The organism is Paraburkholderia sp. PAMB 6770, from assembly GCF_057748135.1.
This window is the reverse complement of sequence record NZ_CM173239.1, coordinates 1,030,274-1,144,771: the sequence shown is the minus strand read 5'-3', so window position 1 is coordinate 1,144,771 and position 114,498 is coordinate 1,030,274. Positions and strand designations below refer to the sequence as shown.

The 114,498-nt window shown below is 68.6% G+C and carries 98 protein-coding genes and 1 pseudogene (2 of these 99 only partly in view); 37 read left to right on the top strand and 62 right to left on the bottom strand.

Annotation, left to right across the window (positions count from 1 at the left end):
* From AC3AP7_RS22515 to AC3AP7_RS22475, 9 genes are all read right to left on the bottom strand, one after another.
* Positions 1–991, bottom strand: partial view of an FAD-binding oxidoreductase gene (locus AC3AP7_RS22515; RefSeq protein ID WP_487364753.1) — the 5' portion only. 149 nt of this gene lie to the left of the window's left edge; 991 of the gene's 1,140 nt are visible here — the first part of the coding sequence; it begins with the start codon at positions 989–991; its stop codon lies off the left edge, out of view.
* 61 nt (positions 992–1,052) lie between these two features.
* The gene (locus AC3AP7_RS22510; protein ID WP_487364752.1) at positions 1,053–2,294 is read right to left on the bottom strand and encodes an aromatic ring-hydroxylating oxygenase subunit alpha; all 1,242 of its coding nucleotides are present in this window, start codon (positions 2,292–2,294) and stop codon (positions 1,053–1,055) included.
* Between the two features lie 41 nt (positions 2,295–2,335).
* Positions 2,336–3,115: an electron transfer flavoprotein subunit beta/FixA family protein gene (locus AC3AP7_RS22505; protein ID WP_487364979.1), complete on the bottom strand. Its 780-nt coding sequence runs from the start codon at positions 3,113–3,115 to the stop codon at positions 2,336–2,338.
* An 8-nt stretch (positions 3,116–3,123) separates the two neighbouring features.
* Complete coding sequence (locus tag AC3AP7_RS22500; protein WP_487364751.1) at positions 3,124–4,299, bottom strand: FAD-binding protein; 1,176 nt, start codon at positions 4,297–4,299, stop codon at positions 3,124–3,126.
* Positions 4,300–4,303: 4 nt separating this feature from the next.
* Positions 4,304–6,223, bottom strand: coding sequence for a (Fe-S)-binding protein (locus tag AC3AP7_RS22495; protein ID WP_487364750.1), 1,920 nt, complete (start codon positions 6,221–6,223; stop codon positions 4,304–4,306).
* Between the two features lie 2 nt (positions 6,224–6,225).
* Entirely contained in the window at positions 6,226–8,289 is a 2,064-nt protein-coding gene (locus tag AC3AP7_RS22490) for an oxidoreductase (RefSeq protein WP_487364749.1), read from the bottom strand.
* Between the two features lie 66 nt (positions 8,290–8,355).
* Positions 8,356–8,889 (bottom strand): DUF5943 domain-containing protein, encoded by a 534-nt coding sequence (locus AC3AP7_RS22485; protein ID WP_487364748.1) that lies wholly within the window; start codon positions 8,887–8,889, stop codon positions 8,356–8,358.
* A 54-nt stretch (positions 8,890–8,943) separates the two neighbouring features.
* Positions 8,944–9,915 carry a dipeptidase gene (locus AC3AP7_RS22480; protein WP_487364747.1) on the bottom strand — a complete coding sequence of 324 codons (972 nt, stop codon included), beginning with the start codon at positions 9,913–9,915 and terminating at the stop codon, positions 8,944–8,946.
* A gap of 82 nt (positions 9,916–9,997) precedes the next feature.
* Entirely contained in the window at positions 9,998–11,272 is a 1,275-nt protein-coding gene (locus tag AC3AP7_RS22475; protein WP_487364746.1) for a serine hydroxymethyltransferase, read from the bottom strand.
* A gap of 332 nt (positions 11,273–11,604) precedes the next feature.
* On the opposite strand from AC3AP7_RS22475, the gene AC3AP7_RS22470 reads away from it, so the two are divergent.
* Positions 11,605–12,735: a GlxA family transcriptional regulator gene (locus AC3AP7_RS22470; protein WP_487364745.1), complete on the top strand. Its 1,131-nt coding sequence runs from the start codon at positions 11,605–11,607 to the stop codon at positions 12,733–12,735.
* 193 nt (positions 12,736–12,928) lie between these two features.
* Here AC3AP7_RS22470 and AC3AP7_RS22465 read toward each other — a convergent pair whose 3' ends face one another.
* Positions 12,929–15,190 (bottom strand): CehA/McbA family metallohydrolase domain-containing protein, encoded by a 2,262-nt coding sequence (locus AC3AP7_RS22465; RefSeq protein WP_487364744.1) that lies wholly within the window; start codon positions 15,188–15,190, stop codon positions 12,929–12,931.
* A gap of 100 nt (positions 15,191–15,290) precedes the next feature.
* Positions 15,291–16,226, bottom strand: a complete 936-nt coding sequence (locus tag AC3AP7_RS22460) for a LysR family transcriptional regulator (RefSeq protein WP_487364743.1) — start codon at positions 16,224–16,226, stop codon at positions 15,291–15,293.
* Between the two features lie 211 nt (positions 16,227–16,437).
* Between AC3AP7_RS22460 and AC3AP7_RS22455 the strand changes: the two genes are divergently transcribed.
* Complete coding sequence (locus AC3AP7_RS22455) at positions 16,438–17,220, top strand: ABC transporter substrate-binding protein (RefSeq protein WP_487364978.1); 783 nt, start codon at positions 16,438–16,440, stop codon at positions 17,218–17,220.
* On the opposite strand, the gene AC3AP7_RS22450 is transcribed toward AC3AP7_RS22455, so the two are convergent.
* Complete coding sequence (locus tag AC3AP7_RS22450; protein WP_487364742.1) at positions 17,208–18,008, bottom strand: EAL domain-containing protein; 801 nt, start codon at positions 18,006–18,008, stop codon at positions 17,208–17,210. The genes AC3AP7_RS22455 and AC3AP7_RS22450 overlap by 13 nt on opposite strands.
* Before the next feature lie 636 nt (positions 18,009–18,644).
* Here AC3AP7_RS22450 and AC3AP7_RS22445 point away from each other — a divergent pair.
* Entirely contained in the window at positions 18,645–21,176 is a 2,532-nt protein-coding gene (locus AC3AP7_RS22445; RefSeq protein WP_487364741.1) for an adenosylcobalamin-dependent ribonucleoside-diphosphate reductase, read from the top strand.
* 265 nt (positions 21,177–21,441) lie between these two features.
* Here the strand turns inward: AC3AP7_RS22445 and AC3AP7_RS22440 are convergent, their stop codons facing one another.
* The 10 genes from AC3AP7_RS22440 to AC3AP7_RS22395 form a co-directional block, all read right to left on the bottom strand.
* On the bottom strand, positions 21,442–22,695 hold the full coding sequence (locus AC3AP7_RS22440; RefSeq protein ID WP_487364740.1) for a metal-dependent hydrolase family protein: 1,254 nt from the start codon (positions 22,693–22,695) through the stop codon (positions 21,442–21,444).
* Positions 22,696–22,706: 11 nt separating this feature from the next.
* Positions 22,707–24,023 (bottom strand): MFS transporter, encoded by a 1,317-nt coding sequence (locus AC3AP7_RS22435; RefSeq protein WP_487364739.1) that lies wholly within the window; start codon positions 24,021–24,023, stop codon positions 22,707–22,709.
* Between the two features lie 123 nt (positions 24,024–24,146).
* On the bottom strand, positions 24,147–25,058 hold the full coding sequence (locus tag AC3AP7_RS22430) for a LysR substrate-binding domain-containing protein (protein ID WP_487364738.1): 912 nt from the start codon (positions 25,056–25,058) through the stop codon (positions 24,147–24,149).
* Between the two features lie 104 nt (positions 25,059–25,162).
* A complete protein-coding gene (locus AC3AP7_RS22425; RefSeq protein WP_487364737.1) occupies positions 25,163–26,788 on the bottom strand; it encodes an AAA family ATPase in 1,626 nt (541 codons plus the stop codon).
* 61 nt (positions 26,789–26,849) lie between these two features.
* Positions 26,850–27,530: an alpha/beta hydrolase gene (locus AC3AP7_RS22420; RefSeq protein ID WP_487364736.1), complete on the bottom strand. Its 681-nt coding sequence runs from the start codon at positions 27,528–27,530 to the stop codon at positions 26,850–26,852.
* A gap of 22 nt (positions 27,531–27,552) precedes the next feature.
* Positions 27,553–28,497, bottom strand: coding sequence for a histone deacetylase family protein (locus AC3AP7_RS22415; protein ID WP_487364735.1), 945 nt, complete (start codon positions 28,495–28,497; stop codon positions 27,553–27,555).
* Between the two features lie 88 nt (positions 28,498–28,585).
* On the bottom strand, positions 28,586–29,608 hold the full coding sequence (locus tag AC3AP7_RS22410) for an alpha/beta fold hydrolase (RefSeq protein WP_487364734.1): 1,023 nt from the start codon (positions 29,606–29,608) through the stop codon (positions 28,586–28,588).
* Positions 29,609–29,635: 27 nt separating this feature from the next.
* Positions 29,636–30,982 (bottom strand): MFS transporter, encoded by a 1,347-nt coding sequence (locus tag AC3AP7_RS22405; RefSeq protein ID WP_487364733.1) that lies wholly within the window; start codon positions 30,980–30,982, stop codon positions 29,636–29,638.
* Positions 30,979–32,010 (bottom strand): alpha/beta hydrolase, encoded by a 1,032-nt coding sequence (locus AC3AP7_RS22400; RefSeq protein WP_487364977.1) that lies wholly within the window; start codon positions 32,008–32,010, stop codon positions 30,979–30,981. The genes AC3AP7_RS22405 and AC3AP7_RS22400 overlap by 4 nt, the downstream gene beginning before the upstream one ends.
* A 151-nt stretch (positions 32,011–32,161) precedes the next feature.
* Complete coding sequence (locus AC3AP7_RS22395; protein ID WP_487364732.1) at positions 32,162–33,217, bottom strand: porin; 1,056 nt, start codon at positions 33,215–33,217, stop codon at positions 32,162–32,164.
* Between the two features lie 226 nt (positions 33,218–33,443).
* On the opposite strand from AC3AP7_RS22395, the gene AC3AP7_RS22390 reads away from it, so the two are divergent.
* The 4 genes from AC3AP7_RS22390 (at position 33,444) to AC3AP7_RS22375 (ending at position 37,553) form a co-directional block, all read left to right on the top strand.
* Entirely contained in the window at positions 33,444–34,376 is a 933-nt protein-coding gene (locus tag AC3AP7_RS22390) for a LysR family transcriptional regulator (RefSeq protein WP_487364731.1), read from the top strand.
* A 171-nt stretch (positions 34,377–34,547) separates the two neighbouring features.
* Positions 34,548–35,318, top strand: coding sequence for a GntR family transcriptional regulator (locus AC3AP7_RS22385; protein WP_487364730.1), 771 nt, complete (start codon positions 34,548–34,550; stop codon positions 35,316–35,318).
* Positions 35,319–35,424: 106 nt separating this feature from the next.
* Positions 35,425–36,660 (top strand): MFS transporter, encoded by a 1,236-nt coding sequence (locus tag AC3AP7_RS22380; RefSeq protein WP_487364729.1) that lies wholly within the window; start codon positions 35,425–35,427, stop codon positions 36,658–36,660.
* A 50-nt stretch (positions 36,661–36,710) separates the two neighbouring features.
* Complete coding sequence (locus tag AC3AP7_RS22375) at positions 36,711–37,553, top strand: amidohydrolase family protein (protein ID WP_487364728.1); 843 nt, start codon at positions 36,711–36,713, stop codon at positions 37,551–37,553.
* 30 nt (positions 37,554–37,583) lie between these two features.
* On the opposite strand, the gene AC3AP7_RS22370 is transcribed toward AC3AP7_RS22375, so the two are convergent.
* The 3 genes from AC3AP7_RS22370 to otnK are packed head-to-tail and all read right to left on the bottom strand — an operon-like array spanning position 37,584 to position 39,810.
* Complete coding sequence (locus AC3AP7_RS22370) at positions 37,584–37,838, bottom strand: hypothetical protein (protein WP_487364727.1); 255 nt, start codon at positions 37,836–37,838, stop codon at positions 37,584–37,586.
* Entirely contained in the window at positions 37,835–38,497 is a 663-nt protein-coding gene (otnC, locus tag AC3AP7_RS22365) for a 3-oxo-tetronate 4-phosphate decarboxylase (RefSeq protein WP_487364726.1), read from the bottom strand. The genes AC3AP7_RS22370 and otnC overlap by 4 nt, the downstream gene beginning before the upstream one ends.
* Positions 38,494–39,810: a 3-oxo-tetronate kinase gene (gene otnK, locus AC3AP7_RS22360; RefSeq protein WP_487364725.1), complete on the bottom strand. Its 1,317-nt coding sequence runs from the start codon at positions 39,808–39,810 to the stop codon at positions 38,494–38,496. The genes otnC and otnK overlap by 4 nt, the downstream gene beginning before the upstream one ends.
* Before the next feature lie 185 nt (positions 39,811–39,995).
* On the opposite strand from otnK, the gene AC3AP7_RS22355 reads away from it, so the two are divergent.
* The gene (locus tag AC3AP7_RS22355) at positions 39,996–40,229 is read left to right on the top strand and encodes a GntT/GntP/DsdX family permease (protein WP_487364724.1); all 234 of its coding nucleotides are present in this window, start codon (positions 39,996–39,998) and stop codon (positions 40,227–40,229) included.
* 67 nt (positions 40,230–40,296) lie between these two features.
* Positions 40,297–41,106: a DeoR/GlpR family DNA-binding transcription regulator gene (locus AC3AP7_RS22350; protein WP_487364723.1), complete on the top strand. Its 810-nt coding sequence runs from the start codon at positions 40,297–40,299 to the stop codon at positions 41,104–41,106.
* Positions 41,107–41,195: 89 nt separating this feature from the next.
* Here AC3AP7_RS22350 and AC3AP7_RS22345 read toward each other — a convergent pair whose 3' ends face one another.
* From AC3AP7_RS22345 to fdhA, 4 genes are all read right to left on the bottom strand, one after another.
* A complete protein-coding gene (locus tag AC3AP7_RS22345) occupies positions 41,196–41,936 on the bottom strand; it encodes a hypothetical protein (RefSeq protein WP_487364722.1) in 741 nt (246 codons plus the stop codon).
* 265 nt (positions 41,937–42,201) lie between these two features.
* Positions 42,202–42,735 (bottom strand): hypothetical protein, encoded by a 534-nt coding sequence (locus AC3AP7_RS22340; protein WP_487364721.1) that lies wholly within the window; start codon positions 42,733–42,735, stop codon positions 42,202–42,204.
* A 69-nt stretch (positions 42,736–42,804) separates the two neighbouring features.
* Positions 42,805–43,656, bottom strand: a complete 852-nt coding sequence (locus AC3AP7_RS22335; RefSeq protein ID WP_487364720.1) for an SPFH domain-containing protein — start codon at positions 43,654–43,656, stop codon at positions 42,805–42,807.
* Between the two features lie 293 nt (positions 43,657–43,949).
* Entirely contained in the window at positions 43,950–45,149 is a 1,200-nt protein-coding gene (gene fdhA, locus AC3AP7_RS22330) for a formaldehyde dehydrogenase, glutathione-independent (RefSeq protein WP_487364719.1), read from the bottom strand.
* Between the two features lie 232 nt (positions 45,150–45,381).
* On the opposite strand from fdhA, the gene betI reads away from it, so the two are divergent.
* The 3 genes from betI to betA are packed head-to-tail and all read left to right on the top strand — an operon-like array spanning position 45,382 to position 49,189.
* Entirely contained in the window at positions 45,382–45,990 is a 609-nt protein-coding gene (gene betI / locus AC3AP7_RS22325) for a transcriptional regulator BetI (RefSeq protein ID WP_487364718.1), read from the top strand.
* Positions 45,990–47,459, top strand: coding sequence for a betaine-aldehyde dehydrogenase (gene betB, locus AC3AP7_RS22320; protein WP_487364717.1), 1,470 nt, complete (start codon positions 45,990–45,992; stop codon positions 47,457–47,459). The genes betI and betB overlap by 1 nt, the downstream gene beginning before the upstream one ends.
* Before the next feature lie 11 nt (positions 47,460–47,470).
* On the top strand, positions 47,471–49,189 hold the full coding sequence (gene betA / locus AC3AP7_RS22315; protein ID WP_487364716.1) for a choline dehydrogenase: 1,719 nt from the start codon (positions 47,471–47,473) through the stop codon (positions 49,187–49,189).
* Positions 49,190–49,223: 34 nt separating this feature from the next.
* Here betA and AC3AP7_RS22310 read toward each other — a convergent pair whose 3' ends face one another.
* The 5 genes from AC3AP7_RS22310 to AC3AP7_RS22290 form a co-directional block, all read right to left on the bottom strand.
* The gene (locus AC3AP7_RS22310) at positions 49,224–50,240 is read right to left on the bottom strand and encodes a branched-chain amino acid ABC transporter permease (protein WP_487364715.1); all 1,017 of its coding nucleotides are present in this window, start codon (positions 50,238–50,240) and stop codon (positions 49,224–49,226) included.
* A 9-nt stretch (positions 50,241–50,249) separates the two neighbouring features.
* On the bottom strand, positions 50,250–51,134 hold the full coding sequence (locus tag AC3AP7_RS22305) for a branched-chain amino acid ABC transporter permease (RefSeq protein ID WP_487364714.1): 885 nt from the start codon (positions 51,132–51,134) through the stop codon (positions 50,250–50,252).
* 104 nt (positions 51,135–51,238) lie between these two features.
* Positions 51,239–52,441: an ABC transporter substrate-binding protein gene (locus AC3AP7_RS22300; RefSeq protein WP_487364976.1), complete on the bottom strand. Its 1,203-nt coding sequence runs from the start codon at positions 52,439–52,441 to the stop codon at positions 51,239–51,241.
* A gap of 57 nt (positions 52,442–52,498) precedes the next feature.
* The gene (locus AC3AP7_RS22295; RefSeq protein WP_487364713.1) at positions 52,499–53,242 is read right to left on the bottom strand and encodes an ABC transporter ATP-binding protein; all 744 of its coding nucleotides are present in this window, start codon (positions 53,240–53,242) and stop codon (positions 52,499–52,501) included.
* On the bottom strand, positions 53,239–54,018 hold the full coding sequence (locus AC3AP7_RS22290) for an ABC transporter ATP-binding protein (protein WP_487364712.1): 780 nt from the start codon (positions 54,016–54,018) through the stop codon (positions 53,239–53,241). Before AC3AP7_RS22290 ends, AC3AP7_RS22295 begins: the two co-directional genes overlap by 4 nt.
* 453 nt (positions 54,019–54,471) lie before the next feature.
* Here AC3AP7_RS22290 and AC3AP7_RS22285 point away from each other — a divergent pair, with 453 nt between their 5' ends.
* Positions 54,472–55,932 carry a sigma-54 interaction domain-containing protein gene (locus tag AC3AP7_RS22285; protein ID WP_487364975.1) on the top strand — a complete coding sequence of 487 codons (1,461 nt, stop codon included), beginning with the start codon at positions 54,472–54,474 and terminating at the stop codon, positions 55,930–55,932.
* Positions 55,933–56,223: 291 nt separating this feature from the next.
* Positions 56,224–57,669 (top strand): MFS transporter, encoded by a 1,446-nt coding sequence (locus AC3AP7_RS22280; RefSeq protein WP_487364974.1) that lies wholly within the window; start codon positions 56,224–56,226, stop codon positions 57,667–57,669.
* Between the two features lie 12 nt (positions 57,670–57,681).
* Here AC3AP7_RS22280 and AC3AP7_RS22275 read toward each other — a convergent pair whose 3' ends face one another.
* Genes AC3AP7_RS22275 through AC3AP7_RS22265 form a run of 3 tightly spaced genes read right to left on the bottom strand, consistent with a single transcriptional unit; the run spans position 57,682 to position 60,944 of the window.
* Complete coding sequence (locus tag AC3AP7_RS22275; RefSeq protein WP_487364711.1) at positions 57,682–59,547, bottom strand: hypothetical protein; 1,866 nt, start codon at positions 59,545–59,547, stop codon at positions 57,682–57,684.
* Positions 59,548–59,557: 10 nt separating this feature from the next.
* Positions 59,558–59,947, bottom strand: a complete 390-nt coding sequence (locus AC3AP7_RS22270; protein WP_487364710.1) for a GtrA family protein — start codon at positions 59,945–59,947, stop codon at positions 59,558–59,560.
* 1 nt (position 59,948) lies between these two features.
* The gene (locus AC3AP7_RS22265; protein ID WP_487364709.1) at positions 59,949–60,944 is read right to left on the bottom strand and encodes a glycosyltransferase; all 996 of its coding nucleotides are present in this window, start codon (positions 60,942–60,944) and stop codon (positions 59,949–59,951) included.
* Positions 60,945–61,506: 562 nt separating this feature from the next.
* Here AC3AP7_RS22265 and AC3AP7_RS22260 point away from each other — a divergent pair.
* From AC3AP7_RS22260 to AC3AP7_RS22250, 3 genes are read left to right on the top strand one after another with little or no spacing between them, the layout of a single operon-like run.
* On the top strand, positions 61,507–62,109 hold the full coding sequence (locus AC3AP7_RS22260; protein ID WP_487364708.1) for a DUF2760 domain-containing protein: 603 nt from the start codon (positions 61,507–61,509) through the stop codon (positions 62,107–62,109).
* Positions 62,106–63,956, top strand: a complete 1,851-nt coding sequence (locus tag AC3AP7_RS22255) for an Hsp70 family protein (RefSeq protein WP_487364707.1) — start codon at positions 62,106–62,108, stop codon at positions 63,954–63,956. The genes AC3AP7_RS22260 and AC3AP7_RS22255 overlap by 4 nt, the downstream gene beginning before the upstream one ends.
* A gap of 11 nt (positions 63,957–63,967) precedes the next feature.
* On the top strand, positions 63,968–66,742 hold the full coding sequence (locus AC3AP7_RS22250) for an Hsp70 family protein (RefSeq protein WP_487364706.1): 2,775 nt from the start codon (positions 63,968–63,970) through the stop codon (positions 66,740–66,742).
* Positions 66,743–66,848: 106 nt separating this feature from the next.
* Here AC3AP7_RS22250 and AC3AP7_RS22245 read toward each other — a convergent pair whose 3' ends face one another.
* Entirely contained in the window at positions 66,849–68,810 is a 1,962-nt protein-coding gene (locus tag AC3AP7_RS22245; protein WP_487364705.1) for a putative bifunctional diguanylate cyclase/phosphodiesterase, read from the bottom strand.
* A 591-nt stretch (positions 68,811–69,401) separates the two neighbouring features.
* On the opposite strand from AC3AP7_RS22245, the gene AC3AP7_RS22240 reads away from it, so the two are divergent.
* Positions 69,402–70,916 carry a sensor domain-containing diguanylate cyclase gene (locus AC3AP7_RS22240; protein ID WP_487364704.1) on the top strand — a complete coding sequence of 505 codons (1,515 nt, stop codon included), beginning with the start codon at positions 69,402–69,404 and terminating at the stop codon, positions 70,914–70,916.
* A gap of 71 nt (positions 70,917–70,987) precedes the next feature.
* Positions 70,988–71,455, top strand: coding sequence for a hypothetical protein (locus AC3AP7_RS22235; RefSeq protein ID WP_487364703.1), 468 nt, complete (start codon positions 70,988–70,990; stop codon positions 71,453–71,455).
* Here the strand turns inward: AC3AP7_RS22235 and AC3AP7_RS22230 are convergent.
* Both AC3AP7_RS22230 and AC3AP7_RS22225 read right to left on the bottom strand, forming a co-directional pair.
* Positions 71,452–71,766, bottom strand: a complete 315-nt coding sequence (locus AC3AP7_RS22230) for a VOC family protein (protein WP_487364702.1) — start codon at positions 71,764–71,766, stop codon at positions 71,452–71,454. The two genes, AC3AP7_RS22235 and AC3AP7_RS22230, sit on opposite strands and share 4 nt — an antisense overlap.
* 138 nt (positions 71,767–71,904) lie before the next feature.
* On the bottom strand, positions 71,905–72,873 hold the full coding sequence (locus tag AC3AP7_RS22225) for an AraC family transcriptional regulator (protein WP_487364701.1): 969 nt from the start codon (positions 72,871–72,873) through the stop codon (positions 71,905–71,907).
* A 327-nt stretch (positions 72,874–73,200) separates the two neighbouring features.
* On the opposite strand from AC3AP7_RS22225, the gene AC3AP7_RS22220 reads away from it, so the two are divergent.
* Together AC3AP7_RS22220 and AC3AP7_RS22215 are read left to right on the top strand one after the other, a co-directional pair.
* The gene (locus tag AC3AP7_RS22220; RefSeq protein WP_487364700.1) at positions 73,201–74,253 is read left to right on the top strand and encodes an NAD(P)-dependent alcohol dehydrogenase; all 1,053 of its coding nucleotides are present in this window, start codon (positions 73,201–73,203) and stop codon (positions 74,251–74,253) included.
* A gap of 158 nt (positions 74,254–74,411) precedes the next feature.
* Positions 74,412–75,368 (top strand): LysR family transcriptional regulator, encoded by a 957-nt coding sequence (locus AC3AP7_RS22215; RefSeq protein WP_487364699.1) that lies wholly within the window; start codon positions 74,412–74,414, stop codon positions 75,366–75,368.
* 55 nt (positions 75,369–75,423) lie between these two features.
* On the opposite strand, the gene AC3AP7_RS22210 is transcribed toward AC3AP7_RS22215, so the two are convergent.
* Genes AC3AP7_RS22210 through AC3AP7_RS22180 form a run of 7 tightly spaced genes read right to left on the bottom strand, consistent with a single transcriptional unit; the run spans position 75,424 to position 82,861 of the window.
* Entirely contained in the window at positions 75,424–75,759 is a 336-nt protein-coding gene (locus AC3AP7_RS22210; RefSeq protein ID WP_487364698.1) for a hypothetical protein, read from the bottom strand.
* A gap of 44 nt (positions 75,760–75,803) precedes the next feature.
* A complete protein-coding gene (locus tag AC3AP7_RS22205; protein WP_487364697.1) occupies positions 75,804–76,265 on the bottom strand; it encodes a dihydroneopterin aldolase in 462 nt (153 codons plus the stop codon).
* Entirely contained in the window at positions 76,262–76,897 is a 636-nt protein-coding gene (locus AC3AP7_RS22200; protein ID WP_487364696.1) for a sarcosine oxidase subunit gamma, read from the bottom strand. Before AC3AP7_RS22200 ends, AC3AP7_RS22205 begins: the two co-directional genes overlap by 4 nt.
* Positions 76,887–79,904, bottom strand: a complete 3,018-nt coding sequence (locus tag AC3AP7_RS22195; protein ID WP_487364695.1) for a sarcosine oxidase subunit alpha family protein — start codon at positions 79,902–79,904, stop codon at positions 76,887–76,889. The genes AC3AP7_RS22200 and AC3AP7_RS22195 overlap by 11 nt, the downstream gene beginning before the upstream one ends.
* The gene (locus tag AC3AP7_RS22190; RefSeq protein ID WP_487364694.1) at positions 79,901–80,194 is read right to left on the bottom strand and encodes a sarcosine oxidase subunit delta; all 294 of its coding nucleotides are present in this window, start codon (positions 80,192–80,194) and stop codon (positions 79,901–79,903) included. The genes AC3AP7_RS22195 and AC3AP7_RS22190 overlap by 4 nt, the downstream gene beginning before the upstream one ends.
* A gap of 20 nt (positions 80,195–80,214) precedes the next feature.
* Entirely contained in the window at positions 80,215–81,459 is a 1,245-nt protein-coding gene (locus AC3AP7_RS22185; protein ID WP_487364693.1) for a sarcosine oxidase subunit beta family protein, read from the bottom strand.
* A gap of 16 nt (positions 81,460–81,475) precedes the next feature.
* Positions 81,476–82,861 carry an L-serine ammonia-lyase gene (locus tag AC3AP7_RS22180; RefSeq protein ID WP_487364692.1) on the bottom strand — a complete coding sequence of 462 codons (1,386 nt, stop codon included), beginning with the start codon at positions 82,859–82,861 and terminating at the stop codon, positions 81,476–81,478.
* 297 nt (positions 82,862–83,158) lie between these two features.
* Between AC3AP7_RS22180 and AC3AP7_RS22175 the strand changes: the two genes are divergently transcribed.
* The gene (locus AC3AP7_RS22175) at positions 83,159–84,247 is read left to right on the top strand and encodes a GlxA family transcriptional regulator (protein ID WP_487364691.1); all 1,089 of its coding nucleotides are present in this window, start codon (positions 83,159–83,161) and stop codon (positions 84,245–84,247) included.
* 192 nt (positions 84,248–84,439) lie between these two features.
* Here AC3AP7_RS22175 and zwf read toward each other — a convergent pair whose 3' ends face one another.
* The 5 genes from zwf to AC3AP7_RS22150 form a co-directional block, all read right to left on the bottom strand.
* Positions 84,440–85,921, bottom strand: a complete 1,482-nt coding sequence (gene zwf, locus AC3AP7_RS22170; RefSeq protein WP_487364690.1) for a glucose-6-phosphate dehydrogenase — start codon at positions 85,919–85,921, stop codon at positions 84,440–84,442.
* 203 nt (positions 85,922–86,124) lie between these two features.
* Positions 86,125–87,072 (bottom strand): bifunctional Delta(1)-pyrroline-2-carboxylate/Delta(1)-piperideine-2-carboxylate reductase, encoded by a 948-nt coding sequence (lhpI, locus tag AC3AP7_RS22165; RefSeq protein WP_487364689.1) that lies wholly within the window; start codon positions 87,070–87,072, stop codon positions 86,125–86,127.
* A 94-nt stretch (positions 87,073–87,166) separates the two neighbouring features.
* A complete protein-coding gene (gene lhpH / locus AC3AP7_RS22160; protein ID WP_487364688.1) occupies positions 87,167–88,174 on the bottom strand; it encodes a trans-3-hydroxy-L-proline dehydratase in 1,008 nt (335 codons plus the stop codon).
* A 270-nt stretch (positions 88,175–88,444) separates the two neighbouring features.
* A complete protein-coding gene (locus AC3AP7_RS22155) occupies positions 88,445–89,545 on the bottom strand; it encodes a potassium channel family protein (RefSeq protein WP_487364687.1) in 1,101 nt (366 codons plus the stop codon).
* 32 nt (positions 89,546–89,577) lie between these two features.
* The gene (locus tag AC3AP7_RS22150) at positions 89,578–90,297 is read right to left on the bottom strand and encodes a cysteine peptidase family C39 domain-containing protein (protein ID WP_487364686.1); all 720 of its coding nucleotides are present in this window, start codon (positions 90,295–90,297) and stop codon (positions 89,578–89,580) included.
* 576 nt (positions 90,298–90,873) lie between these two features.
* On the opposite strand from AC3AP7_RS22150, the gene AC3AP7_RS22145 reads away from it, so the two are divergent.
* Complete coding sequence (locus tag AC3AP7_RS22145) at positions 90,874–91,728, top strand: helix-turn-helix domain-containing protein (RefSeq protein ID WP_487364685.1); 855 nt, start codon at positions 90,874–90,876, stop codon at positions 91,726–91,728.
* 239 nt (positions 91,729–91,967) lie between these two features.
* On the opposite strand, the gene AC3AP7_RS22140 is transcribed toward AC3AP7_RS22145, so the two are convergent.
* A complete protein-coding gene (locus tag AC3AP7_RS22140; RefSeq protein ID WP_487364684.1) occupies positions 91,968–92,726 on the bottom strand; it encodes a hypothetical protein in 759 nt (252 codons plus the stop codon).
* 159 nt (positions 92,727–92,885) lie between these two features.
* Here AC3AP7_RS22140 and AC3AP7_RS22135 point away from each other — a divergent pair.
* Together AC3AP7_RS22135 and AC3AP7_RS22130 are read left to right on the top strand one after the other, a co-directional pair.
* Positions 92,886–93,041 (top strand): annotated as a pseudogene (locus AC3AP7_RS22135) (ISNCY family transposase); the annotation flags it as partial.
* A gap of 190 nt (positions 93,042–93,231) precedes the next feature.
* Positions 93,232–93,669 (top strand): VOC family protein, encoded by a 438-nt coding sequence (locus AC3AP7_RS22130; protein ID WP_487364683.1) that lies wholly within the window; start codon positions 93,232–93,234, stop codon positions 93,667–93,669.
* A gap of 25 nt (positions 93,670–93,694) precedes the next feature.
* On the opposite strand, the gene AC3AP7_RS22125 is transcribed toward AC3AP7_RS22130, so the two are convergent.
* Entirely contained in the window at positions 93,695–94,612 is a 918-nt protein-coding gene (locus AC3AP7_RS22125; protein ID WP_487364682.1) for a LysR family transcriptional regulator, read from the bottom strand.
* A gap of 142 nt (positions 94,613–94,754) precedes the next feature.
* Here AC3AP7_RS22125 and AC3AP7_RS22120 point away from each other — a divergent pair, with 142 nt between their 5' ends.
* Positions 94,755–95,519, top strand: a complete 765-nt coding sequence (locus AC3AP7_RS22120) for an SDR family NAD(P)-dependent oxidoreductase (protein WP_487364681.1) — start codon at positions 94,755–94,757, stop codon at positions 95,517–95,519.
* 179 nt (positions 95,520–95,698) lie between these two features.
* Here AC3AP7_RS22120 and AC3AP7_RS22115 read toward each other — a convergent pair whose 3' ends face one another.
* Positions 95,699–96,664, bottom strand: a complete 966-nt coding sequence (locus tag AC3AP7_RS22115) for a GlxA family transcriptional regulator (protein WP_487364973.1) — start codon at positions 96,662–96,664, stop codon at positions 95,699–95,701.
* Positions 96,665–96,763: 99 nt separating this feature from the next.
* Here AC3AP7_RS22115 and AC3AP7_RS22110 point away from each other — a divergent pair, with 99 nt between their 5' ends.
* The 3 genes from AC3AP7_RS22110 to AC3AP7_RS22100 are packed head-to-tail and all read left to right on the top strand — an operon-like array spanning position 96,764 to position 98,800.
* Positions 96,764–97,507: a DJ-1/PfpI family protein gene (locus AC3AP7_RS22110; RefSeq protein WP_487364680.1), complete on the top strand. Its 744-nt coding sequence runs from the start codon at positions 96,764–96,766 to the stop codon at positions 97,505–97,507.
* A complete protein-coding gene (locus tag AC3AP7_RS22105) occupies positions 97,504–98,247 on the top strand; it encodes an SDR family oxidoreductase (RefSeq protein WP_487364679.1) in 744 nt (247 codons plus the stop codon). The genes AC3AP7_RS22110 and AC3AP7_RS22105 overlap by 4 nt, the downstream gene beginning before the upstream one ends.
* 37 nt (positions 98,248–98,284) lie before the next feature.
* Positions 98,285–98,800, top strand: coding sequence for a DUF2867 domain-containing protein (locus AC3AP7_RS22100; RefSeq protein WP_487364678.1), 516 nt, complete (start codon positions 98,285–98,287; stop codon positions 98,798–98,800).
* Between the two features lie 95 nt (positions 98,801–98,895).
* On the opposite strand, the gene AC3AP7_RS22095 is transcribed toward AC3AP7_RS22100, so the two are convergent.
* Positions 98,896–99,786, bottom strand: a complete 891-nt coding sequence (locus AC3AP7_RS22095) for a LysR family transcriptional regulator (RefSeq protein ID WP_487364677.1) — start codon at positions 99,784–99,786, stop codon at positions 98,896–98,898.
* Between the two features lie 115 nt (positions 99,787–99,901).
* Between AC3AP7_RS22095 and AC3AP7_RS22090 the strand changes: the two genes are divergently transcribed.
* Positions 99,902–100,783, top strand: a complete 882-nt coding sequence (locus AC3AP7_RS22090) for an NmrA family NAD(P)-binding protein (protein WP_487364676.1) — start codon at positions 99,902–99,904, stop codon at positions 100,781–100,783.
* 89 nt (positions 100,784–100,872) lie between these two features.
* Here the strand turns inward: AC3AP7_RS22090 and AC3AP7_RS22085 are convergent, their stop codons facing one another.
* The 3 genes from AC3AP7_RS22085 to AC3AP7_RS22075 form a co-directional block, all read right to left on the bottom strand.
* Positions 100,873–102,699 (bottom strand): ATP-binding response regulator, encoded by a 1,827-nt coding sequence (locus AC3AP7_RS22085; RefSeq protein ID WP_487364675.1) that lies wholly within the window; start codon positions 102,697–102,699, stop codon positions 100,873–100,875.
* Positions 102,669–103,187: a putative pterin-binding protein gene (locus tag AC3AP7_RS22080; protein WP_487364674.1), complete on the bottom strand. Its 519-nt coding sequence runs from the start codon at positions 103,185–103,187 to the stop codon at positions 102,669–102,671. Before AC3AP7_RS22080 ends, AC3AP7_RS22085 begins: the two co-directional genes overlap by 31 nt.
* A gap of 164 nt (positions 103,188–103,351) precedes the next feature.
* Positions 103,352–105,034, bottom strand: a complete 1,683-nt coding sequence (locus tag AC3AP7_RS22075) for an ATP-binding domain-containing protein (RefSeq protein ID WP_487364673.1) — start codon at positions 105,032–105,034, stop codon at positions 103,352–103,354.
* A gap of 154 nt (positions 105,035–105,188) precedes the next feature.
* Between AC3AP7_RS22075 and AC3AP7_RS22070 the strand changes: the two genes are divergently transcribed.
* From AC3AP7_RS22070 to AC3AP7_RS22060, 3 genes are all read left to right on the top strand, one after another.
* The gene (locus tag AC3AP7_RS22070) at positions 105,189–105,815 is read left to right on the top strand and encodes a glutathione S-transferase family protein (protein ID WP_487364672.1); all 627 of its coding nucleotides are present in this window, start codon (positions 105,189–105,191) and stop codon (positions 105,813–105,815) included.
* 16 nt (positions 105,816–105,831) lie between these two features.
* Positions 105,832–106,458 (top strand): glutathione S-transferase family protein, encoded by a 627-nt coding sequence (locus AC3AP7_RS22065; protein ID WP_487364671.1) that lies wholly within the window; start codon positions 105,832–105,834, stop codon positions 106,456–106,458.
* Between the two features lie 104 nt (positions 106,459–106,562).
* Complete coding sequence (locus AC3AP7_RS22060; RefSeq protein ID WP_487364670.1) at positions 106,563–107,141, top strand: Fur family transcriptional regulator; 579 nt, start codon at positions 106,563–106,565, stop codon at positions 107,139–107,141.
* A 31-nt stretch (positions 107,142–107,172) separates the two neighbouring features.
* Here AC3AP7_RS22060 and AC3AP7_RS22055 read toward each other — a convergent pair whose 3' ends face one another.
* Positions 107,173–107,577, bottom strand: a complete 405-nt coding sequence (locus tag AC3AP7_RS22055) for a response regulator (RefSeq protein WP_487364669.1) — start codon at positions 107,575–107,577, stop codon at positions 107,173–107,175.
* Between the two features lie 250 nt (positions 107,578–107,827).
* A complete protein-coding gene (locus tag AC3AP7_RS22050; RefSeq protein WP_487364668.1) occupies positions 107,828–108,502 on the bottom strand; it encodes a TetR/AcrR family transcriptional regulator in 675 nt (224 codons plus the stop codon).
* 86 nt (positions 108,503–108,588) lie between these two features.
* Here AC3AP7_RS22050 and AC3AP7_RS22045 point away from each other — a divergent pair, with 86 nt between their 5' ends.
* From AC3AP7_RS22045 to AC3AP7_RS22035, 3 genes are all read left to right on the top strand, one after another.
* Positions 108,589–110,097: an MDR family MFS transporter gene (locus AC3AP7_RS22045; protein ID WP_487364667.1), complete on the top strand. Its 1,509-nt coding sequence runs from the start codon at positions 108,589–108,591 to the stop codon at positions 110,095–110,097.
* A 282-nt stretch (positions 110,098–110,379) separates the two neighbouring features.
* Positions 110,380–111,399 (top strand): hypothetical protein, encoded by a 1,020-nt coding sequence (locus tag AC3AP7_RS22040; protein ID WP_487364666.1) that lies wholly within the window; start codon positions 110,380–110,382, stop codon positions 111,397–111,399.
* Positions 111,400–111,626: 227 nt separating this feature from the next.
* Complete coding sequence (locus AC3AP7_RS22035) at positions 111,627–112,694, top strand: TAXI family TRAP transporter solute-binding subunit (protein WP_487364665.1); 1,068 nt, start codon at positions 111,627–111,629, stop codon at positions 112,692–112,694.
* A gap of 18 nt (positions 112,695–112,712) precedes the next feature.
* Here AC3AP7_RS22035 and AC3AP7_RS22030 read toward each other — a convergent pair whose 3' ends face one another.
* Positions 112,713–114,143 carry an aminotransferase-like domain-containing protein gene (locus AC3AP7_RS22030; RefSeq protein WP_487364664.1) on the bottom strand — a complete coding sequence of 477 codons (1,431 nt, stop codon included), beginning with the start codon at positions 114,141–114,143 and terminating at the stop codon, positions 112,713–112,715.
* Positions 114,144–114,252: 109 nt separating this feature from the next.
* On the opposite strand from AC3AP7_RS22030, the gene AC3AP7_RS22025 reads away from it, so the two are divergent.
* On the top strand, positions 114,253–114,498 hold the start of the coding sequence (locus tag AC3AP7_RS22025; protein WP_487364663.1) for a DMT family transporter. Its footprint extends 735 nt past the window's final position; only the first 246 of its 981 coding nucleotides appear in the window; the start codon lies at positions 114,253–114,255; its stop codon lies off the right edge, out of view.

Sequence of the window (114,498 nt, the reverse complement as noted above, 5' to 3'; positions counted from 1 at the left end):
GCGTGCACGACGCCGGCAGCCGCACGCCCGCCTGGCGCGCGGCGTCCAGCACGTGCTGGTCCGCGCCGCACACAATGTCGCGATGGCTGCGCGCAAAGCTCACGGCGAACGTGTCGCCCGCGGGCACGGCCGGTTGGGCATCCGCCCCGGCGGGCGCGGATGCGGGCCCGTCCGCAAGCGTCTCGAACGAGAAGCTTTCCTCGTGATAGTGGCTGCGCTCGAACCCGGCTTCGTCGAGCAGATCGCGCACGGCCTTCATGTAGGGCGCGGGACCGCACGTGAAAATCTCGCGCTCGGCGAAGTCCGGTGCGATCAGCCGCAGCAGCGGCAGCGTCAGGAAGCCCGTGATGCCGGACCAGTGAGTGCGCGCGCCGACCCGCTCGCAGACGAACGAGGTTCGGAAATGGCGCTGGTTCGCGGCGATCAGGTCGAGTTCGCGCGCGAAGATGATGTCGTCGGGCGTGCGCGCGCTGTGCACGAACACGATGTCGCGATCCTCGCCCAGCTCATGATGCGCGCGGCTCATCGACATCAGCGGCGTGATGCCCGAGCCCGCCGACAGGAACAGGTACTTGCGCGCCGGATGCCGCGCGCAGGTGAATTCGCCCGCCGGGCCCAGCACGCGCACCGCCACGCCCGCATGCAGATTGTCGTGCAGCCAGTTGGAGACCTTGCCGCCCGGCACCCGCTTGACCGTGATCGAGATCGTGTGCGGACGGGTCGGCGCCGACGAGATCGTGTAGCAGCGGTTCACCGTTTCGCCGTCGATCTCGAGTTCGAGCGTGATGAACTGCCCCGGCTCGAACGAAAACGCGTGCCCGGCCGGCGAGCGGAAGAAAAAGCTCTTCACGTCGTGCGTTTCGTCGCGCACCTGGCAGCACTCGAGCGTCTCTTCGAGCTCGCTCGTCCAGCGCGCGGGCGTCGCGCTCCAGAACTGCGGCCGCGTGAGCCGGCTGTCGACGGGTTCGAAAGTTGCCGCATCCCGCATCATTGTTCACTCCGCCTGCCGAGAGACTGTCCTGGGTTGAATCGCGATGAGCCGCACGGACGGCTCATGCGCCGGTCTGCGCAGCGAGCCGCTGGATATACCAGTCGCAGAATTTTTCGACGAGCCCTTCCGTGAACGGCGAGTACGGACCCGGCTCGTATGCGCTGCTCGACGCGCCGGACTGCGAGTATTCGACGAGCGCGCGGTCCTGGTCGTTGGTCGCGTTCCAGACGGCGGTGAGGTTCTTCACGTCGTAGTCGATGCCCTCCCGCGCCTCCTTGTGCACCAGCCATTTCGTGCGCACGAGCGTTTCGCCGGCCGACAGCGGAATCACCGAGAACGTAACGATGTGATCGCTCATGAAGTGATGCCACGAGTTCGGCTGCGTCCAGAACGACAGCCCGCCGAGATCGGCCTGGCGGAATTCGCCGAGCAGCTTCTTCGACGCGACCTTCGCGTCGAGCGTCTGCGATTCGCCGCTGCGATCGAGCGGCAGACGCTGCGTGCGAAAGCCGGTCACGTCGAGCAGACGCTCGATCTCCAGCGACGGCAGGTTCAGCGCGTCCCACTGCGCCGCGCGCTCGACACAGGTGCGCTCGAACGCGGCCATGCCGTCCGCGTTGGCCGGCGACGGCTGATAGCCGAAGCCGTACTCGTACAGCGAGACCGTCAGCTCCGGATGGTTCGCCACGCAGTGATAGCACTCGCGGTTGTTCTCCATCGTCAGCTTCCAGTTGCCCTTCTCGATGATGTCCACCGTCGCGGCAATCTTGCAGCTCGCCAGGTCGTGCGGGAGCATGTACGGCTCCATCGCCGCGCGCATCGTCTCGAAGTCGGCCGGCGGCTCGTCCGCGAGGCAGATGAAGATCAGTCCCGCGAGGTTCTGCACGTGCACCGGCTTCAGGCTGTGCTTGCAGCGGTCGAACTGCTCGCCCATGTGCTCGGCGAACATCAGCTGGCCGCTCAGGTTGTAGGTCCAGCTGTGATACGGGCAGACGATGTTGCCGACCGTGCCCTTCTCCTCGTTGCACAGGCGCGCGCCGCGATGGCGGCAGACGTTGTGGAACGCGCGCACCTGCATGTCGTCGTCGCGCACGATCAGGATCGAATCGGCGCCGAGCTGCACGGTCGTGTAGTCGCCCGGCTCGGGAATGTCCGGCTCGATGGCCACCTGGATCCAGTGCTTGCGGAAAATCAGCGCCATGTCGAGCGCGAAAATCTCGTCGCTCAGGTAAAACGGCGCTTCGAGGCTGTATCCCTGCTTGCGCCGGGCGATCAGCGCCTGAATGTCTGCCGGTACTTTCATCGTGTGCTCCGGAATTCCCGTGGCCGTCGTGCGGCGCAATATCAGTAATCGATGAGTTGATGCTCGCGCAAATAGCCGAGTATCACTTGTGCTTTTTCGACCGAAGTCCCTTCATTTACGACGCGTCCGCCGCGGCTTTCGGTGGTCGTCGCGCCAAGCATGCGGGCGTGGCCGGAGCGCTTTTCCGCGGCGGCCAGACGGACCGGTTTGCGCGGCGCAGCGGCGATCTGCCACGCGGCGGCCCCGGCATCCGGCGACGAAGCCGCGGGCACCGGCTCGACGCGGCCGGCACGCCGCCGCGCGAACGCGTAGCGCGGCGTAACGCCCGCGAGCGGATGCACCGCGACCAGCGCGGGCCATGCGGCGTCGACCCGGCGCCGCACGCCCTTCGGCAGGAATTGCCGCACCGCGACGCGACCGGCTTCGACCGTCACGTCCACCGCCGCGCCCACGAGCGGCAGATTCAGCGCATGCGCGAGCTGGTACGGCAGCATCCCGCTGTCGAATGCGCCCTCGGCGCAGGTGCCGGTCAGCACGAGGTCGTACCCGTCCAGGCGCGCGGCGAGCACGGCGACGGCATCGCTGCCCGGCGCGCACGTCAGCACCTCGACGCGCTCCGCGCCGAGCGCCAGATAGTCGCCGAGCGCCGGATCGGCCGGGTCGCCCGCGTGAATCGCGTCGAGCCGCGCGCCATGGCGGGCGGCGAGCGTGCGGCCGATTTCGAGGGCGGCCGCGTCATTGCGGCTGTAGCGCGCCGCGCCGCTGACCGGATGACGCCCCACGGACACCAGCACGGCAATGCGAGCCAAACGGCGGTTCATGCTGAGGTTCATGCTGCCACTCCTTCGACCGCGGGGCGCGCCTCGCACACGGGCGCTTCGCGCGCGCTGCGCGCGCGGGCGACTGCTTCGGCCAGCGCGGCGATCGTTTCGTGCGTATCGGCAATGATCGTCAGATTCGCGCGCTTGACGATCGGCGCGCTGCCGTCGAGATTGACCGCGATCACATGACGGCAATCCTTGATGCCCTGCAGATGCTGGACCGCCCCCGATATCCCGAACGCGATATAGACGCTCGCCTCGACCGTCTTGCCGGTCGCGCCGATCTGCTTGTCGCGCGTGAACAGACCGTTGTCGACCGCGACGCGGCTTGCGCCGATCGCCGCGCCGAACGCGCCGGCAAGCTGCTCGAACGCCGGGATGTCGGTCACGCCGTTGCCCGCGGACACGATGAAATCGGCCTCTTCGAGCGCGACCTGCGCCGCGTCGATCTCCTCGATGCCGAGGTCGCGGAACACGGCGCGCGCGCCGGCCTCGGGCTGCGCCCACGCGAATGCGAGCAGCTCGCCCGCGCCGACGAACGGCAGGCGCGTGTCGACCGCCCCGGCGGCCAGCAGGATCACGTCCGGCAGCGCGCGGCTGGCGAGCGCCGTTTTCGCGTGCACATACGTGCTCACGTGGGTCGCCGAGATTTCGACCACGTGCGCGGCGACGCTCGCGCCTGCGAGCGCCGCGTAGCGGCGGCCCAGGTCGCCGTCGCCGGTCGCGTTGTCGGGCAGCAGGATATGCGCGGGCGCCAGTTGCGCGACGCACGCGGCGAGCGCCTGCAGTTCGTCGTCCGGTGCGAAGCGGCGCCGGTCGAATCCGGGCAGCACGAGCAGCCGGTCTGCGCCGAGCGCTGCGGCGTCGTCGAGCAGTTCGCCGAGCACGAGCAGCGCGACCCCGGTGTGCGCGTCGGCCATCAGCGCGGCCGCGGCGAGCGTCTGCCGCGCGTGATCGTCGAGCGCGCCGCGCTCGCTGTGCGCGACCACCAGCAGCGTGCGCCGCGCGGGCTGCGTGGTGCGCAGCGGCTTCGCCGCTTCGCGGTGCGCAGGGCTGCGCACCGCCTGCAGCATGTCGCCGGCCGACGCGCTCTCGTGCGTCGCGCCGAGCGTGATCCGTTTGAGACCGGCCGCGCTCAGCGTGTACGGCCGGCGCGGATCGATACGTTTGATCGTCGTATTCATCGCATTACTCCAGCGCGGCTGCAACGAGTTCGGCGACGTCGAGCACCTGCGGACGTGGCCCGACCACCCCTTCGAGCATCGCGGTGCAGTTCGGACAGCCGACCGCGACGACATCCGCGCCGATCGTCCGCGCATCGGCGATGCGGATATCCGGAATGCGCTGCTTGCCGGGGATGTCGGTGAGCGGCGCGCCGCCCCCGCCGCCGCAGCAGCGCCCGCGCATGCCGTGGCGCTCCATCTCGACGACCCGGATGCCGATCGACTTCAGCAGTTGCCGCGGCGCTTCGGTCTCGCCGTTGTAGCGGCCGAGATAGCACGGATCGTGATAGGTGATGCGCCGTTCGTCGAGCGCGCCGGCCGCGCGCGGCGCCAGCTGTCCGCTCGCGACGAGCGACGCGAGCAGCGCCGTATGATGCAGCACCTCGTAGCGCGCGCCGAGCGCGCGGTACTCGTTGCGCAGGCTGTGCATCACGTGCGGGTCGGCCGTCACGATGCGCCTGAACTGCAGCGACGCGAGCGTATCGCGCAGTTGCACGGCCATCTGCTGGAACGTTGCTTCGTCGCCGAGGCGGCGCGCGACGTCGCCGCTGTCGGTCTCGACCGCGCCCAGCAGCGCATAGTCGACCCCGGCCGTGTTCAGCACCTTCACGAGCGCGCGCAGCGTGCGCTGGTAACGCATGTCGAACGCGCCTTCGCCCGCCACCAGCAGCACGTCGACCGGCTTGCCGGGCTGCGCGAGCGGCGCCCCGAGATCGACCGCCCAGTCGTAGCGCGCGCGCCTGTCGTAGCCGCCGGCGGTGCCGGTTTCGCGCAGGTTCGCCAGCACTTCCGGCCCCTTGCCCGGCACCGTGCCGTGCACGAGCGTCTGGTTGCGCCGCATGTCGACGATCGCATCCACGTGCTCGATCAGCATCGGACACTCCTGCACGCATGCGCGGCAGGTGGTGCACGACCAGATCGTGTCCGCTTCGATCAGCGCTGACACGATCGGCCGCTGCGGCGCCCCCGCGTGCCGGCCCACCTCGATGCCCGGTGTCGGGCTGCCCGCATACGCCGAATCCGAACCGCCCACCATCCCGGTGACGAGGTCCTGGATCAGCTTCTTCGGATTGAGCGGCTGGCCGGACGCGAACGCGGGGCAGGTAGCCTCGCACTTGCCGCACTGCACGCACGCATCGAAGCTCAGCAACTGGTTCCAGCGAAATTCAACCGGCGTGGCGACACCGTACTCGTTCTGTTCGAGCACCGGCATTTTCAGCGCGGTGGGCGGGGTCGCGCCGGCCGCGAGCGCGTCGCGCGCCGCAAAGCGCTCCTGGCGCGGATGAAACGCCAGATGCAGCAGACCCGCCAGCGCATGCTTCATCGGACCGCCGCGCGCCGCGCCCAGCGTCATCGCGAACGCACCGGCCGCGATCAGCAGCGCGAACAACACCGCGAGCGCGCCGGACATCGCCGACACCGGCACCAGCACGAACAGCAGCAACCCGAGCGCGAACGCGCCGAGCAGCCACGGCAGCGTGTCCCACGGACCGCGCGAGAGCCGCGCGGGCACCTCCGCGGCGCCGCTGCGGCGGCGCCACACGAACACCACGCCGACGAGCATCGCGAGCGCGGCCACGAAGATCAGCCGGTCGAGCCACGGCGAGTACAGCGCAAGACCGTAGTTGACGAAGACCAGCGCGAACGCGGCAAGCGCGCCGCCGGCGGTCGCGACGTGCGTCTTCGCCATGTACGGATCGCGCGCGACCACGTGGTGCAGATCGACGAAGTAGCGCTTCGGGATCGTCAGCAGGCGCGTCCAGCCGAGCGAGCCCGCTGCGGCCGCGCGTCCGAGCCGCCAGTACGACGCGCGTTTCGCGAGCGCGAACGCAAGGCCGGCGACCGATGCCCACAGCAATGCGGTGATGAGAAACGCCGGGCTCATCGTTAGAAGTCCTTGCAAAGGCGCAGCGCATCGTAGATCGCGCCGTGGATGTTGTGCATCGAAATGCAGTCGCCGACGCGAAACAGCAGGAAGCGGCCGTCGCCGAGCGGCTCGGACAGACACGGCTGCGGCTCGGCCGCGAACAGCGTGTGCACGTCGACCTGGCCGCGGTTCACGGATTCCGGCTTCAGCGCCCAGTAGAGCGCGTCGTTCGGCGTACTGCCGTTTTCGATCACGACCTGGTCGACCACCCGCTCTTCGAGCTCCTCGGTGTACTCGTTGCGCAGCACCGCGATCTTCTTGCCGTCCTCTTCGTACACGCGGTCGAGCCAGTAGTTCGGCGTATGGATCACGCCCTGCGCGTACAGCCGCCGGTAGAAAATCGGGAACGTCGTGCCGCCGACGTCGTCGGCGACCTTCACGTCCGGCGTGACGATCTCGACCATCGAGCCGCGGCTCGCGATGAAATCCGCGACGCCCGCGCCCGCATGCGTGCTCACGCCGTCATAGACGAGCACGTTCTGCTTCGGCTCGACGCGACCGGCGAGCACGTCCCACGCGCTGACCGCGAGCCCCGCGTCGACGCCCCACGCGCTCACCTGGCCCGTGAAGCTCGACCCGCCGGTGGCGAGCACGACGATATCGGGCTTTTCCGCGAGAATCATCTTTTCGTCGGCCGCGACGCCGAGGCGCCGCTCGACGCCGAGCCGCTTCGTCTCCATGTCGAACCAGCGCACGATGCCGGCCATCTGCTCGCGCTGCGGCGCCTTCGCGGCCAGCATGATCTGCCCGCCGACCGCGTCGCTCTTCTCGAACAGCACGACGTCGTGACCGCGCGAGCGCGCGACGCGCGCCGCTTCGAGCCCCGCGGGCCCCGCGCCGACCACGACCACCTTGCGGCGCGGACCGCGCGTCTTCGCGATCACGTGCGGCATCGTCGCCTCGCGCGAGGTCGCCGCGTTCTGCACGCACAGCACGTCGAGGCCGTTGTACTGGCGGTCGATGCAGTAATTCGCGCCGACGCACTGCTTGATCTCGTCCTCGCGGCCGTCGCGGATCTTGATGACCATATGCGGGTCGGCGATCTGCGCGCGCGTCATGCCGACGAGGTCGACCATCCCGTTGGCGAGCAGCCGCTCGGCCTGACCGGCATCGCGGATGCTCTGCGCATGCATGACCGGCAGCTTGACCACCGACTTGATGCCGGCGGCCAGATGCACGAACGGCTCGGGGGGCAGCGCCATCGGCGGCATGCAGTTCGCGAGCGTGTTGTGCGTATCCGCGCCGGAGCCGATCACGCCGACGTAGTCGATCAGCCCGCTTTCGGCCATCGCCTGCGCGATCTCCTTCAGTTGCTCGTGATCGAGCCCGTCCTCGTGGAATTCGTCACCGCACATGCGCAGGCCGACGCAGAAGTCGCGCCCCACGGCCTCGCGCACCGCGCGCAGCACCTCGACGCCGAAGCGCAGGCGGTTTTCGAGGCTGCCGCCCCATTCGTCGGTGCGGAAGTTCGTGCGCGGGCTCCAGAACTGATCGATCAGATGCTGGTGCGCGGCCGAAATCTCGATGCCGTCCATCCCCGCCTGCTGCACGCGCTTCGCGGACGCCGCGAAATCGCCGATGATGCGGCGAATCTCCTCGACCTCGATGATCTTCGCGTTGCCGCGGTGCACCGGTTCGCGCACGCCCGACGGCGTCATCAGATGCGGCCAGTGCTCGCCGTGGAACGCCGAGCGGCGGCCCATGTGCGTCGCCTGGATCATGATCTTCGCGCCGTGCCGGTGCATCGCCTCGGCCAGCCGGCCGAGCGGATCGATCACGCGGTCGGTCGACAGGTTGACCGACTTCCACCAGCCCTGCGGGCTGTCGACCGACACCGGGCTCGATCCGCCGCACACGGCGAGGCCGACACCGCCCTTCGCCTTCTCTTCGTAATAGCGGATGTAGCGGTCGCCGGGCAGGCCGCCCGGTTCGGCATAGACCTCGGCGTGGGCCGTGCTGACGATGCGGTTGCGCAGCGTCAGCTGGTTCAGCGTCAGGGGTTTGAACAGATTCGGATAACGCATCGCAGCAGACCTCGGGCGGCGGGTTTCGGTTGACGCAAAAGCGGATGCTCGAACGGCAGGCGCGCTTCAGTGGGCGATCGGCGACACTTCGAACACGCAGTGCGCGTGGCGTTCTGCCGCGCACTGCACCTCTTTCGACTGCGCGCGCGGCGCGCCGCGGCCAGCCTCGGTCGTGTCGTTGACCCAGTCCATCGCACCGGCGAACCAGCCCGCGAACATGTAGCAGAGCTTGCCCTCCTTGCCCGGCTGGGCGAGCACGAACGACGAGTGATGCAGTTCGATGCGCGCGCGCGCGGCGGGCGCGTCGGCCGCGGCGATCCGGAACAGCCCCCAGCCGCGCTGCGACAGCCGCTTCAGGTAATGCTCGAAGACCGCCATGCCGGCGAGGCCATGCTGCTTCGCTTCCTTGTCGCACCAGTAGTACGCGGACTTGTAGCCGGCCTTGTAGAGAATCTCCGCGTACGCTTCGCGGCCGAGCGCTTCCTCGACGGCGACGTGGTTGTTCGTGAAGAAATGGCGCGGCACGTAGAGCATCGGCAGCGCGTCGGTGGTCCAGACGCCGGTGTCGGCATCGACGTCGATCGGCAGTTGCGGTTGCATGGCGGGTGACTCCGTGGATATCGGTGGGCTATCGTGTGGCGGGGCGCGGCAGGATCAGGCGCCCCAGACGTCGCGGAACACGCGCACCCAGTTCTCGCCCATGATCTTGCGGATGCGCGACGCCTTCCAGCCGGCACGCTCCATCGCCGCGGTCAGGTTCGGGAACTCGCCGATCGTGCGGATGCCTTCCGGGTTGATCACCTTGCCGAAGTTGGTCAGGCGGCGATAGCGGCCCTTGTCGTGCGTGATCCAGTCGAAGAAGTCGACCGTGTAGCCCTGCGTGAAGTCCGACCCGATGCCGACCGCGTCCTCGCCGATCACGTTCACCACGTAGTCGATGGCCTCGACGTAGTCCTCGACTGTCGCGTCGATGCCGCGCTTCAGGAACGGCGCGAACATCGTCACGCCGACGAAGCCGCCGGCATCGGCGATCTCGCGCAACTGCGCGTCGCTCTTGTTGCGCGGATGCTCCTTCAGGCCCGACGGCAGGCAGTGCGAGTAGCAGACCGGCTTCTTCGACGCCCTGATCGCTTCGGACGACGTGTTCGCGCCGACGTGCGACAGATCGACCATGATGCCGACGCGGTTCATCTCCGCGATCACCTCGTGGCCGAAGCCCGACAGGCCGCCGTCACGCTCGTAGCAGCCGGTGCCGACGAGGTTCTGCGTGTTGTAGCAAAGCTGCACGACGCGCACGCCCATGTCCGCGAAGGCCTCGACATAGCCGAGGTTGTCCTCGAACGCATGCGCGTTCTGGAAGCCGAGGATCACGCCGGTGCGGTTTTCCTTCTTCGCGCGCAGGATGTCGTCGGCCGTGCGCACCAGCGTGAGCAGCTCGCCGTTTTCGCGAATCTGCTTCTTCATCAGCGCGATGTTGTCGACGGTCTTCTCGAAGCTTTCCCACACGGACACCGTGCAGTTCGTCGCGGTGATCCCGCCCTTGCGCATGTCTTCGAACACCGTGCGGTCGAACTTCGAGATGTTCAGGCCGTCGATGATGATGCTGTTCTCGTGCAACGTGCTCATGCTGTGTGCTCCGTCTGGCTGGCGTAGGGGGGGCGCGGATGGACCGGCCGGTGAAGTCGGTGCAAGGCGTGGATGGCGCGCGTCAATAGACCGGAAAGCGCTCGCACAGCGCGAAGATCTCGCGCCGCACGCGCTGCTCGACGGCGGCGTCGCCCTCCGGCGACGCGCGCAGCGCGTCGAACACGTCGAGGATCAGCCGACCGATCGCGCGAAACTCGTCGACGCCGAAGCCGCGCGTCGTGCCCGCCGGCGTGCCGAGGCGGATGCCCGAGGTCACGGTGGGCTTCTCGGTGTCGAACGGAATGCCGTTCTTGTTGCAGGTGATGCCGGCGCGCTCCAGCGCCTGCTCGACCTGCGTGCCCTTCAGGCCCTTCGGACGCAGATCGACGAGCAGCAGATGGTTGTCGGTCCCGCCGGTGACGAGGTCCACGCCGCCCGCCTTCAGCACCTCGCCGAGCGCCTGGGCATTCGCGAGCACGCGGTCGATGTAGACGCGAAAGTCGTCCTGCAGCGCCTCGCCGAACGCAACGGCCTTGCCGGCGATCACGTGCATCAGCGGGCCGCCCTGCAGCCCCGGAAACACCGCCGAATTGATTTTCTTCGCCAGGTCCTCGTCGCGCGTGAGCACGAAACCGCCGCGCGGGCCGCGCAGCGTCTTGTGCGTGGTCGACGTGACGACGTGCGCGTGGTCGAGCGGATTCGCGTGGCGGCCTGCGGCGATCACGCCGGCGATGTGCGCCATGTCGACCATCAGCTTCGCGCCGACGCTGTCGGCGATCGCGCGAAAGCGTGCGAAATCGAGCGCGCGCGGATATGCGGAAAAGCCGGCAATGATCAGTGACGGCCTGTGCTGATGCGCGAGCGCCTCGACCTGCGCGTAATCGATGCGCAGCGTCTCGCGATCGACGCCGTACTGCACCGCGTTGAACCACTTGCCCGACAGCGCCGGCTTCGCGCCATGCGTCAGGTGGCCGCCCGCGTCGAGCGACATGCCGAGCACCGTGTCGCCGGGCTTCGCGAGCGCGAGCATCACCGCGCCGTTCGCCTGTGCGCCCGAGTGCGGCTGCACGTTCGCGAAGTCCGCCCCGAACAGCTGCTTCACGCGCTCGATGGCGAGCGACTCGATCTGGTCCGCGTACTCGCAGCCGCCGTAATAGCGCTTGCCGGGATAGCCTTCCGCGTACTTGTTCGTGAGCACCGAGCCCTGCGCTTCGAGCACCGCGCGCGACACGATGTTTTCGGACGCGATCAGCTCGACCTGCGACTGCTGCCGCTCGAGTTCCTTGAGAAGCGCGCTGCGTACCGGCGCATCGCGCTCGGCGAGGGACTGCGAAAAGAAGGGCGTAGGGTTCGGCATGAGGCGTCCATAAGGGTGGGAATGCGCAGAGGGCGAACGGACCGCAACCCGGCTGCAACCCTTGCCGCGCCGGCCGCCTCCCCTGCTGACGGCTCTATTCTTCTCCGCCGCCCTGCCCGTCAATTTACGAATTCAGACGCGTTCTTTGCCTTTTCCGCCATCGAGGTCCGTTTTGGACAAGTCGGCCGCGCTGCTGCGCCGCAGCGTCCGCACGTCCAGCGTGCGCGCGAAGCGCCTGAACGGTGCCTGTGGCGCGCCCGAACGGTGCCGGCGATGCCCGTGCGCGGTGCGCCCGGTCAGGCGTACCGCGCGGCGGGCCAGGGTTTAGCCGTATGGCACGCTTGTTGCGCTCATGCCCAGAATGTACAAGCCGTTCCCCCGACGGCCGAACTTTTATTAGAGCAGACGGAACCCCCACCATCATGTCGCCTGATCGCACCGCGTCACTGACCCACTTCGCGTTCATGCCCTTGCCGAACTTCACGATGATTGCGTTCTCGAACGCGGTCGAAGTGCTGCGGATGGCGAATTATCTGAGCGGTCAGGAGTTGTACCGGTGGTCGGTGATCACCCCCGACGGCGGACTCGTGAGCGCGAGCAACGGACTGGCGGTCGACACGACGCCGGCACAGCAGATCGCGCAGCCGGACATCGTGTTCGTGTGCGGCGGCGTCGACGTGCAGCGCTCGACCACGCCTGCGCATCTGAGCGAACTGCGCCGCTTCGCGCGCATGGGCGTGGTGCTCGGCAGCCTGTGCACCGGCACTTACGCGCTCGCGCGCTCGGGGCTGCTGGCGGGCTATGCGTGCGCGATCCACTGGGAAAACATGTCCGCGCTGAAAGAAGAGTTTCCGGACACGCGCTTCCTGAAAGAGCTGTTCGTGATCGACCGCGACCGCGTGACCTGCACGGGCGGCGTCGCGCCGCTCGACATGATGCTGAACCTGATCGCCGCGCGCGTGGGCACCGCGCGCGTCACGCAGATCGCCGAGCAGTTCATCGTCGAACACGTGCGCGATACGCATGCGCAGCAGCGCATGCCGCTCGTCGCGCGGCTCGGTTCGGCGAACAAGTCGCTGTTCGAAGTGATCGCGCTGATGGAGAACAACATCGAGGAGCCGCTGTCGCGCGAGGAACTCGCGCGCCTCGCCAACATGTCGCAGCGGCAGTTGCAGCGGCTGTTCCGCGAACACCTCGGCATGACGCCGACGCACTACTACCTGACGCTGCGGCTGCGCCGCGCGCGCGAACTGCTGCTGCAGACCGACATGTCGATCATGCATATCACGATGGCGTGCGGATTCCAGTCGGCCTGCCACTTCAGCAAGAGCTACCGCGATGCGTTCGGCACCGCGCCGACACGCGAGCGCCGCCGCCAGATCGCACCGCTCGCGGAGCGGATTGCGGAGGGGTTGCCGGTGACGGCCGGCGCGGCGTTGGCGGGGATGGCGATGGGCGTTTAGCGGGGGCGCGGGCGCGGGCGGCGACGCGATCGTTCAACGCCGGTCTGCGCAACGCGCATCGCACCGATGGGCCGAACCGTTGAACCGTTTCGCGATCACCCGGACACCGCCGGATACCCTGCCGACACCGCAATCCGACACGCCCGCATCGGCCCTCGCGACGATGGCGAAAAGCGCGATTGCTCGCCCCGCGCTAGCGGAACAGATAGATCGGACTCGACCACGCCTGATGCCCGTTTTCGAGCGTCACGCAGACATACACGGGCGTGTCGCCGTGCTCCGCGACGTCGATTTCGCGCGTCACGTCGAGCGTCGTCGCCGTATTGCGATCCGGCAGCCGGAACACGCTCAGCCGCTTGCCGAGCCCGCCTGCGTCGACGTGCAGCCCGTCCATGCCGATCTGCGCGAGCGGCGCCGTCAGCGACGCCTGCGCGGTGCGAATCGCGAGGCTCCCGTCCGCGTCGCTGCACGCGGGATCGAGCATCAGGTCGAAGCCCGCGAAGTTGCCCGTCGTCACCGACTCCCAGCTCACGCGTGCCGGGTGCTCCAGACGCGCGGACTTCTCCAGATGCCAGAAGTTGAACGGCACGACCGCATGCGCGGCCGCGCGCGCCAGCTCCAGCGAGCCGTCCCACTCGGTCATGCGCCCCCGGCCGCGCACTTCCGCGCCCTCCCACATCACCCGCAGCCGCGCGCCCAGACCGGACGCCGCATAAGGCCGGATCGTCTCGATCGTCTTTTTTCCCGCGCGCAGCTCGACCTTCAGGATCGGCGAATCCGCCGCGACCGAAAGGCTCACGCGCGCGCGCGTATCCGCGTCCACCCGGACGATGTCGCCCATGATCGCGTGCGATACCGGCTGCGACCCGGCCGCGCCGAGCGCGGGATCGTCGTCGAAGCGCTGCGCGGCGCCTTCGAAGTGCATCTCGACGGACAGGAACAGCCGCGCCCCCGTGGTGCCGAAGTGGTGCCGCGCGCGCACGGCGTCGAAGATCGCGCGGCGCGTCAGCGCCGGCATCAGCAGGCACGTGAGCCCGCCGTACGCACCGAATACCGACGCCCCCGGATGACTCGCGCCCGGGCGCCCCTTGTGGTCGTCCGAGTTGCACACGACGCCGACGCGGTAGCCGAGGTCGAACGCATCGTGCAGCAGCCATTCGAACGTGCCCCACGCCGAATGGATCTCGACCGAGCGCTCCAGCACGCCGTCGTGCGCGACGCCCAGATCCGCGTAGCGGCCGCCGATATGGGCAAATACAAAGCAGTCCTCACCGCTTTCGCGTAGCGCGCGAAACAGGTCGTCCGCATGATTGCAGTCGGTGGCGATGTCGCTCGTATCGTCCACCAGCGCATGCGAAGAGCGCCGGATTGCCGCGCCCTCGCGGTAGAAATTGACGTTGCGGTCGCCGCCGAGCCCCGTGACGCCGGACCACTCGTAGCCCGGAATCGTGACGAAGCGCCCTTCGTCGTTGAACTCGCGCGTGAGTGCGTTGAGTTCCGCCCAGAACGCGTTCGTGATCTGGAAGTCGTTGCCCTGATGACCGACGAAATCGACGAAGGCGCGGTCCCGCGCGAACGTGAAGTAATCGCGCGCGGAGTTCGTGCCGATCGTCTCTTCGCTCTGCGCGTGGAAGTCGCCCCAGAAATGCGCGTGATCCGGCGCCGCCTGCGCGCGGATCACGTTCGCGCAGCCCACCTGACGCCCGTCGGCGTCGTACAGATCGATGCCGATATCCCCTGCCTCGCTCGCGTACAGTCCGTCGATCCGCAGCGGATGCCGGTCGCTGTCGATGGCCACCTGCCCGGGCATGCCGCGCAGCGGCCCCCGTGCGACCAGACGCAGGCTGCCGTGGGTCGCGACGGTCGGGTTGCCGCACGCGTCCTCCGCCTTCAGCGCGAGCCGGAACGGCGCGCCGACCGCCACCAGCGTCGGGCCGATCGCGCTCCATCGGACCGGCTTGCCCGGCACGACCGCGATCGTCTTGCCGCCCGGCACGTCGGCATAGAGGTTGGTGCCGAACGGATTGGCCTGCACGCGCACCTCGAACGTCGGCTCCGCGCAGGTCTGGACCCGCATGCCCGCCGAGCCCTCGCTGCGGTCGCCGAGCGTCACCGTGATCGTGTCGCCCTCGCGCAGAAAGCGCCGGGCTACCTCGACGCGCAGCATCCTGTACCACGGACGCACGCCCGCGCTGCTCTCATAGACGACGCGCAGCACGGCCCCGTTCGAAGCATGCGCCGTCACGTAGTTCGGCGCGTTCGCGCGCTCCATCTGCGGCCGTCCGAAATCGGCCGCGAAACGCAGCAAGAGCCGGATGCCGCCCTGATCGTCAATGCCGAACTTGCCCGCCGTGTAGACCACCCGGATGGTCTGCATCGATCCCGCGAGCACCTCGTCCGGTGCATCGATGTGCACGCGGCCGATGTGATCCGGCGCATAGATTTCGCTGCTCATGTCTGTAGTTCCTCCGCCCGACGGCAAATGTGCTGGAGGAAGTATTCGCGGCCCGCCGCGGCCACGCAATAAACGCGAACGCGTATGCAATAACCTTGGGTTATCGGCTGTGCACGGCGAGCGTTTCGAGCAGCTTTGCTTCGCTGCGCACGGCCTCGACCACCTGCTGCACGAGCGGCGAGAAGCGGCACGCGGCGCGCCGCAGCAGCGCGATGTGCCGCGGCCAGCGCGCGCCGTCGCTTGGCACCTCGCGCAGGCGGTACTGCACGGCAAGCGGCTGGAACTGGGTGCTGCAGATCCCCAGCAGATCGGTGCTCGCGATCAGGTTGAACACGCTCGACGAGCCGGACACGTGCCGCTCGGACTGGACGCGCGGCGCCCCGAGCCCCTGTGCGTCGAACCATGCATCGACCTGCCGGCGAATCAGCACGCTGCGGCGCGGCAGCACCCACGCGTAGTCCGCGAGGGATGCGGGCGGCACGTGCCCGCTCGTCGGGTCCATTCGGGCGAGCACGGGATGGCCTTCACGGCAGACCACCCAGCTCGACTCCTCGAACAGCGTTTCCGCGGCGAGCGAGGCCGGCAGATCGTCCGGCAGCGGCGCGAGCGCGAAATCGATCTGGCCGGCTTCGAGCGATTCGATCAACTGGTCCGACAGTTCGACCCGCAGATGCAGACGCAATGCGGGGCGGCGCAGCAGCACGGTAGCGAATGCGCGGTCGATCAGCGGCTCGGTGGCCGGCGTCGCGCCGGCCTCGACGCCGGCCGCCGCGGCCGCATGCAATTCGCCGAGCCGGCGCAGCGACTCCTCATGCAGCGCGAGCAGCGCGCGCGCATCGTCGACGAACGCCTCGCCGTATGGCGTGAGCCGCATCCCTTTCGCGTTGCGCTCGAATAGCGGCACGTCGAGTTCCGCTTCGAGCCGGCGCAGCGACTTCGTCAACGCCGGCTGGCTGACGCCGGCCTCACTGGCCGCGCGGTGCATGAGCCCCGTATCGGCAATCGCGAGGAAATAGCGGATCTGTTCGAAATTCATCGTGGCGACGGGCATCCGGTCGAAAACGCCGGCCTCGCACTTGCCGGCTCGCTCGCATGATAACCGAAGGTTATCGGAATCACGGAATAGGTGTTTGCGCCCCCCTCGCGCGCTGCCGATACTGACGCCATGCATCCGTCCCCTGCGATCGCCGCCCGCCATCGCACCGGTGCGGATGGCCCTGCTCACCCGGTGTGGACTGGAGGAAAACATGAACAGGCTGTGGCGTGCCGTTGCCCTTCTCGCGCTCTCGTTTGCGGCGCTTCCCGCGTTGGCGAAAGACCCGCCGAGCCTCCGCTTCGCGACCGACGCCAGCTATCCGCCCTTCGAATCGAAGGCCCCCGACGGCGCGCTGGTCGGCTTCGATATCGATCTCGGCAACGAGATCTGCAAGCGGCTGCACGCGAAGTGCGTGTGGGTCGAAAATTCGTTCGACGGGATGATCCCCGGACTCGAAGCCAGGAAGTTCGATGCGATCCTGTCGTCGATGACGATCACGCCGGCCCGCGAAAAGCAGATCGCGTTTTCATCGAGGCTCTACAACACCGGCTCCCGTCTGATCGTGCGGACGGGCTCGGGGATCGTGCCGACGGTGCCGTCGCTTGCGGGAAAAACGGTGGGCGTCGAGCAAGGCACGATTCAGGAGGTCTATGCCCGAAAATACTGGGAGCCGCACGGCGTGCGGGTCGTCGCGTACCAGGACCAGCAGCAGGTGTACGCCGACCTGACCGACGGCCGGCTGGATGCGGTGCTGCAAAACCAGGTCCAGGCGTCGCTTGGATTTCTGAAGACGCCGCGCGGCAAGGGCTTCATGTTTGCCGGCGCCGCGCTCGACGATCCGCAGGTGCTCGGCAAGGGAACGGCCATCGGGCTGCGCAAGGACGACGTCGCGCTGAAGGCCGCGATCGACGGGGCGATTGCCGCGATGCTTGCCGACGGCACCTATCAGCAGATCGCCCGGAAGTATTTCGATTTCAATATTTACGGCGATTGAGCGAAGGCGGCGCCGCGCAGGTCGCCCGCCACCGCGGACACCGGCAGCGCCGCGAGCCGCTCCGTGATTGCGCGGACCGCCGCGCGCGGCACCTCGGGCAACGCCCCGGTAGCGGGCCGCGCGAACACGAAGCCCTGCATCAGATCGATGTTCGCGCCGCTCAATGCAGCGACGCCGTCGAGCGTTTCCACCCCTTCGGCGACGAGCCGCATGCCGAGCCGGTCGCCGCCCGCGCAGATGCCGAACATCAGTGCCTGCCGGTCGGAGTCGGTCTCGATCTTCTGCACGAGGTTCATGTCGACCTTCACAATGTCGGGCCGCAGTTCGAGCAGCGTATTCAGCCCGTTGAATCCCGTTCCGAAGTCATCGAGCGCAAGCCGCAGCCCGGCCGTGCGGTGCCGGTCAATACAGGTGCGCAAGGGCCGGTAGTCCGTCACCGGTTCGCGCTCGGTCAGCTCGATAATTATCCGGTCGAGCGGAAATCCGGCTTCCCGCGCAGCCTCGACCGTCGCGTCGAGGCCATAGGCGCGATGGCACAGCGCGCCCGGCAGGATATTCAGCGAAAGATTCGCGCGCAGCCCGCACTCGACCGCGTCGCGAAGCGCCCGCGTGCGGCAGCGAAAATCGAATGCGTACAGCGCCTCCGATGCGTGCGAGCACAACAGTTCGACCGGCACGCGTCCCTGTGCGTCCCGCGCGAGCGCTTCGTAACCGTAGGTGACGATCGCCTCCCGGGTGACGCTGACAATCGGCTGAAAAGCCGTATATAGCGGCGTATCTTCGCTCATCGGTCGAACAGGGTTCATCCAGCGGTAAGGGTAGGCCAACGTTGCATGCGTCCGTCTCCGGAGACTCGCACCGGACGAAGGCCGTTGTCGCAGGCGTATTCGCTTGCGTGCACAACAAAGCGGCAACCCCGCGCGGCGCTTCGCCAGGCCGGCGGGTTCATCAATGATGTCGACAATCGTACAGCATGTCTTGAACATTTTTTTGTCGCGTCGCTTACAGACTGTTTAAAGTCGCATTGCTTATCGGAATAACGCATTTTTAGCCGCATTCCTGCGGATAAATATGCAGAATTTCCGCCGTCTGAGCAAGAAACAATACACGATCAGGCAATCATTCCCCGCTCTCATACCTCGCATTCGCAGAATGATGTTTAGTCGAATGACCTAAACATGACACGATTTCCATGACGAATTTCCCGATTCGACGGCGCCGCACGGTGCGGCATTTAAAATTAATTCGCTTAACTAATTTTAAAATAAAGAAATACCCCGCAGACATCGGCCGGACCGGGACGGTGGCGCCTGTGCGCGATCGCCTGCCGCGCGATTGCAGTTGCGCCGCACCTGGGTTAAGGTAAATCCCTCTCCACCAGCGGCGCCGCCGTCCGGCGTGCGGCGCCTCCAGGGGTCGGGATCATGGCAGAAGACAACGCTGAAACCCGGGCAGGCGCGCCCGCCGCACCGCCGGTCGTACCGCAGCAATTCTCGGTCGACGTGCTGCTCGAAAAATACGCGAAAGGCGACGAGCAGACCATCGACGACGTGTACCGCCGCGTCGCGCGCGGCGTCGCGACGGCCGAACCCGACGCGCTGCGCGCCGAGGTCGAGGCGCGCTTCGTCGAGAACCTGCGGCGCGGCGCGCTCGGCGCCGGACGCATCATGAGCGCGGCGGGCACGGGCATTGCCGCTACGCTGATCAACTGCTTCGTGCAGCCGGTCGGCGACGCGATCCAGGGCGTCGACGAAGACGGACTGCCCGGCATCTACGTCGCGCTGCTGCAGGCGGCCGAAACGATGCGGCGCGGCGGCGGCGTCGGCTACAACTTCTCGGCGATCCGCCCCAAGGGCGCGCGCGTGCGCACCACGAGTTCGTCCGCATCGGGCCCGTGCAGTTACATGGACGTGTTCGACGCGTCGTGCCGCACGGTCGAAAGCGCGGGCTCGCGGCGCGGCGCGCAGATGGCCGTGCTCGACTGCACCCATCCGGACCTGCTCGAATTCATCGAGGCGAAGCACTCGAAGGGCCGCTGGAACAACTTCAACGTGTCCGTCGCAGTCACCGACGCGTTCATGCACGCGGTCGAGCAGAACCTGCCGTGGCAGCTCGTGCATCGCGCGGAGCCCTCGCCCGCGCTGCGCGCCGCACACGACCTGCGCCGGCGCGAAGACGGCCTGTGGGTCTACAGCGAACTGCCGGCCCAGGCGATCTGGAGCCGCATCATGCGCTCGACTTACGACATCGCGGAGCCCGGTGTCGTGTTCATCTCCCGGATGAACGAGGACAACAACCTGCGCGCGGTCGAAACGATTCGCGCGACCAATCCGTGCGGCGAACAGCCGCTGCCGGCCTATGGCTGCTGCAATCTCGGGCCGCTGAATCTCACGCGCTTCGTCGTCAATCCGTTCGGGCGGCCTGCCGGCCAGGCCTCGTTCGACTGGGACACGCTCGCGCAGTGCACGCGCACCCAGGTGCGCTTCCTTGACGACGTGCTCGACGTCACGCTGTGGCCGCTGCCGCAGCAATACGACGAGTCGCGCGCGAAGCGGCGCATCGGTGTCGGCTTCACCGGGCTCGGCGATGCGCTCGTCATGCTCGGCCTGCGCTACGACTCGCCCGAAGGCCGCGCGCTGGCCGCGCGGATCGCCGAACTGATGCGCGACGAAGCGTATCGTGCGTCCGCTGCGCTCGCGCGCGAGCGCGGTGCGTTCCCGCTATTCGACGCGCAGCGCTACCTCGAAGACGGCACGTTCGCATCGCGGCTGCCGGACGACATCAAGGAGGCCATCCGCCGCGACGGGATCCGCAACAGCCACCTGCTGTCGATCGCGCCGACCGGCACCGTGAGCCTCGCGTTCGCGGACAACGCGTCGAACGGCATCGAACCCGCGTTCTCGTGGACCTACACGCGGATGAAGGTGATGGCCGACGGCAGCCGCGCGTCGTTCGCGGTCGAGGACTACGCGTACCGGCTGTATCGCGAGCGGGGGGGCGACGTCGGCGCCCTGCCGCCCGCATTCGTGAGCGCGCTCGAAATGTCCGCGCGCGATCATCTGGACATGATGGCGGCCGTGCAGCCGTTCATCGACACGTCGATCTCGAAGACCGTCAATGTGCCCGCCGACTACCCGTTCGACGCGTTCGAAAGCCTTTACTTCGACGCATGGAAACATGGGCTGAAGGGACTCGCGACCTATCGGCCGAACGACACGCTCGGTGCGGTGCTGAGCGTGTCGCCGACGCCGCCCGGCGACACGCTCGCCGAGGCCGACCTCGACCCGCTGCGGATTGCGATCGACCATCGCCCGAGGGGCGAACTGCCCGCCATCATCGAGAAGGTCGAGTATCTGACCCAGGCAGGCAAGAAATCGCTGTACGTCGCCGTGTCGTTCATGGAAGTCTCCGGCCGGCTCGGCGGCGAGGACGTGACGATCGAACGCCCGATTGAATTCTTCATTCCCGCCGGTCAGCGCGACGAATCGCAGCAGTGGATCACCGCGCAGATGCGCTCGCTGTCACTCGCGGCGCGCGGCGGCTTCGTCGCGCGCAATCTGCAGGATCTGCGCAAGGTGTCGTGGGACCGCGGACAGGTCAGACTGGGCGAGGTGCAGCGGCTCGACGGCCATCGCTCGCCGCGCTGGCACGACTCCGAGGTCGCGGCGCTCGCGTATGCGATCCAGCAGATTCTTCATCGGCGCGGCTTTCTCGATGCGGACGGCAACCAGGTGCCGTCGCGCGTGCTCGCGCGCCGCGCGCCCGGCAAACCGTCCGCGCCGCCGCCAACCGTTGTGTCCGCAACGGCCGACGCGCCGCCCGACGACGCGGCCGGGCTCTATCGGTTGCGCACGATGCTCGGCCGCAAGTGCGAAACGTGCGGCGCAAACGCGGTGATCCGCAAGGACGGCTGCGATTTCTGCACCGCGTGTGGGGAAGTCGGCGCATGCGGGTAGGGTAAGCGCGGGGTTTCCGCCGCCGCGTCCGGCGCGGCCGCTTCACGGGAATGCAGTGCCGATGGGTCGAAGGTCCGCTCGAATGACATTTCTCAGGTTCAGCATGTTGTGATGTCGGCACTGCAGACGGAAAGCCTAACGACACAGACTTACGCAATTCTTACTTCACCCCCTCACCGCCCGATCCCGCGAAGCCGCGGGCACCGCCGGAACGCAGGTTCGCGCAGCAATACCAGTCTGGCGCGGCCATCGCGCGCCGCACGCTTCAGCGGTGCCTCGCTGTCGCACCCGAGCGCGCCTTCACCACGTTTCCTCGCTGCAACACATACTCGACGCGCTCGCCCTCTCCCGACACCACGCCGATATCGTCGAGCGGATTGCCGTCCAGCACGACCAGGTCGGCAAGCGCACCCGTTGCGACCACACCGAGTTGCCCCGCCATGTTGACGATCTCCGCGGCCACCGTCGTCGCGGACCTGAGCGCTTCCAGATTCCCCAGCACCTCCGCGCGAATCCTGAACTCGCCGCATTGAAACGCATGCATGTCGCCGAGCAGATCGGACCCGAAACCCATTCGGACACCGGCCCTGGCATAGATCTCCAGCGACTCTCGCCCCTTCTGCTGAACCGCCGCCACCTTCGCGAGCGACGCCGGCGGCAACCCGAACTGCGCACCGTGCCTCGCGAGCGCGTCGTACGTGACGAGCGTCGGCACCGCGAACGCACCCCGCTCCTGCATGAGCCGGGCCGCCGCCTCGTCGACAAGATTGCCGTGCTCGATCGTGCGGACGCCGCACCGCACCGCGCGCGCGATCGCCCGCGCCGTGTACGCATGCGCCATCACGTAGGTATTGGCGGCCTCGGCCTCTGCGACGATCGCCCGTATTTCGTCTTCCGAGTATTGCGTATTGGCGACCGGATCGGTCGGCGACGCAACGCCGCCCGATGCCATGATCTTGATCTGCGTTGCGCCTTTCTGAATCTCTTCACGCGCGGCGAGCCGTACGCCTTCGACGCCGTCCACCACCCGTGCAATCGCCCCGGTCCGAAAGCAGCACGAGCACGGCTCCAGCACGTCGCCGCGCGGGCGAAAATCCCCATGCCCGCCGGTCTGCGACAATGCCTTCCCCGACGGAAAAATTCGCGGCCCGGAAACCAGTCCGGTTTCGATCGCCTGCATCAGACTCCAGTCGGCTCCGCCCGCGTCCCGCACGCTCGTGAATCCACGCGCGAGCATCGCGTCGAGAATCGGCAGCGAACGGATCACCGCAAGAATATTCGGCTGCGCCGCATTGGCGCCGAGATTCGCATTCGCGGCCAGCACATGCACGTGGCAGTCGATGAATCCCGGCATCACGGTCTTGCCGCGCACGTCGACCACCCGCGCATCCGGCACGTCCACCGGCCGGTCCGTCACGTCGGCAATCCGCTCGCCGTCGATCACGACATGATGATGTTCGAGCAACACGCCCCGTTCGAGGTCGAGCACGTTGCCGCCCTGGAGCACGGTCACTGTCATGACAGGAGTCCTTATCGAATGGTTGATGCGCCGGGCCGGCCATCTTTCACGAACCGGGTCCCGGCGAGGCTGATCGCCGCCGCGCCGATCACATAGAATGCGGGCGCCATGTTGCTGCCCGTGCGGGCGATGAGCCACGTGATCAGGAGCGGCGCGAAGCCGCCAAAGATCGTCACCGCGAGGTTATACGCGACCGACAGGCCGGTCGACAGCACCCGGGTCGGGAACAGTTCGGCGAACGCCGCGAGAATCGGACCGGTATAGACGGCGATCAGCACGCCGAACACGGCCTGGAACACGAGCAGCGACGCGAGCCCCGGCGCGACGTTGATCCATGCGAACATCGGCCATGCCAGCACGAGAATCGCCAACGCCGCGCCCGACAGGAACATGCGGCGCCCCCACGCGTCGGCCAGCCAGCCGACGACCGGCGCGCAGCACATGATCATCAGGCCGCCGACCATGCCGGCCGCGAACCCCGTCGATTGCGGCAGATGCAGCGTGCGCACCGAATACGTAGGCATGTAGAAGAGCAGGACGTACGTACAGACGGTCCACAGAATGACCATTGAAAAGCTCGCGAAGGTCTCGCGCGGGAACGTGGACAGCACCTCCTTCAGCGGCGAACGCGCTTTCGCCTGCGCTTCGACGGCGCTGAACGCGGGCGTCTCGTCGATATGGCTGCGGATGAAGTAGCCGATCGGTCCGACCAGGATGCCGAGCAGGAACGGCAGACGCCAGCCCCAGCTTTGCAGCGCCTGCGCGTCGAGCGACGTCGTGACGAACGTGCCGGTTGCCGCGCCGAGCAGCACCGCGAAGCCGATGCTCGACTGGATCCAGCTTGAGTAATACGCGCGCTTTCCGGGCGGCGCATATTCGGTGAGGAAGGCCGTTGCACCGCCCATCTCGCCGCCGGCGGAAAAGCCTTGCAGCAGCCGCGCGATCACGATCAGCAGCGGCGCGGCGATGCCGGCCTGCTCGTAGGTCGGCGCGAGTCCGATCAGCGCGGTGCCGAGCGCCATCAACAGGATCGTCAGCGACAGCGCCGCTTTGCGCCCGGCCTTGTCCGCATAGACGCCGAGCACGATGCCGCCGACCGGCCGCATCACGAAGCCGACGCCGAATGTCGCGACCGTCAGCAGCACGGACGTCAGCTCGTTGCCAGTCGGAAAGAACAGCTTCGCGATGATCACGGCAAAGAAGCTGTAGACCGTGAAGTCGAACCATTCGAGACCGTTGCCGATCACGGTCGCGACGATCGCACGGCGGCGCTGCTGCGCCACCGCATCGACGGACGGCGCGGCGCGCGGGGAAAGCGTTCCTTGCATGGTCTCCTCCTTTTCCGGAAGACGGGGCAGCCGCCCCGTGTTGACTCAATGCTAAGGACAACCTGATTTTTTTCTGAAGCGAAAGATTCGCATGCACGCATGCGCCGCACGCATGCCATGCGCTCAGGATGCGATCTGCCGCTCCACCTGCTCGGACAGCCAGCGCGAGAAGCGGCGCGCGGCCTGGTTCTGCGCGCGATCGTCGGGCGCGATCAGGTAATAGCCGCCGCCGTGACTGGCGCTTGCCCGCGTCACCCGGACGAGCTGGCCGGCGTCGATGCACGCGTCGATCATGTAGCGCCAGCCGAGCGCGACGCCCTGGCCGAGGATCGCCATCTGCAGCAGCTGCGGATAGTGATTGATCGTGATGTCCCGCGGCTGCGCGTGACGCCGGTCGACCTCGTTCATGTCGAACCATTCCGACCACGACATCCACTGGCGCTGCCCGTCTTCGAGGCGCAGCAGCGTTTCGTGCGCGAGATCCGCCGCGCCGAGCGTGCGGCCGCCGAGATAGCCGGGCGTGCAGACGGGAAACACCTCCTCGTCGAACAGGCGCCGCGCCGTGTACCCCGCCGGCGCCTGCTGGCGCACATAGTAGATGCCGACGTCGAACTCCGCCGGCGACATCGACGCGAGCGCGTCGCGCACGATCAGGCGCAGCTTGATGTCCGGGTAAGCGGCGCGAAAGTCCGGCAGCCGCGGCGTGAGCCACAGCATGGCGACGCCGGACGAACACGCGATCGTCAGTTCGAGGTCGCCATAGGGTTTCATCACGTCATGCGTGGCTTGCGCGCAGTGCGTGAGCAGACGATGCACTTGCGCCGCATATTGCTCGCCCGCGATCGTCAGCCGCAGCGCGCGGTGTTCGCGCACGAACAGCGACCGGCCGAGGAAGGTCTCGAGCTGCTGGATTTGCCGGCTGATCGCGCTTTGCGTCAGGTGCAGTTCGGCGGCGGCGCGCGTGAAGCTGGCGTGCCGCACGGCGGCTTCGAACGCGACGAGGCACTGGAGCGGCGGCAAAGGAGTGATGCGCATGGCGGACATACTGGTCGATTTCGCTGCCGACATGATACGGGTAGCGCGAAAGGACCCGAAGCCCGCTGACGCAGACCGACGCTATTTTTGCTCCGGCGCGCCCCTCACCGCCCGATGCGGCGAAACTGCGCGCACAGCCGGAACACCGGTTCGGACAGCGGCACCTGTTTCGCGCGGCCATAACGCACCGCGAGCTTCAACAGTTCCTTGATGTCGCGTCCGCTCGCGTGCGGGAACGCGCCGACGAGCGTGCCGATCAGCGCCTCGGAGAGCGGCGCGCCGAACTGCGCGGCCAGCAGCGTCCATAGCCGCGTCGCGTCGCCCGGGGACGGTGTCGCGTAACGCACCGTCGCAATGCAGCGCGACAGGATCGCGTCGTCGACATCGCCGACCCGGTTGGTCGTCATGAACAGCAGCCCGCTGAAATACTCGAGCGTGCGCAGAAACTCGGCGACGATCGCATTGTGTTCGAGATCGTTGTCGCGCTGGCGAATGTACACGTCGGCCTCGTCGAGCAGCACGATCGCGCCCCAGCGCATCGCGCGCCGCAGGATCCCCGAGAGCGCCGCGCCGACCGACGCGGCGGTGGTGCCGAGCTGCCCCGAATGCACGCGGTACAGCGGCTTGCCGACCACCTCCGCGTAGACCTCGGCGGTCAGCGTCTTGCCGAGCCCCGGCGCCCCTTCGCACAGGATCGTCGTGCCGCCCGACTTGCCCGCGACGAAGTCCTGCGCGTGGGCCTGCATGTCCGACGTGAGCATGTCGATCAGGTCGCGGTCCGCATCCGGCAGCACCAGCTTGTCGCGCAGTTCGGGCCGGTACGGATACTCGCTGAGGTTGCGCACGTGCGCCCAGACACTCCGGTGCCAGTCGAGATGAAACAGGTTCACGTAGCCGTGCAGCGGAATGCTGTCGAAGCCCTGCGCGATGCCCGCGCTACGCCAGAAGTCCGCGTCGTGGTTCAGCTCGAAGCGGCGGCCGAGCGTCTCCTCGTCGTTCACGCAGCGCGCGGCGACGCCGTCGCCAAGCCGGACCGCTTCGGTCGCACCGTTCTCACCGACCGTGAATACCGCGCGCCCGACGAGAAACTGCGCGCCGAAACGCCGCTGCATCTGCAAGAAGCGCTGCGCGTGCTCATCGTACTCGCGGCGGAATTCCGCGCACTCCTTGTAGAAGCCGAACTGCGCGAGCAGCTCGGGGATCGTGCGGCCCGCGATGTCATGCCGGTAAAGCACGAGCGAGGTCGTCATGCCCGAGCGGCGCGTCGCGGGATCGGTCAGATCCGCATTGGCCGATTGCATCGTGTTCGCCAGCATGTCGACGATCACGTATGACATGCCCTGGTCCGGCTCGATGTGGCGCATGCGGTACACGAGCCACGGCAGCAGCACGCCGTCGCGGCCGCTGCGGTACAGCCAGCCGTCGATCGCATCGCGCGCGAGGTAGGCGACGAGACCCGGCACCAGCTGGTCGAGCGACGGTATCTCGCGCGCCTGCGGCGCGCGGCGCACGTTGTCGAACGCGAGCATCTGGAACAGCAGCGTATGCTCGCCGTGCGAGCGACACAGCCAGTACAGCGAATTCAGCGATCCGGTATCGAACAGCCGGCTCGCGACGACGGTGCGGCCGTGATGCAGCCCCTGTTCGTTCAGCCGCCTTGCAAGCGGCGAAGCGGCGTCGATCATCGCCAGCAGCGGCCGGATCAGTGCTTCGGGTATGTCAAAGTCCATCCGCGATTCCCGTTCCTCGTCTATTTCATTCGGACTGCATACTTATGTTCCACGCGGTGCGTCACGCGAGAAAGAAATCGATCGCCATCGCCGCGATGGCGGGCTGGATCGCATGCGGGCCATTGAATTCGACGTAGCGCACGTCGTAGCCCGCTGCTTCGAGCGTGGCTGCGTTCGCGCGGCCACTCGTTCCGATCGGCAACTGCTCGTCGGCAAGCCCGTGCGCAATGAAGATCTTCGGCGTACCGTGCTGCATGAACACCGACATGAAGCCGCCGGAAAACGCGATCACGTGGCTCGCGATATCGCCGTTCGTCACGCCGATCGACAGCGCGTAGCTCGCGCCATCGGAGAAGCCCGCGAAGCCGAGCCGCGCGCGATCGATCCGGAAGCGCGACGTCACCTCGACCAGCGCCTGCTGCAGGCGTTCGAGATCGGGACCGTTGCCGCCGATCACGAGATCCCAGGTCGGATAGACCGAATGCGGCGCGAGGATCAGAAACCCGTGACGCCGCGCGTGCGCTTCGACATGCGGCAGGACTTTCTCGGGGAAGCCGCCGGCTCCATGAAACATCACGAGCAGCGGGACAGGCGCGTGCGGATCCAGCGTGTCCGGCACGTACAGCAGCGCATCGCGCTGCGCCGACAGGCCAAGCCGGTGCTGGCCGGGCGGCAGCGCGGCGCGGGCCGGCTCCGCATGCGCGAAGGACAGCCGGCCGAACAGCGACGGGTCGAGTTGCACGGGGCGAGTCCGGCCGTGAGCGTCAGCGGGCCGGCGCGCTCATCAGCGCGCGCACGTGTGCGGCCGCGCCGCTCGCGAGCCCGTCGAGGCTGTACCCGCCTTCGAGGATCGACACGATGCGACCGTTGCACGCGACGTCGGCAATCTGCACGAGTTCCCGCGTGATCCAGCCGAAGTCGTCGTCTTCGAGGCTCAGTCCCGCGAGCGGATCGAGACGGTGCGCATCGAAGCCCGCCGACACGATCAGCAGCTGCGGCCCGAAATCGCGCACCGCCGGCAACAGGTCCGCCGCCATGCGCGCGCGAAACTGCGTCGAATCGCACCCGCGTCCGAGCGGCACGTTGACGATATTGTGGTTCGGCCCGGTCTCGGAAGCCGCCCCGGTGCCGGGATAAAGCGGCCACTGATGGCTCGACGCATACAGCAGCCCCGGCCGCGACAGAAATGCACGCTGCGTCCCGTTGCCGTGATGCACGTCGAAGTCGACCACTGCAACCCGCTCGACGCCATACGCGTCGCACGCGTAGGCCGCCGCAATCGCGGCCTGATTGAAGATGCAAAAGCCCATCGCGCGGTCCGGTTCGGCGTGGTGACCGCACGGGCGCGTCGCGCAGAACACGTTGCGCGCGGCGTCGCTCATCACCGCGTCGACGCCCGCGCACGCGGCGCCCACGCAGCGCATCACCGCCTCCCACGAGCCGGGAGACATCACCGTATCGCCGGCATCGAGCGCCACGCGTCCGCGCTGCGGCACGGCGCGCGCGATATCGTCGACGAAGTCCGGCGTGTGGATGAGCTGTACCTGATCGAGCGTGCCGGGCGGCGCCTCGCGCCATTCGAGCGCGGCGAACTCCGGCGCTTTCAGCGCGCGCAGAACCGCGCGCAGCCGCTCCGGCGACTCCGGATGATCCGCACCCGGCTGGTGATCGAGGCAGGCGGCATGGGTATAGACGAGGGTGGTCGACATGGGCGGCATGGAACAGAACCGCCTGAGTCTAGAGCCGAATGGCCGGCGCGGCTAATTGGACATAGTTTTGCAAACGATAGGCTTTCGTTTATGGAAGCCGCGGCGGCGCCTCGTCGAACAGCGCCGCGACGCCCTGCGGCGACGTGAATATGCCCATGCCGTCGTGCCCGACGCCTTCGATCACGCGCGTGCGGTGCCGCGGCTCCGACGGATGCCGCCTCTGCATGTAGCGCGCGTACGCGAGCCCGCGCGCGAGGCGATGCGCGCCCTGCGCCTGCGCCGCACAGGACGTGTCGAGCGCCGGATGCGCGGGATCGCGGTCCTCGCCCCCTAGCAGCACGGTCACGTCGCGGCCCGCATACGCCTGTTCGAGCGCGCGGGCGTCGAACGCCTCGCCGCCCGCCCGCGCGTAGGCCGGCAACCGGTTCAATCCGTATTTCCAGTCGTCGAAACCGGGGCAGCGCGCCGCGTCGAACGGCGCGAAGCCGCCGTCCGGCGTCGGGCGCAGCGTGTCGAAATACACGTATGACGACGGATTCGCAATCACATAGCGCAGCGCGATCCCGCTACCCGCAAGCGGCGCCTCGCCCCGCGTGAGCACCGCGTAGCGCTGCGCGACCTGGCCGCCGCCCGAGTGGCCCGCGATCACGATCGACGCGAGCGACGGAAACTGCTCGCGCTGCGCGAGCGCGTCGAGCATCGCGTCGAGCACGTCGAACGAACTGAGCGGCGCCGCGCCCGTCGCCGCGTCGCCGCCCATCCAGCCCGTCCAGTCCCAGCGCAGCGTATCGGGCGGCAGCCGGTGCGCGTCGACATCGGCTTCGGCAAGAAACTGCGGCACGATCAGCAGCGTATCGTGCTCGTCGCCGCCCGCCGCGGCGCGGGCCTGCCGCGCCAGCTCGAAATAGGCGTCGGCGTTGCGCAGACGCCCGTGAATCAGGATCACCGCGCGCCGGATCGCCGGCTGCCGCACGCTCCAGTCGCAGGTGACGTACAGCGGCGTGACGCCGCGGCCCGCGGCGCACGCGACCGTGAGCCGGTGCGGCGCCACCACCGTGACAGGCCGCTCGTTCGGCGCACGCTCGTCGCCGGGTGGAAAAATCTCGGACATGCAAAACCTGGGAGTACGTGATAAAAATCATTGCGCGGCCGCCGAACCGGCGCGGTGCACCGGCTCGGGATCGCGCCCGGACTTCGTGAAAAACACCATCGCCAGCGACACGAGGCCGGCCACGATCAGATAGAACGCCGGCATGAAGCTGCTGCCGCTCCAGTGCGTCAGCGTCGTGATCGTGAGCGGTGCGAGCCCGCCGAACAGCGTCACCGCGATGTTGTACGACAGCGCGACGCCGGTCGAGCGGTGGCGCACCGGAAACAGCGTGGCGAGCATGCCGGGGTGCGAACCGGACATCGCGGCGAGAAACACCGTGGCTACCATCTGCGCGATGAACAGATGCAGCGGCGACGGCGCGGAAATCACGAAGTCGAACAGCGGATACGCGACGAGCACCCACGCGATCACGACCGGGTAGAACAGCCGGTACGCGCCATAGCGGTCGCACAGCCGTCCCGCGAGCGGAAAGAGCCCGAGATTCAGCACGCCCGAGACGAATGCGCCGACCAGCGCGGTGGACAGCGGCAGATGCAGTTGCCGCTCGACATACAGCGGCAGATAGGAATGCCACACATAATTGGTTGCCGCACCAACGATGATCACGCCCATTGCACAGATCACCGTGTCGGTGTTATTGCGGAAGAACGCGCGCAGGCCTTCGCGCTTCGGCGCATCGCGCCGTTCGTGCAGCAGCGCGAATTCCGGCGATTCCGCGACGCGGTGGCGGATGTAGAAGCCCACCGGTCCCGCGAGCGCGCCCAGCAGGAACGGCAGACGCCAGCCCCACGCGACGAGCTGCGCATGCGTGAGATGCGTCGTCAGCAGCCAGCCGGTGCCCGACGACAGCAGCAACGCAAACGCCTGCGCGGACATGTTGAAGCTGCCGTAGAACATCTTCTTGCCGGGCGGCGCATACTCGACGAGCATCGCCGAGGCCGTCGCGAACTGGCCGCCCACCGACAACCCCTGCAGCAGGCGCGCGAGCACGATCAGCAGCGGCGCGGCCACGCCGAGCGTCGCATACGACGGCGTGAGGCCCATCAGCAGCGTACTCGCGGCCATCGTGACGATCAGCATGGCGAGCGCGCGCCGGCGGCCCATGCGGTCCGCGTACATGCCGAGCAGCACGCCGCCGAGCGGGCGCACGAGGAAACCGATCGCAAACGTGGCCAGCGTCAGCGCGATCGACACGAACGGCCGGTCGGCCGGAAAGAACACCTGCGCGATGATCTTCGAGAAGTAGCCGTAGACGAGAAAATCGAACCATTCGAGCCCGCTGCCGAGCACCGAGGAGACGATCGCGCGCCGCACCATCCGCGCGCTCATGGCCGGCGCGGCGATGGCGTCGCCTGAAACGTGGGTGGGGTTCATTGCGTGCATGCTCCTGTTCCGAACATCGTTGCCAGCGCACACGGCGAACTCAGCATACGCGCGCCATTGTGGCCAACGCCGGGCACCACGTGAAACTGCTGGTCCAGCCCCTGCGGATGCCGCATCCGCAGATAGCGCACATAGCCTTCGGCGCGCGCGACGCGCTCGCTGCCCTGCGCCTCGGCCGGACAACTGCGGTCGAGCGCAGCCTGCACCGGACTGTCGTCGCTGCCGCCGACCAGGTACACGACGCGGCGCTTCACATAAGCCGCTTCGAGCTGCGCGGGCGTGCGATCGGCCACGTAGGGCGGGCGCGCCTGCATCCCGTACTTCCAGTCGTCGAAGCCCGGGCAGCGCGATGCGTCGAACGGTGCAAAGCCGCCGTGGCCGTCAGGGCGCTGCGCATCGAAATACGCGTACGAAGACGGGCTCGACACGACGTAGCGCACGTCGATCCCCTCTTGCGTCAGCGCACGCAGGTCGTGCGCGGCCACCGCGTAGCGCTGCACGACCTGGGCGCCGCCCGAATGACCGGCGAACGTCACGTACTTCAGGTTCGGGAAGTGCCGCCGGTCCGCAAGGCGCGCGACGATCGCATCGAGCACCGCGTACGAGCTGAGCGGCACCGGGCCCGCGGCCGGTTCGCCGCCCATCCACGCGTTGTCCTTCCAGCGCAGCATGTCGGCGGGCACCTCGTGTACGCGCGTGTCGAGCGTCGCGAGAAACTGCGGCGCGACGAGCAGCGTGCTCGCCGCGCTCACGCCCGACGCGTCGCGCGCCCGCTGCGCGGTGCGGTAATACACGTCCGCGTTGCGCAGCTTGCCGTGAATCACGATCACCGCGCGCACGATGTCCGGCTGCGGCACGTCCCAGTCCGCCGACAGGTAGAGCGGCGCCTCGGCCGGCCCCTGCGGCGTATCGAGCCGCAAACGCTGCGGCGCGATGACCGCCACCGGATGCAGGTGCGGCGCGTACGCGTGCTGCGCGTGCGCGACGCCCGGCGCCGCGGCGAGCGGCAACGCCGCCATCAGCGCAAACGCCGCGCAGCGGCGTATCGCGCGCGCGCGATCTGCGCGCCAGCTCTTCAACAGATTCATCGGACTCCTCCCGCGTGATGCGCTTTCATGCTGTGCCTCGTATCGCTTCGTATCGCCTCGTGTCGCCTCGTGTCGCCGTCGCTCAGAAGCGGTGACGGATGCCGAACGTCACCGCGGTCTGGTTCGCCCAGAACGCGGTCTCGTCGGTGACGCCGACCGGCGTGAACGTGCCGTTCGCGTTGCGCGTCGCGGCCGCGTAGCCGACGGTTGCGTACACATCCGTGCGGATGGACAGCGCGTAATCCGCGCTCACGACGCCCATGATCGCATTCGACACGCCCTTCGTCGCGTTGCTCTGGTAGTACACCGCGCCCGTCAGCTGGAAGGCCGGCGCGAAACGGTAGCGCACGCCGCCGAACCACAGCGCGGCCGCGGTCGATGCACCCCTGGTCGGATCGTACAGGTAGTGCTCGTAGCCGCCCATCAGCGTCGCCGGGCCGATCTCGTCGCGTGCCGACAGGCTCCAGTTGCGCGACTTCGTCCACGTGCCGCTCGAATTGATCGCACCGTTGCGGTAATCGTAGGCGAACGCGGCGGACAGCGAACCGAGCGCGTATTCGAGCCCGCCGCCATAGGCGGCGCTGCTCTGGAACGAGCCCGCATCGCCGCCGAAACTGTAGTCCGCGATCGCCTTCAGGCCGCCGAACTGGCCGACGTATTTGACCGAATTGTCGAGCCGCGCCTTGTACGAGAAATCGTCGGACGAACCGGTGGTCGGAAACCACGTATATTGCGGCGCGTAGCCCATCGGATCGTACTTCTCGAGAATGTCGTACATCGCGGTGTATTGCAGGCCCGCGGACAGCGAGCCAAACGACGCATTCGACACGCCGACCGACGCGTTCCGGTTGAACAGTACGCCGGACGAAGCCTGCGTGCCGTCATTGCTGTTGAAGCCCGCCTCCAGTTCGAAAAACGCCGTATAGCCGCCGCCGAGGTCTTCCGTGCCGCGCATGCCGAAGCGCGAATTGCTGAGGCCGCCCGAATTCTCGCGCACCACGGACCCGCCGCTTGCATTGGCATGATTGATGAATTCGATGTTGGTATCGAGCACCCCGTAGAGCGTGACGGACGACTGCGCATGCGCGGACAGGCTGGCTGCGCCGGCAAACGCGGCGGCAAGATAGTGCTTTTTCACTGGCGTCTCCTGAAACCGGTTGTTATCTGGTTTTTTGTCTGGCTTGTTATTTATCTCTGCCGACCTCGCCGCGAGGGGTCTCGACGACCGGCATCCGCAGCGATGGCGAAATCGTAGAGTCCGCGCTCGCCAATGTAAAATACTGGTTTCAGGCACCATCCATACTTTTAAAATATAGATTGCCGGATGCGCGACGGGACGTGCGGAGACACACAGGAGACGAACGATGGAACTGCGGCATCTGCGCTATTTTCTGGTGGTCGCCGAAGAAGGACAGTTCACGCGCGCGGCGTCGCGGCTTGCGATGCAGCAGCCGCCGCTGTCGCAGCAGATCCGCCTGCTGGAGGAAGAAATCGGCTTCGACCTGTTCGAGCGGCTGCCGCGCGGCGTCGTGCTGACGGAGGCCGGCAAGGCGTTCGCGCAGGACGCGCAGCGCGTGCTCGACGGGCTGCAGCAGTCAGTCGAGCGCGCGGCACGCATCGCGCGCGGCGAACTCGGCACGATCTCGATCGGCCTCACCAGTTCCGCCAGCTTCCATCCGCTCACCACCGAGGCAATCCGCGCATTCCGGCGGCAGCATCCGAGCGTCGGCATCGATCTGACCGAGCTGAACGCGGCTGAAATCAACGAGCGTCTCGCCGGGGGCCTCGTGCATGTCGCGTTCCTGCGCAAGCCGGTGACCCTGCCGCCGGACCTCGCCTTCGACGTGCTCGACGAGGAGCCCATGGTCGTCGTGCTGCCCGAGGATCATCCGCTGCTCGCGCGGCGGCGCGCGAAGCGGGGAGCGCCGCCCGACATCGCGCTGCGCGCGCTGGCCGACGAAGACTTCATCCTCGTGCGCCGGCCCGGCGCGCCCGGCATGTACGCGGACATCCTCACCGCGTGCCGCGAAGCCGGCTTCTCGCCGAATGTCGTGCGCGAAGTGCCGCGCATGCTGTCGGGCATCAAGCTGGTGTCGACCGGTCTCGGCATCACGCTCGTGCCCGCGTCGATGCAGCATTACAGTCAGGTCGGCGTCGTCTATTGCCGCGTGAAGCAACCGCACACGCTGACGGCGCCGCTCACGTTGTGCTATCCGACCACGCCGCGCAACGGCGCCGCGAGCCGCTTCGTCGAATTCGTGCAGCGCCATTTCCCGTTGCACGCACCCGCCGCGTAGCGCGATACGCCGGCGCGCGGCGCCCCGAAGCGCAGCCGCGCCGCTTTCGCCGCCCGCCGCCCGCCTTCCCGCCTTCCCGTAGCCGCCTGACTGAACCAGGCGGCGCACGTTCGCGCACCCGTTCAGGGTTAACCCGTCTCGCCAATCCGGCCAATTCATATAAACATATATATGAATCTAGCCGAACCGGCTTCCTTGTTATCCGGCACGCAGGCCCTCGAAACCGTGGACAACCGCATTCCCCGCTATCACCAGTTGCGCGACCAGCTTGCCGCGCGCATCGCCGCGCTCGAATGGCAGCCGCACGAGCCGCTGCCGACCGAGCAGGAGCTCGCGCTCGCCTACGATCTCGCGGTCGGCACGGTGCGCAAGGCGGTGGATCTGCTCGAACGCGAGGGGCTCGTCGAACGCTTCCAGGGGCGCGGCACCTTCGTGCGCCGCGCGACCTTCGAACGCTCGCTGTTCCGCTTCTTCCGCTTCCAGTCGCCGCGCGGCGAGCGCCTCGTGCCGCAAAGCCGCATTCTCGAACGCGACGTCGTGCGCGCGCCGAAAGCCGTCGTCGCGAAGTTCGCGCTCAAGCCGGGCGCCAAAGCGATCCGTCTCGTGCGCGTGCGTCTGATCGAGCAACAGCCGATCGTCGCCGAGCACATCTGGCTGCCGTACGACGCGTTCGCCGTGCTGGCCGACTACCCGCTCGACGCGATCGGCCCGCTCCTCTACCCGTTCTACGAAAAGCAGTGCGGCCGCGTGATCGCGCGCGCCGACGAGCGGCTCACCGTCGACACCGCCACCGCCGCCGATGCCGCGCTGCTGGGCGTCAGTCCGGGCAGTCCGGTCGTCGTGATCGAGCGGACCGCGTACGGCTATGACGGCGCGCCGCTCGAATGGCGCCAGTCGCGCGGCGCGGCGCAGCACTTCGCGTACGAAATCGAAATCCGCTGAACGCGCAGGCGCGCAGCGAGCGTCCATGACGTGCCCGCCGGAGGCGGCCGTTCAGGTTTCGCAGTTCAACCCGCATCAGCGCCGATACGCGGCGCGTGGAGTTCCGATGTTCTCGTGGTATAGCGATATTTCGACCGGCGAGCGGCGCACGTTCTGGGCCTGTTTCGGCGGCTGGGCACTCGATGCGCTCGACGTGCAGATGTTCAGCCTGGTGATTCCCGCGATCATCGCGCAATGGAGCATCAGCAAGACCGAGGCGGGCTTCGTGAGCGGCGTGACGCTGATCGCATCGGCGCTCGGCGGCTGGGTCTGCGGCGCCGCCGCGGACCGCCTCGGCCGGGTGCGCACGCTGCAGATCACGGTAGCGTGGTTTTCGGTGTTCACGCTGCTCAGCGCGTTCGCCCAGACCTACGATCAGTTCGTTGTACTAAAGGCACTGCAGGGCTTCGGCTTCGGCGGCGAATGGGCGGCCGGTGCGGTGCTGATGGCCGAAAGCATCCGCAACGCGCATCGCGGCAAGGCGATGGGGGCGATGCAAAGCGCGTGGGCCGTCGGCTGGGCCGCCGCGGTGCTGCTCTACGCGGTCGTCTTTTCGTTCGTGCCGGCCGCGTTCGGCTGGCGGCTGATGTTCGGCCTCGGCACCCTGCCCGCGCTGCTGATCGTCTATCTGCGCCGTCATATCCAGGAGCCGCAAGGCACGCTCGCGGGGACCGGGCGCGCAGCCCGCACGCCGCTGCTGTCGATCTTCGCGCCGGACGTGCTGCGCATGACGCTGATCGGCGGACTGCTCGGCATCGGCGCGCACGGCGGCTATTACGCGCTGACGACGTGGCTGCCCACGTTTCTGAAGACGGAGCGGCATCTGTCGGTGCTCGGCACCGGCGGCTATCTGGCGGTGATCATTGCCGCGTTTTTCTGCGGATGCATCGCGGCGTCGTATCTGCTCGACGCAATCGGCCGGCGCCAGACGATCCTGCTGTTCGCGCTGTGCTGCGTCGCGACGGTGATCCTGTACGTGTTCCTGCCGATGTCGAACACCGCGATGCTGATGCTCGGCTTCCCGCTCGGCTTCTTCGCAGCAGGCATTCCGGCCAGCATGGGCGCGCTGTTCAACGAACTGTATCCGCGCGGGACGCGCGGCACCGGCGTGGGTTTCTGCTACAACTTCGGACGTGTCGTATCCGCAGGCTTTCCGGTGATGGTCGGCCACCTTGCGGGCCGCTATTCGCTGGGCTTCGCGATCGGCGTCGATGCCGCGGCGGCCTATGCGATCGTCGCGCTCGCCGTCCTGATGCTGCCGGAAACGCGCGGCCGCACGCTTTCCGACAACCCGGCCACCTGAGCCCCCCTGAGCAACCCGAGCACCCCGAGCCCCTCACCTGAGCATCACGCATGACCGAGCCTCACCCCCACGCCATCACGGGAATCGACGCGCACGCGCACGTGTTCGTGCGCGGCCTTGCGCTCGCATCCGGCCGGCGCTATGCGCCGGCCTACGACGCTCCGCCTGAACGCTACCGCGCGATGCTCGCGCGCCTCGGGCTGTCGCACGGCGTGCTCGTGCAGCCCAGCTTTCTCGGCACCGACAACGACTACCTGCTCGCGAGTCTCGACGCGTCCCCGCAGATGCTGCGCGGTGTCGTCGTCGTGAATCCGGCGCGCGACATTGCACACCTCGACGCCTGGCACGCGCGCGGCGTCGTGGGCGTGCGCGCGAACCTGATCGGCGCGGCGCTGCCCGACTTCGCCGACGCGAACTGGGCGCCGCTGCTCGAACGCATGGCCGCGCTCGGCTGGCATCTCGAAGTGCAGGTCGAAGCCGCGCGGCTCATGACCGTCATCCCGGCGCTGCTCAAAAGCGGCGTCAACATCGTGGTCGATCATTTCGGGCGCTTCGATCCGGCGCTCGGCATCGCAGACCCGGGCTTCGCCGCGTTGCTCGCGCTCGGCGCGACCCGTCGGGTGTGGGTCAAGGTGTCGGCCGCGTACCGGGTCGGCGCCGCGCGCCACGATCCGTCCGCCGCGCTCGCGGCCGCGGCAGGCGCGTGGCCGCCGCTCGTGCGCGCGTTCGGCGTCGAGCGGCTGCTCTGGGGCACGGACTGGCCGCATACGCAGTTCGAGGATGTCCAGACGCCGGCGCTCGCGTACGCGCAGTTCGAGGCGTTCGTCACGGAACCGGATCAGCGGCGCGCGGTGCTGGTCGATACCCCTGCGGCGTTGTTCCGGTTTGGGTGAGCAACGCGCGGAACGAGCCGCGCTGCTGCGTCATTCGGGTCCGCGGTTGCCGTCCGTGACCGAACCGGAAACCGCGCCGCGTTCCGGCAGCGCCGTCACGCCGGCGCAATCCGAACCGGTGGCGCAGGTCTTCGGCGCATCGATGCGGGCGCGGCCAAACCGGCTCGTCAGCGCCGCACAGACACGGGTCGGTTCGGCACCGGCGAACCCGGCGTCATCGAAATGAGCCGGGCGAGCGGCCGGGTCATCCTCGCGGTTCCGGTCTGCGCGGCCGCGCCCGCTCACCGGCGCGCGCCAAACACCTGGCGCAGTTCGTCGAGCGCCGCGTCGTCGAGCGGCGCCGGGCGCGGCGAGGTCATCAGCCACAGCCGCGCGGTTTCCTCCAGTTCCTCCAGCGCATAGGCCGCGTGCCGGACGCTGCGCTCCCAGACCACCGGACCGAGCCGTTCGAGCAGCACCGCGCGCACCTCGGCCGCGCGCGCGGCGATCTGCTGCGCCACCTGCGGGTCGCCGGGACGGCGGTAGCGAATCAGCGGCACGTGCCCCACCTTCATCACGTAGTACGGCGTGATCGGCGGCAGCACATCGTCCTCGCGCCACACGCCGGCGAGCGTCAACGCGACGAGCGAGGTGGAATGCGTATGCACGATGCCATGCGTCGCCGGATTGCGCGCATAGATCCCGCGATGCAGCGCCAGCGTCTTCGACGGCGGCGCGCCCGCCACGTGACGCCCATCCGCATCGACCTTCGCGATATCCGCGGGATCGAGCTGCCCGAGACAGGCGTCGGTCGGCGTGATGAGCCAGCCGCCGTCGCCGCAGCGCGCGCTGATGTTGCCCGCGCTGCCCACCGTGTAGCCGCGCGCGTAGAGACTCGCGCCCGTCATGCAGATTTCCTCGCGCAATTTCGCCTCGCCTGCCGCGAGCGTGCCGGTCGGCTTCATGCACCGACCCCCTGCGCATAGCGCAGCGCCTTCGCGAAGAAATCCACGCCGCCGAAGTTGCCGGACTTCAGCGCCAGCACGAGCGGCGTGTCGCCGACGCTGACCGTGACCGGCACGCCGGGATCGATCGTCGGTCCGATCCGCAGCATCCGCACGCCGAGCGCCTGCACCACGGCGCCCGACGTCTCGCCGCCCGCCACGACGAACTTGCGCACGCCGCGCGCGAGCAGCCGCTGCGCGAGCGACGCGAGCGCGGCTTCGACGAGTGCGCCGGCCCCGCTGCCGAGTTCGTCCTGCACGGCCTTCACTTCATCCGGCGTGGCCGTCGCGTAGATCAGCACCGGCTGCGGCGCGGGCCCGCGCCGATGCTGCTCGACCAGCGCGAGCGCCGCATCGACCACCGCTTCGCCGCGCGCGAGCGCGCGCGGATCGATACGCATCCCGGGCCGGCGCTTCAGCCACTCGGCAACCTGCGCCTGAGTGGCCTTCGAGGCGCTGCCCGCCAGCACGACAGCCGCGCCGTCGACGGCCGGCAGTCGCGCCGGTTCGGCGGCGGGATCGAGCAGCCCGGCGCGCCGGAAATTGTCGGGCAGGCCAAGCGCGATGCCCGAACCGCCGGTCACGAGCGCGAGATCCGCGCAGGCTGCGCCGAGCGTGCGCAGGTCCGCATCGGACAACGCATCGGCAATCGCGAAGCGCACGCCGTCCGCGCGCAGGCGGCCGATCGCGTCGCGCACCGCGTCGACGCCGCGCGCGAGCGTCTCGAACGGAATCAGGCCGACCTTCGAGCGCGTCTGCCGCTGCAGCACGCGCACGAGGTTCGGGTCGCGCATCGGCGTCAGCGGATGGTGCTCCATGCCCGACTCGTTGAGCAGCCCGTCGCCGACGAACAGATAGCCGTGATAGACGGTGCGCCGGTTCTCCGGAAACGCCGGGCACGCGATCGCGAAACCGGCGTCCTGCGGCCGGTCCGCCGCGAGCGCGTCGAGCAGCGCGTCGGCGACCGGGCCGATGTTGCCCGCGTCCGTCGAATCGAATGTCGAGCAGTACTTGAAGAAGAACTGCCGGCAGCCCTGCGCGCGCAACCAGTCGAGCGCCGCGCGCGACTGCGCGACCGCCGCGTCCGCCCCGATCGTGCGCGACTTCAGCGCGACCACGACTGCATCGGCGTCGAGCGGGTCGGCGGCAGCGGGCACGCCGATCGTCTGCACGGTGCGCATGCCGGCGCGCACCAGCATGCTGGCGAGATCGGTCGCGCCGGTGAAGTCGTCCGCGATACAGCCCAGCAGCGGGCTTCGGGCCTGAGTTTGCATGGAACACCTCCTGTGCGGACATTGTAGCCTCGCTCGCGATGACGATGTGAATAAATGGTAAATTATTTGACCTATGTGATAAATAACGTTAAGGTCGCGGTCAAGGCTCGCTGCCCGGCGCCGTCCGATTCATCGTCAACCGCGGTGTCGGGCGCCCTCCTCCGTCACATCGCGTGGATGCCACGATGAACTACGAACTCCTGTTTTCCCCGTCACCGTCGGCTATGCGCTCACCCGCGCTCGCGACGGCCTCGGGCGCGGTGATGCTGTCGCACGTGAACGACTCGGGCTTCTGGCTCTTCAAGGAGTATTTCCAGCTGACGATCGCGCAGACGCTGCGCACATGGACGCTGATGCTGTCGCTGCAGTCGCTGGTCGGGCTCGTCGGCGTGCTGCTGCTCGGCTCGCTGATCCGCTAAGATAACGGACTGCCGGGCGCCGCCGCCCCGGCGGTCCGGCGGCCCGTCCGCGTCCCAGAGAATCCGCATGTCGAGCAAAGCCCCACCCGACGCCCCCGAAGCGCCGCTGATCCCCGACCAGCGGCGCGAAGCGATGCTGCGCCAGTTGCGCCGCGACAAGGTGCTGTCCGTGCATCAGCTGATGGAGTCGTTCGGCTGCTCGCACATGACGATCCGGCGCGACATCGCGGCGCTCGAAGAAGCCGGCCTCGTCTATCCGGTGCCGGGCGGCGTGCGCATCGCGAGCCATCTGCACAGCGAGCCGAGCCACGAACTGAAGGCCGAAGTCGAGCAGCCGCAGAAGCAGGCGATCGCGCGGCGCGCCGCGCAGGCGCTGCAAGCGGGCATGTCGATCTATCTCGACGCGGGCACGACCACGCTGTCGATCGTGCCCCACGTCGCGTCGCTCGCCGGCATGACGGTCGTCACCAACGACTTCGCGATCGTGCACGCGCTGTCGGGCGCAACGCACGTGAACGTGATCCATACCGGCGGCCAGCTCGATCACGCGAACCTGTCGAGCGTGGGTCCGCTCGCGGCCGCGACGCTGTCGCACATGGTGCTCGACGTCGCGTTCATTTCGGCCAGCTCGTGGGACCTGCGCCGCGGCGTCACCACGCCGTCCGCGCCGAAGATCGACGTGAAGCGCGCGGCCATCGAGGCCGCGTCGCGCGCGGTGCTCGTGTCGGGCAGCGCGAAGTACGGCACGGTCGGCCTGTACCGGGTCGCGGCGCTCGATGCGTTCGACCTGATCGTCACCGACGACGGCCTCGCGCCGCGCGCCGCCGCCGCAATCCGGCAGTCCGGCGTCGAACTCGCGCTGGCGGCGGCGGACTGAGCGCGCGTCGCCCCGCGCAGGCGCACGCACTCATCGGCCTGCGTGGACGATCGATCGGCACCCAGGCCGGCGTGTCGCGCACGCGACCGCTAATCGAATGATTCGGGCGCGATGGCGCCGCCTGCCACCACCCGATGCGCAGCATCGACGCCCGTCGCGAAGAAGCGCCAGTCCTCGTTATTCCCGGCGCCGTCCGGCATCACGATCAGGCGATACTCGCGCGATAGCGCAATCACCAGTCCACCCGCCTCGTTCGCCGAGATCTGCTCGACGCTCACCGGTGCCGGCCTGACAAGTACGTCGTACAAACGACTGGTTGTGGCCTGTGCGTCGTCATCGGAGCCGCACAGGTCCGCACGCGTGGCGATCGCCACGCCCGCCCGCTCGATCCGCCAGTCGCATTGCACATGAAGCGCCCATTTTCCGACGCGCTTCACCCTACCCCTGAAATTCCTGACCTCCGCAAGCGGACCGAAACCAAGCGTCAGCATGGCAGCCGCATGGTGAACGCCGCTCAGGTCTGCGCCATGGAGTACGGATAGCCATTGCTCGATTTTCTTTCGCGTCTCTACCATAAAGAATTTGCCTGATTCAAGGACGTTGGCGTTTCCATCGGTTGGACGTATCCTTTGCGCGCCCCTTGCTTCGTGGAAACCGATCCCTTCTTCAAAAGTTTCGTTGTGCCATTGACGAGCCCGCCCAGGGGGCAGACCCAGGAGCCTTGCAACATCATCCGTCTGTTTTTGGCTCAAGCAAGGAGGCAGAAAGAAGAACATCAGGATTGCCAGGTAAACCGGGGAAAAAAGACGAAGCGTTCCTGCTTCGCACATTGCACGCGCGGTGCCGATGTCCGGCCGGGAACGGCCGGGGCGTCAGCGCTGCCCGAGCGCCAGCGTGATCGACAACCCGGCGGTGAACGCGCCGCCGGCACACGGGCAACCCGTCGCGCCCGATACCGGGGGGAGCTTGCCGGTGATCGACCTCGCGCCGGCCGACCTTGCCGACAGCGCCGCAGCGCACCCCCTGCCGGATGCGGCGAACAGGCGCCGGCCGCCCGTGACGCGGCTGTCTGCCGACGGCAGCCTGACCCGCTGGCTAGCCCGCAAACACCGACAGCACCTGCTTGCGCGCATCGACCGCCTCGCGCAACGCCGCGAGCGCGCCGGCAAGCGCGGCGTCGTCGGGCGCGGCCTTCGCCGCGTCGAGCACGCGCAGCGCGAAACCGGCGAGCGCGTCGTCGGCGGCCATCAGGCGCGGCAGGAACTCCCGCTCCGCGCGATGCCGCCGCCACGTTGCGTCGTTTTCCGGCGCCGGCAGGTGGCGCACCCGCGTTTCGAGCGCCTCGATCTCGCGGCCGAGCGCCTCGAGCGCGCCGATCCGGCGCCGCTCTTCGGCGCCCGGAAACGGCGTCTCGCGGCTCGGCGCCGGAATCGTGCGGCGCAGCGCCGCCGCGTGCACGCCGAGCGCGGCCCGCGCATCGCCGAGCAGCGCGCACACGCCGTTGCGGATCAACTGGTCGTCGGCGCGGTCCTTGTTCTCCTGGCGGTACGCGTTGTAGCCCCAGCCGGTATAGAGGTTCATCAGCAGCGCCTTGAGCGCGCCCGCATTGTCGATCGGATTGGGGTTCATGGCGGTAATCGGTCCACTATCGGTTCGGGAATGCGGCGCGCCGCCCCGCCGCGCGCCGCGTGAACGCGCCTATTTCTGCAGGCCGGCGAGCGTGCCCGCGTCGAACGTGCCGAGCGCGGCGCCGCCGATCTGGAACGGCGCGCCGCATGCGGCGTTCGGAGCGGACACGAGGCCCTTGTCGGCCATCTTCAGCGCGAGGTACATGCGCGCGGCCTCCAGCTCGGTCATGCCGAACGCGCGCAGCGAGATCAGCTCGCGCATGCGCGCGTCCTGCGGCATGATCAGGATCTTCACGTCGTTCAGATGCACGCCGTAGATGCCGAGGAAATCGCTCAGATGCCCTTTCGCGAGCTCGATGATGTCGTGGATGTGCTCGTTGATCTGCTCCATCGGCGTGACCTGCACGATCTGGTTGATCGCCTGCTCGATCACCGGGCCCGCGTATGCGGTCAGCTCCGCCATCGGAATGCGCTCGCCCGCGAACGGCATGTGCGTGATCAGCTTCACCGCGTCGTCTTTCGTGTCGACGTGCACGTAGTAGTCGACCGTGTAATCCATGATCGCCATTTCCTTCGACGTGGCGACGCCCTTGTTCTGCGCGAGCAGCTTGCTGCGCTGGACGTAGATCGCCTCGTACTGCCACGGCGACGTGCCGCCGAAGAAGCCCTGCACGATGTTGCCGAGTATCGGCTTGTCGGGCGTGGTGATCTGGTGCTGACCGGTCTCGTAGACGTCGAGCACCGCGCCGCGGCTTTTCAGCACGCAGAAGTGATTCGACTCGACCGTCAGCAGCGAGCCCGAGACGATGCTGTTGTCGGGGTATTTCCATGCCAGCGTGTCGAGGCCCATCACGTCGCGCCCCTGGCTGTCGAGCGTGCTGATCACCTGACGCTGCAAACCGCTGCCTTGTCCGAAAGCCATGCCTGATCCTCTCTGGTAAGTACGCCCGCTTTCCGGCCGCGGGCCTGGCCGAACCGGTGCGGCCGATGCCGCCTGCGCCGCGGGAACGTTCGCGGCGGCGCGCGCCGCCGCGCCCCGGACAGCCGGAACTCCGGAATCACCCGGAGCACATGCGGCGCGCATCGCGAACAGGCCGCAGCGGTTCGCCGAGGCGATCCGCACGGGCCTGCACGCCGCGCTCCATGTTATTACAGCGGCAGCCGGATGGGAGAGGTTTCAGCCACGGCGCGTGGTGCGCCGCACGGGCGTACCCGTTATGCGGCCTTCAGCAGCCCGTGCGGATCGATCACGAATTTGCGCGGCGCGCCGCCGTCGAACTTGCGGTAGCCCTCCGGCGCATCGTCGAGCGACACGACGGTCACGTTGACGATGTCGGCGATCGGCAGACGGTCCCACAGGATCGCCTGCATCAGGTTGCGGTTGTACTTCATCACCGGCGTCTGGCCGGTATGGAACGAATGCGACTTCGCCCAGCCGAGGCCGAAGCGGATGCTCAGGCTGCCCTTGCGCGCGGCCGCGTCGGCAGCGCCCGGATCGTCGGTCACATACAGGCCCGGAATGCCGATCGCGCCGGCCACGCGGGTGATGTCCATCAGCGAGTTCAGCACGGTGGCGGGCGCTTCCTCCTGATGGCCGTGGCTGCCGTGGCCGTGCGCCTCGAAGCCGACGCAGTCGACCGCGCAATCCACCTCGGGCGTGCCGAGGATCTGCGCGATCTGCTCGCCGAGCGTCGCATCGCGCGACAGGTCGACGGTCTCGAAGCCCACCGCGCGCGCATGCGCGAGCCGCTCCGCATTCATGTCGCCGACGATCGTGCACGCCGCGCCGAGCAGGCGCGCGGACGCCGCCGCCGCCATCCCGACCGGGCCCGCCCCGGCGACGTAGACGGTCGAGCCGGGCTTCACGCCGGCCATCACCGCGCCGTGATAGCCGGTGGGCAGGATGTCCGACAGGCAGGTGAGGTCGCGAATCTTTTCCATCGCGCGGTCGCGATCGGGAAATTTCAGCAGGTTGAAGTCCGCGTACGGCACCAGCACGTACTCGGCCTGCCCGCCGATCCAGCCGCCCATGTCGACGTAGCCATACGCGCCGCCCGCGCGCGCCGGATTCACGTTCAGGCACACGCCGGTGTGCTGCTCCTTGCAGGTCTGGCAGCGGCCGCAGGCCACGTTGAACGGCACCGACACCAGATCGCCGACCCTCAGCGTCTCGACGTCGCGCCCGGCCTCGACCACCTCGCCGGTGATCTCGTGCCCGAGCACGAGCCCGACCGGCGCCGTGGTGCGCCCGCGCACCATGTGCTGGTCCGAGCCGCAGATGTTGGTCGACACCACCTTCAGGATCACGCCGTGACCGATCGCCCGGCCCGCCGGGTCGACCATCTTCGGATAATCGATCGGCCGCACCTCGACCTTGCCCGGCCCCAGATACACGACACCGCGATTGCTGCTCATTGTCTCGTCTCCATGTTGATCCTGCTGAACGGTTGCCGGAACGCCGCGCCGGCCGCGACCGGCGCGGGCGCCACACCTTGCAGCGTATTCGCTCGGGGCATGCGCCCCCTGTGCAAAACCCGACATGCTCCTGGCTGAAACCGACATCGCCGTGCCGGACCTTTTTTATTGATTGAACGTTCAATAAAAAACGCATAGAGTCACGCCATCCGATCACGGAACCTGAGAGACCATGCCCAAAACCGGAATGCGCGAAGTGCGCCGCGCGCAGCTGATCGACGCCACGCTGCTGTCGATCGACGAAGCGGGCCTCGCCGGCACCACGCTCGCGGCGGTCGCGCAGCGCGCGCGGATTTCCACCGGCATCGTGAGCCACTACTTCGGCGACAAGGACGGCCTGCTCGAAGCGACGATGCGCCACATCCTGCGCGATCTGTCCGCGGCCACCGCGCGCCGGCGCAACGCCGCGCCGGCGCAGCCGCGCGCGCGGCTGCGCGCGATCGTCGCGGCGAACTTCGACGTGAGCCAGCTGAGCAGCCCGGTGATGAAGACCTGGCTCGCGTTCTGGGCGCAGAGCATGCACGAGCCGCCGCTGCGGCGGCTGCAGCGCGTGAACACGCGGCGGCTCTATTCGAACCTGTGCGCGGAGTTCGCGAAGGCGCTGCCGCGCGCCGCGGCCCGGCGCGCGGCGAGCGGCCTCGCCGCGCTCATCGACGGCCTGTGGCTGCGCGGCGCGCTCGCCGGCGCGCCGTTCGACACGAAGGCCGCGCTGCGCCTCGCCAACGATTACATCGATCTGCTGCTCGCGCCGCGCGCGGGCCGCGGCAAAGGAGAAACCTGATGTCCCTGTATGGCCTGCAACGTTTGTACATCGGCGGCGAGTCCGTCGACGCGACGAGCGGCGTCACGTTCGATACCCGCGATCCGGCCACCGGCGACACGCTCGCCACCGTGCAGCAGGCGAGCGCCGCCGACATCGACCGCGCGGTGGCGTCGGCGCGCGACGGCCAGCGCGCGTGGGCCGCGCTCACCGCGATGCAGCGCGCGCGCATCCTGCACCGCGCGGTCGGCCTGCTGCGCGCGCGCAACGACGCGCTCGCCGAACTCGAAATGCGCGACACCGGCAAGCCGGTTGCGGAAACGCGCGCAGTCGACATCGCGACCGGCGCCGACGTCATCGAGTATTACGCGGGCCTCGCGCCCGCGCTCGAAGGCGCGCAGATTCCGCTGCGCGCGGACTCGTTCGTCTATACGCGGCGCGAACCGCTCGGCGTGACCGCCGGCATCGGCGCCTGGAACTATCCGATCCAGATCGCCTGCTGGAAGTCCGCGCCCGCGCTCGCCGCCGGCAACGCGATGATCTTCAAGCCGAGCGAAATCACGCCGCTCAGCGCGATCCGGCTCGCGCAGATCTACAGCGAGGCGGGCGTGCCGCCCGGCGTGTTCAACGTCGTGCAGGGCGACGGCACGGTCGGCGCGCTGCTCGCCGCGCACCCGGACATCGCCAAGCTGTCGTTCACCGGCGGCGTCGAAACCGGCAAGAAGGTGATGGCGCTCGCCGGCGGTTCGTCGCTGAAGGAAGTGACGATGGAACTCGGCGGCAAATCGCCGCTGATCGTCTTCGACGACGCGGATCTCGAACGCGCTGCCGACATCGCGACAAGCGCGAATTTTTTCAGCGCGGGCCAGGTCTGCACGAACGGCACGCGCGTGTTCGTGCATCGCGCGGTTCTGCCGGCGTTCGAGGCCATGCTCGTCGAGCGGGTGAAGCGCATCCGCATCGGCGCGCCGTCCGATCCCGATACGAACTTCGGCCCGCTCGCGAGCGCCGCGCAGCTCGACAAGGTGCTCGCTTACATCGAGCGCGGCAAGCGCGAGGGGGCGCGCGTCGTCGCGGGCGGCGCGCGCCTCGCCGACGGCGCGTACGCGCGCGGCCAGTACGTGCAGCCGACCGTGTTCGCCGACTGCCGCGACGACATGACGATCGTGCGCGAGGAAATCTTCGGCCCGGTGATGAGCCTGCTCGCGTTCGACGACGAAGACGAAGTGATCCACCGCGCGAACGACACGCACTACGGCCTCGCCGCCGGCATCGTCACCGAAAGCCTCGCGCGCGCGCATCGCGTGATTCACCGGCTCGAAGCCGGCATCTGCTGGATCAACACCTGGGGCGAGTCGCCGGCCGAAATGCCGGTGGGCGGCTACAAGCAGTCGGGCATCGGCCGCGAAAACGGCGTCGCGACGCTCGCGCATTACACGCGACTGAAATCCGTCCAGGTCGAACTGGGCCGCTACCAGCCCCTGTTCTGAAGGAATCCGAAATGTCAGGGAAGGAATACGACTATATCGTGATCGGCGCGGGTTCCGCGGGCAACGTGCTGGCGACGCGCCTCACCGAAGACCCGGACGTGACCGTGCTGCTGCTCGAAGCGGGCGGGCCCGACTACCGGCTCGATTTCCGCACGCAGATGCCCGCCGCGCTCGCGTACCCGCTGCAGGGCCGCCGCTACAACTGGGCGTACGAAACCGAGCCCGAGCCGCACATGAACCAGCGGCGGATGGAATGCGGGCGCGGCAAGGGGCTCGGCGGCTCGTCGCTGATCAACGGCATGTGCTACATCCGCGGCAATGCGCTCGACTACGATGGCTGGGCCGCGCTCGACGGCCTCGAAAACTGGCGCTATGCCGACTGCCTGCCCTACTTCCGCCACGCGGAAACGCGCGATGCCGGTCCGAACGACTATCACGGCGGCGCCGGCCCGGTGCACGTGACGACCAGCAAACCCGGCGTCAATCCGCTGTTCGAGGCGATGGTCGAAGCGGGCGTGCAGGCCGGCTATGCGCGTACCGACGACCTGAACGGCTACCGCCAGGAAGGCTTCGGGCCGATGGACCGCACCGTCACCGCGCGCGGCCGGCGCGCGAGCACCGCACGCGGCTATCTCGACATGGCGCGCGCGCGGCGCAACCTGACCATCGTCACGCATGCGCTGACCGACCGCATCCTGTTCGCCGGCACGCGCGCGCACGGCGTCGCATGGCTGAACGGCGGCACGCCGCACACCGCGCACGCGCGCCGCGAGGTACTGCTGTGCGGCGGTGCGATCGCCTCGCCGCAGATCCTGCAGCGCTCCGGCGTCGGTCCGGGCGAATGGCTGCGCGAACTCGGCATCCCGCTCGTGCTCGACCTGCCCGGCGTCGGCCGCAACCTGCAGGATCACCTCGAAATGTACCTGCAGTACGCGTGCAAGGAGCCGGTGTCGCTGTATCCGGCGCTGCTGCTGCGCAACCAGCCGGCCATCGGCCTCGAATGGCTGCTGCGCGGCACCGGCATCGGCGCCAGCAATCATTTCGAAGCGGGCGGCTTCATCCGCACCCGCGACGACGATCCCTGGCCGAACGTCCAGTATCACTTCCTGCCCGTCGCGATCAACTACAACGGCAGCCACGCGATCCATATGCATGGCTTCCAGGCACACGTCGGCTCGATGCGCTCGCCGAGCCGCGGGCGCGTGAAGCTGCGCTCGCGCGATCCGCGCGTGCATCCGTCGATCCTGTTCAATTACATGGCCGACGCGCTCGACTGGCGCGAGTTCCGCGACGCGATCCGGATCACGCGCGAGATCATGCGGCAACCGGCGCTCGACCGCTGGCGCGGCGCCGAGCTGAACCCCGGCGCGGACCTGCGCACCGACGCGGAGCTCGACGCGTTCGTGCGCGCGCGCGCCGAAACCGCGTATCACCCGTCGTGTTCGTGCGCGATGGGCTACGACGACATGGCGGTGGTCGACAACGAAGGGCGCGTGCACGGGCTCGAAGGGCTGCGCGTCGTCGACGCGTCGATCATGCCGCGCATCACCACCGGCAACCTGAATGCGCCGACCATCATGCTGGCCGAGAAGATCGCCGACCGCATCCGCGGGCGCGCCCCGCTGCCCCCTGCCGATGCCCGCTACTACGTCGCACACGGCGCACCCGCGCGCGGTGCGGCGGTGCGCGCGCCGGAAGCGGCGCGTGCAGCCGCGCTGCAAGGCGGCTGACGCGGCGCGTGGCGAAACGCGCGGTCGCGCCGCGTCACGCAGCCGGACGGCGCGCGCCCAGCCGCCCGGCCGCGCGAGCGCGCCGGCTGCGCGCCGCCCAAAAGCGCTCCACCTCGCCGACCACGCCGCGCCGGAACGCAAGCACGCAGACCACGAAGATCAGCCCGATCACGATCGTCACCGACTCGCCGAGACTCTGGAACCACGCGATGCCGGTGAGCGCAGCCAGCCCGTTGCCGATGTCGCCAAGCCGGTTTTCGAGCACGACGACGAGCATCGCCCCGAGCACCGGGCCGAAGAACGTGCCGAGGCCGCCGACGAGCGTCATCAGGATCACCATGCCCGACATCGTCCAGTACACGTCGGACAGCGTCTCGAAGCCGAGCGCGAGCGTCTGCAGCGCACCCGCGAGCGCGGACAGCAGCGCCGAGAGCACGAACGCGATCAGCTTGAAGCGATCCACGTCGTAGCCGAGCGAGATCGCGCGCGGCTCGTTCTCCTTGATCGCGCGCAGCACCTGTCCGAACGGCGACTTCACGACGCGCATGATGAACAGGAACGCCAGCACGCAAACGATCAGCACGACGTAATACAGCACTGTGTCGTTGCCGAGCGGCAGCAGCCCGAACAGACGCCCGCGCGGCACGCCCTGCAGGCCGTCCTCGCCCCCCGTGACAGGCGCCTCGACGCAGACGAAGTACACCATCTGCGCGAGTGCGAGCGTGATCATCGCAAAGTAGATGCCCGCGCGCCGGATCGCAAGCAGCCCGAACGCGAGCCCCAGCACGCCGCCCGCCGCGACGCTCGCGAGAATCGCGAGCTCCGGCGTCAGCCCGAGATTGCGCAGCGCGTAACCCGCCACATATCCCGCTCCGCCGAAAAAGGCGGCGTGCCCGAACGACAGCAGTCCGGTATAGCCGAGCAACAGGTTGAATGCGCATGCAAACAGCGCGAGGCACAGCAGCTTCGTCATGAACACCGGATAGCATCCGAGCCACGGTGCGGCGACGAGCGCCGCCGCGAAAATCAGGTACAGCATCGGTCGTTGCATCGCGGCCCCTTACCCCTGTCTGCCGAACAAACCCGCCGGACGCACGATCAGCACCAGCGCCATGATCACGAACACCACCGTCGACGATCCCTGCGGATAGAACACCTTCGTTAGCCCTTCGATCACGCCGAGCCCGAGGCCCGTCACGATCGACCCCATGATCGAGCCCATTCCGCCGATCACGACCACCGCGAACACCGTGATGATCAGGTGCTGGCCCATCAGCGGCGACACCTCGACCACCGGCGCGGCGAGCACGCCCGCGAAAGCCGCGAGCGCGACACCGAGGCCGTAGATCAGCGTCACCATCACCGGCACGTTGACGCCGAACGCCTCGACGAGCCGCGGATTTTCGGTGCCCGCGCGCAGATAGGCACCGATGCGGGTCTTCTCGATCAGGAACCATGTACCGAAGCACGCGGCGAGCGACGCGACGACGATCCACGCGCGATAGTTCGGCAGATACATGAAGCCGAGGTTGGTTGCGCCGTCGAGCAGCGCCGGCGCGTCATACGGTTCGCCCGACGCACCGTAGGCAGCGCGCATCGCGCCCTCGATCACCAGCGTGATGCCGAAGGTGAGCAGCAGCCCGTACAGCGGGTCGAGCCGGTAGATGCGCCGCAGCAGGCCGCGCTCCAGCACCACGCCGAGCGCGCCGACCACGAGCGGCGCGGCGACGAGCATCACCCAGTAGTTGATGCCGAGATACTGCGCGCCCATCCACGCGAGCATCGCGCCGAGCATGAAGAGCGCGCCGTGCGCGAAATTGATCACGTTGAGCAGGCCGAAGATGACTGCGAGCCCGAGACTCAGCACCGCGTAGAACGAGCCGTTCACGAGCCCGAGCAGCAACTGGCCGAGCAATGCGGAAGGGGGAATGCCAAACAGTTCCATTGAATTCTTCGTCCCTGAAGCGACCGGGCGAACCCGCGTCGCGTGCGCGACGTGCGCGACGCGGGTTCGCGAACAGCAAGCGGAAGGCTGCGCGCCTCCCGGACTTACTTCTTGAGCAGCGGGCAGGCCGAATTGGCGAGCGACGTGAATGCGACGTTGCCCGGAATCGTCGAGACCACGTTGTAGTAGTCCCACGGTCCCTTCGATTCTTCCGGTGTCTTCACCTGCATCAGATACATGTCGTGCATCAGCAGGCCGTCCGGGCGGATGAAGCCGTCGGCGAACATGTCGTGCACCGGCATCTTCTTCAGCTCGGCCATCACCTTGCCGGCATCGGTCGTGCCCGCCGCCTGCACCGCCTTCAGGTAGGTGAGCGCCGCCGAGTAGTCGGCCGCCTGCAGACTGCTCGGCATCTTGTGCATCTGCGCGTAGAAGCGGTGTGCGAACGCGCGCGACGCGTCGTCCTTGTTCCAGTACCAGCTCGTCGTCAGCTCCATGCCCTGGGTCGTTTTCAGGCCGAGACTGTGGATGTCGTTGACGAACACAAGCAGGCCCGCGAGCCGCATCTTCTTGTTGATGCCGAACTCGCCGGCCGCCTTCACCGCATTGTCGAAGTCGCCGCCCGCGTTCGCGAGGCCGAGCACCTGTGCGCCGGAGGATTGCGCCTGCAGCAGGTACGACGAGAAGTCCGACGCCGACAGCGGATGTTTCACCTCGCCGAGCACCTTGCCGCCCTGCGCCTCGACCGCGTCCGCGGTCGCTTTTTCGAGCGCGTGGCCGAATGCGTAGTCCGCGGTCAGGAAGTACCACGACTTGCCGCCGCTCTTGACGATCGCCGAGCCGGTGCCGCGCGCGAGCGCCACCACGTCGTAGCCGTAATGCACGCCGTACGGCTGGCACTGCTTGCCCGTCAGCGCATCGGTGCCGGCGCCGACGTTGAAGTAGACGCGCTTCTTCTCGGCCGATACCGTGTTCATCGCGAGGCCGGTCGCGGAGTTCGTGCCGCCGATCAGCATGTCGACGCCGTCGCGATCGAACCATTCGCGCGCGGTCGACGCAGCCACGTCGGCCTTGTTCTGGTGATCGGCATAGACCACCTGGATCGGCTTGCCGAGCACCTTGCCGCCGAAGTCCTTGACGGCCATCCGGATCGCCGCGAGGCCGCCGGCCCCGTCGACGTCGGCATACAGGCCCGACATGTCGGTGATGAAACCGATCTTCACGCTGTCGGCGGCGGCGCTCGCCGGTGGCGTCATGCTCAGGCCGAGGCCCGTCAGCATCGCGATTGTCAGGGCTTTGAGGCGAATCTTCATACTGCGGTCTCCGATATTGGACGGTGTGGTGAAAAAACAGAATCGCCGGCGCTACACGCCGAGCAGTTCATGCAGGATCGGCATCTTGCGTTCGAGCTCGCCGGCGCCGAACTGCTCGACGATCCGGCCGTGCTCCATGACGTAGAAGCGGTCGGCGAGCGGTGCGGCAAAGCGGAAGTTCTGCTCGACCATCACGATCGTGTAGCCCTGCTCGCGCAGCGTCGTGATCATCCGCGCAAGCGCCTGCACGATGACCGGCGCGAGCCCTTCGGAGATCTCGTCGAGCAGCAGCAGGTTCGCGCCGGTGCGCAGGATCCGCGCGACGGCGAGCATCTGTTGCTCGCCCCCCGACAGGCGCGTGCCCTGACTCGCGCGCCGCTCCGCCAGGTTCGGGAACATCGCGTAGATCTGCTCGAGCGGCATGCCCTGCGCGCGCGTTGCACGCGGACCGACCGGCGGCGGCAACAGCAGGTTCTCCTCGCACGACAGGCTGGCGAAGATGCCGCGCTCCTCCGGGCAATAGCCGATGCCGTGATGCGCGATCCGATGCGCCGGCAGGCGGATGGTCTCCGCGCCGCCCACGCGGATCGTCCCCTCGCGCCGTCCGGTGAGGCCCATGATCGCGCGCAGCGTCGTGGTGCGCCCCGAGCCGTTGCGGCCGAGCAGCGTGACGACCTCGCCGCGCGCCACCGTCATGTCCACCCCGTGCAGGATGTGCGACTCGCCATACCAGGCCTGCAGGCCCGCAATCTCGAGGGCCGGCGCCGCGCCGGCCTGAAGCGCCGCGCCCGTCATGCGTGCGCTCCTTCGAGCACGGCCTGCGCGCTGCCCATATAGGCCTCCCGCACGAGCGGGTTCCCGGTAATTTCGTTATACGTACCTTCTGCGAGAATCGTGCCGCGCTGCAGGACGGTGATCGCATCCGAAATGCCGGCGATCACGCTCATGTTGTGTTCGACCATCAGCACCGTGCGGCCCGCCGACACGCGCTTGATCAGCGCGGTCACGCGGCTCACGTCTTCGTGGCCCATGCCCTGGGTGGGTTCGTCGAGCAGCATCAGTTCGGGTTCCATCGCGAGGGTCGTGGCGATTTCGAGTGCGCGCTTGCGTCCGTACGACAGCTCCACCGCGGGCGTATGCGCGAACTCGCCTAGGTCAACGTCGTCGAGCAGCGCCATCGCGCGCGCGTCGTGCGCTTCGGTCGTGCGGCCGCTGCGCCAGAACTGGAACGCCGTGCCTTGCTGACGCTGCAATCCGACGCGCAGATTTTCGAGCACCGTCAGATGCGGAAACACAGCGGAAATCTGGAACGAGCGGATGATGCCGCGCCGCGCGACCTGCGCAGGCGCCTCGCGCGTGATGTCCTGTCCGTTGAAAACGATGTGCCCGGCGCTCGGTTCGAGAAACTTCGTCAACAGGTTGAAGCACGTGGTCTTGCCGGCGCCGTTCGGGCCGATCAGCGCATGAATCGTGCCGCGCGCGATGCGCAGATTCACGCCGCTGACCGCCTTGAAGCCGCGGAACTCCCTGGTGAGGTTGTGCGTTTCGAGGATGATGTTCCGATCTGTCATGTCTCCACTCGTTCTGATCGTTCGCGAAGCCAGCGACGGGGCAACGCTGGCCGGGCTGACAAAACGCAAGACGTATGCCAGCCGTTCCCCGCCGACCCGCGTGCAGGGCGCTGCAACCCCCATCGCGCAGGGTGTGCAGGCCAATCGTAGGCATCGGCAAGCCGTGCTGGGCACGCGTCTCAAACCAGATAGTGGGTTCGCACGACGATTGCAGCGTCTCGCTTTGGAGACGCTTTTCTCCGGATGGCAACAACGCGCCGTGTTTTTGAGGCGCCGTGATTTCCACCGATTGAGACGTGGCGCGCACTCGGCTATCCTTGCGCGTCGCGACGCGACTGGCACCCCACAAGGAGACGATCGATGGCGGTATCCGCTGAACAGCAGAGCACCCGGGCAGACAGCGTGACGAAGCGCAGAACCGACGAAGACACGCAGCGCCACGGCCGTCCCCGCATGAAGCATGAACGCATTCCGCAAGCCACCTGTAACCTCGCGGACTACGCCAATATGCGGCAGCTCACGATGCGCTCGCTGCTCGACGTGCTCGAATGCGCGAGCGAGGGCACGCTGATCGTCGATCGCGACGCGCGCATCGTCTGGGTCAACGACCAGTACGCGCAACGCTTCGGCCTCGCGCACGCGGAAGACGCGATCGGTCACCCGTGCGAGGCGGTGATTCCGCACAGCCGCATGCGCGAAGTCGTGCAAAGCGGCAAGCCGCTGCTGCTCGACATCCTCGAAGGCGAGCCCACCCCGCTCGTCGTGATGCGTCTGCCGCTCAAGGACGATAACGGCGAGACGATCGGCGCGATCGGCTTCGCGCTGCATCAGCGGCTGCATTCGCTGTCGCCGCTGCTGTCGCGCTATGCGCTGATGCAGGAGCAGCTGGCGAGCGCGCGCGAATCGCTGCGCCGCGAACGGCGCGCCAAATACTCGTTCACGAACTTCGCCGGCGTGAGCGCGGTCACGCTCGAACTCAAACGTCACGCGCGCCGCGCGGCGGCCACCGATTCGCCGGTGCTGCTGCTCGGCGAAACCGGCACCGGCAAGGAGCTGCTCGCGCACGCCATCCATGCGGCCTCGCAGCGCGCGACCAAACCGTTCGTCAGCGTGAACGTCGCCGCGATTCCCGAGACGCTGCTCGAAGCGGAGTTCTTCGGTTCGGCGGCGGGCGCATATACCGGCGCCGATCGCAAGGGACGCGCGGGCAAGTTTCAGGCGGCCCAGGGCGGCACGCTCTTTCTCGACGAAGTCGGCGACATGCCGCTGCCGCTGCAGGCGAAGCTGCTGCGCGTGCTGCAGGAAAAGGAGTTCGAGCCGCTCGGTTCGAACAAGGTCATGCATGCGGACGTGCGCATCATCGCGGCGACCTCGCAGGACCTTCACGAAGCCGTCGCGGAAGGACGCTTTCGCCCGGACCTGTTCTATCGTCTGAACGTGCTGACCGTCGTCGTGGCGCCGCTGCGCAGCCGCCTCGAAGACATGGAGGTGATCTGCGAGTCGATCTTCGACGAGCTCTGCACGCAGGCGGGCTACGAGCACGCGGTGCTCTCGCCCGACGCGCTCGCCGCGCTGCGCGAGCATGACTGGCCCGGCAACGTGCGCGAACTGCGCAACGTGCTCGAACGCGCGCTGCTTGCCGCCGAAGGCGAACCGCTCGATGCGGGGCTCATCCAGACCGCGATCGCGGCCGGCATGCGCACGCAGCCGGCGCGCAACCCGCCGCTGCATGCGGGCAGCACCGCCACCCGCTACGACGAGGCGCTCAGCCAGTTCGAGCGCGCGCTGATCGGCAACGCGCTCGCCGAAAGCGGCGGCCGCGTGGCCGACGCGGCACGCCGGCTGGGCATCGGACGCGCGACGCTCTACAAGAAGATGACGAGCCTCGGCGTGCAGAATCCCCGCGGCATATGACGCGCGCGCCGCTGTTCTCGCGATCCGCCTGAGCGCGGCCGTTCACACGACGCGATTCGCACGGCCGTCGACGCGCGCACGCTGGGGGCGCATCGTCGATGTCGCGACGGCGAACAGCCCCCCGCGTCGCCGCCGCTTGCGAAGCCGGCGCATGGCGGACCTGTTCCACCCCGATGCCGGATATCTTCTATGTCGGCGTTTAATGGCCAGGTCTACTGGACGCAACCGGGCATCGGGCGCCTCGCGCGCCGGCTTGCCCGCCTGCCGCCCACCGTCCGCCCAGGGGAAACCATGCCGCGCAGCGCTTCACTGTCCGCCGTTCGCCCTCCCGCCGCCGCGCGCCTCGAGCGGCTGCCGTTCTCCGGTTATCACCGCGTCATCTTCATCATCATTGCCGCCGCGTTCTTTTTCGACTCCATCGATCTCGGCACGATGACCTTCGTGCTCGGCTCGATCAAGAGCGAATTTGGGTTGTCGAGCGCGCTGGCCGGACTGGTTGCGAGCGCAAGCTTCTTCGGGATGGTGTTCGGCGCGGCCGTTGCGGGCCTGCTCGCCGACCGCTTCGGCCGCCGTCCCGTGTTCCAGTGGAGCATGGTGCTGTGGGGCGTCGCGTCCTACCTGTGCTCGACCGCGCATTCGGTGCAGGCGCTGATCGCATGGCGGGTGCTGCTCGGCGTCGGCATGGGCATGGAGTTTCCGGTCGCGCAGACGCTGTTGTCCGAGTTCGTGCCGACCGCGTCGCGCGGCCGCCTCGTCGCGCTGATGGACGGCTTCTGGCCGCTCGGCTTCATCACCGCCGGGCTCGTGTCGTATTTCGTGCTGCCGGCGTTCGGCTGGCGCACCGTGTTCGCGCTGCTCGCGATTCCCGCGGTGTTCGTGCTGATCGTGCGCCGCATCGTGCCGGAGTCGCCGCGCTGGCTCGAACATCGCGGCCGGCTCGGCGAAGCGGATGCGGTGCTCGCGCACATCGAGGCCGCCGTCATGCGTTCATGCGGCCTCACGCGGCTGCCCGCGCCGCCGGCGCTTGCCGAACCCGCCGCGCCGCGCGGCCAGAGCGCATGGCGCGAGATCTGGAGCGCCGCCTACCGCTCACGCACGGTGATGGTCTGGCTGCTGTGGTTCTTCGCGCTGCTTGGCTTCTATGGGCTCACGTCGTGGCTGGGCGCGCTGATGCAGCAAGCCGGCTTCGCGGTGACGAAATCGGTGCTCTATACGATGCTGATCTCGCTCGGCGGCGTGCCCGGCTTTCTGTGCGCCGCCTGGCTGGTCGAGCGCTGGGGCCGCAAGCCGACCTGCATCGCGTCGCTGACCGGCGGCGCGGTGATGGTGTTCATCTACGGGCAAACCGCGCTGCACGCGCAAAGCGTCGCGATGCTGATCGGCACCGGGCTCGTCATGCAGTTCTTCCTGTTCGGCATGTGGGCCGTGCTCTACACGTACACGCCCGAGCTGTACGGCACCGGCGCGCGCGCCACGGGCTCGGGATGCGCGTCGGCGATCGGGCGCATCGGCTCGCTGATCGGGCCGTATGCGGTCGGCGTCGTGCTGCCGGTGTTCGGACAGGGCGGCGTATTTACGCTCGGCGCGCTGTCGTTCGCCGTCGCCGCGCTTGCGGTGGCGATGCTCGGCATCGAAACGAAGGGGCTCGCGCTCGAAACGCTTGCATCGCAAGACGTGTCGCCGGCCGGGCCTGCGCTCGCGACGGGCGTCGCCGCGCGCGGGGCGCGGCGGGGATAGACACGCGCCGGATCATCCGGGGTCGCGCAGCGACAGCCTGCACCACTGGTAGCGCTGGACACCCTTGCCGATGCCGGCGCGATACGGCACGCAACTCGCGGTATCGAGCGTGAAGCCGTGGCGGGCAAACACGGCGGCCGCGGCGTCGCGGTCGGCGCGGTCCGCCGCACCGATATCGCGAACGTCGTCGGGACGCAGCGTGAGCGCGCAGCGGTCCGCGCCTTGCGTCGCCCCCGCCACGGCCGCGTGCAGATGCAGGCGCGTGACGGCCCAGCGTATCGCCGCGCAGCCTCGTTCGCTGCTCAGGAGTCCGATACGGTGCGCGGCGGCGTTCAGGCGGGCAATGCTGTCGACTCGCCAGTTGTACTCGCCGTCCGTGATCGCGTAGATCGTGCCGCCGCGCTGCTGCGCCTCTTCGCGAAGGCGTTCGACGAACGCGGCGGACGCCGGAAAACTGCTTTCGAGCTGCGCGAACGCAACCTTGTCGGGAAAGAGCGTGGCGAGCCAGCCCCAGGGCCGCGAACGCGTCGATACGATCACGACCGTGGTCCGGGACGGCTGCGCGATGGCCGGCACGTCGGCATGCCACAGCGGGTCGGCCCAGCGTTCGTGTCCCCACGTTTGCGCGCCGCCGGCCAGCACAACGGCCGTGGCCGCGCCGAGCAGCCAGCGGCACGCGCGCGACGCCGCGCGATACGACAGCAGATCCTGCAGCAGCAGCCAGACCGCGAGCGGCGCAAGCACCTCGATCGCGACGATATAGCGGTAGATACTGAAGGCCTCGGTCCAGACGACGAAGCCGAGCGCGACATACAGGACGACGAACCGGCCACGCGGGTCCATCGCCGGACCGCGTTCGCGGCGAACCCATCCGGTCCAGCACCGGACAGCCGCCCAGACCCAGAAGAGGACATAGACGATGGGCCAGATGATCTGCCGGATCTCCGTCTCGCCGACCCGGTGCGAGTTCAGTGTAATGACGAACGGCCAGAGCGCGAACTCGACGAGGCTGCGCGGACGCCAGCGCGCATCGCCCATCTCGTTGCCGTGCACCAGCGGGTTCGGAAACAGCCCGGCAAACTGCGGATAAAGCGGATTGCCGAACAGTCTCCACATATGGACGAGCCAGTATCCGCCGGTTGCCGCGAAGCCGGCCAGCACGCCCACGCCGAACAGGAAGGCAAGCCCGATGCGCTGCCCCGCGCGGCCGGGACAGGCAAGCAGCGCGCCGCACATCGCCACCGCAAACACCGCGTTCGTCAGCTTGAGCCCGGTGCCGAGCCCGACGAGCGCGCCCGCGCACAGCACGAGCGCGACGGCCGGCCCGCAAAACCGGCTCGCCCGGTGCCAGCCCGCGACGAGCACCCAGAGCCCCGCGAGGCACAGTAGCGCAGTCGAATCGTCGCCCATCGAGCTTCCGAGACCCGACAGGAAATTGGCGGTGAGACACCCGGCGAGCGCGAGCAGAAGCGGCACCCGATACCGGTCGCGCGCGGGCAACCCCGGCAGCACGGCCTGAGCGATGCCAAGCAGGATGACGAAGGTCAGCCCGTGCAGCGCGCCCAGCGCGAAGCCGACCACCCGCGGCGGAAGATACAGGTTCGCGAGGTAATACGCGGCGTCGAGCAGCGGGTTGAAATAAGACTGCATGCCCGCCGGCGCAAGGTCGATCAGGAGTTTTCCGTGCAGCCACGCAAACGGGTTGTACAGGTGATAGTTGTACAGGTCCCAGTTCGCATCGGCACCCAGCCATAGCGAATACAGGCCGAACAGCAGCGGCACGGCGACCCGTGCGAGAACGAGCGCTTGCGGCGAGTTGAGGGCTGCGGTGCGCGACGGGCGCGACGGCGGAACGGCAATCGGATCGGATTCGGACATGAACGCGGCGTTACGGTCGATGGCGGAATACCCACCACCGGGCGGAAGTGAAATTGACGGCGAGGCCGGCAAGCGACCCCACCGCGACACCCAGATACGGCAGCACCGCGGAGCGCGGCATCAGCACGACGATCGAGCTATACGCGGCATAGTTGACGCAACCGCCCGCCGACATCGCGACCAGATAGCGCCACGCGCTTTTCCACGCGGACTCGACCGGCCGCTCCCGGAACGTGAAGCGCCGGTTGATCTGCCACGTGAGCCATACGGCGCAGAGAAAGGATATCGCCCGGCCGGCGAAGTAACCGGCATGCAGTTGCAGCGCGAGCCACAGCACGCCGGCATCGACGACGAAACCGAGGCCGCCTGCCAGCGCAAAGCGCAGGAACTGGGATCGCATGTCAGTCGGATGCGTCGGGCGCCTGCGGGGCCGCATGCATCAGATACGCGAAGCGCTTCATCTCCAGGCGGCCCCGCGTGACCGTGTCGAGGACGATGCCGCAGGTCAGCAGGATCGCGCCGAAGAGCATCAGCGCCGCGCACAGGAGCGCGGTCGGCAGGCGCGGAACGAGTCCGGTCCTGAGATAGTCGTCGAAGACCGGAATGGCGAGCAGCAAGGACGCCAGCGCGCATGCAAAGAAGCCGGCGGAGAAGAACGGCAGCGGCCGCTCCGCTTTCAGCAGCCGGCCGATCATCAGCAGGATGCGGAATCCGTCTGCCCACGTGTTGAGCTTGCTCTCGGAGCCCTCGGGCCGCGCGCCGTACGCAGTGGCAATCTCGGCGACCGGCATGCGCAGTTCGAGCGCGTGCACGGTCAGTTCGGTCTCGGTCTCGAAGCCGGCGGCATGCGCAGGAAACGACTTGACGAAGCGGCGCGAGAACGCGCGGTAGCCGGAAAGCATGTCGGTGAAGCTTTGACCGAACAGCGTCGCGACGCACTGGGTCAGCACGCGATTGCCGAAGCGATGGCCGCGCCGGTAAGCCTCCTGATGCTCCGACACGCGCGTGCCGACGACCATGTCGAGACCGTCGCGCAACAACGCAGTCGCGAGCAGCGGGGCCGCCGAGGCATCGTAGGTGCCGTCGCCGTCGACCATCAGATAGACATCGGCTTCGACGTCGGCGAACATGCGCCGGATCACGTTGCCCTTGCCCTGATCGGACACCCGCTTCACCCGCGCGCCGGCGGCGCGCGCGACGTCGACGGTCGCGTCCGACGAGTTGTTGTCGAACACGTAGATCTCGGCGTGCGGCAACGCGCGCCGGAAATCGCGTACAACGGTGCCGACCGTCGCGGCTTCGTTATAGCAAGGAATCAGTACCGCCACGCGCGGGTGATCGGGCGGAGGGGTTGCTACACGGCTTCCCGTGCCGTGCGCGTCCGGGATTGTTTTCATGTTGACCGAGTGTTGACCGAGTCGAAGTTCAGGCGGGGCGACGGCGTGCGTCATCGACCGCAGGGCCGGGTGTCTTCGAATCAGCCGCGCTTTCCCGGATTCGCCACGGCCCGGTGGCAATACGGTATTTACCGCGTCCGATGGCCTCGACGCCACGGCGGACTGCAAGCTAGTCTTCGCAAAAGACGGGAGTTTAACCCAGTAGCCTCGATCCCCTGGCGAAAGTCAGGTGCGCGCAGAGGCCCCCTCCCCGACGTCCACGCGAACACCCGCGCCCCTCATGCAACGGCCCGCCGCCGCGGGTCGCCCGCGCCACCCGAAAACAGCCGCCCTCCCCCTCTGTCGCGAGCCGCTTCCGCCGGCTGCGGGTAACCCCTTACCGGCCGGACGGTAAAATACCGTCCGGGGCCTATCCGGGCCGGCCGTCGACGGGCCGGCCCCGCCACCCGGCAGCGCCCGCGCACCGGCGTCCGCCCCCCCGACAACCCCGGCGCCGCCAGCCCGCTGGCCGGCGACGCCCGAGGACCGCGCGTCCTCTCACCGAGCCCATCAGGAGCCATTCATGACCGACCCGAACGTGTCTTTCCTCGGCCGCATCTCGCTCGCCGTCGGAACGTTCTTCAGCATCCTCGGCGACCGCGAGTTCGCGGCCCGCGTGCAGCGTCTGCGCGCCGGCGCCCCGCTCGCGCCGGCGTCAGCGCCCACGTCAGCGCCCGCGCCGACGCCCACCCCGGCTCCGGCCGCCGCGCCCGCCCCGCAGCCCGCCGCGCCGGCACTGAAAGAAGCGAGCCCCGACGCCGCGCTGCAACTGCTCGCGCTGCTGCAGCGCGAGGCGCGCTTCGTCGATTTCGTCGAGGAGGACGTCGCCGCGTACTCGGACGCCGACATCGGCGCCGCCGCGCGCGTCGTCCATGGCGGCTGCCGCGCGGTGCTGCGCGAGCACTTCGCGATCCAGCCCGTGCGCGACGAAGCCGAAGGTAGCCGCATCACGCTGCCGGAAGGGTTCGACGCCGCCGCCGTGCGCGTGACGGGCAACGTGGTCGGCGCCGCGCCGTTCACCGGCAGCCTCAGCCATCGCGGCTGGCGCGTCGCCGCCGTGCGGCTGCCGAAGCTCGCCGCGAGCCACGACGCCACGGTCATCGCACCGGCGGAGGTGGAACTGTGAGCACGCCGCGTTATTCGATCGGGATCGACCTCGGCACCACCCACTGCGCGCTGTCGTGGCTCGATCTCGCCGCGAGCGACGGCGAGCACGCCGTGCAGGGCGTCCTGCCGGTCGCGCAGCTGTGCGCGCCGGGCGCGGTCGACGCACGCCCGCTGCTGCCTTCGTTTCTGTATCTGCCGCATCCGAGCGAGCTCGCGCCCGCCGATCTCGCGCTGCCGTGGGACGGCGCGCGCACCTTCGCGGTCGGCGAGATGGCCCGCAGCCGCGGCGCGGCCACGCCGATCCGGCTCGTGTCGAGCGCAAAAAGCTGGCTGTGCCATCCCGGCGTCGACCGGCGCGCCGCGATCCTGCCGGCCGACGCGCCCGCGGACGAAGTCGCGCGCGTGTCGCCGCTCGAAGCGTCGGTGCGCTATCTGACGCACCTGCGCGAAGCGTGGGATCACGCGCATCCCGACGCCCCGTTGCGCGAGCAGGCAGTCACCGTGACGATCCCCGCATCGTTCGATCCCGCCGCGCGCGAGCTGACCGCGGAAGCCGCGCACGCGGCCGGCTTCGCCGACATGACGCTGCTCGAAGAGCCGCAGGCCGCGCTCTACAGCTGGATCCAGAAGAGCGCCGGCCAGTGGCGCAAGGCGGTGCGCGTCGGCGACATCCTGCTCGTGGTGGACGTCGGCGGCGGCACCACCGACCTGTCGCTGATCGCGGTCGTCGAGCGCGACGGCAACCTCGAACTGCATCGCATCGCGGTCGGCGAGCACATCCTGCTCGGCGGCGACAACATGGACCTCGCGCTCGCGCACAGCGTCGCGCGCAAGCTCGCCGCGCAAGGCACCCCGATCGACGCATGGCAGTTGCGCGCGCTCACGCACGCGTGCCGCGCCGCGAAGGAGACGCTGCTCGGCGACGCGAGCGTCGACACCGTGCCGCTCGTCGTCCCGAGCCGCGGCGCAAAGCTGATCGGCGGGTCGATCCGCACCGAGCTCACGCGCGCCGAACTGACCCAGTTGATCCTCGACGGCTTCTTCCCGCAGGTCGACGCGGCCGCGCGTCCGGTGAGCCGCGCGCGCGCCGGCCTCACGCAGCTCGGCCTGCCGTATGCGCAGGATGCGGCGATCACGCGGCATCTGGCCGCGTTCCTCGGCCGCCAGCGCGACGCGCTCGCCGAGCTGCCCGAATCGCAGCGCGAGCAGGCGCAGGCGGCGAGCTTCCTGCATCCGAGCGCGGTGCTCTTCAACGGCGGGGTCTTCAAGTCGCCGCTGCTGGTCGAGCGCATCGTCGGCACGCTGAACGGCTGGCTCGCCGCCGAAGGCGCCGCACCCGCGCGCGTCATCGAAGGCGCGGACCTCGACCTCGCGGTCGCGCGCGGCGCGGCCTACTACGGCTACGTGAAGCGCGGCCGCGGCGTGCGCATCCGCGGCGGGCTCGCGCGCGCGTTTTACGTCGCCGTCGAGTCGGCAATGCCCGCGGTGCCCGGGTTCGAGCCGCCGGTGCAGGCGCTGTGCGTCGCGCCGTTCGGCATCGAGGAAGGCGCCGAGGCCGCGCTGCCCGCGCAGGAGTTCGGCCTCGTGGTCGGCGAGCCGGTGTTTTTCCGCTTCTTCGGCTCGTCGGTGCGGCGCCAGGATCCGGTCGGCGCGTTGCTCGACGGCTGGTCGCCGGACGAACTTCAGGAGCTCGAAGCCATTCACGCGACGTTGCCCGCGGAAGGCCGCCACCCCGGCGAGGTCGTGCCGGTGAAGCTGCACGCGCGCGTGACCGAAGCCGGTACGCTCGAACTCGAAGCGATCCCGCGCGGCAGCGCCGAGCGCTGGAAGGTCGAGTTCGACGTGCGCGGCGCCGACGGCGCGTGAGCGCACGCACGATGAAGCGCTACAGCGTCGGGATCGACCTCGGCACCAGCAACACGGTGCTCGCCTACGCGGAGCGCGGCGCCGACACGATCCGCGTGTTCGAGATCGAGCAGCTCGTCGGCCCCGGCCAGGTCGGCGCGCGGGCGCTGCTGCCGTCGGTGCGCTATCACCCGGCGCCGGGCGAGCTGGGCGCGGGCGAGCGGGCCCTGCCCTGGGCGCCCGCCGACGTGGCGCTCGCGCCGCCCGCGGTGATCGGCCGCTACGCGCGCACGCTCGGCGCGCAGGTGCCGGGGCGCGTCGTCACGAGCGCGAAAAGCTGGCTGTCGCACGCGGGCGTCGAGCGCGACGCGCCGATCCTGCCGTGGGGCGCGGCCGAGGGCATCGACAAGGTCTCGCCGCTCGCCGCGAGCGCGAGCTATCTCGCGTACCTGCGCGACGCGTGGAATCACCGCTTCCCGGACGCGCGCCTCGAAGATCAGGACATCGTCCTCACGGTGCCCGCGTCGTTCGACGACGGCGCGCGCGCGCTCACGCTCGAAGCCGCGCGCGCGGCGGGACTGCCGGCGCTGCGCCTGCTCGAAGAGCCGCAGGCAGCGTTCTACGACTGGCTGTTCCGCCATCGCGGCGCGCTCGGCCCCGCGCTCGACGGCACGCGGCTCGTGCTGGTCTGCGACGTGGGCGGCGGCACCACCGACTTCACGCTGATCAAGGTGCGGATGCAGGATGGCGAGCCGCAGCTGACCCGCATCGGCGTCGGCAATCACCTGATGCTCGGCGGCGACAACATGGATCTCGCGCTCGCACATCGGCTCGAAGCGCGGCTCGCCGGAGCAGGCGCGCGGCTGCCCGCGGCGAGCCTCGCGCAGCTCGTCGAGCGCTGCCGCGACGCGAAGGAGCGGCTGCTCGCGCCAGACGCGCCCGACACGCTGCCGGTCACGCTGCTCGCGGCCGGCGCGAAGCTGGTCGGCGGGGCGCGCAGCGCGCCGCTCGCGCGCGACGAAGTCGAGCGCCTCGTCGTCGACGGCTTTTTTCCGCGCGTCGCGGCCGATGCGCGGCCCGGCCGGCCGCGCGGCGCGCTCGTCGAATTCGGCTTGCCGTACGCGAGCGACCCGGCGATCACGCGCCACGTCGCGGCGTTTCTGCAGCAGCAGGCCGAGCCGTCGCGCGACGCGCTCGGCGACGCGGCGCCCGACGGATCCGCGCTGCCGGTCCCTGACACGGTGCTGCTGAACGGCGGCGTGTTCCGCGCGGCGCCGCTTGCGCAGCGCTTCGCGGACACGCTGGCCGACTGGCGCGGCGCGCCGCCGAAGCTGTTGCACAACGACGACCCGGACGTGGCCGTCGCGCGCGGCGCGGTCGCCTACGCGCTGGCGCGCGCGGGCCGTGCGCCGCGCATCGGCGGCGGCGCGCCGCGCAGCTATTTCCTCGCGCTCGACGACGCGCGCGACGCGCTGCAAGGCGTCTGCGTGCTGCCGCGCGGCACCGAGGAGGGTCATGAGATCGCGCTCGACGGCCGCACCTTCGCGCTGCGGCTCGGGCATCCGGTGCAGTTCCACCTCGCGTCGTCGAACGCGGATGCGCGCTGGCAGGCGGGCGAACTCGCGACGCTCGCCGCCGGCGAATTCGTGCGGCTGCCGCCGCTCGCGACCGTCGTGCCGCCGCGTGCCGGCGGTGCCGCGGGCGAGACGCCGGTGCGGCTCGCCGCGTCGCTCACCGAGGTCGGCACGCTCGAAGTGCACTGCATCGACGCCGCCGACGCCGCGCAGCGCTGGCTGCTCGAATTCCAGCTGCGCCGCGGCGAAGCGCGCGCGGGCGCGTCCGGCGAGGCGCCGGCCGTCGTGCATCCGCGCCTGCCGGCCGCGCTTGCGCTGATCGAGCGCAGCTTCGGCGCGCGCACCCAGCAGGCCGACCCGAAGCAGGTGAAGCGGATGCGCGCCGAACTCGAACACGTGCTCGGCCCGCGCGCGAGCTGGGACACCGCGCTGCTGCGCGAGCTGTTCGCCGCGCTCTGGGAACGCGCGCGGCGGCGCCGCCGCTCGGCCGCGCACGAGCGGTTATGGCTGAATCTCGCGGGGTTCTGCGTGCGCCCCGGCTTCGGGCACCCGCTCGACGCATGGCGGGTCGAGCAGCTCTGGACGCTGTTCGACGACGGCATCCAGTACGTCGCCGACAGCCAGGTCTGGTCCGAATGGTGGACGCTGTGGCGCCGCGCGGCGGGCGGCCTGAACGAGGCGCAGCAGCTCGCGGTGCTCGACGCGCTCGACTACCTGCAGTCGGATGCGCCGGGCCGGCCGCGCCTGCCGTTCGATCCGGCCAAAACCGGCCATGCGGACAGCGTGCGGCTCGAAGCCTCGCTCGAACGCATTCCGGCGGCACGCAAGGTCGCGCTCGGCGAGCGGCTGCTCGGACGGCCGCGCCCGTCGGGCGAATCGCGCGAGGACTGGTGGGCGCTCGGCCGGATCGGCGCGCGCCGGCCGTTCTACGGCAGCGCGCACAGCGTGGTGCCGCCCGACACCGCCGAGCGCTGGCTGGAGACGCTCCTCGCGCTCGACTGGCGCAAGGTCGAGCCCGCCGCATTCGCCGCGGTGCAGATTGCCCGCCTGAGCGGCGACCGCGCGCGCGACCTGTCCGACGCCGCGCGCGCGGCGGTCATCAAACGGCTCGAAGCGGTGCGCGCGCCGGCCGGCTGGAGCACCTCGCTGCGCGAGGCGGTCGAGCTCGATACGGCCGACGAAGGGCGCGTGTTCGGCGAAGCGCTGCCGCCGGGGCTGAAGCTGATTGGCTGATTGGCTGATTGGCTGATCGGACGTCCGGCGGCTGGCTGGCTGACTGAGTGACAGGTCGACCGGCTGACTGGACGTCCGGCGTCCTGCCGTCCGGCGCAGGATCCCGCTACCCCAGCGCCGGCGCCGCGGCGTCGCTCGTCCGCGTCTGCGCCATCGCCGGCGCCGGGCGGCCGAAGTAGAACCCCTGCATCATCGAGCAGCCGAGCTGCCTGAGCACGCTGACCTGCTCTTCATTCTCGACGCCTTCGACGACGCAGGTCACGCGCAGGTTGCGGCACAGGTCCACAATGCTGCGCACGATGCCTTGTGCGGTACTGTCCCGCTCGATGCGGCCGATGAAGCTGCGGTCGATCTTCACGCTGTTCAACGGCAACTGGTGGATGCAGTGCAGGCTCGAATAGCCGGTGCCGAAGTCGTCGAGCGAGATTTTCGCGCCGAGCGCGCGCAGCTCGACGAGCGCCGCGTGCGCAAGCTCGAAGTTCTTGATCACGGCCGTCTCGGTGATCTCGAACGTGAGCCGGCTCGCGTCGACGCCGCTCGCGCGCACGATCTCGCGAATCGCGCAGACCGCATCCGGCGACGCGATATCGCGCGCGGACAGATTGAAGCTCACGCAGGCGTGCGGATAATCGTGCGTCATCAGCGCGAGCGCCTTGCCGAGCAGCACCGCGGTCAGCTGATGAATCAGGTCGCTGCGCTCCGCGATGCCGACGAAGCGCGATGGCGCGACGCTGCCGAGCAGCGGACTGTGCCAGCGCGCGAGCGCCTCGTACGCCACGACGCGCTGCGACGCGGACTCGACGATCGGCTGGAAATGCAGCGTCATCTCCTGCGCCAGATCCGCCTGGCGCAGCGCCTGCTCGATCTGGTTGATCTCGCGGATATGGTGCTCGTGCTGCTGCGAAAACACCGTCGTGCCGCCGCGCCGGTGGTCTTTCGCATGGTAGAGCGCATAGTCCGCGCGCTCGAACAGCTGCTCGGGCGTAAGCCCCGCGTCCGGAAACACCGCGAAGCCGAGCGACGCCGAAATGCGCGCGGTCGCGCCGGGCAGCTCGTATGGCTGGCGCAGCACCTCGCAGACGAGCGCGCCGATCCGGTGCAGCGCGTCCGTGTCGTCGAGTGCCTGCACCAGCAGCCCGAACTCGTCGCCGCCGAGCCGCGCGAGCGTGATGTGCTCGTCCGCGCACGCCTGCAGCCGCCGGCCGACCTCTTCGAGCAGCCGGTCGCCCATGCGGTGGCCGTGCAGATCGTTGATCTGCTTGAAGCCGTCCAGATCGAGCACGCCCACCGCGAAACGCTGCGGCGCGAGCTTGCCGGACGTGAAGCGCTCCGACAGCATCGCGAGGAAGTGACGGCGGTTCGGCAGCCCGGTCAGGCTGTCGGAGTTGGCGAGCCGGAAGTTCTCGTCGCTGAGCGCCTGCAGCTCCAGTTGCTTCTTCTCCAGCGCGGCCTGCGAGCCGACGAGGCTCGCGAAATCGCGGTAGTACGTGAGCAGCACGATCACCATCGCGATCGCGACGAGCAGCGCGTTGATGTCGATCGCGAGCAGCACGCCGTTGTGCGCGAACAGGAAGAACAGCGTGAACGGCACCAGCACGATCGCGGTCAGCAGCAGCGCGGCGCGCCGCATGTGCATCAGGCAGAAGATGCAGCCGATCACCGTGATCGACATGTAATACGCGACGTGCACCTTCGCGTACGGCCCGCCATAGGGAAACAGCATCAGCCCCCATGCGGTGAACAGCACGCCGAACACGACGATCAGCCGGATCGTCGTGCGCAGGCGCTGCGCCACGGCGGCGTCGCTGAGCGTCGCGAGCGACGCCCGGCGCCGGATCCAGACGATCATCCGCAACGCGCAGAGCGTGCACAGCGCGAGCGGCACGTCGCGCGCGAGCCACGCCGGCGCACACGACAGATGCGTGAGCGACACGGCCGCGCTATTGACGATCAGGATCGTGTACAGCAGCGGCAACTGCCGCGTGAACGCCTCGAACTGCGAGCGCAGCAGCACGTTGCGCTCGGTCTGCCCGGCCGGCGGGCGAGCGGATTGCTTCAGTCCCATCATTGCTTGCATTCGTCTGAGGTTTGTCCGAGGTTCGGCGCCGGGCAGCACGCGCCGCCGCCGGCGCGGCGGACAGCCGGCCCGGACCGGCGTGCGCCGCGCGCATACCCGGCGCGCATCAGTGCGGATATATGCGTTTACGGCAGCCGGCGGGCGCCGCTGCAGTGAATTTGCAGGTGTGCGGGTCGAGCGCGATCAGGTTTGTTTGGGGCGCGCGGTTCGGGGCGCTCTGCCTGGATCGTTCTGCCTGGGCCTTTGCGCCTGGGCCTTTGCGCCTGGGCCTTTGCGCCTGGGCCTTTGCGCTTGGGTCGTTCCGCTTGGGTCAGTCTGTTTGCGCCGCTCAGTTCGGGCCGCTCAGTTCGGGCCACGCAGCTCGAACCGGTCAGCTCGGGCCGGCCGGTCCGGCTCAAGTTGGGCGGCCCGCCGCCGTTACTTCCGGTAAGGCGCGCCGGGTTCGTGCCCGCATGCGCGCCGCCGCAAGCGGGTGCGCCTGTCGAGGCCAGATGCGCCGACGCAACGCCGCTGGAGGCGCCGTAGCTGTATTGCGGGCCCAAGGCCCTTTAGAATAGCGGCACTATCGAATCTGGACCTGTCATGCTGGAAGCCGCCGGTACCCCTGCCTCGCCCACCGCCCCGAACGCCGCTCCAAGCGCCGCCCGCGACGACTCGGAGATGTTCGAACTGGCCCCGGTTTCGCTGTGGCTCGAGGACTTCAGCGGCGTGAAGGCGCTGTTCGACGCATGGCGCGCCGAGGGCGTCACCGACCTGCGCGCGCATTTCCGCGAGCACCCGGAACGGGTCGCGCAATGCGCGCACAGCATCCGCGTGATCAAGGTGAACCAGAAGACGCTGTCGCTGTTCGAGGCAGCCGATTTCGCCGCGCTGACCGGCAACCTCGCCGCGGTGTTCCGCGACGACATGCTGAAAACCCACCTCGAAGAGCTGTGCCAGCTGTGGGCCGGCCAGACGCAGTTCATGAGCCAGACCGTCAACTACACGCTCGGCGGCCAGCGCCTCGACGTGCTGCTGCGCGGCGCGGTGCTGCCGGGCCACGAGGCGCGCTGGGACCGGGTGCTGGTGTCGCTGGAGGACATTACCGAACTCGAAGGCGCGCGCCACCGGATCTCGCGCGCCGAGGAATATGCGCGCGGGCTGTTCGAATATTCGCCGGTGTCGCTGTGGGTCGAGGATTTCAGCGCGGTCCGGCGCCTGCTCGACGGCGCGCGCGCGGCGGGCATCAGCGACTTCCGGGTCTTCACGGACGTGCATCCGGAGTTCGTCGAACGCTGCATGCAGGAAATCGTCGTGATCGACGTGAACCAGCACACGCTCGAAATGTTCGTCGCGCCCGACAAGAAGACGCTGCTCGGGCGCCTGCCCGACGTCTTCCGCGACGACATGCGGCCGCACTTTCGCGAGCAGCTGATCGACCTGTGGGAAGGCAAGCTGTTCCAGCAGCGCGAAGTGGTCAACTACGCGCTCGACGGCAACGAGGTGCACGTGCACCTGCAGTTCTCGGTGCTGCCCGGCCACGAGCGCAACTGGGACCTCGTGCTGGTCGCGCTCACCGACATCACCGCGCGCAAGAAAGCCGAGGCGTACCTCGAATTCCTCGGCAAGCACGACGTGCTCACCAAGCTGCGCAACCGCTCGTTCTATGTGGACGAGCTGAACCGGATCGAGCGCAAGGGTCCGTTCCCGGTCACCGTGATCATGGCCGACCTGAACGGCCTGAAGCGCGTGAACGACCAGTTGGGCCACGCGGCCGGCGACGCGCTGCTGCGGCGCGCGGGCGAGGTGCTCGCGAAGGCGATGGAAACGCCGTTTCACGCGGCGCGCATCGGCGGCGACGAGTTTGCGATCCTGATGCCCGGCACCGACGAGCGCGGCGGCGCGGCGATGATCGAAACGATCCGGCAACTGGCGGATCTGAACAACCAGTTCTATCCGGGCTCGCCGCTCAGCCTGTCGATGGCCGCCTCGACCTGCCAGCAGGGCGAACGCCTCGAAACGGCGATCCAGCGCGCCGATCTGCTGATGTACGAGGTCAAGCGCGCCCATTACGCGACGCTGCTCGCCAGTCCGCCGGATGGGGCGCAGAACGGGTGAGGCCCGAAGACCGCAAACATGCGCCGGACCGAAACCGCGCCGTGGCAAACACTGCATCGAGAGGAACGGTGATGCGCGGCAGGCTGCCGCTCTCGCTGCGGCTGTTACGCCGGCTGTTATCCAGGCTGTTATCCAGGCTCTCACCCCGGCGCTCGCTGCGACGCTTATTGCGACTCTTACTGCGGCGGTCACTGCCGCTATGGCTCGCCGCGCCGGCCATCTGCGCGGCCCGCGCTGCCCCGCTGCCCGCCGGGCTGCCGTGCGCCAGCTGGCCGACAAGCATGGCCGAGGTCAATCTGCAGAATGCGGGACTCGTCAGGATCGCGCAGCTTGACGAAGCGAAAACCCGCGCCACGCCAATCGCGATCGAAAAGATCGGCGCCGACCTTTACCGGCAGGTATTCGACATCACGCTGTATGCCCGGTCCGGCCAGGCATTCCACGTGATCACCGTCAACCGCGCGTCGTCCACCGAGTGCTCGATGAGCGGCGTCGACGTGTATCTGGTCTCGCGCACCTTCCGTGCCGACGCCCCTTAGGATCGCACCGCGACACCATACGTGCTCGCGATGCGTCGATCCTGCTCGGCCGCGGAGAAGCGCTCCCATTCGAGCCCGTTGACGTCGACGCTCTTCGTATAGTCCCCGGCTTCGTCGTCCTCGAAGCCCACGTGCCGCAGCCGCCCCGCGTCGGCCGGCGACAGGTTGATCGAGAAGTTCAGCAGCGACGTGCGCCACATCGCATAACGGCCCGGCACGACGGCCGCCGGCGGCAGCCCGAGCCGATCGCTGTAATCGGCAATCGACGCGTCGAGATCGGCAACGGCAAGCGCAATATGAAAACGCTTCATGGCGAGGACACTCCTTCTACGGTGACGGGGTAGGAACGGCCATCGTAGACGCCGCGCCGCGCATCAGCCAGTTGTGTGCCGATTCCGGTATCGGCATTACCGGTCTCGCACCGCGCCGGCCGGCCGCGCACCGCGCGCTCAGACCGCGGTCACGTATTTCGGCGCCGGCACGGCCGCGGGCGGCGCCGGCGGCGCGGCGCGCATCGCGCGCATGCGCCGCACCTCCTCCACCGGGCTCAATCCGAACAGCCGCTTGAACTCGCGGCTGAACTGCGACGCGCTCTCGTAGCCGACCCGCGCGGCCGCCGCGCCCGCGTTCAGGCCGTCCTGCACCATCAAGAGCCGCGCGTGATGCAGCCGCGTGGTCTTCACGTACTGCATCGGCGAAGTCGCCGTCACGCTCTTGAACTGCGCATGGAACACCGCGAGGCTCATGCCGGCCTCGCTCGCGAGCGTGTCGACGTCGAGATCGCCCCGGTAGTCCGCGTGGATGCGCCGCAGCGCCTTCGCGATGCGGCCGAAATGGTGCTGATGCGTGAGCGCCGCGCGGATCGCGTCGCCCTGCTCGCCGGTCAGCACGCGGTAGCAGATCTCGCGCACGATCGCCGGCGCGAGAATGCGCGCGTCGAGCGGCGCGGCGAGCGCTTCGAGCAGCCGCTGCACCGCGCCGCTCAGCGCGGGATCGAGCGGGGTCGAGTAGATGCCGCGCGGCTCCTTGTGCGCGGTGCCGAGCGTCTCGTTCAGCGCCATCAGCAGCTCGGCGACCATCGCGAGATCGACCCGCACCGAAATGCCGAGAAACGGCTCGTCCGCGCTCGCCTCGGTCTCGCACTCGAACGGCAGCGGCACCGACAGGACCAGATATTGCTGCGCGTCGTACAGGAACGCCTGGTCGCCGAGATAGCCACGCTTGCGCCCCTGGCAGACGACGACGATGCTCGGCTCGTAGAGCACCGGCATGCGCGGCATCGGCCGCGTCGCGCGCATCAGCTTGACGCCGTCCACGCACGACAGCGTGAAGCCGTCGTTGGGCGCGAGGACGTCGAACAGCGCCGCCATGCGCCGCTGCGCGGCAAGCGCCGGATGATCGGGATGAGTCGGTTTCATGACAAAGTCTGCCGTTGTGCCAGAGAATAAGGCTTGAAATTTAGCACCAAACCGCCTATAGCGCTCGTCATCGAGAGAATCAGGCAAATCTTCGAGACATTCAGGTATTCCCCAAGGCTGCTGTGGCCCCTACGATGGGAACCCTGACGGATCGCCCATCGGGTTGCCCCCTTCAGGCGCCCGGCTCGCCTCGCGAGCCGCGCCACGCCGACCGCGTACCGGGGCCGCGGCGATCCGCTGCATCGCACCGCAAGAGCGGCCCTGTCCGGGGCCGCGCGCCGCCGAAGCCGGCGCCTTGTGCCGTTGACCCCCATTGCAGGAGCTGTCGTGACGACTACCTATGCTTATGCCGCGCAGAATGCGCAGTCGAAGCTCGCACCGTTCGAGTACCCGCGCCGCGCGCTGCGCGACCATGACGTGCAGATGGACGTGCTGTTTTGCGGCGTCTGTCATTCGGACCTGCACCAGGCCCGCAACGAATGGCAGAACACGGTCTTCCCGGTCGTGCCGGGCCACGAGATCGTCGGCCGCGTCACCGCGGTCGGCCCGCAGGTGACGCGCTACCGGGTCGGCGAACTGGTCGGCGTCGGCTGCCTCGTCGATTCGTGCCGCACCTGCCCGAGCTGCGCCGAAGGACTCGAACAGTATTGCGAGGGCGGCTTCGTGCCGACCTATAACGGCGTCGACCGCGTGAGCGGCGCGATCACGTTCGGCGGCTACTCGACCGAGCTCGTCGTCGACGAGGCGTTCGTGCTGCGCGTGCCGGAGAACCTCGATCCGGCCGGCGTCGCGCCGCTGCTGTGCGCGGGCATCACGACCTACTCGCCGCTGCGCCAGTGGGGCGCGGGGCCCGGCAAGAAGGTCGGCGTGGTCGGTCTCGGCGGTCTCGGCCATATGGGCGTGAAGCTCGCGCGCGCGATGGGCGCGCACGTCGTGCTGTTCACGACGTCGGCCTCGAAGGTCGACGACGCAAAGCGGCTCGGCGCACACGAAGTGGTCATCTCGAAGCACGAAGACGAGATGAACGCGCACGCGAACAGCTTCGACCTGATCGTCAACACGGTGGCCGCGCAGCACGACCTGAACCCGTTCCTCAACCTGCTGCGCCGCGACGGCACGCTGGTGCTGGTCGGCGCGCCCGAGCACGATCATCCGTCGCCGCAGGTGTTCAACCTGATCATGAAGCGCCGCCGCCTCGCCGGCTCGCTGATCGGCGGCATCGCCGAAACCCAGGAGATGCTCGATTTCTGCGGCGAGCACGGCATCACCGCCGACATCGAGCGGATTCCGATGCAACAGATCAACGACGCGTACGAGCGGATGCTGAAAAGCGACGTGAAGTACCGCTTCGTGATCGATCTGGATTCGCTCAGGCAGTAAAACGCCGAAGCCGCGCGCCCGGCCTCGTGCCGGCGCGCGCCGTCTGCGCTGCATTTCCTGACGCCGGCACGGCCTCTTCCGCAAGGAACAGGCCGTGCCGGCCGTCCGCCGTTTGCCCGTCCGTAACAGGACTCACCCGTTGGCACAGGAGATTGCCCGTGATCGACCGAATTCAGGCGATGCGCACCTTCGTGCGCATCGTCGAAATGAACAGTTTCACGCGCGCCGCGCAATCGCTGGACATCCCCCGCGCAACCGCCACCACGCTCGTGCAGCATCTCGAAGCGCTGCTCGGCACGACGCTGCTCGTGCGCACGACCCGGCACGTCAGCGCGACGACCGAAGGCGCGGCCTACTACGAACGCTGCTCGCAGATTCTGGCCGATATCGACGAGATGGAGGCGAGCCTGCGCGACGCGACCGATCATCTGAGCGGCCGGCTGCGCGTCGAGATGCCGGCCGCGGTCGCCAGCGCGATCGTGCTGCCGGCGCTCGACGACTTCCACGCGCGCTACCCGCGCATCGACCTCGCGATCGGCATCAGCAACCGCGCGGTGGATCTGGTCGGCGAAGCCGTCGACTGCAGCATCCAGCTCGGCGAGCTGCCCGATTCGGGACTCGCCGCGCGGCGCCTCGGCACGCTCGAACACGTGACCTGCGCGAGCCCCGCCTACCTCGAACGGCACGGGATGCCCGACGATCTCGACGCGCTCGCGCGCCACGTGGCCGTGAACGGCATGTCGCCCGACGGCGGCCGCACCGTCGACTTCGACTTCGAGGTCGGCGGCCGCGCGCTCGCGGTGAAGCTCGACGGCTTCGTGAAGGTGAGCGACGAGCAGGCCTACCTGACGTGCGGGCTGCAGGGGCTCGGGCTGATCCAGCCGTCGCGCATCGCCGCGCAGCCGTATCTGGATTCCGGGCAGTTGCGCGAGGTGCTGCCGCAATGGAAGCCGACGCCAACGCCGGTATCGGTGGCCTACGTCAAGCACCGGCACGTGTCGCCGCGCGTGCGCGCGTTCGTCGACTGGCTAGCCGCGCTGTTCGAGCATACCGGCCAGGTCCATCAGGACCTGTCGCGCGTGCGCCAGATCCTGCGCGGCCTGCATCCGGCCTGAGCGCAGCACGCGCAGCACGCGCAGCACACGCTGCGCACGCAGCGCGCGCGGCGCGTCAGCAGGCGGGCGCGCGGTTCGTGTGATTGTCGCGGTTGTCGTGGCGCGCGCGCCGGCCGGCTCGCGCACGCGCTTCGCCCGCCACCCGCGCGAGCGCCGCGGGGCTCATGCGCGCGGCGATTGCGCGCACGTAGTCGTGATGACGGGCTTCGAGCGGCGCCCGCAGCGACTGCGCATCCAGATAGCGGATCAACGCAATGCGCCGATGGCCGAGCGCCATGCTGCGTTCGAGCAGCGCGAGCGCGGCCTGCCCGTCGCCCGCCTCGCTGGCCTGCTTGAGCAGCGCGGTCGAGTGGGCGGGCGCGGGCGCCTGTGGGTCGTCGTGACGAGGCATGGCGCGCCCCCCGCCGCGGCCCCGATGATGGACCATGCCGCGTGTCAGCCGGCAACCTGCGTGCGCGCCGCGTGCGGCACCGCGCACGCGGCCTCGTAATCGGCGCGCGTCCAGTCGAGCTCGACGCCGATGCGGCGCGTGCCCTCGCGAATCTTCGGCTTGTGCAGCGCGAGCGTCAGCGCGTCGAGCGCCGGCCACTCGCGAAACGACAGCTCCGCCAGTTCGAGCGCGAGCGTTTCGAGCAGCCGCGTATGCGGCTTGCCGGTCAGAAAGGCGGTCATCCGCTCGCAATAGTGCTCGTAGTCGATCATGCCGGCGCCGTCCTGCTCGGCCGGCGTGCCGCGATACCGCAGGCTCGCGTCGAGCACGACCGGCTGCGGCGCGGCGTGCTCGTGCGCGTGCAGGCCGACGCGCGTGCGCACCGTCAGGCCGTCGACGAACACGCGCCAGCCGCGGCCCGCGTGCGGCCCGCGCTGCGGCGCGAGCGGGCTGTCGAACGGCTTCACGATGCGAGCGGCGCGGCCGCGTCGAGCATGATGCGGCAGAAGTAGTCGGCGAAGCTGCGGCGCACGACCACCTCGAAGGTGTCGGCGCCGGTCGCGATCAGCACGATCGACGCCTTGAAGTAATGGCTCTGCGCGCACTGGCCCTGCACGAACATGCGCGGATGCAGATCGAGCGGGCAGCCCCGCGCAAGCACGTCGCGCGCCTTCGTGCCGGCGAGTTCGAGCACCGTATAGCCGCTGCCGATGTCGACGGCCGACGCGAATTGCCCCGCGAGCGCCGCGACCAGTCGGGCTTCGAGCGTCGCCGCCTGCGCGGCATGCGAGCGCACGAGCCATTCGTCCGGGCCGAGCCACAGCGCGTCGTACGCGGGGCCGCGCGCCATCGTGTTCGGCCGCGACGGCGGCCGGCAGCCGGTGACGCCCTCGAGCGCGGCGGCGAACGCCGGGTCGCGCGCGTCGCCGCGCACGTTGACCAGATCGCAGAACGGCCGCTCGGTCAGGCTGAATGTCTTCGACCCGCGTTCCTGATGCGCCTTCAGCAGATCGCGCACGCCGACGAGCGGCGACTCCTGCCAGAGCTCTCCCGCGCCGCGCTGCGTGCGCGCGGCCTTGTTGCCTGCTTCATTCCACATGCTGACGTACTCCTTCGGTATCGTAGAACACCGGGCTCGCAATCTTCGCGGCGATCTGCTTGCCGTTCGCAAGCGGAATCGTCACGGGCTCGCCGATCTTGTCGAGGCCGCCCTTGACCACGGCGAGCGCGATCGAGCGTTTCAGAATCGGGCTGTAGTAGCTCGACGTCACGTGCCCGAGCATCGGCGTGATCTCGCCGGTCATGCCGGCCGGCGGGTGGATGCCGTGCGCGACGATCTGCGCGCCTTCGGGCAGCACCGTCTGCGGATCGTCCGTCAGGAGTCCGATGAACTGCTTGCGCCCCGCCTTCGCGGTATCCGTGCGCGTCAGCGAGCGCCGGCCGAGGAAGTCTTTCGACTTTGCAACAAGCCCGCCCATGCCCAGGTCGTGCGGCGTGATCGAGCCGTCGGTGTCCTGGCCGACGATGATGTAGCCCTTCTCCGCACGCAGCACGTGCATCGTCTCGGTGCCGTACGGCGTGATGTCGAACTCCGCGCCCGCGGCCATCAGCGCTTCCCAGACCGCGCGGCCGAGGTTCGCCGGCACGTTCACCTCGTACGCGAGCTCGCCCGAGAAGCTGATGCGCATCACGCGCGCCGCCACGCCCGCGACGGTGCCGTTGCGATACGACATGAACGGAAACGCCGCATTCGCGAAGTCGATGTCGCGGCACACCTTCTGCAGCACCTTGCGGCTCTTCGGACCGACCACGGCGAAGGTCGCCCAGTGGTCCGTCACCGACGCGAGGCGCACCTTCATGTCCGGCCACTCCGTCTGCAGCCAGCGTTCGAGCCAGGTCAGCACGCGCGCGGCGCCGCCGGTGGTGGTGGTCATCATGTAGTGCTGCTCGCCGAGGCGCACGGTCACGCCGTCGTCGAACACCATGCCGTTTTCGTCGAGCATCAGGCCGTAGCGGCACTTGCCGACTTCGAGCTTGCTCCACGGGTTCGTGTAGACCCAGTTCAGCAGCTTCGCCGCATCGGGGCCCTGGATGTCGATCTTGCCGAGCGTCGATGCATCGAGGATGCCGACGCCGTTGCGCACCGCGAGACACTCGCGCGCGACCGCCGCGTGCAGGTCCTCGCCGGCCTTCGGGAAATACCAGGGGCGCTTCCAGTTGCCGACGTCCTCGAATGCCGCGCCGTGCTCGACGTGCCATTCGTGGATGCAGGTCTTGCGGATCGGATCGAGCAGATCGCCCAGCTCGCGGCCCGCGAACGCGCCGAAGGTCACCGGCGTGTAGTTCGGGCGGAACGTCGTCGTGCCGGTCTCGGGAATCGTCTTGCCGAGCGCGCCGGCAAGGATCGCCATCCCGTTGATGTTGCCGAGCTTGCCCTGGTCGGTGCCGAAGCCCATCGCCGTATAGCGCTTCACGTGCTCGACCGACTCGAAGCCTTCGCGCGCGGCCAGCAGGATGTCGGCCGCCGCGACGTCGTTCTGGAAATCGACGAACTGCTTCGGCCCGCGCGCGGCCGCCTCGCGGCTGCCGACCAGCCACAGCGGCAGCAGCGGCGCCTCGGCCGGTTCCGCGACCTGCGGCACGGCCGGACGGTTCGCGGCAAACCCGGCCGCCTTCGCCGCCTCGACACCGGCATCGACCGCGAAACGCAGGCCGCGCGCGAGACCGAACTCGCCCGCCGCCGCCCCGACGCTCGTTTCGGCCTGCGCCGCCTTGCCCGGCACGAAGCAGACCTTCTCGTCGTGCCAGTGCGCCTTGCCGCCCGATTGCGCGAACAGGTGCAGCACCGGGCTCCAGCCGCCCGACATCGCGACGAGATCGCAGGCGACATCCGGGCGCGCCGCGCCGGTCTTGCCGTCCGCGTATGCCGCCACCTCGACGGCGGCAACCCGCAGCTTGCCGCGCGCGCTCTTCACGACGGCCTGGTTGAGCACCGTCACGCCATGCCGGCGGGCGGCCGCGGGCAACGCGCCGTCGCTCTGCGCGCGCGGATCGATCACGGTCACCTTCGCGCCGCAGCTCTTCAGGTCGAGCGCGCACTGATAGCCGCTGTCGTTGTTCGTGAACACGACCGCCTCGCGGCCCGGCAGCACGCCATACCGGTGGATGTACGCCGACACCGCCGATGCGAGCATCACGCCGGGCAGGTCGTTGTTGCCGAACACGAGCGGGCGCTCGTGCGCGCCGGTCGCGAGAATCACGCGTTTGGCGCGCACTTTCCACATCAGTTCGCGGGTGCCCTTGCGCGTCGAGACCGGCAGATGATCGGTCAGGCGCTGCGCGACGGTCACGAGGTTGTGGTCCTGATAGCCGAATGCGGTGCTGCGCGACAGGATCGTCACGTCGGGCATCTGGCGCAGCGCGGCCTCGATCTTCTCGACCCACTGGAGCGCCGGCCGGCCGTCGATTTCCGCGCGGCACGCGAGCAGGCTGCCGCCCAGTTCGCGCTGGTCGTCGACCAGCATCACGCGCGCGCCCGACACCGCCGCCGCGTGCGCGGCCGCGAGACCGCTCGGGCCGCCGCCCACCACCAGCACGTCGCAATGCGCGTAGCACTTGTCGTAGCGGTCCGCGTCGCGCTCCTGCGGCGCCTTGCCGAGCCCCGCGGCTTCGCGGATCTTTTCCTCGTACTTCGGCCACCATTTGCGCGGCCACATGAACGTCTTGTAATAGAAGCCGGCCGGCAGGAAGCGCGAAAACTTCTGGTTGATCGCCATGCGGTCGTGTTCGAGGCTCGGCTCGGCGTTCACGCTGGTCGCGACGAGCCCCTGATACAGCTCGACCTCGGTCGCGCGCGCATTGGGCACGGTGTAGGCGCCGCGCTCCAGTTGCACGACGGCATTCGGCTCCTCGACGCCCGCGGTGACGATGCCGCGCGGGCGGTGATACTTGAAGCTGCGCGCGACGAAATGCACGCCGTTGGCGAGCAGCGCCGACGCGAGCGTGTCGCCCTGGAAGCCCTGATAGGTGCGGCCGTTGAACGTGAAGCTGAGCGCGATCGCACGATTGATGCGCCCGCCGGCGCCGAGGCGGTCTTTCTGGCTCATGACGGTGTGTCCTCTGCATGACCGGCGGCCGCGCCGCCGAACGTTTCGTAACCGAGAATCTGGTAGGTGACCGTATCGCGTGTCGCCTTGAACCAGCGCCGGCATCCTTGCGTGTGCAACCATTGCTCGTGATGCACGCCGCGCGGGTTCTTGCGCATGAACAGGTAGTCGCCCCATTCGCGGTCGGTGAGCGCATCGGTGTCGAGCGGGCGCATGATGTCGGCCTCGCCGCCGCAGGAAAATTCGGATTCGGCGCGCGGTCCGCACCAGGGGCATTCGATCAGCAACATGTTCGCTTCTCCTCGCGCGATTAGTGGGCCACGGCGGCCGCGCCGTGTTCGTCGATCAGATGGCCGGTGTAGAAGCGCTCCAGCGAGAACGGCGCGTTCAGCGGATGCGGTTCGTCGTGCGCGATCGTGTGCGCGAACACCCAGCCGGAGCCCGGCGTCGCCTTGAAGCCGCCGGTACCCCAGCCGCAGTTGAAATAGAGGCCTTTCACGTCGGTCTTGCTGATGATCGGGCATGCGTCCGGCGACACGTCGACGATGCCGCCCCACTGCCGGTTCATGCGCACCCGCGAGAACACCGGGAACATCTCGACGATCGCCTGCAGCGTGCCTTCGATGATGTTGAAGCTGCCGCGCTGGCCGAAGCCCGCGTACTGGTCGACGCCCGCGCCGATCACGAGATCGCCCTTGTCGGACTGGCTGATGTACGCGTGCACCGCGTTCGACATCACGACCGTGTTGACCACCGGCTTGATCGGCTCGGACACGAGCGCCTGCAGCGGATGGCTTTCGAGCGGCAGGCGCACGCCGGCCATGTCGGCGAGCGTGGTGGTGTTGCCGGCCGCGACCACCGCGACCTTCTTCGCCTTGATGAAGCCCTTGACCGTATCGACGCCCGTCACGCGGCCGCCGTCGCGGCGAATGCCGGTCACCTGGCAGTTCTGGATGATGTCGACGCCGTGCTGGTCCGCGCCGCGCGCAAAACCCCACGCGACCGCATCGTGGCGCGCGACGCCGCCGCGGCGCTGGAACGACGCGCCGAGCACCGGGTAGCGCGCGTTCAGGTTGATGGCCGGTTCGAGCTCCTTGATCTGCGCCGGCGTGAGGAACTCCGCGTCGACGCCGTTCAGGCGGTTCGCGTTCACGCGCCGCTCGGTGTCGCGCACGTCCTGCAGCGTATGCGCGAGGTTCATCACGCCGCGCTGGCTGAACATCACGTTGTAGTTCAGGTCCTGCGAGAGCCCTTCCCACAGCTTCATCGCTTTCTCGTAGAGCGCGGCCGATTCGTCCCACAGGTAGTTCGAGCGCACGATCGTCGTGTTGCGCGCGGTATTGCCGCCGCCGATCCAGCCCTTCTCCAGGATCGCGACGTTGCGCACGCCATGCTCTTTCGCGAGGTAATACGCGGTCGCGAGCCCGTGCCCGCCGCCGCCGACGATCACGACGTCGTACTCGCGCTTCGGCTCCGGGCTGCGCCACTGCCGCTCCCAGTTCTCGTGATACGACAACCCGTTGCGGAACAAACTGAATATCGAATAGCGGCTCATCGCAGAGGTCCTCCCATTAGCATTCGATGACGTTCACGGCCAGACCGCCGCGTGACGTCTCCTTGTATTTCGTCTTCATGTCGGCGCCGGTCTCGCGCATCGTCCTGATCACGCTGTCGAGCGACACGTAATGCTGGCCGTCGCCCTTGAGCGCCATGCGCGACGCGTTCAGCGCCTTGATCGCGCCCATCGCGTTGCGCTCGATGCACGGAATCTGCACGAGGCCGCCCACCGGGTCGCAGGTCATCCCGAGGTTGTGCTCCATGCCGATCTCGGCGGCGTTCTCGACCTGGGTGGGCGTGCCGCCCATCACCGCGGCGAGCGCCGCGGCGGCCATCGAGCACGCGACGCCGACCTCGCCCTGGCAGCCGACCTCGGCCCCGGAGATCGACGCGGTTTCCTTGTAGATGATGCCGATCGCCGCGGCGGTCAGCAGGAACGTGACGATGCCGTCCTCGTTCGAGCCGGGCACGAACTTCACGTAGTAATGCAGCACGGCCGGGATGACGCCCGCCGCGCCGTTGGTCGGCGCGGTGACGACGCGCCCGCCCGCGGCGTTTTCCTCGTTGACGGCCATCGCGTACAGGTTGACCCAGTCGAGCATCGACAGCGGATCGCGCAGCGACTCCTCCGAGCGCTCGCGCAGCGTCGCGCACAGCTCGGCCGCGCGGCGCTTCACGCGCATCGGGCCGGGCAGTTCGCCGTGCAGCTTGCAGCCGCGCTCGACGCAGGCGGCCATCGTGCGCCAGATCGCGAGCAGCCCCGCGCGCACCTCGGCCGGCGTGCGCGACGCGCATTCGTTGGCCATCGTCACCTCGGCAATCGACTGCCCGCTGTCGCGGCATACGCGCATCAGGTCCTCGCCGGTGCGAAACGGGTGCGGCACCTCGGCGCCGGCGCGCACGCCGTTCACGCGGTCGCCGTCGCGATTCACGACGAAGCCGCCGCCCACCGAGTAATACTCCTTCTCGACCAGCAACTGGCCGTTCTCGTCGAACGCCTGAAAGCGCATCCCGTTCGGATGCACGATGCCGGTGCCCGCCATCAGCCGGCGATAAAACGTCAGATGCTCCTTTTCGTCATAGCGGATGCGGTGCCGGCCGAGCAGCGACAGCGCCTTGTCCGCGCGGATCTGCGCGAGGCGCGGCGCGATCAGGTCCGGGTCGATCGTGTCCGGCAGATGGCCTTCGAGGCCGAGCAGCACCGCCTTGTCGGTGCCGTGCCCCTTGCCGGTCGCGCCGAGCGAGCCGTACAGCTCGACCTTCACGTGCTGCACGAAGCCGAGCAGATTCGCGTCTTCGATATGCGACGCGAAGCGGCAAGCGGCGATCATCGGGCCGACCGTGTGCGAACTCGACGGGCCGATACCGATCTTGAACAGATCGAAAACGCTGACGTTCATGAGGCTGCCTGATATCCAGAGTGAGGGTTCCGGCAGGCGCGCCACACGCGGTTCGCTGTGCGCCTGTCGTATGCCGTCAGTACACCAGCGCGTAGAATTGGCCGATAGAACAAAAACGCCATCGCCCTGGGACGGCCGCGCCAGGGCCGCCACGGCCGCGCGGGCGGTTCGTTTCTGCGATGGTTCGTGGCGCAAAAGCGCAAGCGGCCGCGACCCGGATCGGCGACGCTAGCGGCAGTGCAGAGCGCCGCCGGCCCGCCCGCCCACCCCGCTGACCGACGAGCGTGCCGTAGCCCGATGAAAACCGTCCAATCCGCCCCCTCCCTGCCGCTCGCGTCGATCGACGGCCGCCCGAAAGAGCGCATCCGCTTCGGCATCGTGCTGCTGCCGAACTTCACGCTGACCGCGTTTTCCGGCTTCGTCGACATGCTGCGGCTGTCGGCCGACGAAGGCGACTACAGCAAGCCGGTACGCTGCTCGTGGAGCGTGATCGGCGACACGCTCGCGCCGGTGCGCGCAAGCTGCGGGATCCAGATCACGCCGTGGCAGACCTTCGCCGAGGCCGAGCCGTTCGACTACGTCGTGGTGGTCGGCGGCCTGCTGCATTCGGGCCCGCAGGCGAGCGACGAGACGCTGCAGTTCATCCGCCGCGCCGCGCGCGGCGAGACGACGCTGGTGGGCATCTGCACCGGCGTGTTCGCGCTGATGCGCGCGGGCGTGCTCGACGGCCACCGCCTCTGCGTGAGCTGGTTTCACTACTGGGATTTCATCGAGCGCTTTCCGGCGGCGAACCCGGACGCGCTGGTCGCCGACCGGCTGTTCGTGATCGACCGGCGGCGCATCACCTGCTCGGGCGGGCGCGCGTCGATCGACGTGGCGGCGGCGATCCTGCTGCGCCACTTCGAGCATGCGACCGTGCAGAAGGCGCTGCGTATCCTGCTGGTCGGCGAGATGCAGAAAGGCAATGCGCCGCAGCCGCATCCGCCGGGGCTCGAACCGGCCACCCACCCGAAGGTGAAGCGCGCGATCCTGCTGATGGAGCAGCACGTCGGGCGCGCGCTGCCGCTCGAAGAGCTCGCGTGCAAGCTCGATCTGTCGCCGCGCCAGCTGGAGCGGCTCTTCAAGGCGGAGACGGGCCGCACGCCGCAGGCGTTCGCGAAGCAGGTGCGCCTGCGCACTGCCGCGTGGCTGCTGACGAGTTCGGACCGCACGGTCGCCGACATTGCGTCGAGCTGCGGCTTCTCGGATGCGTCGCACCTCGGCCGCGAATTCCGCAAGCAGTTCGGCGCGCCGCCCGTCACGTACCGCGAACAGCGCGGCGCGGCGCCGGGCGACGACGCCGCGCTGTTCGACGAGACCTTTCCGGGCCGGGTGGACGTGTATTGACGCGCTGCGCGCGCACTCGCGCAGCGCGTGCGGCGGCGGGGTCGCGGGGTCGGGGTCGGGGTCGGGGTCGGGGTCGGCGCGGGCGCGGACGCCGCGCGGCCGTCACCGCGGCTTCACCGGCGGCGGCGCGCCGCCCGGTCCACCGCGGCGGCGCTCCGCCCAACCCGGCGCGACCGCGGCGCGGCGGCGCGCTTACTGCAAATCCTCGGACCAGACCACGTTTTCGCGCGCGATCAGCGTCGTCGATGCGGCCGGCCCGAACGAGCCGGCCGTGTAGTTGCGCGGCCGCTCGCCGGACTGCTGCCAGCCTTCGAGGATCGGTTCGACCCACGCCCACGCGGCTTCCAGTTCGTCGCGCCGCATGAAGTGCGTGAGGCGGCCGCGCACCACGTCGATCAGCAAACGCTCGTACGCTTCGGCGCGGCGGGCCGAAAACGCCTGCTGCAAGTCGAGGTTCAGGTTCACCGGCAGCATGTGCATGCCGCTGCCCGGCTCCTTCGCGAGCATCTGCAGCTGGATCGATTCCTCCGGCTGCAGCTGGATCACGAGACGGTTGCCGTAGTGGCGCGGGCCGCTCGGCATGATCGAGAACGGCAGTTCGGAAAACTCGATGACGATTTCCGACACCTTCTTCTGCATCCGCTTGCCGGTGCGCAGGAAGAACGGCACGTTGGCCCAGCGCCAGTTGTTGATCTGCGCGCGCAATGCGACGAAGGTTTCCGCGCGGCTCTGCGCCGGCACGTTGTCTTCCTCGAGATAGCCCTTGACCGCCTCGCCGTTGACGGCGCCCGCCGTGTACTGGCCGCGCACCGTGTCGCGCGCGATGTCCTCGGGCGTCATCCGGCGCAGCGAGCGCAGCACCTTGAGTTTTTCGTCGCGCACCGCGTCCGGGTCGAGCGACACCGGCGGCTCCATCGCGACGATGCACAACAGCTGCAGCAGATGGTTCTGCACCATGTCGCGCATCGCGCCGATCTCGTCGTAAAAGCCCGCGCGGCTGCCGACGCCCACCGCCTCGGCCACCGTGATCTGCACGCTCTTGATGTACGGCGCCTGCCACAGCGGGCCGAAGATCGCGTTGCCGAAGCGCAGCACCATCAGGTTCTGGACGGTTTCCTTGCCAAGGTAGTGGTCGATCCGGTAGATCTGCGCCTCCTCGAAATGCCGGCCGACTGCGATGTTGATCGCCTGGGCCGACGCCAGATCGTGGCCGAGCGGCTTTTCGAGCACGACGCGCGAATGGGCGTCGATCAGATGCGCCGCCGAGAGGTTGTCGCAGATCGTCACGAACAGGTTCGGCGAGGTGGCGAGGTAGAACACGCGCTGCGCGCCCGGACGCGACGCGTCGGCGAGGTGCGCGTAGTCCTGCGGCGCGTCGACGTCGATGCGCACGTAGTCGAACAGCGCGAGGAAGCGGTCCCAGGCGGGTGCGTCGAGCGCCTGCTTTTCGACGAACGGCTTCGAGTGCCCGTCCACGAACACGATGTAGTCCTCGCGCGACCACGGCTTGCGGCCGACCGCCAGAATGCGGGTGTTGGCCGGCAGGTTGCCGTGCAGGTGCGCCATGTAGAGCGCCGGCAGCAGCTTGCGGGCGGACAGGTCGCCGCCGCCGCCGAAGATGATCATGTCGAACGGGAGTTCAGGCGTTGCTGCAGGAGAGGTCGTGGTCGTCATGGCACGGTCGCACAGGGGTGGGGAGGAGCATGAAACGGAAGCGAAGGCGAGACCGGCAGGCCGGCCTCGATTAAGAAACGCTTATGGTGCAACGTTTTCGCATTGTTTGCACGTGCAGCGCGTGTAAGCGGGACGCAAGGGTCGCCACGGATCGCGCGTCCGGGCGGGTTGGGCTTGCGGGCCACACGGGCAGGCCGGACGCGTCAGCCCTGCGCAAGCGTTGCGTGTGCAACCCGGCAGGCCGCCAGATCCCACGCCGCGCAGCCGACGCTCTTGAACAGCACGGGCGTGCGGGACGGCGGCAGCACGGCATCGCGCCCGAAAAGCGTCGCGAGCCCCTGCACGTTCGCCCAGTCGACGCCCGCCTGGATCAGATCGCCGGCCTCGTGGCGCGCGCCGGCCGGGTCGTCGACGTAGAGCGCGCTGCCGAGCACGGTGCGCGCGCCGATCTCGACCATCTGCGGCGTGAACGCGCCGACGCCGATCACGAGCCGCTCCGCGCGCGGCACCTCGTCGTAGAGCGGCGCGCGGCTCGTGGTGAGCGCGATCACGACGTCGACCTCCGCGGGAACCGGCGCGCCCGCGAGCGGCTGCAGCGCGTGCACGGCGCCGCGATGGGCGGCGCAAAACGCACGCGCGTTCGCGTCGCTGCGGCTTTGCACGTACACCTGCGCGTGCGGATACAGCGCGCCGAGCGCATCGACGTGAAACGCCGCCTGGGTGCCCGTGCCGATCAGCAGGAACGCGCGTGGCGCGCCGCGCCCGCTTGCCGCATCCTTGAACGTGCGCACCGCCAGCATCGAGATCGCCGCGGTGCGCCGGCCGGTGACGGTCGGACCGTCGAGGACGAACAGCGGCGCGCCGCTGTCGGCGTCGCAGGCCATCACCTGGCCGTGGATCGTCGGCAGTCCGCGCGCGGCGTTGGCCGGGCATACGTTCACAAGCTTGTGGATCGCGAGATCGGGGGCGGCGGCCGGCATCGACAGCATGATGCCGTCCGCGTTGAGCGGCACGACGAGCCGCTCGGGGCTCGCGATGCGCGCGGCCGCATAGTCGAGCGTCGCGGCGGCGAGCGCATCGACCAGCGCCGGATACGGTGTCAGCCGCGCGGTCGCGGCGGCGTCGAACATCGGAGGAGCAGACGAGGTCATGGTGGCCACCGGTCGGTCTGGGGTGAAGGGGAATCCGGCTCCGGCGGCGCGCTTGACGGTGTCGCTCCGCGCATCGATGAAGCGCGCGCCGCGCTCAGCGCACGAGAAACCCGTAGGTCAGCGGGTCGTGCTCGTCGATGAGCCAGTTCGCGAATCCGCAGAGATGCGCGTCGCCCTCGATCTCGGGGATCACCGCGTCGAAGTGCGCGAGCTTCGTCTCCGACAGCACGCGGCCGCGCAAGATCGTACCGATCACCGATTCGTTCACGAGCACCGCGTCGCGCGCCAGCTCGCCGCGCAGATAAAGCTGCGCGACGCGTCCCGCGGTGCCCGAGCCCGTCGGCGAGCGGTCCACCTCGCGGTCCGCGAACACGCAGCAGTTCGCCTGCGTCGAGCCCGGATGGCGCGGCGCGTTGTCGATGATGGTGCCATAGATGTGATTGATCTCCGGAATCAGCGGATGCGCGACCGGATACGCGGCATTGGCCGCCGCCTTGACCTCGGCGCCGAACTGCACCAGCCGCGCGAGATCCGTCTCGCGCACGTTCAGCCCGAACGGCCGGCCCGACGCGTAGAAGTAGAACGCGCCGCCGAACGCAATGTCGCCGCGCACCGCGCCGAAGCCCGGCGTGTCCACGAGCGCGTCGCGCTGCCAGATGAACGACGGCACGTTGACGAAGCGCACGCTGCCCGCGCGGGCGCCGTCCCAGCCGACGAACGCCTCGATGAAGCCGCACGGCGCGTCGATGCCCACGCGCGTCTGCGGCGTGCGGCGCTCGACCCAGCCGAGCGTCACTGCCGCGGTGGCGAGCGCGATCACGCCGTGGCCGCAGTGATCGCTATAGCCCTCGTTGTGCACGAACACGACGCCGAAGTCCGCGTCCGCGCTGACCGGCTCGGTCAGATAGCCGCCGTACATGTCGGCGTGGCCGCGCGGCTCGTGCATCAGCGCGCGGCGCAGCGCGTCGGCGTGCTGCCTGAGCCAGTCGCGCCGCGCGACGATCGTCGCGCCGGGGATTCTCGGCAGCCCGCTCGTGACGATCCGGAACGGCTCGCCGCCGGTGTGCATTTCGACGGTGCTGATCATCCGGTTCACGTTCATGATGCGGCAGGCTCCTGCGTGCGGTTGCGGCGTGCGGTTGCGACGCGCTGCTGCGATGCGCTGCTGCGGCGTGCTGTTGCGACGCGCTGCTGCGGCGTGCTGCTGCGGTGTGCTGGTGCGACGCGCTGCTGCGATGTGCTGTTGCGACGCGCTGCTGCGGCGCGCTGCTGCGACGCGCTGCTGCGGCGTGCTGGTGCGACGCGCTGCTGCGATGCGCTGCTGCGGCGTGCTGTTGCGACGCGCTGCTGCGGCGCGCCGCTGCAGCGCCCCTCAACCCGGCGGTTGCTGCGCCGGCTGCGGCTGACGCGCCGACTGGATCACCATCAGCACGTCGCCCGCTTCGATCACGCACGGCGGATCCTCGTAGAACGACTGCAGGCGCCCGTCGCGCACCAGGCCGACCACCACCGCGCCGCTCAGCGCATTGCTCCAGCAGCCGATCTCGTGCGCGGCCGCCGGCCGCTCCAGCAGCGTCACGCGGCCGCGCGTCGACAGCAGGTCGTTGACGAACGGCACGATGTAATGGCTGTCGACCGCGTCGGCAAGCAGCAGCCCGCCGATCTTCGTCGACGACACGATCACGTCCGCGCCCGCCTGGCGCAACTGGCGCTGGTAGGTCTGCTCCTGGATGCGCACGACGATGCGCGCACCCGGTGCGACGCTGCGCACCGTGAGCGTGAGCAGGATCGCGGTCGCATCGTCGCTCACGCAGATCAGCACCGCTTTCGCGTCGCGCACCTGGGCCTGCTGCAGCAGGTCCTCGCGCGACGGATCGCCGAGCAGCCCGCTCACGCCGAGCGCGGTGGCCGATTCGAGCGCGCCCTGCTGCGGATCGATCACGACGATCGTCTGCGGATCGCAGCCGCTTTCGAGCAGCTCGCGCACCGCGACCGCGCCGCTCAACCCATAGCCGCACACGACGACGTGCTCGCGCAGCTGCTTTTGCAGGCGTTTCATGCGGAATTCCTCGATGACGCGTTGAATGACGAACTGGTAGGCCGTGCCCAGAAACACGAACCAGATGACGATGCGGATCGGCACGATGAAAAACGCATCGATCAGCCGCGCGCGCGCCGTGATGGGTACGATGTCGCCATAGCCGACGGTCGCGACGGTGACCATCGTGAAGTACATCAGGTCGACGATGCCCGGCTTCGCGCGGTTCGAATCGTGCAGCCCGTCGCGGTCGAGATACAGCACGACGAAGGCGAGCACGCACAGCGCCACGACGATCGCCACCCGCTGCAGCAGCATGCGCTGCGGCGACGCGCCGGGCCGCGTGAACAGCGTCTGCGGGCGCGTCGCGGCACGGCTTGCACGCGCGAGGCGCGGCAGTCGCAGACGGGATGGCGTGCGGCGGGCGTTGGCCACCAGGCAGCTCCAGAAATATCGGAATCCTGATTCTACGCCGGGCGGCCGTCGTCGGGGGCCAGATCGCACGCGAGCGGCGCCGCGCGCCGCAGCGTCATGCCGCGGCCCGCATGGAAGCGCGCGAGCGTCGCGAGCGGCAGCGCCGCGTCGGCCTGATACGGCGGCACCCCGGACGGATTGTGAAAGCGCACGTCGGCGCGGTCGCGCCCGTGCAGCAGGATCAGATGACCGCCACGCTGCGCGTTCGGCTGGTGCGGGCGACGCACTTCCGGGCTCACGGAGGCGATGGCGAGCGTCGCCGCGTCGATGCGCGCGACGAGCCCGGCCAGCGTGATCTGCGGCCAGACCTCGACGTGCAGTCCGAACGCGGTCGCGACCCAGTCCGCGAACGGCCGGTAGATCAGCCCGTCGACTCCGCCGTCCGCGCGCATCCGGTACACGCCATGCGCGAGCGCGGCATCGAGCAACGCGGCGCGCGGCGCATGCGCGATGCCCCAGTAGTCGAGCGCGCTTTCGAGGCACGCGAGACCGCACAGGCGCGGCGCCCAGAAACGGTAGCGCTGCGGGTCGGTGAAGCCGCTGCGCGGCCAGGCGGGGTCCGCGCACGGGTCCGCGCCCCCTTCGGCGATCGCCTCGACCCATTCGGGACTGCCCCACTGCGCGTGATAAGGCACGCCGGCGTGGTACACGGCGTCGGCGTGGGCATCGGCGTGGGCCGCGCCCGATGCCGGCTGCGTCGGGGCGCCGCTCATCGTGCGCTCCGCAACTGCGGTTGCGGTTGCTGCATAAGGCCGACGCACGCGGTCGCGACGGCGACGCGGTCAAATCCGGTGCACAGCAGACAGGTCGTGGTCATCGAAAGAACCGGCAAACGTAAATGGGCAAACGTAAATGGGCAAACGCACAGGGGCACGCGCGCAGCGAAGCAGCGAAGCAGCGAAGCAGCGAAGCAGCGACGTTAGCACGCGCGGGTGCCCTCGCGGGCGTCCTCGCTGCGCTGGCCGCGCCGGCGGCACGCGCAAGCGCGCACGCGTGGGTCGCGCTCCCCCCATCGCAGGCTCACAAAAAACCCGAATGAGCGTTCTCTTTCACGATGCCGGCTGCATTAACCGGTAAAATGCCGCGATGCACTTCGCACGGCCCAGGCCGTCCGTCGCCGCCCGCGCGGCAGCGGGCGCCACGCGGGCGGCGCGGGCGCGCTCGCCGTGCGGGTTTGCGGCACGCGGGCCCGGCCCGCGCGCGATCGGCCGGTGCATCGTCGCGACGCCGCGCGAGCGCGGCCGGGTCGCTCATCCGATTCGCTTTATCCTCGACGGACCCCTCGCAGCATGGCCAACGAAGCAGGTTCACCCGACTCTCTCGCGGTCGCCGAGCGCGTGCGCGAGTTGTTGAGCCGCCATGGCATCGGCAAGCGGCAGCAGACCGCGGAGCTCTGCCGCATCCTCGACCTGAGCTTTTCGCAGGGGCACCGCAAGCTGCGCGGCAACAGTCCGTGGACGCTGCTGCAGATCACGAAGGTCGCGGAAGTGTTCGGCGAGCCGGCGGCGCAACTGTTCGGCGCGCAGTCGCTCGACCCCGGCATGGTCGGCGCGGTCGCGCACGAGGCGGTGTTCGCGCTCGGCCCGCTCGAACTCGCGTGCACCGCGTGGATCGGCGTGGCGCTCGAACCGGGTAGCCGCCCGGAGTTCGTCGCCTATGCGAGAAATGGCCAGTGGCGCGTGACGCGCCACGACGGCACGCTGCATCAGAGCGCGTACGAAGTACACAAGATCGAGATCTATCCGCGCCGCGCCGAGGCGAACAAGCCGCTGATCGCGGTGGTCGACGACGACGAGGCCTCCGCCGACAACCTGCGCGATTACCTCGAACGCAGCGGCTACGCGGCGGTGGCGATCTACGGGCTCGCGCCGTTCATCGAGCAGTTGCAGAGCCAGGTGTTCGACGGCGTCGTGATCGACTGGCTGTTCGGCCATCAGACCTCGGCCGCGGCGATCCGCGCGGTGCGCGCATCGGAAAACCCGGATGCGCCGATCTTCGTGCTCACCGGCGAACTGCTGACCGGCAAGGCAAGCGAATCGGAGATCAGCGAGATCATTCGCAGCCACAACGTCGCGTGCTACGAGAAGCCTGCGCGGATGGCGATTCTCGTCGCGGATCTGTCGAAGCGGCTGAACCGCGCGTAACGGGGGAGCGGTGCGCACCGGGTGCGCGTCACGTGAAGCACGGGCTCGCGTGTCGACGGAGCGAAGATCCCGCGTGACGCATGGGGCGTGCCTCACTAATGACGCCGCGTCGATGCCTGCCGGGGCAGGTCAGGTAGGTTGCAGGCTGGACTGGGACGAGGCGCGTCTGGCAGGAGAACGGGCCGCGCATCAAGGTGCATTCCGCGCGTCCCCGATCGCGCGGCTGGCTTCCCCAAAGATCATGGCCCGATTGCAATATCCCGGTCGTCGCCCATCCCGTGATCGCCGCCCTGGAACAGGATGGTTACATGCCGGGGATTATCTGCACGATAGACGTTGGCAAAGATGGGGGTGGCCACGACGCCCGTGCCGCAAGGGAATTTCATTTCTCTGTCGATTCGTCCACTTTTGATATTGACGAGTCGCAAACGGGCCATCGACAACGGACAATGCTCAGAAGATTCGTACACGCCCAGCAAAAGATGATCTTTCGTGTGATGCCACATGGGTATTTCCACGACTCCGACCACGCGCGGGGGCGGCGAGCCGGTATCGTTGAGACGGCCGATCTGATGCAATGCGATGGGCAAAACGTTTTTGCCATCCCGCCATTCGCCTGATGCATCGGTACCGCTCACTTTCAGCGCGATAGGGCACGGAACCGGGCGCGTTGCCGAAGCGGCTGGCACCCTGGGCGAATCAGCGAAGGAAGCAGGCTCGATTGCTTCGCACAACTGCATTGTTCCGTCAGGGCGACGTTTGCCTTGCAAGGGGATGGGAACACGATGGGCATCGTAGTAGTAACTGCCGTCGACGTGCCACTGGCCTGGCTCATTTCTGTCGATCTCATCGTAGGTCTGCAAGGACAAGTGGACTGGCATGCGACCCATCGTGCCGGCATAGTTTGTGACCTCATACCATCCCGCATGGGCCGACGAGGTCGCAGTGACAAAAATCAGGCATAAGATTGCGTGAAAGAAATTGAATATGCTCTTCATCGGTTGCTTCCCGTTATCACCCACAGTCAAGTGTGTGGATCATCCGCGATCCGTGCCACGCTGTCGAATGTCGCAAAATGGCTGGGGATTGGCAGGCGATCAGTCCCGCGTGCCGCCTCGGCCCCGTCGCAATGGCTTTATCCCGGGCCTGGGGCGCAGTTCGGCCGCGCCCTGTACGCGCTGGGCATCGACACGTTCTGCGCGAACGCGAGCCCGGCCAGGGGACGCGTCGAGCGCGCACACCCGACGCTGAAGGACCGGCTCGTCAGGAAACGCAGGCCGCGTGGCGTCAGACCGGTTGCGACCGCCAATGCGTGAGCGCGTGTCGTCATGGCCGCCTGCGACACGCGCGTCGCATGGCCGCCGAGGCGCGAGGCGCCCGAACGGTGCCCGCCGGCCGCTACATCGGCGCGTGGGCGTAAGCTGTGCCCGGGACATGCCAATCGTCGATTGCCGGACCAGGCAACGGCCTGGAGACTGGCGCAACACTCGGGAGATTCGCAACATGGCGATCAAACGGATGGACAACGTAGGCATCGTCGTCGAAGACCTCGGCGCGGCGATCGATTTCTTTCGCGAACTCGGCCTCGAGCTCGAAGGCCGCGCCACGATCGAAGGAGAATGGGCCGGACGTATTACCGGCCTGGGCGACCAGCGTGTCGAGATCGCGATGATGCGCACGCCGGACGGCCACAGCCGGCTCGAACTCTCCCGCTTCCTCGCGCCGCCGGTCGTCGCCGATCACCGGAACGCGCCGGTCAATGCCTTGGGCTACCTGCGCGTGATGTTCGCCGTGGACGACCTCGACGATACGCTCGCGCGGCTGCGCAAGCGTGGCGCGCAACGCGTCGGCGACGTCGTCCAGTATCAGGACGCGTATCGGCTCTGCTATATCCGTGGACCTGAAGGGATTCTCATCGGGCTCGCGCAGGAACTCGGCTGAGCCACCGGCCCATCGCACCCGTTTGTCACTTCGGCCATCGCCACGTCGGATCGCCGAGATGCCCGGCGAAGTAATTGGACAGCGCGGTCACCTTCGCGGGCCGTGCTCGCGCCGACGGCGTGACGAAGTAGAGACCGCCCTTCGTCAGCGACCAGTCGGTGAGGATCGCTTCGAGACGGCCATCGGCCAGATACTCGGCCGCGATGAACTCGGGCAGCTCCGCAATCGCAAGACCATCGAGCAAGGTGGGTAACAGCGCATCGGAGTTCGTCACGCGTAGCGGGCCGGTCGGCATCACGGGCTCCTCCTCGCCCGCCTCGTTCGTGAAGCGCCAGACATCGCTCCGCGCGCGATACGCGTACGAGAGACATGCCCGATCCACCAGTTCGCGAGGATGCGCGGGCCGGCCTTCACGCGCCAGATATGCCGGCGACGCCACGACGAATTGCGTTACCGCGCACAGCCGCCGCGCCACCAGCGACGAATCCGGCAACGCGGCAATACGCAGCGCCGCGTCGAAGCCGTCGGCGACCAGATCGACCGACGCATCCGAGAGATGCAGGTCGATCGATACCTCCGGATACGCGCGAAAGAATTCCGGCAGCAGCGGCGCGACCCAGCGCAACCCGAACGACATCGGCACGGCGAGGCGCACCAGCCCGCGCGGCTGCACCGACATTTCGCGCGCCGCGCTTTCGGCCTCCTCGGCCTGCCGGTAAATCTCGCCGGCCTTCTCGCAGATCGTGCGACCGAACTCGGTCAGCGAGAGCTGGCGCGACGTCCGGTTAAAGAGCCGCGCGCCCAGCCGGTCTTCCAGGCGGGCGACGCCGCGCGAGACCGTCGCCACCGACACCCCCATCGCGCGCGCCGCGGCCGCGAACGAGCCCTCCTCCGCGACCTTGGCGAACATCGCGAGTCCCTCGAAATCAGGCAGCTTCGCCATGTCCCCTCATCTTTTCATTTGTGCAACGTTAGATTGCGATCCATTCTATTTCGAAAAGACGGGGCCGTCGATATTCTCCTCACATCGCAGCACGCAACACCGAACGCCCCCATTCACTGAACGCAACGACAGGAGCAATACCATGGCACGCAAACTCGACAACAAGATCGCGCTCGTAACCGGCGCAACCAGCGGCATCGGCCTCGCCACCGCCCAGCGCTTCGCCGCCGAAGGCGCGCACGTCTACCTCACCGGCCGCCGTCAGCCTGAACTCGATGCCGCCGTGAACGGTATTCGCGAAGCGGGTGGCAAGGCGACGGGCGTACGCGTCGACTCCACGAAGCTGAACGAACTCGACGCGCTGTACGCGCAGATTCAGGAAGAACATGGCCGCCTGGACGTGTTGTTCGCTAACGCAGGCGGCGGTTCGATGCTGCCGTTCGGCAACATCACCGAAGCGCACTTCGACGACACCTTCGATCGCAACGTGAAGGGCGTGCTGTTCACGGTGCAAAAGGCGCTGCCCGTGCTCGCCCAGGGAGCGTCGGTGATTCTCACGGGTTCGACAGCCGGCAGTGCGGGCACGGCGGCCTTCAGCGTGTATTCGGCGTCGAAGGCTGCGGTGCGCTCGTTCGCACGCTCCTGGATTCTCGACCTCAAGGACCGCCAGATCCGCGTGAATACGATCAGCCCGGGCGCGACCCGCACGCCCGGCCTGCTCGACCTCGCCGGTGATGATGCCGCCCAGCGCCAGGGTCTCGCCGATTACCTCGCCGCGCAGATCCCGATGGGACGCCTGGGCGAGCCCGGCGAAATCGCAAGCGCCGCGCTGTTCCTCGCTTCGGACGACGCGAGCTTCGTGAACGGCATCGAACTGTTCGTCGATGGCGGCCAGCAGCAGATCTGAGCGCGACCGGCTCGACACGCGGCTGCATTTTCGCGTGGACGTTACTGGACGCGCGGCACATACGCCCGCCTCATTGGAATACCGACATCCGCTGCATGATCGCGCGATGCGACACGATGCGAGGCGACGCCACGCGATAGCTGCAACGCGTAGCCGACACCTCCGGTCCCCGCCGCCACTCATCCGCCGGCGCCGCCTCGCGGCGTTGCAGCGAGCCGGTCGGTGCGGCGCATGGCCTGAGGCGGCATGCCGTAGAGCTTCACGAAGGCGCGCCGCATTCGCTCCGGATCGCTGAAGCCCACCGCCCCGGCAATCTGCCCGATCGGCTCCGAGCCCTCCTGCAACCGGGTCCGGGCCGCTTCGGCACGCAAACGCTCGACGGCTCGCGCGGGCGTCTCCCCTGTCTCGCGCCGAAACGCGCGCCCGAACTGCCGGACGCTGAGGTGGGCCGCTTGTGCGAGGCGCTCCAGCGGCAACGGTTCACGCAGATGATCGCGCGCGAAACCGAGCGCCAACCGGATCCGGTCCGATTCCGGTTCCATCTGCGACATCGGCGAGAACTGCGACTGCCCGCCCGGGCGACGGTGATAGACCACAAGTTCACGCGCCACCTGATGCGCCACCTCGCTGCCATGATCCGCCTCGATGAGCGCCAGAGCCAGGTCGATGCCGGCCGTGACGCCCGCCGACGTCCAGACGCCGCGATCCGTTACAAAGATCCGGTCGGCGTCCACGCTCACTGCCGGATAGTCCTGTTGCAACCGGTGCGCCATCCGCCAATGGGTCGTCGCACGTCTGCCGTCGAGCAAGCCTGCTTCCGCCAGCAGAAAAGCGCCGGTACAGACGCTCGCCACGCGCGCCGTGCGGCTGCCGAGGGCCGCGACGGCCCGTACCTCGCCCGGCTTCAGCATCGACGCCGTATCGCCGCCGACCACGACCAGCGTTCCCACTTCCGCCGTGCGCGCCGGCCGGGTCGCCACGGGCAGGCCGCCGCTGCCCTGCACCAGGCCACCGGCACGCGACAACGCTTCGAGCGCGTAAGCCGGACGCCCGAGCACAGTCGCCACGGATTCGAACGCCCCGAACGGCCCCGCGAGGTCGAGGATCTGGTGGCCGGGGTAGAGGAAAAATCCGACTTTGTGCATGATGGCGTATTTTAAGGGATCTACGTCCTTTACGTCATTCCCCGCTGCGGCCATCATCGACGTCAGACCGAGAACACACTCACTGACGGAGAACCGCAGATGACCACCGTTGTCATTCCGCTTTACGAGGGCGTGACGCACCTCGACTTCACAGGACCGCAGCAGTTCCTGAGCCTCCTTCCCGACACCGAGGTCGTCGTCGCGTCGCTGGGGGGCGCGCCGGTCACGTCGCACGGGCTCACTTTCAGCGCACTCGCCGATCTGGAGACAATCGGACAGTGCGACATGCTCTGCATCCCGGGCGGGAGGGGTTGCGTTGCCGCAATCGAGAACCCGCGTTTTCTGGCAGCGATCCGGCGTCTTGGCGGCCATGCCCGGTATCTGACGTCGGTCTGCACCGGGTCGCTGGTCCTCGCCGCCGCGGGGCTGCTGGTCGGGCGCCGGGCCGCGTGTCACTGGGCCTGGCGCGACATGCTGAGCGCGTTCGGCGCAATCCCGGACGGTGGGCGCGTCGTGTGCGACGGCAACGTCATCACGGGGGGCGGCGTCACGGCCGGCATCGATTTCGCGCTGACGCTGATCGCGCAATTGCGCGGTGTGGAGGCCGCCCAATCGCTTCAACTGCTGCTGGAATATGCGCCCGCGCCTCCGTTCGATGCCGGTCTGCCCGACACGGCGCCCCCGCGCGTCCGCGAAGCGGTCCTCGATCGCATGACGGCCACCCTGACGGACGCCCGCGAGCGCCTCGGCCGTATCGCGCACCCGCTTTGCGCGCCGCCGGCAGCCGAGGCTCCGCGCCGCCCGGCGTCCGCAGCATCCGCATCCCGAAGGAGCGAGGCATGAAACTACAAGGGAAAACCGCATTGATTACCGGCGGCACAAGCGGAATCGGTCTTGCAACCGCAAAGCGGTTCGTCGATGAAGGGGCGCGCGTCGCGGTGACCGGGCGCGACACGGGCAGGTTCGACGAAGTCCGGGACCAGCTCGGCGCAGACGCCCTGATTCTCGCCGCCGATGCACGCTCGATCCCGGACATGGAAGGCGTCGGCCAGACGGTCGGCGCGACCTTCGGCGGGCTCGACATCTTCTTCGCCAACGCGGGCGTCGCATACGGAACCCCGCTGCCCGCCACCAGCGAAGCGCGCTATGACGAGATCATGGGCATCAACGTGAAGGGGGTCTTCTTCTCGATGCAGGCGGTCGCTCCGATCCTGCGCCGAGGGGCATCGGTGATCCTGACCACGTCCTTTATCATCCACGTCGGCCGACCGGGGATTTCGCTGCTCGCCGCCTCCAAGGCCGCGGTGCGTTCGCTGGCACGCAGCTGGTCGCGCGAATTGCTGGATCGCGACATTCGCGTCAACGCGATCAGTCCGGGTAGCATAGACACGCCTCTGATCGGCCGTCACCGCACCCCGGAGCAACTGGCGGACTTCAAGGCGCAGATGTCGGCACAGGTGCCCCTGGGCAGGCTCGGCGACGCGAGCGATATCGCCGCGGCGGCGCTGTTCCTCGCGAGCGACGACTCCCGCTATATGCTGGGTGCGGAACTGGTGATCGACGGCGGCATCTCGCAGCTCTAGCGTCGTGGCCCGGAAACCCCTGAATCGGTGAGCGCACATGCATGTCTGTCAGAAAATCGAGCAATCCGATCTGCCGCCGGCCTCGCGGCTCAGCGCGTCATACGGCCGGGCCGATTTCGCGGACGCGTTCTCGGTGGACCTGCCGCCCGCCGCCAGCCGCGACGCCGAGGCACTCGCACGGCACGTATTTGCAGGCCAACCCGGGTGGATTGCAATGCTGCTGCATTGCCGGGACTTTCTCGTGCGGCCATTCGGGCTGAAGAGAGTCGTCGACCTGAAGAAGAACGGCGACGACCGGATCAGCCTCTTTCGCGTCTTCGAACGGCATGGCGACGAGATCGTTCTCGGAGAGGACGACACGCATCTGGATTTCCGCGTGTCGGTCTTCGTGCAGGCGGCATCGTCCGGTCGGCCCTGCCTCACGGTCACGACGCTCGTCTTCTGCAATCGCCCGCTCGGGCGCGCTTATATTGCCCTCATCGCCCCATTTCATCGCCTGGTCGTGCGGGCCTCGCTCAAGCGGGCGTGCCAGCTCGGATGGCCGCGCGCATAACGGCAAGCCGCCGTGCGGCGCCTGCGCCTGCGTCTGCGCCTGCGTCTGCGCCTGCGCCTGCGCCTGCGTCTGCGTCTGCGTCTGCGCCGGGCGCGTTAGCCCGCCTCCGGCTGCAAATCCTGTAGAACGTTCATGAATGCGCGGACCTTCGCGCTCAGCAATCGGCGCGAGTGATAGAGCGCCCAGATCTCGACGGGCGCGCCTACGGTTCCCCAGCAGACGAGTCGTCCTTCCGCGATGTCCCGCGCGACCAGCAGACGTGGCAGAACCGCCGCGCCCACGCCTTCGAGCACCGCTTCGCGCGCCATCATCAGCGACGACAGTCGTAACACGGCCCGCGGCTGGATCGTTTTCGTCCTGCCGTCCTCCGTGCAAACCTCCCACGGGGCGTTCGGGGACGTGGCCGCGTACATGACGGACGGCACCGTCCACGTATGGGTATCGTGAACCGTCGAGGAAACCGGCGCGGGCATCGGCAGCGAAGGCGCCGCAACGAGGAGCCGCTGATCGCCCAGGATGCGCCTGCCCGCGAGCGGTTCGTCGCGGGGCGGATCGATCCGGATGACGAGGTCATACCCGTCATCCACCGGATCGACGACGCGATCTTCCGCGACGAGTTCGAGTTCGACCTGCGGCGAGGCAAGCGCAAAGCGCACGGCGATCCGGCTCAGCACAACGTGCGCGAACACGACCGGCGCACTGATGCGCAAGCGTCCCCGCGCGACCGGCGCGCTCGATGCAATGGCTTCCCCCGCCTCCTGAATCTCCGCTATGAGCCCACGTGTGCGCTCGTGAAGCGCGAGCCCCTCTTCGGTGAGACGCAGCCTGCGTGAACCGCGCTCGATCAACCTGACGCCAAGGCTTTCTTCCAGTTCGGCGACGCGACGCGACAACGTGGCCTTCGGCCTGTCGAGCGCCCGGCCCGCGGGACCAAACCCGCCGTGCGCCGCCACCGCGTTGAAATCGGCAAGTGAGATCAGATCCATGAACGTTCCATTTTTGAGACGACCCATCTGAATTCTGTCACTTTCGGCTCGCTAATGAAACGCCTATTGTTCACCTCGTGGACGCACCCGTCCTCATCACTTCCAGGAGATCATCATGGCTATTCTCGTGACAGGCAGTACCGGCGTTATCGGCAAACAGGTGCTCGACCATCTGCAGGGCAGCGGCGCCGAAATACGGGGTCTCACCCGCACGCCCGAACGCGCGGCATTCCCCCACGGCGTCGCCGCGATCAAGGGCGACCTGGCCGACATCGACGCCGTCCGGCAGGCGATGACCGGCGTCAGCACGCTGTTCCTGCTGGCGCCGAACGCCGCGGACGAACTCACCCAGGCACTCCAGACGCTGAGCGTTGCGCGCGAGGCAGGCGTGAAAGGCGTGGTCTACCTCTCGGTCTTCAAGGGGGAGGATTACGTCGACGTGCCGCACTTCAGCGGCAAGTACACGGTCGAGCGGATGATCGAACGTCTCGACTTGCCGGCGACCGTGCTGCGCCCTGCCTATTTCATCCAGAACGACGCCCGCCTGAAAGAGTCGCTGCTTTCGCACGGCATCTACGGCATGCCGATCGGCGCACAAGGCATTTCGATGGTCGACGTGCGCGATATCGGCGAGGCCGCCGCCCGGGAGCTGCTGCGCCGCGAGCAGGCAGCCCGCCCACTCCCGCGCGAGACGTACGAACTCGTCGGGCCCGATGTGATCGATGCAGAAACGGCGGCCGCGATCTGGACCGAAGCGCTGGGGCGTCCGGTCCGTTATGGCGGCGACGATCTCGACCGCCTCGAAACACGCCTCAAGGCGGCTGCCCCCGCATGGCTGGCATACGACATGCGCCTGATGATGGCCCGCTACCAGCAGGAGGGCGCCACGGCCTCTCCGGCGCATGTCGAGCGGCTCGCGACGCTGCTCGGACGTCAGCCACGTTCATACCGCGACTTCGCGCTCGCAACGGCGAAAACCTGGGCGCTCGCATCCTGACCTGAGCGGCGACAGGTCGGCTGTAGCGGCTGAATGCGGCGGGCGCGCAGCCCGAATACCGGTCGCGCGGCCCGCGCCCTGCGGGCCCGTCAGGCCGCGCTGCGCGCGGCGAGCGCGCGCAGCAGCACGTCGCGCAACTGCTCGTAGTGCACCGGCTTCGCGAGACACGCGAAGAACGCGTCCGCTCCGGCGGGCCGCCCCTCCGGCACACCGGCGCTGATCGCGATCACCGGCACGCCGGCCGACGCGCCGCCGCGCGCGCTGAACTCGGCAAGAAACGCGTAGCCGTCCTCGCCGGGCATGTGCAGATCGAGCAGCACCGCATCGCAGCGGTGCTGTTCGAGCCACGCCAGCGCCGCCTGCGCGGTGCCGGCGGTCGCCGCATCGTAGCCCATGAACGTGGCCATTTCCGCGAGCGATTCGCGAATCAGGCTGTTGTCGTCGACGATCAGCACCTGCGCGTGCGTCTCGCCGCGCGTGCGCAGCGTCGCCACGTCCGGCGGCGTCGCGGCATCGACGGGGCCGACCGGAATCGTCACCGTGAAGGCCGTGCCTTCGCCCACCCTGCTTTCGACCGACACCTGGCCGCCGAACAGCTTCAGCAGCCCCTGCACGATCGCGAGCCCCATGCCGGCGCCCTCGAAGCGGCGGGTGCGCGATCCGTCGAGCTGCGTGAACTCCTTGAACATCAGCGGCAGCGCTTTCTGCGGTACGCCCGGCCCGGTGTCGCGCACGACGATCGTCAGCATCGCGAGCCGCTGGGTCAGGCTCACGTGCACCGAACCGCACTCCGTATAGCGGATCGCGTTGGTCACGAGGTTGCTGACGATCTGGCGAATCCGGTGCGGATCGGACTCGACCGGGCCGGCGAGGCCGCTCGCGGCGCCCGACAACGCGAGCCCGCGCGCGTGCGCGGCCGGCGTGTGCTCGTCGATGATCGACGCGAGCAGCTCGCGCGGCTCGAACTGCTCGTTGCGCAGTTCGAGCTTGCCGGCGCCGAGCCGCGCGTAGTCGGTCAGATCGCGCATCTGCGCTTCGAGGTGGCGCGCCGCGGTTTCGAGCCGCCGGATCACCTTGCGCTCGCCCTCGGAGTGGAAATTCAGGCCAAGCAGCTCGATCGACGACACGATCGCATGCAGCGGCGTGCGCAGCTCGTGGCTGATCATCCCGAGAAACGCGTCCTTCGCGAGGCTCGCCTCGCGCGCGGCGCGGCTCGCCTCGTGCCCGGCCGCGAGCGCGGCGCGCTGCTGGCGGATGAGGCGCCGGCTGCTGCGGCCGTTGACGATCAGCAGCAGCGTCGCCGCGGCCGACAGCAGCAGCAGCACGAGTCCGCCGACGAACAGCATGCGGCGCTTGGCAAGGAAGTCGCGGCTGAGCGCCTCGCGATCCGCGATGTCGGCAAAACGCCGGCTCAGCGCGAGGTCGTTGACCTGCTGCCAGTGCGCGCGCAGCACCTCGACGATCCGGTCCGCGCGCGCCGGATCGCGCGGCAGCGCATCGACGTCCGGCCCGATCTGCGCGAACACCGCGGCGAGCGCGCGCAACTCCGTCTGCTGGCGCTGCGCGGCCGGCTGGTCGGCGAGCGCGCGGTTTGAGCCGGCCAGCACGTGCAGCTTCGACTGCAGCATGTCGTAGCGCAGTTGCAGCGCCGCAAAGCTCGGCTCGACCCCGTCGCGATACAGCAGCAGTTGCGTCTCGAAACGCGCGTACGCGATCTGCAGCTGCGCGCCGTCCCAGTAGAAGCCGTCGTACGTGCCGTCGAGCAACTGGACCGCGCGCGGGTTCACGAGGTCCGCGTACAGCAGGTAGCCGATCGCGCCGAGCGGCGCCGCGAGCGCCGCTGCCCACACCAGCGCGAACAGCGCGCGGCGCAGCCGGCGCGGCTTCACTTGACGATCAATGCCTTGATTTGCCATACGAATTTCGAGTCGGCCGTGGGGCTGTCGAGTTCGGACGGGAACGCATCGCGCGGATAGATCAGGAACAGCGGGCCGAAGTCGCTCACGCGCAGGCGCTTGCCGTTCATGCTGTCCGCGACGATCACGCCATAGCGCGCACAGTCGGACACCGGAATCGTCTCGGTGTAGTCGTCGAGCGTGTGCACCTCGATCGCGCTGCCGTGCGCGCCGACCGCCTTCAGCACATCGGACAGGAGCGGCCCGCTGAAGGTCGCGCGCGGCGTCCACGTCGTCGACGTCGTGATCGAGTGCACCGGCAGCGCGAGCAACGCTGCCTGCGTGAAGCGATAGACGTCGTGCGACGGATCGGTGAACTTCGCGATCTTGCCGCTCACGTCGAGCGACATCGGCGCCGCAGATGCGCTGCCCGCCACGAGCGCCGCGAGCAGCGCAGCGATACCGAGCAGTGCGCGGACGCACCCGTTGCTGTCACGATGGTAGTGCATGCGATAGGTCCTTGCCGGCGTGTCTTGTCGTAAAAGAAGGGGAAAGAAGGCCGGCGGCGGGCGCCCTTGCGCGCCGCGTGCGTTGCCGCGCGCCGCGCGGATCGGACGTGTCGCGTGTCGCGTGTGGCTTCGGTGGCTTCGGTGGCTTCGGTGGCTTCGGCGCCTCAGGCGGCTCCACCTCCGCCGTCACCGTCACGGTCCCGCGCGAGGTGCGCCGCGGCGCGCTGCGACGCCACCACGATCAGCTTCATCGTTGCACGCGTCGCGCCGACGAACAGCTTGCGCGCGCTGCGCTCGTCGAACTGCGCGAAGTCGACCTCGGTCAGGATCACGCACGGCGCTGCCTGGCCCTTGAAGCGGTAGATCGATTCGACCAGCACGTCGCCGTCGCGCCAGGCCGGGTTGCCGAACAGATCGTAGCGTCCGGTGAAGCTGCGCAACCGGTGCGGCCCGAGCTGTTCCAGCGCGGCGAGCGCCGAATGCTCGCGGCCGCGAAACGACAGCACCGCGATGTCCTGCTTGCGAAAGCCGAGCGACAGCGCCTGCGTGATCGCCCGCTTGGTGGCGTCGATGCAGCCCTGCGGCGCGGCCGTGTCGTCGTAGACCGACAGCGCGACGCCGGAGCCGTCGAACGGGCTGCCCGCGACGAGCGCGGCCGCGAGCGGCACCGCGGCGCCGGCCACGTCGCGCAGATAGCCGAGGATGTCGCGCGGACTGCGGTAATTGGTGCTCTCGCGCAGCGTGACCCAGCCGGGCAGCTCGACCGGCGCGCGCAAATAGAGATTCTGCAGCGGATCTTCGAGCCACCACCACGCGCCGTCCGGCCGCAGCAGCCGCGCGAGCGCGCCCACCCACGGCGGCTGGAAGTCCTGCCCTTCGTCGACGATCAGCACGTCGAACTGCCAGCGCGCCGCGATCGGCGTCTCGGCAAAGCGCGCCTCCAGCTGCTCGAACACGCCTGCGCCGCTGAAATCCGGGGTATGACCGGCGTCGCGCGCGATCCAGTCGCATAGCTGGTGATAGTTCGCGACCTTCGCCTCGGGCGGCGCGATCTTCGCGATGTGGTCCGCCAGCGGCCGGTTGAAGCACACGTAGAGCGGCCGCGCGCCGCGCGCGACCGCGTCCTTCATCACCTGCACCGCGAGCTGGGTCTTGCCGGAGCCGGCGGTGCCGATCACGCGCAGCCGGAACGGCGTGCATTCGAGCCGCCGCGCCCAGGTCGCGAGACCGCCCGCCAGCCGCGTGACGAGCGTGCCCGCCTGGCCGACGAGCGCGCTCGCATCCGGCGTGAGCGACAGGTGATCGGCGAAGAACGCGTGCATCTTGCCCGCGTACGGCAGCGGCGGCTCGTCCTCCGGCAGCGCCGCGCGAACGAGCGCCGCGAGCTGCGCCTTGCGCGGTGCATCGACGATGCGCGCCGGGTCCAGCCCCGCGATCGCGGGCTCCTTCACCGTGTGGTCCGGGCAGTACAGCAGCGCTTCGACGCCGTACGCGCCGGCGCCGAAGGCGGCCGCGAGGCGCCGGTGCAGCGCCTCGACGGTGCGCGCGAGGCCGATCGCGACGTTGCGCTCGGTCTGCAGATGCGCCTTCACGAGGCCTTTCGGCGTCTCGCGCAGAAACCCCGTGCGCTGCTCGACGACCAGCACGCGGCCGGCCGGGCTGACGATCACGAAGTCGGCCTCGCCGAACACCGGGAAGCCCTCGGCGAGCCGCGTCCAGTGCACGCCGTGATAGACCGTGTACCCGGCCGGCAGCGCGTGCTCGAACAGCGCGAGCGTCTCGCGCTCGCGGGCCGCGGCGCCGGTGGCGGCAAGCGGTTTCCAGTCGTCGGGGACGATGCGGGCCATGCGGATCTCGTCGCGTTCGGGAGCGCTCATTGTACGCAACGCACGGGGCGCGCAGGCAGCCGGCAGCACGCCGGGGCCCCGCATCGTGTATGTTTACCGGCTGAACGCCGCGCGTGCGCGCGGCTTGCCAACCCGAAACAAGAGGATTGAGCGGATGCTGACGATCTGGGGACGCGCCAACTCGGTGAACGTCCAGAAGGTGCTGTGGTGTTGCGACGAGCTTGGCCTCGCGTTCGAGCGCATCGATGCGGGTCTGCAGTTTGGCCGTACCGGCGAGCCGGAGTATCTGGCGATGAATCCGAACGGCAAGATTCCGACGCTCGTCGACGGCGACTTCGTGCTGTGGGAATCGAATGCGATCCTGCGCTATCTGGCGCTGCAGTACGGCGGGGCGAGCCCGCTTTATCCGGGCGAGCCGAAGCAGCGCGCGGGCATCGACCGCTGGCTCGACTGGTCGCTCTCGACGCTTGCGCCGGCCGAGCGTCCGGTGTTTCAGACCCTCGTGCGCACGCCGGCCGCCGAACGCGACGCGGCGAAACTCGCGGCCGATTTCGCGGCCGTCGGCAAACTGTGGAAGCTGGTCGACACGTACCTGCAGGGGCGTTTTTTCCTCGAAGGCGACAAGTTCACGCTCGCGGACCTCGTGATCGGCGCGTTCGCGCGGCGCTGGTTCGGCCTTGAAGGCGTCGAGCGGCCGCCGCTGCCGAATCTCGAACGCTGGTACTCGCGCCTCGCGACGCGCGTGGGCTTCCGGCACCACGTCGACGTGCCGCTGACCTGAGCGACGGGCCCCGCACATGAGCATCACGCTTCATACGTGGAATACGCCGAACGGGCGCAAGATCAGCGTCGCGCTCGAGGAGATGGCGCTGCCGTACACGGTGGTGCCCGTCAACATCGGCGCGCGCGAGCAGTTCAGGCCCGAGTTCCTGCAGATCAGCCCGAACAACCGGATTCCGGCGATCGTCGATACCGACGCGCCGGGCGGCACGCCGCTGAGCGTGTTCGAATCGGGCGCGATCCTGCTGTACCTCGGCGAGAAGACCGGCCGCTTTCTGCCCGCGGACCTGCGCGAGCGCGTACCGGTGCTCGAATGGCTGATGTGGCAGATGGGCGGCTTCGGGCCGATGCCGGGGCAGGTGCACCACTTCGCGGCGCTGGCGTCCGACGAGGACCGGCGCTACGGGCTCAAGCGCTACGCCGACGAAACGCGCCGCCTGTACGGCGTGCTCGACCGCCGCCTTGCGCAGACGGAGTTCGTTGCGGGCGCGCTGTCGGTTGCCGATTTCGCGATTCTCGGCTGGGCGTGGCGGCACGAGCGCCACAAGGTCGACCTGGCCGACTTTCCGAACGTCAGGCGCTGGTACGACACGCTGTTCGCGCGCCCGGGCGTGCAGCGCGGCTTCGCGGTCAAGCTCGACTGACCGGCCGGCGGCGGGGGCCGGAGCCCGGAGCGTTGCGGCGGCATGGCCGCCGCAACGCCGTGCCGCTGCACGTCGAATCGCGCGTCGAACCGTATAATCGTGTCATGAAAAACGCCAAGTCCGCCCCGGCCTCCGCTGCAGCCGCACACACCGCCGCGGCGCACGATCACGCGCCGGCGCACCGGCATCTGCACGCGGCGGCGTCGCCGCAGGCCGCGCTCGAACTGGCCGAGGAATACTGCCGCGAACGCGGCGAGAAGCTCACGCCGATCCGCCGCAAGGTGCTGGAACTGCTGCTCGCGTCCGGGCGCGCGACCAAGGCCTATTCGCTGCTCGACGAAATGCGCCAGATCCACCCGGGTTCGGCGCCGCCCACGGTCTACCGGGCGCTCGACTTCCTGCAGTCGGCCGGGCTCGTGCACCGGATCGAGTCGATCAATGCGTTCACCGTCTGCCACGACCTGACGCAGTGCCAGCACGGCATTCTGGTGGTGTGCCAGCAATGCGGGATGGTCACCGAACTGCACGAGCCGACGCTGCGCGAGGCGCTCGTCGCACAGGTCCAGCATGCCGGCTACCGGCTCGCGAGCGACGACATCGAACTCAAGGGCCTGTGCGCCGCCTGCCAGGCCGCGCAAGCCGAAGCGTCGGGCACCGCCGCCTCCGCCGCGCACGGCGCCTGATGCCCGCGCGGGCGGTGCGCTCAGGGGCTTTTCATGGGCGTGCCGCGATCGCGTCGTGCAGCAGTCCGACCAGTTCTTCGGGCTGTACCGGTTTCGTCATGAAATACTGAAAGCCCTCGCCGATACTGCGCAGCCGGTACGCTTCGCCGGTGTGCCCGGTCAGCGCGACGGCGACCGCCGGCGCGCGGGCGCTGCTGATCTCGCAATCGCGCAGGCGCTGGATCAGGTAAAAGCCGTCCATGCACGGCAGTTCCAGATCGCACACGAGCGCATCGGGCGATTGCGCGAGAATGGCGGCGACGCCCTCCTCCGCATCGGCCACCGCGATCACCCGCGCCCCCTCCGACTCGAACAGCAGCTTCAGCGACTCGCGGCTCGGCGAATCGTCTTCGACGAGCACAATCGTGGCCTCGTCGAGTCTCGTTACGGGATTCATGTTGCGTCGTTATCAGGAATCAGTCAGAAAGCAGGTTGGGTCCGTCCGGCGGACCATCATCAGGCAGCCCTCTGCGCGGGCGCGACGCGCGTTCGATGCGCGCAGACTTACATCCGGTAGCACGGAGCGTGCCTCGTGCGGCTGGCTGTCGGACGCCCGGGGCGTCGCGCGACACCCCGATAGACGCGCGGGAAGCGGTGGGGGGCGGATCGTGTGGCCAGGCTGACGTTGCCACCCTGGCTAGTCGGCCCTATATGGGCCCCACCCCGTGCGCGAGCAGCGCCACCGCGTGGCGCGCCACGTCCTCCGGCGTCAGGCTGCGGCGCAGCGGGTCGTCGCGCCAGGTGTTCGAGGTGGCGAGCGGCAGGATCGTCAGACCGAGCACGGTCTGGAAAATCAGTGACGGTTCGAGTTCCGGGTTGAGCCGGCCCTCTTTCTGCCAGCGCTCGATCCATGCGATTCCCGCCCGCTGGCGCACGTCGCCGAAGCGCTCGCGCATGCGCTGGCGCAGCGGTCCCGCGTCGCTGATCACCTCGCGCACCCACAGCGGCGCAAACCACGGATACCGTCCGGCGACCTCGACGAAGCGCCGCGCCAGTTGCGTCATCGCCGCCACCGGGTCGTCCGGATGGTCCTCGAACGCGGCGTCGAGCGACGCGCGCAACGGCGCGAACCGCTCGTCGATCAGCACGTCGAGCAACTGCTCGCGCGTCTTGAAGTAGTAATGCACCATCGCCGGCGTGAAGCCGGCTTCGCGCGCGATCGCGCCCAGCGTCGTCTCACCGATGCCCTCGCGGGCGAAGCGCGCAAGCGCCACGTCGAGCAGCCGTTCGCGCTGGGCCGCACCGCGCGCGCCGCCGGCCGGGCGGCCAGGGCGCCGCGCGCCCGCCGGCGGCGGGCCTGATTCGGGCGACAGTCGGGTCATGGGCGTCAATTTGACGAAAGGAAGGATGTCGCCTATATTAATTTCCACATTAATTAATTTCAAGACGCGTTTGCGCGCTTCCGCTCATGGACTCCGATACCCCCACGGCGGCCGGCATCGCCGGCGCGCCGCACCACCCGCCGATCCGGCTGCTGTTTCCCGCGCTGCTGCTCGTCATGCTGCTCGCCGCACTCGACCAGACGATCGTATCGACCGCGCTGCCCACCATCGTCGGCGAGCTGGGCGGGCTGAACAAGCTGTCGTGGGTCGTCACCGCATACCTGCTGACCTCGACGATCGTGGTTCCGCTGTACGGCAAGTTCGGCGACCTCTACGGGCGCAAGATCGTGCTGCAGGCGGCCATCGTGCTGTTTCTCGCGGGCTCCGCGCTGTGCGGACTCGCGCAGGACATGACGCAGCTGATCGTGCTGCGCGCGCTGCAGGGACTCGGCGGCGGCGGTCTACTGGTCGTCACGATGGCCGCGATCGCCGACGTGATCCCGCCCGCCGCGCGCGGCCGCTATCAGGGCGTGTTCGGCGGCGTGTTCGGCCTCGCCACCGTGATCGGGCCGCTGCTCGGCGGCTTTCTCGTCGAGCATCTGTCGTGGCGCTGGATTTTTTACATCAACCTGCCGCTCGGTGTAGTCGCGCTGCTCGTGATCGGTGCGGTATTCCGGCCGCACGTGTCGCAGATCCGGCACCAGATCGACTACATGGGCGCCGCGTTCCTTGCCGGCGCGCTCACCTGCATCATCCTGTTCACGAGCCAGGGCGGCACGATCCTGCCGTGGTCGTCGCCGCAGTTGTGGATGACGCTGCTGATGGGCGTCATCTGTCTGGTCGGCTTCGTGCACGAGGAGCGCAGCGCGCCCGAGCCGCTGATGCCGCTCGCGCTGTTTCGCGAGCGCACGTTCACGCTGAGCAGCCTGATCGGCTTCATCATCGGCGTGTCGCTGTTCGGCTCGGTCACGTTCATTCCGCTGTATTTGCAGGTGGTCAAGGGCTCGACGCCGTCGCAGGCCGGCATGCAGATGCTGCCGATGATGCTCGGCCTGCTCGTGATGTCCGTCGTCACGGGCCGCCTCATCAGCAAGATCGGCAAATACAGGATGTTTCCGATTGCGGGCACGCTGCTCGTCGCCGTCGCGATGATGCTGCTCGCGCAGTTGAAGACCGCGACACCGGTTCATGTGATGTATCTGTACATGGGACTGCTCGGCCTCGGTCTCGGCATGGTGATGCAGGTGCTGATACTCGCCGTGCAGAACACCGTCGATTTCCGGCACGTGGGCGTCGCCACATCGGGCGCCACGCTGTTCCGCTCGATCGGCGGCTCGGTCGGCGTGGCCGGATTCGGCGCGGTCTTCTCGAACGGACTCGCGGCGCGACTGCACACGCTGCTGCCGCCGGACGCGGCATTGCCGCATACGCTCGGGCCTGCCGAGATTCATCATCTGCCGGCTGCGCTGCAGGACGACTATCTTCAGGCATTTGCCGGCGCGTTGCACACCGTGTATCTCGCCGCCGCGTGTGTCGTGGTGCTCGCGTTCGCGCTCGCCTGGCTGCTGCAGGATCATCCGTTGCGCAAGCACTGAATGCGCGCTCATGGCGCCGTCGCGCGCGGCGTTTCATCAGACCTGAAGGCCACGATCGATGCGTGCGCGCGACATCGCGTCGCGCATTGCAGACCAGGTGCGAACGTCGATTGACGTTCGCAGAGAAACCTCACATATTGCTCACAGCGTGACCGCGCAAGGGACGATGCATCGTGCCGCCGCGCAGAGCAGCGCACGTGAATCGCGCGGCGCGAAGATACACGCCGCGCGCGATCCGCCGCACGCCGCGACCGCATCGCCTGTCGCAGGCTGGAGCCGAGCATGTCGACCGAGGCTTCTCACCGTCAACGTCTTCCCGCGCCGTGCCGACACTGCCGCGGCGTGCTCTATCAGCACGTCGACACGTGCCCCTACTGCGGCACGCCGCATCCGCTTGATTTTGCGGCGCCGCCGCCCGCCCCCGTTGCGCACGCAACGGTCCGCGCGGTGCTGCTGCCCGACAAGCCCGTCCCCGCCGTGACGCCTGATCTGCCGTCCGCCGCACCGCCGTCGGCTGCGGTGACACGGCCCGCGCCGTGGCGTTTTATCGCGAGCGCGCCGCAGCGTTTTATCGCGCGTGCGCCGCGCGCCTTTACCGCACACACCGCCGCGCACACCGCCGCACACACCGCCGCGCGATCTGGCGCGGCGGCGCGGGGGCTGCTTGCGCTCGCCGTCGTCGTGGCGATCGCGGGCGCGTATGGTCTCTACACGCTCGCGGGCAATCACGCCGGATCGCAATCCTCCGATCATACACAGGACACCCAAACAACTACGGGCATGATCGCGGCGCGCGACTCCGCAGTGCCGCATTCGTCTGATGACGCACGCGCGCCGGCGACGCCGCCGTTACGCGACGTCGCGCAAGGCCTCGCGGCCGCACGCGCGCATCGCGACGCACACGATCTCGGCGGCGCGCAGGCCGCGCTTGACGCCACGCTCTCGATCGCGCCGCAGAACGCCGACGCGCGCGCACTGCAGCACGAACTGGCGCCGCTCGAGGCGCAGCGCGACGTCGCGCTGCAGGCCGCGCGCACATGCCGCGCGAACCGCCAGTGGCCGTGCGTCGCGCAGCGCGCGAGCGACGCGCTCGCGATCGATCGCGGCAGCGCCGATGCGCAGGCGCTGCTCGAACGCGCGATCGTCGAGACCGGCTGGACGCAGCCGGGCGCGCGGGCGACCTCGTCGCAGGCTGCGCAGGCGGCTGCCGCGTCCGCCGCAATCGACCCGCAGATCCGCGCGATCACCGCATCCGGCTGGCGGCATGCGCCGGGTGTGGCGGCGTCGGCACCCGCACGGTGAAGCACCGCTTTCGCTGTACCGCTGTACCGCTGTACCGCTGTACCGACGCACCGCTATCGAGCACCGCAGCACGCAGACCACGAGACGCCGGATCGCGACACGGCGCGCACCACCCCACAGAACCGCTGCAGCCTCGGGCAGGCATCGCAGCGCACGACCGGCTCACCGATCCTTCGCAACGTGCATCGCGAAGACGCATTCAACCGGATACCCGGAGGCGGACAACCATGTTCAGAACAATGCTCGCAGGCTGGTTCGGACTCGCACTGGCCGTGGCGGCCGCGCATGCCGAGCCGGCGCACTATACGATCGTCACCGGCCCGGAGCGCGGCACGTATATCCAGATCGGCGCGGATCTCGCGAAATGGGTCGCGCCGCCGGCCGGCATCACGCTCGACGTGGCGCCGTCCAAAGGCTCCGCCGAGAACGTGCAGCGGCTGCGCTACCAGCCCGGCGTGAAGCTCGCGCTGGTGCAGTCCGACGTGTACCAGGCGTACCTCGACATGGCGAATGCGGGCGATGCGGACGCGGGGGTCGCGATCCGTCCGTTGCGGCTGATCATGCCGCTCTACGACGAAGAGATCAATTTCGTCGTACGCGCGGACTCGCCGCTGAAGAATATCAACGACATCCGCGACAAGACGATCAGCGTCGGGCTGCTCGGCAGCGGCACCGCGCAGTCCGCGTACACGATCTACCGGCTGATGTTCGGCCAGCCGCTGCCCGAGCAGAACGCGCGGCACCTGAGCAACGAGGACGCGCTTGCGGCGCTGATCGTCCACAAGATCGACGTGGCGATCATCGTCGTCGGGCAGCCCGCGAAACTCTTCACCGACATGAATCCCGCGCTGCTGCAGCAGTTGCGCCTGCTGCGCGTCGACCCGCATGCACCGGAAACCGCGCGCGCGGAACAGACGTACTTTCCGGCGACGATCCACACCGCCAGCTACCCCGACTGGCTGAAGGACGACACGCCGACCTTCACCGTGAAGTCGTATCTGGTGACCTACGACTACGGGCTGCGCGACACCGTCGTCCATCTGGACCGCTTCGCCGATTCGCTGTGCCACAACTTCGGCAACCTGCAGGCCTACGGCCATCCGAAATGGCGGCAGGTGAAACTCGCGCTGCCCGAACTCGGCAAAGGCTGGCAGTACTACGGGCCGGTCGAGAAGCGTCTGCGCGCCTGCCTCGCGCATCGCGTCGCGACACTGAACGCCGCCCCCGCGCCCGCGGCGAACGACGCAGGTCCCCCCTGCACCGGCGAGGCGCGCATTTTGATGCTGTGCCACTGAGCGCCTGAAGCGCGTGCTTCAGGCCTGCGCGCGAGCGGCATCGAGCGCGCGCAGCAGCACGTCATAGACTTTCGGCCGGTTGCTCTGCGACACGTTGAAACGCAGATAGCCGGCCGCCGACTGCGACACGCTGAACACGTTGCCGGGCGCGAGCACGACGCCGTCGCGCAACGCGTCGCGCGCCACCGGCGCCGCGTCGAGCGACGCCGGCAGACGCGCCCACACGAACATGCCGGCCCGCGGACGCGTCCACACGTCGAGCCCGGCCTGGGTGAGCCGCCGGATCGTGTCGCCCATCGCATCGGCCAGCTTCGCGCGCAGCGTCTCGAGATGACGCCGGTAGGTACCGTCGATCAGCAGCCGGTGCACGACGCTCGCGCTCAGCTGCCCGTTGCCGTAGGTGGTCGCGAGCTTCAGATCGACCAGCGGATCGATCCAGTCGCCGCGCGCGGCCACATAGCCGCAGCGCGCGGCCGCCGACAGCGTCTTCGAGAAGCTGCCGATCGACACGACGCGCGCGAGGCCGTCGAACGCGGCGAGGCGCGGCGCCGCTTCGTCTTCGAGATCCGCGAAGATGTCGTCCTCGACGATCAGCAGGTCGTGCTCGCCAGCAAGCTTCAGCACGCGGTGCGCGACGGCCGGCGCCAGCGTCGCGCCCGTCGGGTTGTGCAGCGCCGAGTTGGTCACGTACAGCCGCGGCCGATGCTCGGCGAGCACCCGCTCGAAGCGCGCGAGGTCGGGACCGTTCGGCGTATACGGCACGCTGACGATCCGCACGCGATGCGCGCGCAGCAACGCCTGGAAGTTGAAGTAGCACGGATCGTCGAGCAGCACCGTGTCGCCCGGTTCGAGCAGCAGACGGCACACGAGATCGAGCGCGTGCGTGCCGCCGTCGGTCAGGACGATCTGCTCGGGCGGCGCGTCGACGCCGTGCTGCGCGAGCCGCCAGGCGAGTTGCTGGCGCAGCGCGGGCAGTCCGAGCGGATTCGCGTAATCAGCGAGCGGCGCATGCGGGTCGCGCGCGAGCGCGCGCAGCGCGCGGCGCATGCCGTCTTCCGGCAGCCACGACGCCGGTAGCCAGCCGCACCCCGGCTTGAGCACCGCCTCGCCGGCTTCGAGCGACTGGCGCGACAGCCACAGCGGATCGAGCTCGCGATCGAGACGCGGGCCCAGGTCGGCAAGCGCCAGCGGCGGCGCATGCCCGGAGACGAAGAACCCGGCGCCGCGCCGCGCGACCAGCACGCCCTCCGCGACGAGCCGGTCATACGCCTCGACCACCGTCGACTTCGACACCTGCGACGCCTGCGCGATCGTCCTGATCGACGGCACGCGCGCACCCGGCATCAGCGCGCGGCTTGCGATACGCTCGCGCAGTGCGTCCATCACCGCTTCGACGCGCGTGCGCCCGGCGGGCGCGCGTGCGCCGACATCGTGGAAAGTGTGCGTCATCTGTACTGCTGTACGTACCGTACAGTTTGAGAGAATTGTACTGATCTGTAGCTTAACCTTTTCGCTGCCGGCGCGCATGCTGGACGCTGCTACTGCCCCCGGAGTCCCGATGACCCTACCCCGCCCCGATCTGCATGCGAGCCGCCCGGCCACGCGCCGCGGCACCGCGAGTGCCTGGCTGAGCGGCCTGCTCGGCGTCCTGATTTTCAGCGGCTCGCTGCCGGCCACGCGCGTGGCCGTCGAAGGTCTCGCTCCGCTGTTCGTGACCACCGCGCGCGCGACGATCGCCGGCACGCTCGGCCTGATCCTGCTGCTGGTGTTCGCGCGCGCGCGCCCGGCGCGGCACGAGATCGTG

Coding starts and splice junctions, on each gene's coding strand:
- AC3AP7_RS22200 (WP_487364696.1), bottom strand. CDS start 76,897: ATGTGGAATGAAGCAGGCAACAAGGCCGCGCGCACGCAGCGCGGCGCG.
- AC3AP7_RS22115 (WP_487364973.1), bottom strand. CDS start 96,664: ATGCACAAAGTCGGATTTTTCCTCTACCCCGGCCACCAGATCCTCGAC.
- AC3AP7_RS22310 (WP_487364715.1), bottom strand. CDS start 50,240: ATGCAACGACCGATGCTGTACCTGATTTTCGCGGCGGCGCTCGTCGCC.
- AC3AP7_RS22505 (WP_487364979.1), bottom strand. CDS start 3,115: ATGAACCGCCGTTTGGCTCGCATTGCCGTGCTGGTGTCCGTGGGGCGT.
- AC3AP7_RS22050 (WP_487364668.1), bottom strand. CDS start 108,502: ATGACCCGACTGTCGCCCGAATCAGGCCCGCCGCCGGCGGGCGCGCGG.
- AC3AP7_RS22280 (WP_487364974.1), top strand. CDS start 56,224: ATGCCGCGCAGCGCTTCACTGTCCGCCGTTCGCCCTCCCGCCGCCGCG.
- AC3AP7_RS22250 (WP_487364706.1), top strand. CDS start 63,968: ATGAAGCGCTACAGCGTCGGGATCGACCTCGGCACCAGCAACACGGTG.
- AC3AP7_RS22430 (WP_487364738.1), bottom strand. CDS start 25,058: ATGCGCATCACTCCTTTGCCGCCGCTCCAGTGCCTCGTCGCGTTCGAA.
- AC3AP7_RS22445 (WP_487364741.1), top strand. CDS start 18,645: ATGGCAGAAGACAACGCTGAAACCCGGGCAGGCGCGCCCGCCGCACCG.
- AC3AP7_RS22065 (WP_487364671.1), top strand. CDS start 105,832: ATGAGCATCACGCTTCATACGTGGAATACGCCGAACGGGCGCAAGATC.
- AC3AP7_RS22350 (WP_487364723.1), top strand. CDS start 40,297: ATGTCGAGCAAAGCCCCACCCGACGCCCCCGAAGCGCCGCTGATCCCC.
- AC3AP7_RS22145 (WP_487364685.1), top strand. CDS start 90,874: ATGGCCAACGAAGCAGGTTCACCCGACTCTCTCGCGGTCGCCGAGCGC.
- AC3AP7_RS22260 (WP_487364708.1), top strand. CDS start 61,507: ATGACCGACCCGAACGTGTCTTTCCTCGGCCGCATCTCGCTCGCCGTC.
- betB (WP_487364717.1), top strand. CDS start 45,990: ATGTCCCTGTATGGCCTGCAACGTTTGTACATCGGCGGCGAGTCCGTC.
- AC3AP7_RS22305 (WP_487364714.1), bottom strand. CDS start 51,134: ATGGAACTGTTTGGCATTCCCCCTTCCGCATTGCTCGGCCAGTTGCTG.
- AC3AP7_RS22180 (WP_487364692.1), bottom strand. CDS start 82,861: ATGAACGTCAGCGTTTTCGATCTGTTCAAGATCGGTATCGGCCCGTCG.
- AC3AP7_RS22235 (WP_487364703.1), top strand. CDS start 70,988: ATGCGCGGCAGGCTGCCGCTCTCGCTGCGGCTGTTACGCCGGCTGTTA.
- AC3AP7_RS22410 (WP_487364734.1), bottom strand. CDS start 29,608: ATGTCCGAGATTTTTCCACCCGGCGACGAGCGTGCGCCGAACGAGCGG.
- betI (WP_487364718.1), top strand. CDS start 45,382: ATGCCCAAAACCGGAATGCGCGAAGTGCGCCGCGCGCAGCTGATCGAC.
- AC3AP7_RS22475 (WP_487364746.1), bottom strand. CDS start 11,272: ATGCCGAACCCTACGCCCTTCTTTTCGCAGTCCCTCGCCGAGCGCGAT.
- AC3AP7_RS22210 (WP_487364698.1), bottom strand. CDS start 75,759: ATGCCTCGTCACGACGACCCACAGGCGCCCGCGCCCGCCCACTCGACC.
- AC3AP7_RS22085 (WP_487364675.1), bottom strand. CDS start 102,699: ATGGCAAATCAAGGCATTGATCGTCAAGTGAAGCCGCGCCGGCTGCGC.
- AC3AP7_RS22480 (WP_487364747.1), bottom strand. CDS start 9,915: ATGAGCACGTTGCACGAGAACAGCATCATCATCGACGGCCTGAACATC.
- lhpI (WP_487364689.1), bottom strand. CDS start 87,072: ATGACCTCGTCTGCTCCTCCGATGTTCGACGCCGCCGCGACCGCGCGG.
- AC3AP7_RS22070 (WP_487364672.1), top strand. CDS start 105,189: ATGCTGACGATCTGGGGACGCGCCAACTCGGTGAACGTCCAGAAGGTG.
- AC3AP7_RS22125 (WP_487364682.1), bottom strand. CDS start 94,612: ATGGCGAAGCTGCCTGATTTCGAGGGACTCGCGATGTTCGCCAAGGTC.
- AC3AP7_RS22285 (WP_487364975.1), top strand. CDS start 54,472: ATGAAGCATGAACGCATTCCGCAAGCCACCTGTAACCTCGCGGACTAC.
- AC3AP7_RS22470 (WP_487364745.1), top strand. CDS start 11,605: ATGGCACGCTTGTTGCGCTCATGCCCAGAATGTACAAGCCGTTCCCCC.
- AC3AP7_RS22270 (WP_487364710.1), bottom strand. CDS start 59,947: ATGCGATCCCAGTTCCTGCGCTTTGCGCTGGCAGGCGGCCTCGGTTTC.
- AC3AP7_RS22140 (WP_487364684.1), bottom strand. CDS start 92,726: ATGAAGAGCATATTCAATTTCTTTCACGCAATCTTATGCCTGATTTTT.
- AC3AP7_RS22195 (WP_487364695.1), bottom strand. CDS start 79,904: ATGAGCCAGAAAGACCGCCTCGGCGCCGGCGGGCGCATCAATCGTGCG.
- AC3AP7_RS22045 (WP_487364667.1), top strand. CDS start 108,589: ATGGACTCCGATACCCCCACGGCGGCCGGCATCGCCGGCGCGCCGCAC.
- AC3AP7_RS22110 (WP_487364680.1), top strand. CDS start 96,764: ATGACCACCGTTGTCATTCCGCTTTACGAGGGCGTGACGCACCTCGAC.
- fdhA (WP_487364719.1), bottom strand. CDS start 45,149: ATGAGCAGCAATCGCGGTGTCGTGTATCTGGGGCCGGGCAAGGTCGAG.
- AC3AP7_RS22385 (WP_487364730.1), top strand. CDS start 34,548: ATGAATCTAGCCGAACCGGCTTCCTTGTTATCCGGCACGCAGGCCCTC.
- AC3AP7_RS22495 (WP_487364750.1), bottom strand. CDS start 6,223: ATGAGCCCGGCGTTTCTCATCACCGCATTGCTGTGGGCATCGGTCGCC.
- AC3AP7_RS22335 (WP_487364720.1), bottom strand. CDS start 43,656: ATGGCTTTCGGACAAGGCAGCGGTTTGCAGCGTCAGGTGATCAGCACG.
- AC3AP7_RS22190 (WP_487364694.1), bottom strand. CDS start 80,194: ATGTTGCTGATCGAATGCCCCTGGTGCGGACCGCGCGCCGAATCCGAA.
- AC3AP7_RS22485 (WP_487364748.1), bottom strand. CDS start 8,889: ATGCAACCGCAACTGCCGATCGACGTCGATGCCGACACCGGCGTCTGG.
- AC3AP7_RS22075 (WP_487364673.1), bottom strand. CDS start 105,034: ATGGCCCGCATCGTCCCCGACGACTGGAAACCGCTTGCCGCCACCGGC.
- AC3AP7_RS22245 (WP_487364705.1), bottom strand. CDS start 68,810: ATGATGGGACTGAAGCAATCCGCTCGCCCGCCGGCCGGGCAGACCGAG.
- AC3AP7_RS22490 (WP_487364749.1), bottom strand. CDS start 8,289: ATGCGTTATCCGAATCTGTTCAAACCCCTGACGCTGAACCAGCTGACG.
- AC3AP7_RS22500 (WP_487364751.1), bottom strand. CDS start 4,299: ATGAATACGACGATCAAACGTATCGATCCGCGCCGGCCGTACACGCTG.
- AC3AP7_RS22440 (WP_487364740.1), bottom strand. CDS start 22,695: ATGACAGTGACCGTGCTCCAGGGCGGCAACGTGCTCGACCTCGAACGG.
- AC3AP7_RS22080 (WP_487364674.1), bottom strand. CDS start 103,187: ATGCACTACCATCGTGACAGCAACGGGTGCGTCCGCGCACTGCTCGGT.
- AC3AP7_RS22120 (WP_487364681.1), top strand. CDS start 94,755: ATGGCACGCAAACTCGACAACAAGATCGCGCTCGTAACCGGCGCAACC.
- AC3AP7_RS22355 (WP_487364724.1), top strand. CDS start 39,996: ATGAACTACGAACTCCTGTTTTCCCCGTCACCGTCGGCTATGCGCTCA.
- AC3AP7_RS22060 (WP_487364670.1), top strand. CDS start 106,563: ATGAAAAACGCCAAGTCCGCCCCGGCCTCCGCTGCAGCCGCACACACC.
- betA (WP_487364716.1), top strand. CDS start 47,471: ATGTCAGGGAAGGAATACGACTATATCGTGATCGGCGCGGGTTCCGCG.
- AC3AP7_RS22175 (WP_487364691.1), top strand. CDS start 83,159: ATGAAAACCGTCCAATCCGCCCCCTCCCTGCCGCTCGCGTCGATCGAC.
- AC3AP7_RS22225 (WP_487364701.1), bottom strand. CDS start 72,873: ATGAAACCGACTCATCCCGATCATCCGGCGCTTGCCGCGCAGCGGCGC.
- AC3AP7_RS22095 (WP_487364677.1), bottom strand. CDS start 99,786: ATGGATCTGATCTCACTTGCCGATTTCAACGCGGTGGCGGCGCACGGC.
- AC3AP7_RS22390 (WP_487364731.1), top strand. CDS start 33,444: ATGGAACTGCGGCATCTGCGCTATTTTCTGGTGGTCGCCGAAGAAGGA.
- AC3AP7_RS22460 (WP_487364743.1), bottom strand. CDS start 16,226: ATGAATTTCGAACAGATCCGCTATTTCCTCGCGATTGCCGATACGGGG.
- AC3AP7_RS22150 (WP_487364686.1), bottom strand. CDS start 90,297: ATGAGCGGCGCCCCGACGCAGCCGGCATCGGGCGCGGCCCACGCCGAT.
- zwf (WP_487364690.1), bottom strand. CDS start 85,921: ATGACGACCACGACCTCTCCTGCAGCAACGCCTGAACTCCCGTTCGAC.
- AC3AP7_RS22425 (WP_487364737.1), bottom strand. CDS start 26,788: ATGGACTTTGACATACCCGAAGCACTGATCCGGCCGCTGCTGGCGATG.
- AC3AP7_RS22405 (WP_487364733.1), bottom strand. CDS start 30,982: ATGAACCCCACCCACGTTTCAGGCGACGCCATCGCCGCGCCGGCCATG.
- AC3AP7_RS22455 (WP_487364978.1), top strand. CDS start 16,438: ATGAACAGGCTGTGGCGTGCCGTTGCCCTTCTCGCGCTCTCGTTTGCG.
- otnK (WP_487364725.1), bottom strand. CDS start 39,810: ATGCAAACTCAGGCCCGAAGCCCGCTGCTGGGCTGTATCGCGGACGAC.
- AC3AP7_RS22030 (WP_487364664.1), bottom strand. CDS start 114,143: ATGACGCACACTTTCCACGATGTCGGCGCACGCGCGCCCGCCGGGCGC.
- AC3AP7_RS22105 (WP_487364679.1), top strand. CDS start 97,504: ATGAAACTACAAGGGAAAACCGCATTGATTACCGGCGGCACAAGCGGA.
- AC3AP7_RS22265 (WP_487364709.1), bottom strand. CDS start 60,944: ATGAAAACAATCCCGGACGCGCACGGCACGGGAAGCCGTGTAGCAACC.
- AC3AP7_RS22295 (WP_487364713.1), bottom strand. CDS start 53,242: ATGACGGGCGCGGCGCTTCAGGCCGGCGCGGCGCCGGCCCTCGAGATT.
- AC3AP7_RS22450 (WP_487364742.1), bottom strand. CDS start 18,008: ATGAGCGAAGATACGCCGCTATATACGGCTTTTCAGCCGATTGTCAGC.
- AC3AP7_RS22055 (WP_487364669.1), bottom strand. CDS start 107,577: ATGAATCCCGTAACGAGACTCGACGAGGCCACGATTGTGCTCGTCGAA.
- AC3AP7_RS22230 (WP_487364702.1), bottom strand. CDS start 71,766: ATGAAGCGTTTTCATATTGCGCTTGCCGTTGCCGATCTCGACGCGTCG.
- AC3AP7_RS22340 (WP_487364721.1), bottom strand. CDS start 42,735: ATGAACCCCAATCCGATCGACAATGCGGGCGCGCTCAAGGCGCTGCTG.
- AC3AP7_RS22400 (WP_487364977.1), bottom strand. CDS start 32,010: ATGGCGGCGTTGCCGCTCGCCGCGGCGCCGGGCGTCGCGCACGCGCAG.
- AC3AP7_RS22510 (WP_487364752.1), bottom strand. CDS start 2,294: ATGAAAGTACCGGCAGACATTCAGGCGCTGATCGCCCGGCGCAAGCAG.
- AC3AP7_RS22240 (WP_487364704.1), top strand. CDS start 69,402: ATGCTGGAAGCCGCCGGTACCCCTGCCTCGCCCACCGCCCCGAACGCC.
- AC3AP7_RS22415 (WP_487364735.1), bottom strand. CDS start 28,497: ATGTCGACCACCCTCGTCTATACCCATGCCGCCTGCCTCGATCACCAG.
- AC3AP7_RS22465 (WP_487364744.1), bottom strand. CDS start 15,190: ATGAGCAGCGAAATCTATGCGCCGGATCACATCGGCCGCGTGCACATC.
- AC3AP7_RS22040 (WP_487364666.1), top strand. CDS start 110,380: ATGTCGACCGAGGCTTCTCACCGTCAACGTCTTCCCGCGCCGTGCCGA.
- AC3AP7_RS22185 (WP_487364693.1), bottom strand. CDS start 81,459: ATGAGCCGCTATTCGATATTCAGTTTGTTCCGCAACGGGTTGTCGTAT.
- AC3AP7_RS22435 (WP_487364739.1), bottom strand. CDS start 24,023: ATGCAAGGAACGCTTTCCCCGCGCGCCGCGCCGTCCGTCGATGCGGTG.
- AC3AP7_RS22035 (WP_487364665.1), top strand. CDS start 111,627: ATGTTCAGAACAATGCTCGCAGGCTGGTTCGGACTCGCACTGGCCGTG.
- AC3AP7_RS22090 (WP_487364676.1), top strand. CDS start 99,902: ATGGCTATTCTCGTGACAGGCAGTACCGGCGTTATCGGCAAACAGGTG.
- otnC (WP_487364726.1), bottom strand. CDS start 38,497: ATGAAGCCGACCGGCACGCTCGCGGCAGGCGAGGCGAAATTGCGCGAG.
- AC3AP7_RS22275 (WP_487364711.1), bottom strand. CDS start 59,547: ATGTCCGAATCCGATCCGATTGCCGTTCCGCCGTCGCGCCCGTCGCGC.
- AC3AP7_RS22100 (WP_487364678.1), top strand. CDS start 98,285: ATGCATGTCTGTCAGAAAATCGAGCAATCCGATCTGCCGCCGGCCTCG.
- AC3AP7_RS22375 (WP_487364728.1), top strand. CDS start 36,711: ATGACCGAGCCTCACCCCCACGCCATCACGGGAATCGACGCGCACGCG.
- AC3AP7_RS22380 (WP_487364729.1), top strand. CDS start 35,425: ATGTTCTCGTGGTATAGCGATATTTCGACCGGCGAGCGGCGCACGTTC.
- lhpH (WP_487364688.1), bottom strand. CDS start 88,174: ATGAACGTGAACCGGATGATCAGCACCGTCGAAATGCACACCGGCGGC.
- AC3AP7_RS22345 (WP_487364722.1), bottom strand. CDS start 41,936: ATGTGCGAAGCAGGAACGCTTCGTCTTTTTTCCCCGGTTTACCTGGCA.
- AC3AP7_RS22130 (WP_487364683.1), top strand. CDS start 93,232: ATGGCGATCAAACGGATGGACAACGTAGGCATCGTCGTCGAAGACCTC.
- AC3AP7_RS22290 (WP_487364712.1), bottom strand. CDS start 54,018: ATGACAGATCGGAACATCATCCTCGAAACGCACAACCTCACCAGGGAG.